General features: G+C 70.8%; 82 protein-coding genes, 2 pseudogenes and 1 riboswitch. Of the genes and pseudogenes, 43 read left to right on the top strand and 41 right to left on the bottom strand.

Features of this window, described 5'->3' with window-relative positions; all coding sequences use genetic code 11:
• Nucleotides 1–114 precede the first annotated feature (114 nt).
• The 3 genes from ACWFR3_RS21515 to ACWFR3_RS21525 form a co-directional block, all read right to left on the bottom strand.
• Nucleotides 115–1,518: an alpha,alpha-trehalose-phosphate synthase (UDP-forming) gene (locus tag ACWFR3_RS21515; RefSeq protein WP_453736207.1), complete on the bottom strand. Its 1,404-nt coding sequence runs from the start codon at nucleotides 1,516–1,518 to the stop codon at nucleotides 115–117.
• Nucleotides 1,519–1,622: 104 nt separating this feature from the next.
• Nucleotides 1,623–1,895 carry a hypothetical protein gene (locus ACWFR3_RS21520; RefSeq protein ID WP_453736208.1) on the bottom strand — a complete coding sequence of 91 codons (273 nt, stop codon included), beginning with the start codon at nucleotides 1,893–1,895 and terminating at the stop codon, nucleotides 1,623–1,625.
• Nucleotides 1,896–2,002: 107 nt separating this feature from the next.
• The gene (locus ACWFR3_RS21525) at nucleotides 2,003–2,947 is read right to left on the bottom strand and encodes a glucosyl-3-phosphoglycerate synthase (RefSeq protein ID WP_453736209.1); all 945 of its coding nucleotides are present in this window, start codon (nucleotides 2,945–2,947) and stop codon (nucleotides 2,003–2,005) included.
• A 166-nt stretch (nucleotides 2,948–3,113) separates the two neighbouring features.
• A riboswitch (SAM riboswitch) is annotated at nucleotides 3,114–3,248 on the top strand.
• 17 nt (nucleotides 3,249–3,265) lie between these two features.
• On the opposite strand from ACWFR3_RS21525, the gene thrC reads away from it, so the two are divergent.
• The 4 genes from thrC (at nucleotide 3,266) to groL (ending at nucleotide 7,540) form a co-directional block, all read left to right on the top strand.
• The gene (gene thrC / locus ACWFR3_RS21530) at nucleotides 3,266–4,573 is read left to right on the top strand and encodes a threonine synthase (RefSeq protein WP_453736210.1); all 1,308 of its coding nucleotides are present in this window, start codon (nucleotides 3,266–3,268) and stop codon (nucleotides 4,571–4,573) included.
• Between the two features lie 102 nt (nucleotides 4,574–4,675).
• A complete protein-coding gene (locus tag ACWFR3_RS21535; protein ID WP_361194437.1) occupies nucleotides 4,676–4,951 on the top strand; it encodes a MoaD/ThiS family protein in 276 nt (91 codons plus the stop codon).
• Between the two features lie 424 nt (nucleotides 4,952–5,375).
• Entirely contained in the window at nucleotides 5,376–5,579 is a 204-nt protein-coding gene (locus ACWFR3_RS21540; RefSeq protein ID WP_005315736.1) for a cold-shock protein, read from the top strand.
• A 335-nt stretch (nucleotides 5,580–5,914) separates the two neighbouring features.
• A complete protein-coding gene (gene groL / locus ACWFR3_RS21545) occupies nucleotides 5,915–7,540 on the top strand; it encodes a chaperonin GroEL (protein ID WP_453736211.1) in 1,626 nt (541 codons plus the stop codon).
• Between the two features lie 51 nt (nucleotides 7,541–7,591).
• On the opposite strand, the gene ACWFR3_RS21550 is transcribed toward groL, so the two are convergent.
• Nucleotides 7,592–9,691, bottom strand: a complete 2,100-nt coding sequence (locus ACWFR3_RS21550; RefSeq protein WP_453736212.1) for an ATP-binding protein — start codon at nucleotides 9,689–9,691, stop codon at nucleotides 7,592–7,594.
• Between the two features lie 298 nt (nucleotides 9,692–9,989).
• Between ACWFR3_RS21550 and ACWFR3_RS21555 the strand changes: the two genes are divergently transcribed.
• Nucleotides 9,990–11,081, top strand: a complete 1,092-nt coding sequence (locus ACWFR3_RS21555) for a PP2C family protein-serine/threonine phosphatase (RefSeq protein WP_453736213.1) — start codon at nucleotides 9,990–9,992, stop codon at nucleotides 11,079–11,081.
• Here ACWFR3_RS21555 and ACWFR3_RS21560 read toward each other — a convergent pair.
• The 5 genes from ACWFR3_RS21560 to ACWFR3_RS21580 form a co-directional block, all read right to left on the bottom strand.
• Entirely contained in the window at nucleotides 11,059–12,306 is a 1,248-nt protein-coding gene (locus ACWFR3_RS21560) for an esterase/lipase family protein (protein WP_453736214.1), read from the bottom strand. The genes ACWFR3_RS21555 and ACWFR3_RS21560 overlap by 23 nt on opposite strands.
• A gap of 283 nt (nucleotides 12,307–12,589) precedes the next feature.
• Nucleotides 12,590–13,714, bottom strand: coding sequence for a cobalamin B12-binding domain-containing protein (locus ACWFR3_RS21565; RefSeq protein ID WP_453736215.1), 1,125 nt, complete (start codon nucleotides 13,712–13,714; stop codon nucleotides 12,590–12,592).
• A gap of 5 nt (nucleotides 13,715–13,719) precedes the next feature.
• Nucleotides 13,720–15,369, bottom strand: a complete 1,650-nt coding sequence (locus ACWFR3_RS21570; RefSeq protein WP_453736216.1) for a PP2C family protein-serine/threonine phosphatase — start codon at nucleotides 15,367–15,369, stop codon at nucleotides 13,720–13,722.
• Between the two features lie 136 nt (nucleotides 15,370–15,505).
• Nucleotides 15,506–15,781 carry a DUF397 domain-containing protein gene (locus ACWFR3_RS21575; RefSeq protein ID WP_453736217.1) on the bottom strand — a complete coding sequence of 92 codons (276 nt, stop codon included), beginning with the start codon at nucleotides 15,779–15,781 and terminating at the stop codon, nucleotides 15,506–15,508.
• On the bottom strand, nucleotides 15,765–16,604 hold the full coding sequence (locus ACWFR3_RS21580) for a helix-turn-helix domain-containing protein (protein WP_453736218.1): 840 nt from the start codon (nucleotides 16,602–16,604) through the stop codon (nucleotides 15,765–15,767). The genes ACWFR3_RS21575 and ACWFR3_RS21580 overlap by 17 nt, the downstream gene beginning before the upstream one ends.
• A gap of 114 nt (nucleotides 16,605–16,718) precedes the next feature.
• Between ACWFR3_RS21580 and ACWFR3_RS21585 the strand changes: the two genes are divergently transcribed.
• Nucleotides 16,719–16,931: a hypothetical protein gene (locus tag ACWFR3_RS21585; protein WP_453736219.1), complete on the top strand. Its 213-nt coding sequence runs from the start codon at nucleotides 16,719–16,721 to the stop codon at nucleotides 16,929–16,931.
• Nucleotides 16,928–17,152 carry a hypothetical protein gene (locus ACWFR3_RS21590; protein ID WP_361194456.1) on the top strand — a complete coding sequence of 75 codons (225 nt, stop codon included), beginning with the start codon at nucleotides 16,928–16,930 and terminating at the stop codon, nucleotides 17,150–17,152. The genes ACWFR3_RS21585 and ACWFR3_RS21590 overlap by 4 nt, the downstream gene beginning before the upstream one ends.
• Before the next feature lie 3 nt (nucleotides 17,153–17,155).
• On the opposite strand, the gene ACWFR3_RS21595 is transcribed toward ACWFR3_RS21590, so the two are convergent.
• Nucleotides 17,156–17,911: a polysaccharide deacetylase family protein gene (locus ACWFR3_RS21595; RefSeq protein WP_453736220.1), complete on the bottom strand. Its 756-nt coding sequence runs from the start codon at nucleotides 17,909–17,911 to the stop codon at nucleotides 17,156–17,158.
• 271 nt (nucleotides 17,912–18,182) lie between these two features.
• Between ACWFR3_RS21595 and ACWFR3_RS21600 the strand changes: the two genes are divergently transcribed.
• Both ACWFR3_RS21600 and ACWFR3_RS21605 read left to right on the top strand, forming a co-directional pair.
• The gene (locus ACWFR3_RS21600; RefSeq protein WP_453736221.1) at nucleotides 18,183–18,785 is read left to right on the top strand and encodes a Uma2 family endonuclease; all 603 of its coding nucleotides are present in this window, start codon (nucleotides 18,183–18,185) and stop codon (nucleotides 18,783–18,785) included.
• The gene (locus tag ACWFR3_RS21605; protein ID WP_453736222.1) at nucleotides 18,769–18,909 is read left to right on the top strand and encodes a hypothetical protein; all 141 of its coding nucleotides are present in this window, start codon (nucleotides 18,769–18,771) and stop codon (nucleotides 18,907–18,909) included. The genes ACWFR3_RS21600 and ACWFR3_RS21605 overlap by 17 nt, the downstream gene beginning before the upstream one ends.
• A gap of 68 nt (nucleotides 18,910–18,977) precedes the next feature.
• Here the strand turns inward: ACWFR3_RS21605 and ACWFR3_RS21610 are convergent, their stop codons facing one another.
• The 3 genes from ACWFR3_RS21610 to ACWFR3_RS21620 all read right to left on the bottom strand — a co-directional run bounded on the left by ACWFR3_RS21610 (nucleotide 18,978) and on the right by ACWFR3_RS21620 (nucleotide 22,537).
• Nucleotides 18,978–20,501: a PTS transporter subunit EIIC gene (locus ACWFR3_RS21610; RefSeq protein ID WP_453736223.1), complete on the bottom strand. Its 1,524-nt coding sequence runs from the start codon at nucleotides 20,499–20,501 to the stop codon at nucleotides 18,978–18,980.
• Nucleotides 20,502–20,562: 61 nt separating this feature from the next.
• Nucleotides 20,563–21,555, bottom strand: coding sequence for an N-acetylmuramic acid 6-phosphate etherase (gene murQ, locus ACWFR3_RS21615; protein WP_453736224.1), 993 nt, complete (start codon nucleotides 21,553–21,555; stop codon nucleotides 20,563–20,565).
• A 58-nt stretch (nucleotides 21,556–21,613) separates the two neighbouring features.
• On the bottom strand, nucleotides 21,614–22,537 hold the full coding sequence (locus ACWFR3_RS21620; protein WP_453736225.1) for a MurR/RpiR family transcriptional regulator: 924 nt from the start codon (nucleotides 22,535–22,537) through the stop codon (nucleotides 21,614–21,616).
• A gap of 133 nt (nucleotides 22,538–22,670) precedes the next feature.
• Between ACWFR3_RS21620 and ACWFR3_RS21625 the strand changes: the two genes are divergently transcribed.
• Together ACWFR3_RS21625 and ACWFR3_RS21630 are read left to right on the top strand one after the other, a co-directional pair.
• Nucleotides 22,671–23,039, top strand: coding sequence for a hypothetical protein (locus ACWFR3_RS21625; protein WP_365860323.1), 369 nt, complete (start codon nucleotides 22,671–22,673; stop codon nucleotides 23,037–23,039).
• The gene (locus ACWFR3_RS21630) at nucleotides 23,036–23,308 is read left to right on the top strand and encodes a DUF4031 domain-containing protein (RefSeq protein ID WP_453736226.1); all 273 of its coding nucleotides are present in this window, start codon (nucleotides 23,036–23,038) and stop codon (nucleotides 23,306–23,308) included. Before ACWFR3_RS21625 ends, ACWFR3_RS21630 begins: the two co-directional genes overlap by 4 nt.
• On the opposite strand, the gene ACWFR3_RS21635 is transcribed toward ACWFR3_RS21630, so the two are convergent.
• The 3 genes from ACWFR3_RS21635 to ACWFR3_RS21645 form a co-directional block, all read right to left on the bottom strand.
• Nucleotides 23,259–24,494, bottom strand: a complete 1,236-nt coding sequence (locus tag ACWFR3_RS21635) for a Cmx/CmrA family chloramphenicol efflux MFS transporter (RefSeq protein ID WP_453736277.1) — start codon at nucleotides 24,492–24,494, stop codon at nucleotides 23,259–23,261. The genes ACWFR3_RS21630 and ACWFR3_RS21635 overlap by 50 nt on opposite strands.
• 489 nt (nucleotides 24,495–24,983) lie before the next feature.
• Entirely contained in the window at nucleotides 24,984–26,057 is a 1,074-nt protein-coding gene (locus ACWFR3_RS21640; protein WP_453736227.1) for a GNAT family N-acetyltransferase, read from the bottom strand.
• 20 nt (nucleotides 26,058–26,077) lie between these two features.
• Complete coding sequence (locus ACWFR3_RS21645) at nucleotides 26,078–26,740, bottom strand: HD domain-containing protein (RefSeq protein ID WP_453736228.1); 663 nt, start codon at nucleotides 26,738–26,740, stop codon at nucleotides 26,078–26,080.
• 68 nt (nucleotides 26,741–26,808) lie between these two features.
• On the opposite strand from ACWFR3_RS21645, the gene ACWFR3_RS21650 reads away from it, so the two are divergent.
• On the top strand, nucleotides 26,809–27,480 hold the full coding sequence (locus ACWFR3_RS21650) for a maleylpyruvate isomerase family mycothiol-dependent enzyme (protein WP_453736229.1): 672 nt from the start codon (nucleotides 26,809–26,811) through the stop codon (nucleotides 27,478–27,480).
• A gap of 124 nt (nucleotides 27,481–27,604) precedes the next feature.
• On the opposite strand, the gene ACWFR3_RS21655 is transcribed toward ACWFR3_RS21650, so the two are convergent.
• A complete protein-coding gene (locus ACWFR3_RS21655) occupies nucleotides 27,605–28,567 on the bottom strand; it encodes a hypothetical protein (RefSeq protein WP_453736230.1) in 963 nt (320 codons plus the stop codon).
• Nucleotides 28,568–28,773: 206 nt separating this feature from the next.
• On the opposite strand from ACWFR3_RS21655, the gene ACWFR3_RS21660 reads away from it, so the two are divergent.
• The 3 genes from ACWFR3_RS21660 (at nucleotide 28,774) to ACWFR3_RS21670 (ending at nucleotide 32,577) form a co-directional block, all read left to right on the top strand.
• On the top strand, nucleotides 28,774–31,074 hold the full coding sequence (locus ACWFR3_RS21660) for a heavy metal translocating P-type ATPase (protein ID WP_453736231.1): 2,301 nt from the start codon (nucleotides 28,774–28,776) through the stop codon (nucleotides 31,072–31,074).
• Between the two features lie 178 nt (nucleotides 31,075–31,252).
• On the top strand, nucleotides 31,253–31,942 hold the full coding sequence (locus tag ACWFR3_RS21665; RefSeq protein WP_453736232.1) for a copper homeostasis protein CutC: 690 nt from the start codon (nucleotides 31,253–31,255) through the stop codon (nucleotides 31,940–31,942).
• A gap of 77 nt (nucleotides 31,943–32,019) precedes the next feature.
• Complete coding sequence (locus tag ACWFR3_RS21670; protein WP_453736233.1) at nucleotides 32,020–32,577, top strand: DUF2165 domain-containing protein; 558 nt, start codon at nucleotides 32,020–32,022, stop codon at nucleotides 32,575–32,577.
• Here the strand turns inward: ACWFR3_RS21670 and ACWFR3_RS21675 are convergent.
• Nucleotides 32,574–34,616 (bottom strand): HelD family protein, encoded by a 2,043-nt coding sequence (locus ACWFR3_RS21675; protein WP_453736234.1) that lies wholly within the window; start codon nucleotides 34,614–34,616, stop codon nucleotides 32,574–32,576. The two genes, ACWFR3_RS21670 and ACWFR3_RS21675, sit on opposite strands and share 4 nt — an antisense overlap.
• 349 nt (nucleotides 34,617–34,965) lie before the next feature.
• On the opposite strand from ACWFR3_RS21675, the pseudogene ACWFR3_RS21680 reads away from it, so the two are divergent.
• Nucleotides 34,966–36,018, top strand: a pseudogene (locus tag ACWFR3_RS21680) (glycosyltransferase 87 family protein); the annotation flags it as partial.
• On the opposite strand, the gene ACWFR3_RS21685 reads toward ACWFR3_RS21680, so the two are convergent.
• Nucleotides 35,960–37,603 carry a DNA repair helicase XPB gene (locus tag ACWFR3_RS21685; RefSeq protein WP_453736235.1) on the bottom strand — a complete coding sequence of 548 codons (1,644 nt, stop codon included), beginning with the start codon at nucleotides 37,601–37,603 and terminating at the stop codon, nucleotides 35,960–35,962. The pseudogene ACWFR3_RS21680 and the gene ACWFR3_RS21685 overlap by 59 nt on opposite strands.
• 132 nt (nucleotides 37,604–37,735) lie before the next feature.
• Entirely contained in the window at nucleotides 37,736–40,297 is a 2,562-nt protein-coding gene (locus tag ACWFR3_RS21690; RefSeq protein WP_453736236.1) for a helicase-associated domain-containing protein, read from the bottom strand.
• A gap of 873 nt (nucleotides 40,298–41,170) precedes the next feature.
• On the opposite strand from ACWFR3_RS21690, the gene ACWFR3_RS21695 reads away from it, so the two are divergent.
• Nucleotides 41,171–42,214 carry a hypothetical protein gene (locus tag ACWFR3_RS21695; protein ID WP_453736237.1) on the top strand — a complete coding sequence of 348 codons (1,044 nt, stop codon included), beginning with the start codon at nucleotides 41,171–41,173 and terminating at the stop codon, nucleotides 42,212–42,214.
• Nucleotides 42,215–42,217: 3 nt separating this feature from the next.
• Here the strand turns inward: ACWFR3_RS21695 and ACWFR3_RS21700 are convergent, their stop codons facing one another.
• The 4 genes from ACWFR3_RS21700 to ACWFR3_RS21715 are packed head-to-tail and all read right to left on the bottom strand — an operon-like array spanning nucleotide 42,218 to nucleotide 46,204.
• Nucleotides 42,218–43,207, bottom strand: a complete 990-nt coding sequence (locus ACWFR3_RS21700; protein WP_453736238.1) for an ABC transporter substrate-binding protein — start codon at nucleotides 43,205–43,207, stop codon at nucleotides 42,218–42,220.
• Nucleotides 43,204–44,061, bottom strand: a complete 858-nt coding sequence (locus tag ACWFR3_RS21705) for an ABC transporter ATP-binding protein (protein WP_453736239.1) — start codon at nucleotides 44,059–44,061, stop codon at nucleotides 43,204–43,206. Before ACWFR3_RS21705 ends, ACWFR3_RS21700 begins: the two co-directional genes overlap by 4 nt.
• The gene (locus ACWFR3_RS21710) at nucleotides 44,058–45,164 is read right to left on the bottom strand and encodes a FecCD family ABC transporter permease (RefSeq protein WP_453736278.1); all 1,107 of its coding nucleotides are present in this window, start codon (nucleotides 45,162–45,164) and stop codon (nucleotides 44,058–44,060) included. The genes ACWFR3_RS21705 and ACWFR3_RS21710 overlap by 4 nt, the downstream gene beginning before the upstream one ends.
• A gap of 41 nt (nucleotides 45,165–45,205) precedes the next feature.
• A complete protein-coding gene (locus tag ACWFR3_RS21715) occupies nucleotides 45,206–46,204 on the bottom strand; it encodes a FecCD family ABC transporter permease (RefSeq protein WP_453736240.1) in 999 nt (332 codons plus the stop codon).
• A gap of 115 nt (nucleotides 46,205–46,319) precedes the next feature.
• Between ACWFR3_RS21715 and ACWFR3_RS21720 the strand changes: the two genes are divergently transcribed.
• On the top strand, nucleotides 46,320–46,952 hold the full coding sequence (locus ACWFR3_RS21720; protein ID WP_453736241.1) for an HAD family hydrolase: 633 nt from the start codon (nucleotides 46,320–46,322) through the stop codon (nucleotides 46,950–46,952).
• On the opposite strand, the gene ACWFR3_RS21725 is transcribed toward ACWFR3_RS21720, so the two are convergent.
• Nucleotides 46,949–47,200, bottom strand: a complete 252-nt coding sequence (locus ACWFR3_RS21725; protein WP_453736242.1) for a hypothetical protein — start codon at nucleotides 47,198–47,200, stop codon at nucleotides 46,949–46,951. The genes ACWFR3_RS21720 and ACWFR3_RS21725 overlap by 4 nt on opposite strands.
• Nucleotides 47,201–47,372: 172 nt before the next feature.
• On the opposite strand from ACWFR3_RS21725, the gene ACWFR3_RS21730 reads away from it, so the two are divergent.
• Nucleotides 47,373–47,756, top strand: a complete 384-nt coding sequence (locus ACWFR3_RS21730) for a cold-shock protein (protein WP_076685560.1) — start codon at nucleotides 47,373–47,375, stop codon at nucleotides 47,754–47,756.
• A 46-nt stretch (nucleotides 47,757–47,802) separates the two neighbouring features.
• Here ACWFR3_RS21730 and ACWFR3_RS21735 read toward each other — a convergent pair whose 3' ends face one another.
• The 4 genes from ACWFR3_RS21735 to ACWFR3_RS21750 form a co-directional block, all read right to left on the bottom strand.
• Nucleotides 47,803–48,717 carry a 1,4-dihydroxy-6-naphthoate synthase gene (locus ACWFR3_RS21735; protein WP_453736243.1) on the bottom strand — a complete coding sequence of 305 codons (915 nt, stop codon included), beginning with the start codon at nucleotides 48,715–48,717 and terminating at the stop codon, nucleotides 47,803–47,805.
• Nucleotides 48,710–49,363: a futalosine hydrolase gene (locus ACWFR3_RS21740; protein WP_453736244.1), complete on the bottom strand. Its 654-nt coding sequence runs from the start codon at nucleotides 49,361–49,363 to the stop codon at nucleotides 48,710–48,712. Before ACWFR3_RS21740 ends, ACWFR3_RS21735 begins: the two co-directional genes overlap by 8 nt.
• Before the next feature lie 31 nt (nucleotides 49,364–49,394).
• The gene (locus ACWFR3_RS21745) at nucleotides 49,395–49,907 is read right to left on the bottom strand and encodes a hypothetical protein (RefSeq protein ID WP_453736245.1); all 513 of its coding nucleotides are present in this window, start codon (nucleotides 49,905–49,907) and stop codon (nucleotides 49,395–49,397) included.
• Nucleotides 49,908–50,298: 391 nt separating this feature from the next.
• Nucleotides 50,299–51,663: an MFS transporter gene (locus ACWFR3_RS21750; protein WP_453736279.1), complete on the bottom strand. Its 1,365-nt coding sequence runs from the start codon at nucleotides 51,661–51,663 to the stop codon at nucleotides 50,299–50,301.
• Between the two features lie 369 nt (nucleotides 51,664–52,032).
• Here ACWFR3_RS21750 and ACWFR3_RS21755 point away from each other — a divergent pair, with 369 nt between their 5' ends.
• The 3 genes from ACWFR3_RS21755 (at nucleotide 52,033) to ACWFR3_RS21765 (ending at nucleotide 58,307) form a co-directional block, all read left to right on the top strand.
• Nucleotides 52,033–52,971 (top strand): DUF3027 domain-containing protein, encoded by a 939-nt coding sequence (locus ACWFR3_RS21755; RefSeq protein ID WP_453736246.1) that lies wholly within the window; start codon nucleotides 52,033–52,035, stop codon nucleotides 52,969–52,971.
• A gap of 976 nt (nucleotides 52,972–53,947) precedes the next feature.
• Complete coding sequence (locus ACWFR3_RS21760; RefSeq protein ID WP_453736247.1) at nucleotides 53,948–57,100, top strand: sacsin N-terminal ATP-binding-like domain-containing protein; 3,153 nt, start codon at nucleotides 53,948–53,950, stop codon at nucleotides 57,098–57,100.
• 367 nt (nucleotides 57,101–57,467) lie between these two features.
• Nucleotides 57,468–58,307, top strand: a complete 840-nt coding sequence (locus tag ACWFR3_RS21765) for a DUF5707 domain-containing protein (RefSeq protein ID WP_453736248.1) — start codon at nucleotides 57,468–57,470, stop codon at nucleotides 58,305–58,307.
• A gap of 7 nt (nucleotides 58,308–58,314) precedes the next feature.
• On the opposite strand, the gene ACWFR3_RS21770 is transcribed toward ACWFR3_RS21765, so the two are convergent.
• Nucleotides 58,315–60,717, bottom strand: a complete 2,403-nt coding sequence (locus ACWFR3_RS21770) for an HAD-IC family P-type ATPase (RefSeq protein WP_453736249.1) — start codon at nucleotides 60,715–60,717, stop codon at nucleotides 58,315–58,317.
• A 122-nt stretch (nucleotides 60,718–60,839) separates the two neighbouring features.
• Nucleotides 60,840–61,109 carry a DUF2530 domain-containing protein gene (locus ACWFR3_RS21775; RefSeq protein WP_453736250.1) on the bottom strand — a complete coding sequence of 90 codons (270 nt, stop codon included), beginning with the start codon at nucleotides 61,107–61,109 and terminating at the stop codon, nucleotides 60,840–60,842.
• 255 nt (nucleotides 61,110–61,364) lie between these two features.
• Here ACWFR3_RS21775 and ACWFR3_RS21780 point away from each other — a divergent pair, with 255 nt between their 5' ends.
• Entirely contained in the window at nucleotides 61,365–62,813 is a 1,449-nt protein-coding gene (locus tag ACWFR3_RS21780) for an NCS2 family permease (RefSeq protein WP_453736251.1), read from the top strand.
• A gap of 36 nt (nucleotides 62,814–62,849) precedes the next feature.
• Here ACWFR3_RS21780 and ACWFR3_RS21785 read toward each other — a convergent pair whose 3' ends face one another.
• Nucleotides 62,850–63,032, bottom strand: a complete 183-nt coding sequence (locus ACWFR3_RS21785; RefSeq protein WP_190083829.1) for a ribbon-helix-helix protein, CopG family — start codon at nucleotides 63,030–63,032, stop codon at nucleotides 62,850–62,852.
• 144 nt (nucleotides 63,033–63,176) lie between these two features.
• Between ACWFR3_RS21785 and ACWFR3_RS21790 the strand changes: the two genes are divergently transcribed.
• Nucleotides 63,177–63,614: a MarR family winged helix-turn-helix transcriptional regulator gene (locus tag ACWFR3_RS21790; protein WP_453736252.1), complete on the top strand. Its 438-nt coding sequence runs from the start codon at nucleotides 63,177–63,179 to the stop codon at nucleotides 63,612–63,614.
• 134 nt (nucleotides 63,615–63,748) lie between these two features.
• Entirely contained in the window at nucleotides 63,749–65,089 is a 1,341-nt protein-coding gene (locus ACWFR3_RS21795) for an MFS transporter (protein ID WP_453736253.1), read from the top strand.
• 12 nt (nucleotides 65,090–65,101) lie between these two features.
• On the opposite strand, the gene ACWFR3_RS21800 is transcribed toward ACWFR3_RS21795, so the two are convergent.
• On the bottom strand, nucleotides 65,102–65,611 hold the full coding sequence (locus ACWFR3_RS21800) for a GNAT family N-acetyltransferase (RefSeq protein ID WP_365860353.1): 510 nt from the start codon (nucleotides 65,609–65,611) through the stop codon (nucleotides 65,102–65,104).
• A gap of 181 nt (nucleotides 65,612–65,792) precedes the next feature.
• Between ACWFR3_RS21800 and thpR the strand changes: the two genes are divergently transcribed.
• A complete protein-coding gene (gene thpR / locus ACWFR3_RS21805) occupies nucleotides 65,793–66,362 on the top strand; it encodes an RNA 2',3'-cyclic phosphodiesterase (RefSeq protein WP_453736254.1) in 570 nt (189 codons plus the stop codon).
• A 171-nt stretch (nucleotides 66,363–66,533) separates the two neighbouring features.
• Here thpR and ACWFR3_RS21810 read toward each other — a convergent pair whose 3' ends face one another.
• The 3 genes from ACWFR3_RS21810 to ACWFR3_RS21820 all read right to left on the bottom strand — a co-directional run bounded on the left by ACWFR3_RS21810 (nucleotide 66,534) and on the right by ACWFR3_RS21820 (nucleotide 68,838).
• Nucleotides 66,534–67,526 carry an aldo/keto reductase gene (locus ACWFR3_RS21810; protein WP_453736255.1) on the bottom strand — a complete coding sequence of 331 codons (993 nt, stop codon included), beginning with the start codon at nucleotides 67,524–67,526 and terminating at the stop codon, nucleotides 66,534–66,536.
• Between the two features lie 58 nt (nucleotides 67,527–67,584).
• The gene (locus ACWFR3_RS21815; RefSeq protein ID WP_453736256.1) at nucleotides 67,585–68,172 is read right to left on the bottom strand and encodes a Uma2 family endonuclease; all 588 of its coding nucleotides are present in this window, start codon (nucleotides 68,170–68,172) and stop codon (nucleotides 67,585–67,587) included.
• 72 nt (nucleotides 68,173–68,244) lie between these two features.
• A complete protein-coding gene (locus ACWFR3_RS21820; protein ID WP_453736257.1) occupies nucleotides 68,245–68,838 on the bottom strand; it encodes a MarR family winged helix-turn-helix transcriptional regulator in 594 nt (197 codons plus the stop codon).
• 75 nt (nucleotides 68,839–68,913) lie between these two features.
• Here ACWFR3_RS21820 and ACWFR3_RS21825 point away from each other — a divergent pair, with 75 nt between their 5' ends.
• The 3 genes from ACWFR3_RS21825 (at nucleotide 68,914) to ACWFR3_RS21835 (ending at nucleotide 71,235) form a co-directional block, all read left to right on the top strand.
• Complete coding sequence (locus ACWFR3_RS21825) at nucleotides 68,914–69,372, top strand: carboxymuconolactone decarboxylase family protein (RefSeq protein ID WP_453736280.1); 459 nt, start codon at nucleotides 68,914–68,916, stop codon at nucleotides 69,370–69,372.
• Between the two features lie 86 nt (nucleotides 69,373–69,458).
• On the top strand, nucleotides 69,459–70,382 hold the full coding sequence (locus tag ACWFR3_RS21830) for an intradiol ring-cleavage dioxygenase (protein ID WP_453736258.1): 924 nt from the start codon (nucleotides 69,459–69,461) through the stop codon (nucleotides 70,380–70,382).
• 13 nt (nucleotides 70,383–70,395) lie between these two features.
• Entirely contained in the window at nucleotides 70,396–71,235 is an 840-nt protein-coding gene (locus ACWFR3_RS21835; protein WP_453736259.1) for a triphosphoribosyl-dephospho-CoA synthase, read from the top strand.
• A 57-nt stretch (nucleotides 71,236–71,292) separates the two neighbouring features.
• On the opposite strand, the gene ACWFR3_RS21840 is transcribed toward ACWFR3_RS21835, so the two are convergent.
• The gene (locus ACWFR3_RS21840; protein WP_453736260.1) at nucleotides 71,293–72,639 is read right to left on the bottom strand and encodes a DUF418 domain-containing protein; all 1,347 of its coding nucleotides are present in this window, start codon (nucleotides 72,637–72,639) and stop codon (nucleotides 71,293–71,295) included.
• Nucleotides 72,640–72,781: 142 nt separating this feature from the next.
• On the opposite strand from ACWFR3_RS21840, the gene ACWFR3_RS21845 reads away from it, so the two are divergent.
• Complete coding sequence (locus ACWFR3_RS21845; protein WP_453736261.1) at nucleotides 72,782–73,570, top strand: hypothetical protein; 789 nt, start codon at nucleotides 72,782–72,784, stop codon at nucleotides 73,568–73,570.
• A 27-nt stretch (nucleotides 73,571–73,597) separates the two neighbouring features.
• Here ACWFR3_RS21845 and ACWFR3_RS21850 read toward each other — a convergent pair whose 3' ends face one another.
• Nucleotides 73,598–74,320: an SGNH/GDSL hydrolase family protein gene (locus ACWFR3_RS21850; protein ID WP_453736262.1), complete on the bottom strand. Its 723-nt coding sequence runs from the start codon at nucleotides 74,318–74,320 to the stop codon at nucleotides 73,598–73,600.
• Nucleotides 74,321–74,437: 117 nt separating this feature from the next.
• On the opposite strand from ACWFR3_RS21850, the gene ACWFR3_RS21855 reads away from it, so the two are divergent.
• The gene (locus ACWFR3_RS21855) at nucleotides 74,438–75,424 is read left to right on the top strand and encodes a WD40 repeat domain-containing protein (protein WP_453736281.1); all 987 of its coding nucleotides are present in this window, start codon (nucleotides 74,438–74,440) and stop codon (nucleotides 75,422–75,424) included.
• A 30-nt stretch (nucleotides 75,425–75,454) separates the two neighbouring features.
• On the opposite strand, the gene ACWFR3_RS21860 is transcribed toward ACWFR3_RS21855, so the two are convergent.
• Entirely contained in the window at nucleotides 75,455–76,243 is a 789-nt protein-coding gene (locus tag ACWFR3_RS21860; RefSeq protein WP_453736263.1) for a TetR/AcrR family transcriptional regulator, read from the bottom strand.
• Nucleotides 76,244–76,361: 118 nt separating this feature from the next.
• On the opposite strand from ACWFR3_RS21860, the gene ACWFR3_RS21865 reads away from it, so the two are divergent.
• Nucleotides 76,362–77,381 (top strand): ATP-binding cassette domain-containing protein, encoded by a 1,020-nt coding sequence (locus tag ACWFR3_RS21865; RefSeq protein WP_453736264.1) that lies wholly within the window; start codon nucleotides 76,362–76,364, stop codon nucleotides 77,379–77,381.
• Nucleotides 77,378–78,223, top strand: a complete 846-nt coding sequence (locus ACWFR3_RS21870) for an ABC transporter permease (protein WP_453736265.1) — start codon at nucleotides 77,378–77,380, stop codon at nucleotides 78,221–78,223. Before ACWFR3_RS21865 ends, ACWFR3_RS21870 begins: the two co-directional genes overlap by 4 nt.
• 105 nt (nucleotides 78,224–78,328) lie before the next feature.
• Here ACWFR3_RS21870 and serC read toward each other — a convergent pair whose 3' ends face one another.
• Complete coding sequence (gene serC, locus ACWFR3_RS21875) at nucleotides 78,329–79,447, bottom strand: phosphoserine transaminase (RefSeq protein WP_453736266.1); 1,119 nt, start codon at nucleotides 79,445–79,447, stop codon at nucleotides 78,329–78,331.
• An 89-nt stretch (nucleotides 79,448–79,536) separates the two neighbouring features.
• Nucleotides 79,537–80,763, bottom strand: coding sequence for a cytochrome P450 family protein (locus ACWFR3_RS21880; protein WP_453736267.1), 1,227 nt, complete (start codon nucleotides 80,761–80,763; stop codon nucleotides 79,537–79,539).
• A 129-nt stretch (nucleotides 80,764–80,892) separates the two neighbouring features.
• Between ACWFR3_RS21880 and ACWFR3_RS21885 the strand changes: the two genes are divergently transcribed.
• From ACWFR3_RS21885 to ACWFR3_RS21930, 10 genes and pseudogenes are all read left to right on the top strand, one after another.
• Nucleotides 80,893–83,796 carry an FAD-binding and (Fe-S)-binding domain-containing protein gene (locus tag ACWFR3_RS21885; protein WP_453736268.1) on the top strand — a complete coding sequence of 968 codons (2,904 nt, stop codon included), beginning with the start codon at nucleotides 80,893–80,895 and terminating at the stop codon, nucleotides 83,794–83,796.
• Between the two features lie 2,088 nt (nucleotides 83,797–85,884).
• Nucleotides 85,885–86,019, top strand: a pseudogene (locus tag ACWFR3_RS21890) (GntR family transcriptional regulator); the annotation flags it as partial.
• Nucleotides 86,020–86,188: 169 nt separating this feature from the next.
• Nucleotides 86,189–87,187, top strand: a complete 999-nt coding sequence (locus tag ACWFR3_RS21895; RefSeq protein WP_453736269.1) for an EamA family transporter — start codon at nucleotides 86,189–86,191, stop codon at nucleotides 87,185–87,187.
• Between the two features lie 76 nt (nucleotides 87,188–87,263).
• On the top strand, nucleotides 87,264–88,067 hold the full coding sequence (locus ACWFR3_RS21900; protein ID WP_453736270.1) for a TIGR03084 family metal-binding protein: 804 nt from the start codon (nucleotides 87,264–87,266) through the stop codon (nucleotides 88,065–88,067).
• Nucleotides 88,064–89,842 carry an acyclic terpene utilization AtuA family protein gene (locus tag ACWFR3_RS21905; protein ID WP_453736271.1) on the top strand — a complete coding sequence of 593 codons (1,779 nt, stop codon included), beginning with the start codon at nucleotides 88,064–88,066 and terminating at the stop codon, nucleotides 89,840–89,842. The genes ACWFR3_RS21900 and ACWFR3_RS21905 overlap by 4 nt, the downstream gene beginning before the upstream one ends.
• Nucleotides 89,839–91,440, top strand: coding sequence for an acyl-CoA carboxylase subunit beta (locus ACWFR3_RS21910; RefSeq protein WP_453736272.1), 1,602 nt, complete (start codon nucleotides 89,839–89,841; stop codon nucleotides 91,438–91,440). The genes ACWFR3_RS21905 and ACWFR3_RS21910 overlap by 4 nt, the downstream gene beginning before the upstream one ends.
• Nucleotides 91,441–91,450: 10 nt before the next feature.
• The gene (locus ACWFR3_RS21915; RefSeq protein WP_453736273.1) at nucleotides 91,451–93,352 is read left to right on the top strand and encodes an ATP-binding protein; all 1,902 of its coding nucleotides are present in this window, start codon (nucleotides 91,451–91,453) and stop codon (nucleotides 93,350–93,352) included.
• Nucleotides 93,349–94,515 carry an acyl-CoA dehydrogenase family protein gene (locus tag ACWFR3_RS21920; RefSeq protein ID WP_453736274.1) on the top strand — a complete coding sequence of 389 codons (1,167 nt, stop codon included), beginning with the start codon at nucleotides 93,349–93,351 and terminating at the stop codon, nucleotides 94,513–94,515. Before ACWFR3_RS21915 ends, ACWFR3_RS21920 begins: the two co-directional genes overlap by 4 nt.
• 28 nt (nucleotides 94,516–94,543) lie before the next feature.
• Nucleotides 94,544–95,278 (top strand): enoyl-CoA hydratase family protein, encoded by a 735-nt coding sequence (locus ACWFR3_RS21925; protein ID WP_453736275.1) that lies wholly within the window; start codon nucleotides 94,544–94,546, stop codon nucleotides 95,276–95,278.
• Nucleotides 95,266–95,883, top strand: coding sequence for a TetR/AcrR family transcriptional regulator (locus ACWFR3_RS21930; RefSeq protein WP_453736276.1), 618 nt, complete (start codon nucleotides 95,266–95,268; stop codon nucleotides 95,881–95,883). Before ACWFR3_RS21925 ends, ACWFR3_RS21930 begins: the two co-directional genes overlap by 13 nt.
• The last annotated feature ends 34 nt before the right edge of the window (nucleotides 95,884–95,917 follow it).

The raw sequence follows: 95,917 nt of genomic DNA on the forward strand, positions 1-95,917 counted from the left end.
ATCCAGCCCGTCCGGCGTTTGAGGACATCTTGTTACGGGGTCTGGGGCGGAGCCCCAGGTAGGCCCGGGGCGCAGGCACGGTTTTCGGGAAGGGGCGGGGTTGGGGAAAAACTCCTACCCGAGCGCCCGCAGCTGGTCCAGGAACCACTGGGCCGGGGGGAGAGCCGTAGCTGCCGCCGCCAGGCGTTTGGTGCGTTCCGCCCGCTCTCCCGGAGGCATGTTCAGCGCCGCGTGCAGCGCGGAAGCAGTGGCCGTCACGTCGTACGGGTTCACCACCACCGCATCCTCGCCCAACTCCTCGAACGCCCCCGCCTCCCGCGAGAGGACAAGAGCGCACCCCTCGTCCGAGACGACAGGAACCTCCTTGGCGACAAGGTTCATCCCGTCCCGGATGGGGTTCACAAGGGCCACGTCGGCCAGACGGTACGCCGCGAGCGAGCGGGCGAAGTCGTCCTTCACGTGCAGGACGACCGGCGTCCAACCCTCCACCCCGTACTCGGAGTTGATCTCGTCCGCCAGTCGCTGCACAGAGGCCGTGTACTCGCGGTACACCGCGAGATCCTGCCGGGACGGGTACGCGAAGGCGACGTGCACCACCCGCTCCCGCCACTCCGGCCGGGACGCGAGCAGCTCCCGGTACGCCTGCAATCCCCGCACGATGTTCTTGGAGAGTTCGGTTCGGTCGACACGGACCACTACCTTCCGGTCACCGGAGCCCCCGATCTGCCCCCGCAGCGCGGCAAGCCGCTCCTCCACGTCATCCCGCCGCGACCGCTCCCGCAGGAAATCCGCGTCGGCCCCGAGCCCGTGCACCCCGATCCGCGTACCCGACGTACCGCCGAGGACGGCTACGCAGCAGTCGCTGAACGCGTCCGCCCACCGCCCCGTCAGGAACGCCGCCCGGTCGGCGCCGAGGATGCCGCGCAGGAGTTGCTCCGCGACGTCGTCCGGGAGCATCCGGAAGTAGTCCACCGGCGCCCACGGCGTGTGCGAGAAGTGGCCGATGCGCAGGTCGGGGCGCAGCTCGCGCAGCATCCCCGGCACCAGGGCCAGGTGGTAGTCCTGGACGAGGACCGCCGCGCCGCCGGCCGCGCTCTCGGCGAGCGCCTCGGCGAAGGCCCGGTTGTACGTCTCGTACGACGCCCACTGCGCACGGAACTCCGGGCCGAAGGCCGGTTCGAGCGGGGTTTGGTACAGCATGTGGTGGACGAACCAGAGGACCGAGTTCGCGATCCCGTTGTACGCGTCGGCGTGGACCCCCTCGTGCGAACCCGCGTCGATGTCCAGCATCCGTACGCCGGGCTCGCCGACCCCGCGTCGTACCGCCTCCCGGTCGCCGTCGCCCAGCGCCGCGCAGACCCACAGGGCGGCCTCGGAGTCGCCGATCGCGCTGAGCCCGGAGACGAGTCCGCCGCCGCCCCGCTTGGCCGTCAGCTCCCCGCTCTCCTCCAGGGAGTACGTGACGGGGCCGCGGTTGGACGCGACGAGGACCTGGGCGGCGGCGTGCTCGGAGACCATGTGCCGAAACCTAGCCCTTCCGGGAAGGGCTCAAACGTACGGCCGGACCGTGACGGACCCGGCCGTATACGTTCGGGGACAGGGGGCCTGTGGGGACAGGGGACCTAGTCCCGTCTGCTCCGTGCCGCGGCCACCGCGAGCGCGCCCAGCACGCACAGGGAGATCGCGAGGCCCGCGTACAGCATCGTGTCCGAGTCGCTGCCGCTCTTGGCCAGCTCACCGCGGACGCTCTGCTGCTCGTCCGCGGGGCCGAGCTCGGCGCGGTCGATGGTTCTGACGTTCCCGTACGACGGCGACGCCTCGTGCCGCGCCTCCGCGCCGACCGCAGGCACGGCTGCGGCACCGAGCATCGCCGCCATGAGGCCAGCCGTGGCCATGGTCATGCCACCGTTACGTCGCGTACGTCGCGCGCTTCCCACTGCATGTCTCTGCCACATTTGCCACATAAGTGGGGAATGTAGACAAAATGCCCGGCCTTGAGTGGTTACGCCACGCGGCGGGCCGTGTACTCCGCGATGCCGGACATCGGCGGACGCTCCTCCGTGTCGACCGGATGGGTCCGCGGCTCGAACCCCTGCTCGCCCCGTTCGAACTGTATGAGCTCGGGGCGTACGAGGTGGCCGCGCGCGAGGCGCAGCTGTGCCGTCCGGTAGATCGCCGCGGCCATCCTGCCGAGCGCCTGCCCGTCCTGGTGCCGGTGCTTGCGCACCCCGACGTCGACCTGCGCGAGCGCGTCCAGGCCCACGGTGTGCAGCGCGTCCACCAGCAGACCCAGCTCCACCCCGTAGCCGACGGGGAACGGGAGGCGCTCCAGGAGTGATCTGCGCGCCGCGTACTCGCCGCCCAACGGCTGTACGAACCCCGCGAGTTGGGGCCAGTGCATGTTGAGCAGCGGGCGCGCCATCAGCTCGGTGACCCGGCCGCCCTGATCGTCGGTTCCGGCCAGCGGACGGTCGTACATCGCCTTCACGAAGTCCACGTCGGGCTCCGTCAGGAGCGGGCCGACGATCCCCGTCACGAAGTCCGCCGAGAACTCCCTCAGGTCCGCGTCGACGAACGCGACGATGTCGCCGCCGGTCACCAGGAGCGAGCGCCACAGGACCTCGCCCTTGCCGGGCACGGCCGGGATGCGCGGCAGGATCTCGTCCCGGTGCACGACCCGCGCGCCCGCCGCCCGGGCGACCTCCGCCGTGCGGTCCGCGGAGCCGGAGTCGATCACCACGAGCTCGTCGACGAGAGCGGTCTCCTCGACCAGCTCGCGGCGGATCTCGGCGACGATCTCGCCGACCGTCTCCTCCTCGTCGAGCGCGGGCAGGACGACACTCACCGAGGCTCCCGACGCCCGTTTGGCGGCGACGAGCGCGCTGAGCGGACGGTCGGCAACCGACCAGGAACGCCTGGTCAGCCAGCGCTCGGCCTCTTCCAGCACGGGGGGCTCCTCCTGTGTGTGGCCTACATGTGATCCATCTCGCGGTGCGGACGACTATCTCAAGGGTCCAGGCCGTCGGTTACAGTCTTGAACAACGCCGATGACCATCGCATGCCGGGGTCATCGCGCAATAAACGCCCCGGGCCCCTGAAGCCCGGCGCCATACCGCTCATCCAGAGGGGCAGAGGGATACGGCCCGTTGAAGCCCCGGCAACCATCCCGCCGACCGCGCACGCGAGGTCTCGGTGGGGAAGGTGCCAATTCCGTCTCGCGGTGAGATTCGCCGCGGGGAAGATGAGGAGAAAGGGCCTCGCCTCCATGGCTGCGCAGACTGTCGCAACGAACGACACCACCCCTTCGACCACGGGTTCCGTGGATCTCGGTCCCGCTTCGGGCCTTTCCTGCCGCGAGTGCGGTGAGCTCTACGCCCTCGGCCCGATCTTCGCCTGCCAGGCCTGTTTCGGCCCGCTCGAAGTCGCGTACGACCTGCCGACGGGTGACCCCGAGGCACTCCGCAAGCAGATCGAGTCCGGCCCGGACAACATCTGGCGCTACGCCCCTCTCCTGCCCGTCCCGGCGGACGTCGCCGAGAAGCCCAACATCAACCCTGGTTGGACCAAGCTCGTCAAGGCCGACAACCTCGCCCGCGAGCTCGGCGTCGAGCAGGGCAAGCTGTTCGTCAAGGACGACTCGGGCAACCCGACGCACTCCTTCAAGGACCGCGTCGTGGCGCAGGCCATCGAGGCCGCCCGCGCCTTTGGCTTCACCACGCTCTCCTGCTCCTCCACCGGCAACCTCGCGGGCGCCGTCGGTGCCGCCGCGGCCCGCGCCGGCTTCCGCTCCTGCGTGTTCATCCCGCACGACCTGGAGCAGGGCAAGGTCGTCATGGCTGCGGTGTACGGCGGCGAGCTCGTCGGCATCGAGGGCAACTACGACGACGTGAACCGCTTCTGCTCCGAGCTCATCGGCGACCCGCTGGGCGAGGGCTGGGGCTTCGTGAACGTGAACCTGCGGCCGTACTACGGAGAGGGTTCCAAGACCCTGGCGTACGAGATCTGCGAGCAGCTCGGCTGGCAGCTGCCGGACCAGCTGGTCATCCCGATCGCCTCGGGCTCGCAGCTCACGAAGATCGACAAGGGTCTCAAGGAGCTCATCAAGCTGGGGCTCGTGGAGGACAAGCCGTACAAGATCTTCGGTGCGCAGGCCGAGGGCTGTTCGCCGGTGTCCACCGCCTTCAAGGCCGGGCACGACGTCGTCCGCCCGCAGAAGCCGAACACCATCGCCAAGTCGCTTGCCATCGGCAACCCCGCCGACGGGCCGTACGTGCTCGACATCGCGCGTCGTACCGGTGGGGCCGTCGAGGACGTGAACGACGAGCAGGTCGTCGACGCGATCAAGCTGCTTGCCCGGACCGAGGGGATCTTCGCGGAGACCGCGGGCGGGGTGACCGTGGGCGTCACCAAGAAGCTGATCGACGCGGGGCTCATCGATCCCACCCTGACCACGGTGGTGCTGAACACGGGTGACGGGCTCAAGACTCTTGACGCTGTTGCCGAGACGTCTCAGGCGACCGCCACGATCAAGCCCAGCCTTGACGCGTTTCGCGCCGCGGGTCTTGCCGGTTAATCGCCGCAGGGCCTGAGCCTTCTTTCCGTCTGCGGACCGTCGTGGCTGGTCGCGCAGTTCCCCGCGCCCCTGAAGGGGCCCCACGCACCCCGAGGTGAATCCATGAGCGTGAACGTTCGTATCCCCACCATTCTTCGCACCTACACCGGCGGTCAGTCCGAGGTCGCCGCCGAGGGGGCGAACCTCTCCGAGGTCATCGCCGACCTGGAGAAGAACCACGCCGGCATCGCGGCGCGCGTCCTGGACGACCAGGGCAAGCTGCGGCGCTTCGTGAACGTCTACGTGAACGACGACGACGTCCGCTTCGAGCAGGGTCTGGAGACCGCTACGCCGGACGGCGCGGGCATCTCGATCATTCCTGCCGTCGCCGGTGGTTGATCCTTTAAGGAAATACCCTGCGTAATCGGAAATGCCCCCTCTGCGAGAGAAGCGGAGGGGGCAATTCTATGTGGTTGAGCGCGGTACAGTTGGGAAGCGAGCTTCCCCGTTTGTGCCGAGCGCATATACGAAGTCGCCCTGAGGGCGACAAGAAGTAGCCAAAGTGCACTGCCCATTTGCCCCTCTCGTGGCATTTGTCTGGCCCGACTTGCCCTGAACTCCGGTAAATCCTCCGCATATTTCCGATCACGCGTGCCCAGAATTCTCGTCTGATTGACCTGTTGCAGAGGGCAGTTGGACAGATACATTCAGCCGCGGTCGACGCGTTCCGGCGCACGCCTCCACAACCCATTGGGGGGGTGAGGTCTGACCCGGGTCCGCGAAGTGCGGGTCCGTGCAAGGGCCAGTAATAGGGGAGTTAGGCATGGCTCAGGGCACCGTCAAGTGGTTCAACGCGGAGAAGGGGTACGGCTTCATCGCGGTCGACGGTGGTGCGGATGTTTTCGTCCACTACAGCGCGATTCAGATGGACGGCTACCGCACCCTTGAAGAAGGTCAGCGAGTTGAGTTCGAGATCTCGCAGGGCCAGAAGGGTCCGCAGGCGGACATGGTCAAGCTCGCCGTCTGATCTCGGCGCGATCGGCCAGCGACTTAGCGAGTGACGAAGGGCCCGTATCCCGACAGGGGTACGGGCCCCTCGTGCGTCCTGTGTTCGCCGCGCCCCGCGCCCCTGGACGCGCGCCCCCTCGTGCGTCCGGGATCCATGAGAGGCGCTTGCACTCGTAGGGGTCGAGTGCTAATCATTGGGCTTAGCACTCTCCGAGTGAGAGTGACAGAACTTGGATCGGGTCGGTGAGGCCCGCAGGCCGGGTGGGGCAAGGAACCACAAGGCTTGCAGGCCGTCCGTCGCGGGCACCGATGCGATCCGGAGCATGCCACCCCTGTCCGGGAGGACCACTTCACATGGCCAAGATCATCGCGTTCGACGAGGAGGCACGGCGCGGCCTCGAGCGCGGCATGAACCAGCTCGCCGACGCCGTCAAGGTGACCCTGGGCCCCAAGGGTCGCAACGTCGTCCTCGAGAAGAAGTGGGGTGCCCCCACGATCACCAACGATGGTGTTTCCATCGCCAAGGAGATCGAGCTCGAGGACCCGTACGAGAAGATCGGCGCCGAGCTGGTCAAGGAGGTCGCGAAGAAGACGGACGACGTCGCCGGTGACGGCACGACGACCGCGACCGTCCTGGCGCAGGCGCTGGTCCGCGAGGGCCTGCGCAACGTAGCCGCCGGTGCCAACCCGATGGCCCTCAAGCGCGGCATCGAGAAGGCCGTCGAGGCCGTCTCGGGCGCCCTGCTCGAGCAGGCCAAGGACGTGGAGACCAAGGAGCAGATCGCTTCGACCGCCTCCATCTCCGCCGCCGACACCCAGATCGGCGAGCTCATCGCCGAGGCGATGGACAAGGTCGGCAAGGAAGGCGTCATCACCGTCGAGGAGTCGCAGACCTTCGGGCTCGAGCTTGAGCTCACCGAGGGCATGCGCTTCGACAAGGGCTACATCTCGGCGTACTTCGCCACGGACATGGAGCGTATGGAGGCGTCGCTCGACGACCCGTACATCCTGATCGTGAACTCGAAGATCGCGAACGTGAAGGACCTCCTTCCGCTCCTCGAGAAGGTCATGCAGTCCGGCAAGCCGCTGCTGATCATCGCCGAGGACGTCGAGGGCGAGGCCCTGTCGACCCTGGTCGTCAACAAGATCCGTGGCACCTTCAAGTCCGTCGCCGTCAAGGCGCCCGGCTTCGGTGACCGCCGCAAGGCCATGCTCGGCGACATCGCCATCCTCACCGGTGGCACCGTCATCTCCGAGGAGGTCGGCCTCAAGCTGGAGAACGCCGGTCTCGACCTGCTCGGCCGTGCCCGCAAGGTCGTCATCACCAAGGACGAGACCACGATCGTCGACGGCTCCGGTGAGAGCGACCAGGTCCAGGGTCGCGTCAACCAGATCCGCGCCGAGATCGAGAACTCGGACAGCGACTACGACCGCGAGAAGCTGCAGGAGCGCCTGGCGAAGCTCGCCGGCGGTGTTGCGGTCATCAAGGCCGGTGCCGCGACCGAGGTCGAGCTCAAGGAGCGCAAGCACCGCATCGAGGACGCCGTTCGCAACGCGAAGGCGGCCGTCGAAGAGGGCATCGTCGCCGGTGGTGGCGTGGCGCTGCTGCAGGCCGCCGCCGTCTTCGAGAAGCTGGAGCTCGAGGGTGACGAGGCGACCGGCGCCAACGCCGTGAAGCTCGCCCTGGAGGCCCCGCTCAAGCAGATCGCCGTCAACGGCGGCCTTGAGGGCGGCGTCGTCGTCGAGAAGGTCCGCAACCTCACCGTCGGCCACGGCCTCAACGCCGCGACCGGTGAGTACGTCGACATGATCGCCGAGGGCATCCTCGACCCGGCGAAGGTCACGCGCTCTGCCCTGCAGAACGCCGCGTCCATCGCCGCGCTGTTCCTCACCACCGAGGCCGTCATCGCCGACAAGCCGGAGAAGGCGGGCGCTGCCCCGGCCGGCGGCGGCATGCCGGGCGGTGACATGGACTTCTGATCGACCTCTGGTCGATCGACGTCCCGTACGTACCGAGGGCGGCACTCCTTCTCACGAAGGGGTGCCGCCCTCGGGCGTTGCCAGGGCGTAGGCGATGCCGTCGTCGAGGTCGGCCTCCAGGCCCATGCGGAACGCGGCTTCGTACGCCGGGTCGCCGATGGCCTCGCGGCTCCGGTGCTCGCTGGCCCGGCGGGCGGCCACGAGGTCCACATTTCCCATCCGCGCGCCACCGACGGAGCGCCACAGGACATCGGAAATACCGAGTAGCCGCGCGGCCTGCTCGGGATCGTCCATGGCCGAGGTCAGCGTGTCGACGCTCAGGGCGGCACCGAGGAGGTCGTGGAGCCGCCATTTGATCGCCAGGCCGTCGCGGGCGTGCCGCACCGCCGAGGCCGCGTCGCCGTTGCCGAGGGCGGCTCCGGCGAGCAGGTAGAAGGCGAAACTGCGCATCCACTGCTCGCCGTGCCGCTCGCACTCCACGCGCAGGGTGTCGGCGGTCACGGCGACTTGGTCGAACTCGCCCAGACGGAGATGGGCGAACGGAACGGTGGCAAGCAAAAGGAGTTTGACGGCGGGGGAACCGCCGCCGCAGTCCGAGGAACCGGCCGCTCCTGCGACAAGGCCGAGCGTCCGCGCCGACTGGCCGCTCAGCGCCAGCCAGGACCCTTCGAGGTAGCGGGCGGCGTCGACCGCCGCCGGATCGCCGAGCCGGTCCGCCAGCGGATTGCAGAGGTCCACCTGCCGGCCGGAGGCTTCGAGGTCGCCCTGCGCGAAGGCCACCATTCCCAGGGTCCACAGGGCCCAGAAGCGTCCCTGCTCGGGGCCGGGGCCGGGTGACTTGGCCAGGGCACGGTCCCCGTAGTGGCGGCCCTCGCGCTGGAAGCCGCAGCAGAACCAGAAGAACCACAGGCTGCCGACCATCTCAAGGCTGTCGCGCGGGTCCTCGTCGGCCAGGCAGCACTCAAGCGCCGCGCGCAGGTTGGCGTGCTCCGCCGTGCAGCGCTCGTACCAGGCCACCTGGTCGGGGCCCGCCCACTTCCGGCCGCCGGTGCGGGCCAGCCAGCGGTAGTAGTCCCGGTGCCGCTCCGAGAAGCGCTGTTCCTCACCGAGGCTTCGCAGCCACTCCTCGCCGTACTCCCGGACGGTGTCCAGCATCGAGTAGCGCAGGCCGCGCTGGGTCTGCACCGACCGGAGCAGCGACTTGTCCACCAGCGCGGACAGCAGCCCCCCGATCTGCCCGCTGCCGAGCGGGCCGCCGGAGCAGACCAGTTCGGCCGCTTCCTGCTCGAAGCCGTCGGCGAACACGGACAGGCGGGCCCAGGCGAGGCGCTCCTGCGGGGTGCACAGTTCGTGGCTCCAGCCGATGGCCGTGCGCAGGGTCAGGTGCCGGGGATCGCCGTCGCCGGGCCAGGCGCCGGGGGAGCCGGGGGAGGGCGACGGGGCGGCGAGCGTTTCGTAGCGGTCGTGCAGGCGCTGTCGGAGAGCCTCCAGGTCCATCTCGGACAGGCGGGCGGCGGCCAGTTCGATGGCGAGGGGGATTCCCTCCAGGTGCGCGCAGATCTCCGCCACCGCGGTGCCGTCCTCCTTGGTGACGCCCGCGCGTTCCATGAACAGCAGGGAGGCGTCGGACGGTTGTCCGCCATGGACGTCCACCGGCAGCGGCGGCACGACGATCGCCCGCTCGCCCCGCAGGGCCAGGGGGCGGCGGCTGGTGGCGAGGACGTGCACGCCCGGAGCCGCGGCCAGCAGTGTCCGTACGAAGTCGGCGCAGTCGGCGGCCAGATGTTCGCAGCAGTCCAGGATGAGGAGCAGCTTCTTGTCGGCCAGCCACTCGGTGACCACCTCGCTCGCGGGCCGGGTGCTCTGGTCGGCAAGCCGCAGACCTTCGTACAGGGCGAGTGCCAGCAGGGCCGGTTCGCTCAGCTGGGAGAGGCCGACCAGCCACACCCCGTCGGGGAAGGCGTCCCGCAGTCCGGCTCCGGCGCGCTGTGCCAGCCGGGTCTTTCCCACGCCGCCCACGCCGGTCAGCGTCACCAGGCGGGCGTCGGTCACGGCTTGCGCCACGGCCCGCAGTTCGGCTCCGCGTCCGACGAAACTCGTTGTCTCGGCCGGTAGGTTGCCCACCTGCCGGCCCTTCCCGGATGTCCGCATGGTGGCTCCCCGTCTCCGGCGCCCGGGCCCCTTCGGCTCGCAGCCGCCGTCTCCGACAGGTGAGTCTGCTCTCCGTCACGGCCCCCGGCCCGTGGATGTCACGAGATGCCCATTTCTCCGGGCGAGACGCGCGGATCACCGCATTTCGGCGTCAGGGCCGGTCATCTACCGCCTACTCCGGTCAATCACTTCTGAGAGGGGCCATGAGTGGGCCATAGTGACCGTCAGTCGTCACGGAGCGTAAACATGGGGGTGGGGCCGGGCCATGCCCGTCGGCAGGTGGGGCCGGGAGGCAGACATGCGGAAATGGCACAGCCGGAGCGGTCTGCCGGCGCTCGCCGCGGGCGTCGGTCTGCTCCTGGCCGCGATCGGCACGTTCGTCGGCGGTCGGCCGGTGGGGATCGCCGTGCTTCTGATCGGTCCGCTCCTCGCCTGTGTCTGGTCGAGTGTGCGGCGGACCGCGATGGTGGTCTGCTGGACGGTCCTCCTCGCGGCGGGGACCGGCATCGTGCGCCATCTGCTGAGGGCGCCGGGCTTTGCCCTGGAGTTCCTGGTCCTCGTGGCGGGCGGGATGCTGGCCATCCGCAATGCCGCCCGGCATGCCGAGCGGAAGGCGTCGCTCGCCCGCGTCACGGAGGTGGCGAGCGCGTCGCAGAGCGCGCTGCTGCAGCCCCTGGCGGTCGAGGTCGAAGGCATCGAGGTGTGCTCCCTGCACCGCAGTCCGGTGCAGGGGGCCTCGGTGTGCGGGGACCTGTACGACGTCGTCCACACCCCGTACGGACCGAGACTGTTCGTCGGGGACGTGCGCGGCCACGGCCTGGAGGCGCTGCGGACCACCGCGGCGTCGATGAAGGCCTTCCGTGACCTCGCCTACGTCACCCCCGGCCTCGCCGACCTGGCCACGGCCCTGGACGCCCGCCTCGATCCCGCCCTGGGCCCCGAGGACTTCGTCACCGCCGTACTGGCCGAGTTCGCGCCGGGCGAGGTCCGCCTGGTCAACTGCGGGCATCCGCCGCCCGTTCGGGTGGGCAAGCAGATCAGACTCCTCGAACCCCCGGAACCCGCCCTCCCGTTGGGGCTGCGCACGACACCACTGGCGCACCGGGTCTACCTCCAGCCGGGGGAGCGCCTCCTGTTCTACACCGACGGCCTGAGCGAGGCCCGCGACGCCGACGGCGTCGAGTTCCCCCTGCTGCCGCGCGTCGCCGGGGCGCTGGCCGACCCCTCGAACTCCGACGCGCTCGACGCCCTGTACGCCATGGCGATCGCGCACACCGGCCGCCCGCTCACGGACGACGTCGTCCTCGTCCTGTGCCGGGCGGCCGGCGTCACCGAGTCCTCGCAGGCCGCCTTCCCCCGGGAGGGGATCAGCCCGGCAGCCGGTCCATGATCCAGGTGCAGAGTTCCTCGGTGACCAGGGTGTGGCCCTCGTTCTGAGCGGCGCAGAGGTACTCGTCGAGTTCGCTGTCCTCGGACTTCTCCGGGAACGGGTCGTACAGCTTCTGGTGGCTGTCGATGTCGCGCAGGGCCACCGCGCTCACGGCCGGGACGAAGCAGTGTTCGCGGATCTCGGCCTCCGAGCCGAGGCCGATGATCGCGGGGATCTTGTCCAGCTCGTCGGCGAGGATGCCGAAGCCCTCCAGGGTGCCGCCCGGTGCGCCGTCGATCCCGGGCAGGTACGAGGTGCGGATCTGCGGCCTGCGCAAAGTCACCACCCGTAGCTGCGCGACCAGTTGGTCCTCGCCCGCGGGCTGCGTGTAGAGGTGAGTGCCGGTGATGGCCAGGCCCCTGCCGCGGAACGCCTGCTCGCCGGGGGCGACGCCGTTGCCCGCGCCCGTACGCACGCCGTTGGCGACGCCGATCTTCTTCGGGCGGCGCGGCCAGCCGCCGACCCGCTCGAGCTCGGCGAGGAACTCGACGCGCTCCTTGTCCGTCTCGGGGGTGTCGCCCCACTCGGAGATGTGCTGCCACAGGAGCTGGCGCGCAGCCGGGCTGTTCATCTGGTTCGAGAACGCCGCGTTCAGGCGCCGGATGTAGTGCGCGAACGACTGGAGCGCGATCGGGATCCAGGCGCCGCGGTGCGGGCTGTCGAAGGAGAAGTACAGCTCGGTCTCGTGCTCGACGTCGTCGTGCTCCATCTTCGCCAGCGCGTACCGCGTGACCAGACCGCCCATGCTGAAGCCGCCCACCGTCAGCGGGTGGCTGCCGGAGCGCCGCGCGATGGCCTCCTGGATCGCCGAGCGGGCCGCCTTGGCGTTGTCCAGGATCGAGGCGCTGCGCTCGTCGAAGCCGAGCAGGACGACGTCGTACCCGCGCCTGCGCAGTTCGCCGATGAAGGGGTACGGGCCCCGCTCCAGGATCTCCCACGAGAAGTCCAGGTCGCTGGGCCCGGTGTTGAAGCCGTCCGCGATGATCACCGGCTTGGCGAGCCCGCGCTTGGCGTCCGCGAGATACACCCACGCCTTGCCGTCGGGTAACGCCCACTCCTGGTCAGGGGCGGGAGCGGCCTCGGAGACCTCCCTGGGGCCGGGCGCCAGAGTGACGCGGGCGGCGATCCCGAAGGCCTCGGCGATCTGCTCTTCGTCGGGCTCGTTGGGCTCGTTGGAATCGGTCATGAAGGATCCCCTCCGGTGGTGCGGCTTCGATGACGGCGGGTGGGCAGGTGCCATCCTCGATACGCGCGGTGGTCGTCGATAGACGGCCACCGGGATTCACCGGACGAGCGGGGGCCTTTCGGACAGCGGGGCGTTGGCCGTATTCACCCCTGCGGTACGGGGGCGGGGACGGCCGGGCCTGGGTGCGGGGGCCCGCGGTGGTTACGGGTGTGCCGGGGTGGTGTCCGACTCGGTCAGCGTCCGCCTGCCGGAGCCGGGGAAGTATGGCCCGAAGCCGATGTGATCACGCGGGGCTGCCGGGCGGGGGCGGAGTGAGGAGGCCGCGTCCTGCGGTGAGGATGCCGACCGCGCGGGGGAAGTCCTTGAGCTGGGCGAGGAGCGAGTCCAGCGCGGGGAGCAGACACAGGGGCGGGACGCCGCGGGCCGACAGGATGTCCGCGGTCCACGTGATGAACCTGGTGAACAGGCCGGGGTCGTCGACGTATAGGGCCGTGGCGAGGTAGTTGACGATGAAGTCGATGTCCTCGACGGTGCGTTCCAGCTGGTACTCGCTGTACCCGCGCATCTCGGGGAAGCCCTCTTCGACGTCGGCGAGGGTCTGCTTGACCAGTTGCGGCCTGCTCCGGCGGATCATGGTGTACTCCTGGTCGCCCAGGTGCGGCAGGTCCAGGTCCGGCGGACGGGCCGCGGGCGCACCGGCCCCCGCCAGGTTCTGGCCGAGCAGCGTCGCCGCGCCGCGCGCGTCCTTGGCCCACTCGGCCCGCATCATCCGTGCGTAGCGGCCCTGCGGACCGAACGCGGCCCCTCCGGCAAGCACCGGAACGCCGACGCTCTGGCACGAGGCGATCGCGTTGTGGGCGCCGGGCAGGAGCGTCGGGATGGACGAGGAGAGCAGTACCGCCTGCGCACGAGTGCGATACACGTGCTCGACCAGATGCTCGGTGGGGACCTGCGCCCCGAGATAGTCGACGCGCCAGCCGCGCAGCCGCAGCACCTCGCTGATCAGGAGCGCGGGCAGGGCGTGCCACTCGCCGTTGACGCACGCCACCAGGACCCGCCCCGTGAACGGTCCGAAGAGAGCGGGGGCGGTGGCTTCGGCCACTGCCGCTACGCACCGCTCGCTGATCGCCGTGGCAGCGTGTTCCTGCGCCACCGAGATGTCGTTGGCCGCCCAGGCCGCACCCACCCGCTCCTGGCTCGGTGCGATCAGTTCGAGCAGGACGCGCTCACCCGCGGCACGCAGCTGTCCGGCGGCCGAAGCGTCCATGTCGTGCACCCGCTTGAGCTCCGCCGTGCCGAGCGCACCGCGCACGACGGCGACGGCGCGCGTCTCGTCGCACTCGTCGAATGCCTGCCACAACTGCTCACGCGACTCGGTGAGGGAGTCGTTCTGCTGGTCACCGCTCACGCGGATCACCCTTTCCGGGGTTGCTCTTTCTCTGTCGTCGGACGGTTGCCGCGTGGCGCGCCGATCGCCAGTACGGCCATGTCGTCGTGCCTGCCCTCGCCCACCCACTGGGCCACGACCATCTGCACGCGCTCGGTGACCACCTCGGCCGGCATCCCGGCGCACTCGGCGAGCACGGCGCGCAGCCTTTCCTCGCCGAACATCACGTGCCCCAGCGGCCCGCCCCATGCCTCGGTGATCCCGTCGGAGTACAGGAGGCAGACGTCGCCCGGGTGCAGCGTGACTTCCGCGGTCATGAGATCGAGGTCGGCGAAGGCGCCGATCAGCGTGCCCGTGGTCAGGGTCTCTTCGACACGGCCGTCGGTACGCACGATCAGCGGGGCGGGATGGCCCGCGCTGGAGACGCGCAGCCGTACCCGCGAGTCCTGGTGCACCGCGGTGACCAGGACCAGTGTCACGAAGGGGGTCTGCTGCGCGGCCAGCAGCGCCCTGTTGAGGAGGGTGAGCAGGCGGGTGTGGTCGGCGGCGAACGGCACGAGCGCCTGGAGCACGTGCCGGATCCGCCCCGCCGTGACGGCGGCTTCAAGGCCCTTGCCGCACACGTCACCAAGGACCGCGACGGTCTCGGCCTCCGGCGCCTCGGCGGGATACAGGTCGTAGAAGTCACCGCCGACGCGTTCGCCCTCCACGGAGGCGCGGTACCGGCCGGAGAAGCTGATGCCGTGCACCCGGTCGACGGCGGGCGGCAGCAGGTCCCGCATCATCACTTCGGTGACGTGCGCCTGGCGGGCGTAACTGCGGGCGATGGACAGGGCGGCGCCGGCGCGTGCGGCGAAGAGCTGTGCGAAGGACTCCTCGTCGGCGGTGAACGCCTCTTCCTGACGGCGGCGCAGCAGAATGAGGCATCCGGCCGGTACACCGTGGCCCGGCAACGGCACCACGACCACCGAACCGATGTCCGCGGCGTCGTCCACGAAGCCGTCTGGCATGGCCCAGACAGGCATCTGGTGCGGATCGATCCAGCAGGAGGACACCGGGGGGAGCCCCAGCAACGCCTCTGCCAAGCCCGGCAGTTGTTCGGGGTCCAGTTCGATGCGCTCCTGCACCACCGGCCCGCGGTCGGAGCAGCGCGTCACGGGAAACCTGCGCCCGTCGCCCGCCCCGACCACGACCGCCGCGTCCGCCAGATGCCGCGCCGCCCGCTGCCCCGTCACCGCCATGCAGCGCTCCAGATTCAGCGAGGCAAGCAGTTCGGAGGACAGCTCCTGGAGCAGACCGGATCTCGCCCGCTCGCGCGCCAACTCCTGTGCGGCGCCCGACTGGACGCCGTCACCGATCAGCCACCAGGACACCGCGCCGTTCGCGCCCGGCCCGGCGAGCGCCTTCATGGGGCGCCCGCCGATCCGGCCGTCCGCCCACGCCGACGGCTCGTCCCCCGCGCCGTTCACCCACCGCAGGTGGGCCTCGCTCAGCCAGGCGGGCGCGATCTCGCCCAGTGCGACACCGACGTCGATCCGCGTCAGCAGAAGACCGGCTTCTTCGTTGTGGGACAGCACGATGCCGTCCGCGTCCACCGTGACCACCGGGTAGGGGTCAAGGTGCTGCGCGGCAGGTCGTACACCACGAGACCTCTTCTGCTCCGGCAAGGAGACCATCAGCGTGGAACCCACTGGCGCGGGCGCCCACCACCCCCCACCCACTCGAAGCCAGGGGGCTTTACGTTACCGACGGCATATGACTACTGGTATTAGTTCGACGTACTTTGCCGTACTTACGAAATCCTCCGACCGACTACTGCATAATCCGCCCAGCGTTCAGGCCCGCGACGAACGTGCTCCAGGCGGTGGCCTGAAACACGAGCGCCGGGCCGGTGGGGTTCTTGGAGTCGCGCACGGGGACGATCTCGGGGTGCCCGTCGCCTACTTCGAGGCAGTCGCCGCCTTGCCCGCCGCTGTACGTGGACTTGCGCCAGCGGGCCATCTCCAGGCAGTTGCCGCCGTCAGGCCCGCTGTACGTGGACTTGTGCCAAGTAGCTGTGCTCAGGTCGTACTCAGGGCTGGTCCTCATGGGTGTAATCCTCTGCCACTGATTCGATCAGGGCCAGGGAGTCTCGTGGCGAGAGTGCGCTGGCTCCCAACAAATCGTAGGCCAGAGTCTGCCGTGCGACTGTGGCTGGGTTGTCTTCGAGACGCCCGGTCTCAACTCCCTCTGCGTAGGCGAGCGTAGGCGCATCGTCGAAGGTCTTGAGCTTGAGGGACCCCTGGATGAGCGGGTGGGCGCCTGCGGAGAAGGGCATGACCTGCACGATCGCCCGGTGGCGCTGCCCGAGCGCGGCTACGTGTTGCAGGGCCTCGGCCATCACCGCGGGGCCTCCGACCATGCGGCGGATTGCTGCCTCGTCGAGTACTGCCCACAACAGCGGTGTTGTTGGATCGCGCAGGATGTGCGCCCGCTCCAGGCGCGCTTTCACCAACTCGTCGATGACATCCTGCGTCGCTGTCGGGCGCCCGCTCCGGAACATGGCCCGCGCGTACCCCTCTGTCTGGAGCAACCCCGGGATCAGCAGGGGCGCGTACTCCCGGATGCCGGTGGCAATTGACTCCGCCTCCGCCGCTTCAGCGAAGTGATCCGGGTACTTCGACTTCGCGATCGCCGCGCAGTTGCGCTCGAAGAACCCTCCCGTGTCGAGCAGTTCGTCTATCTGCCGGGCGTACTCCAAGTGCATCCGCCGCGTACCCGATTCGAGCTGTCCGATGAACGAGCCGCTGACGAACAGGGGTGCGCCCAGTTCCTCCTGGCTCAGTCCCGCCCGTTCGCGGGCGTGGCGCAACTCCGCACCGAGCAGGGCGCGGGGGGACGATGAGGGGTCGAGGTCCTTCGGTCCTGGCATGGCAACTCCCGGTCGTACGCGAGGGGTTGTTGGGTCGCCGTCACTGTTCAGGCTAGCCGGGAGCGGACACGCTGGGTGAGGAATCAGCAACACTGTGTGTGAAAGGCGGAGGTCATGGCGCTGACGGCGGAGGAGCGGGTGCGGGCGGTGGAGGATGCCGTACGGCAGTTGAGAGCGGGCCTGGAGAGGGCCGGGGTCACGCTGCCCTCGCTGCGGATGGACCCGCTGACGGCGTCGGCGGAAGGGGCGCTGCCGCTGGTGGAGCTGGGGCGCTGCAATCTCGACACGGCGCTGCGGCTCGCGACGGTCCTTGAGAGCGCGCAGTGAACGGTGACCCCACCGTCCCGGAGGCAGGGACGTACGCGGTGGACTTCCGGGACGGCAGCGTCGGGCAGGTCATGGGGTGCGAGGGCGGTCTCGTACAGCTGAGGCCCCTGCGAGGGGGCCGGGAGTGGGACTGCCCGCCCGAGTCGGTCGGGCAGGCGGCGCCGGACGAGGTGCTGAGGGAGAAGGTGCGGCAGTTGAACCGGGAGCGGCGGCTGCCGTGAGGGTCAGCGGACCGGGAATCCGTAGGTGTAGCCCTGCTCCTTGAGGCGGGGCAGGAGCGTGCGCAGGGCTTCGACGGTCTGGGTGCGGTCGCCGCCCGCGTCGTGGAAGAGGAGGGTCGGCCCGTTGGGCAGTTCCCGCTCGACGGTGGCGATGATGGCGTCCGTGCCCGGGCGCTCGAAGTCCTTGGTGTCGACGTTCCAGCCGAGGGGCCGCATGCCGCGCTCGGCGGCGAGCTTGCGGCTGTACGGGGTGAAGGCGCCGCCGGGTGCGCGGTAGTACATGGGGCGGACGCCGCCGGACGCCTTGGTGATCATGCGTTCGGCGTCGAGGATCTGCTTGGACTGGTAGGCGTTGGTTTCCTTGTCCATGCCGGTGTTGTGCGAGATCGAGTGGTCGCAGAGGCGGTGGCCGTCCGCGACGACCTTCTTCACGATGTCGGGGTGGGCCTGGGCCTGCGTACCGACCATGCAGAAGGTGGCCTTCACGTCGTACTGCCGCAGCAGTTCGAGCATTTGGGGGGTCCACTTGGGGTCGGGGCCGTCGTCGATGGTGATGTTGATGCCGCGCTTCCCCTTCTCGGAGGCGTGCGCGATCGTCTTCGAGACCGGCTTGACGGCGCTCGGCTTCTTCGCCGCCGGTGCGTCTGATGTGCCGGCCTGCGCGGTCCACACCGATGCGCCGGTGGCGAGGATCGTCACCCCGAGCGCGGCCCCGATCAACTTGCTGTACCAGCCCCGCCCGCCACTGTGCCGTGCCATGTCCGCCCCTTTGCGTACTGTCCCGCGCCGATCCCCGGTCGCTTGCGACCCACAGGGCAGGACGAGATCCGGTCGCAAAGGGATGCGTCCGTTACCGATCAAGGACAATTCCGGGGGAGTTCACGGACAACTCCCCGGGGACAGGGCAGGGCCGCGGTGAGCGGATCAACGCCTCCGTCGCTCGTTCGTGGGACGCTGGGGAGAAGCGGTCAACGACCGCAGGCTCGTCGATCTACGCTCACGCGCCGTAGGCCAAGAGAAGGGACCCGCGATGACCGCAGCACTGGTCGAGCACGACACGGCTCCTGACCGCCGTTCGTGGGACCTCCTGCTCCAGGCATGGCGTGAGTTGGATGTGCCGGAAGGCTGGCACGCCGAGATCGATGAAGGGCAGATTGTCTTGGTACCGCCGCCGCACAGGCATCACAACGGAATCGCAGCCATGCTGCACCGGCTGCTCTACGGGGTGATCTCCGAGAAGCTGGAGGTCTATCAGACCCTCGGCATCCACATCGCCCCCTTGGACAAGCTGTACGTGCCTGACCTGGTGCTGGCCCCCAGAGAGGTCGTCGACGCCGCCGACCCCGACACCAACGACCCTCTGTGCGCTTCGGAGACCCTGCTCGTCGTCGAGATCACCTCGCAGAGCAATGCCAAGGACGACCGCACCAAGAAGCTCTGGGCATACGCGCACGCCCCGGTCCCGGTCTACCTGCTCGTGGACCGCTTCGATGAGCACGGTCCGACGGCCACGTTGTTCACCGGCCCCCAGAACGGGGCGTACAAGCATGCCGAGCGGGTGCCGTTCGGGGAGAGCCTCAAGCTGCCGGAACCGTTCGCGGCGACGGTCGATACCGGTGACTTTCCCGGCTGACGACGTGGACGATGTGCTGGCCGCGCGCGAGGCCGAGCAGCACCGTGACGACCCGACTGTCGGCATGGCCGAGCTTCTGGCGACTCTCTTCGGCGACGACGAAGAGGTCTCGGGCCGGTCCTAGTGCCGCGTACGTACCGCTGTGGATGGATAGGGGCGGCGCACGCTACCGGCGCCGGCCCTCCCGCAGGCTCAGACTCCCGCCGGCGCGTTCGCCGGTTTGGTGGCGGGTGGCTGGGTCGGTGCCGCCTCGGCTCGGGCCGTGGGGGACTCGCCCGCGTCGACGTCCGCGTTCAGTTCCACCAGCATCTGCTTGCTGAAGCCGAAGAAGTACGTCGCGAAGAAGCCCACCACGTAGCCGACGAGCAAGCCGCCTCCGTAGATCGCGATCGTCAGGCCCAGACCCTTGTTGCCGTCCAGGAGGGGGAACAGGGCCCAGCCCGAGGGGCCGATCGCCGTGGAGCCGACCTTCTCGCCGATCATCGAGAAGAAGCCGATGAACGCACCGCCCGCCGCGCCGCCCACGCACGCCGTGATGAAGGGGCGGCCGAGGGGGAGCGAGACGCCGTAGATCAGGGGTTCGCCCACGCCCAGGAAGCCTGCGGGGAGCGCGGACTTGATGGTCGTACGGATCGAGGTGTTGTGCTTGAGGCGCTTGTAGACCGCGATCGCGCAGCCGACCTGGCCCGCTCCCGCCATCGCGAGGATGGGGAGCAGGACCGTGAAGCCCTGCTGCTCTATGAGCGTGGTGTGGATGGGGATCAGGGCCTGGTGCAGGCCCAGCATGACGAGGGGCAGGAACAGACCGCCCAGGACGAGGCCCGCGAACGCGCCCGTGTTGTCCAGGAGCCAGTTCGCCGCCGTGCCGATGCCCGTCGAGACCTCGCCGGCCAGGAACATCAGGCCGAAGATCGTGACCAGGCCGGAGAGCAGGACCGTGATGGTGGGGGTGACCAGGACGTCAAGGGCCTCGGGGACCCACCTCCTGCACCACTTCTCGATGTAGGTGGCGAGGACCGCGGCGCCCAGCGCGCCGAGTACGCCGCCCTGCCCGGGCGACAGCTTCTGGCCGAACGCCTCGATGTTCGCGACACCCGCGTACACGATGATCGCCGCGACCGCGCCGCCCAGGATCGGCGTACCGCCGAACTCCTTCGCCGTGTTGAAGCCCACGAACACCGCGATGAGCGCCATGAACCCGGAGGCGATCGCCGCGAGCGCCGGAGTGATGCCCGGCAGCCACTCCAGGTTGATCAGGAGGCCGTTGATGCCCGCGATGATGCCGCAGCCGATCAGGGCCGGGATCAGCGGCACGAAGATGTTCGCGATGCGGCGCAGGAAGAGCTTGAACGGGGTGGCGTTCTTCTCCTTGCGGGCCGCCCTGAGCGCCGCACCCTGCGCCGCCAGTTCGTCGGCGGTCAGGACGTGTTCGGGGGCCGCGGTCGGCGCCGCCGACCTGCCCTCTTCCACCAGGGCCTCGAACTCCGGGGTGACACGGGCGACCGTGCCGGGGCCGAGCACGATCTGGTACGTGTCGTCCTCGACCACGCCCATCACGGCGGGCAGTGCCTTCAGGGCCTCGTCGTCGACCAGCGAGCGGTCGGCGAGGCTGAGGCGCAGGCGCGTCATGCAGTGGGCGATGGACGTGACGTTCTGGGCGCCGCCGACGAGGGGGAGTATCGCGGCGGCGGTGGCGCGGTTCTTGTCAGTTGCCATGGTGCGGGTGCCTTGCTGTGTGCAGGGTGGCGCTGTTCGGTCAGCGGCTGGGGGAGGTCGGTCAGGTGGTGCGGGGCGTGCGGGGGGTCGTGCGGGCGGTGTCCAGGGCGTCCCTGAGGTGGCCGTCCGACGAGGAGAGGAGGTCGGCCGCGGTGGGGCCGTCCACCCCGCCGAGGATGGTGAGGATGGCGTTCTTCACCTCCCCGTCGGTGGCGGCGAGGGCCGTCTCGATCTCGTCGTCGGAGGCGCCGGTGGCGAGGGAGACGATCCGACGCGAGCGGGCGCGCAGCTTCTCGTTCGACGCGCGTACGTCCACCATCAGGTTTCCGTAGGTCTTGCCGAGGCGGATCATCGTGATCGTCGACAGCATGTTCAGGACGAGCTTCTGGGCCGTGCCCGCCTTCAGCCGGGTGGAGCCGGTGAGCAGCTCGGGGCCGACGACGACCTCGATGCCGTGGTCGGCGGCTGCCGCGAGCCCGCTGTCCGCGTTGCAGGAAAGGCCGATGGTGAGCGCGCCCTTCGCGCGGGCGTGCTCGACGGCGCCGATCGCGTACGGGGTGCGGCCCGACGCGGAGATGCCGACCACCACGTCGTCCGCGGTGAGCCCGAGGCCGTCCAGGTCCTCGGCGGCGAGCTCCTTGCTGTCCTCCGCGCCCTCGACCGCCGTGACCATGGCGCTCGGGCCGCCCGCGATGAGGCCGACGACCTCGGCCGGGTCGGTGTTGAAGGTGGGCGGGCACTCGGAGGCGTCGAGCACGCCGAGGCGGCCCGCCGTCCCCGCGCCCGCGTAGACGAGCCGGCCGCCGCGGGCCATGCGCTCGGCGGTGCCGTCGATGGCCGCGGCGATCGCCGGGAGCTGCTCGGCGACGGCCGCGGGCACGGTGGCGTCCTCGCCGTTCATGATCTTCGCGATCTCCAGCGTGGGCTGCCGGTCGATCTCGGAGAGCTCGGGCCGGAACGCCTCGGTGGTGAGGGTGTCCAGCTGGGCACGGAGTTCGCCGTACGTCTCTCCGTTGTGCGGGGCGGGGAAAGGCGTGGCGTCGGTCGTGGTCATGAGGGGCGGCTCTTTCGTGTGCGGCGGGGGTGGCGGGGGGTTCGGGAGCTGCGGGAGGTCAGCGGGTGCCGCCGCGCGGGCTGTGCCGGTGGGCGAGTGCTTCGTACGAGGCGGCGAGTGCGGGGGCCGCGCTGTCGTACGTCCGCTGGGCGACGCCCACGAACAGGCAGTCCACGACCAGCAGCTGGCTGGTGCGGGACGACATCGCGGCGGGCCTGAGTTCGCTCTCGCGGGCGGTGGAGGTGGTCAGTATGTGATCCGCGTACTGCGAGACGGGGCTGCCGGGCCGTCCGGTGATCGCGATGGTCGTCGCCCCGCGCTCGAAGGCGACCCGCAGCGGCTCTATGACGTCACCGGTGGACCCGGAGTGCGTGATCGCGATCGCCACGTCCTTGGAGTGCAGCGTGACGGCGTTCGTGACGGCCAGGTGCGGGTCGGAGTGCGCGTGGGCGATGTGGCCGATGCGCAGGAGCTTCTGCGCGAGGTCCTGGGCGACCAGGCCGGAGGCGGCGACGCCGTAGATCTCGGTGCGGGGCGCGACGGCGAGGGCGGCGACGGCCGCCCCGAGCTGGACGGTGTCGAGTCCGGCCGCGGTGTCGGCGAGGGTCTGCTGCTCGTCGTAGGCCAGCTTCGCCACGACGTCCGCTATCGGGTCGTCCACGGCGATGTCGGCGGTGACGGCGGGGGCGCGGCCCGACTGCTGCTGGGCGGCGAGTCCGGCGAGGGCGAGCCGCAGGTCGCGGTAGCCGGGGTAGCCGAGGAGGCGGGCGGTGCGGACCACCGTGGCCTCGCTGGTGCCGGTGAGCTCGGCGAGGCCGGTGACCGTGAGGGCCGCGCAGCCTGCCGGGTCGCCCGCGACGGCCTCGGCGACCAGCTGCATGGAGCGGGTCATGGACGGCGCGAGGGTCCGCACCTTGGCCGCGAGGGCTGCCGGGGCGGGGGGCGCGGCGCCCGCGAAAATTTCCTTCACGTCATTGGTCACATCTGAAAGATATTTTCGGACCGGTGGTCGGTCAAGACCCCTTTGGTCCCGATCTCGGTCACATCCGTTGAGTGCCGTCGAGCGTCGTTGAGTGGATCTTGGGCGGGTTGCGCGTGGGGTGGACAATGGCTGCATGGACGCGATCGACCCTCTGGAGCAGGCGCTGCACGCCGCTCGTGCACTTGTTCTCGCCGACCTCGTGGCGCGCGAGGTCGCCGAGGCGGAGGTCGTCTCGCTGGTCGAGGAGTCGGTGGCGCACCGCCGCTGGTGGGTCGAGCAGTGGCCCGAGGGCGTGGAGTACGTGGCGGGCCTGGTCGCCCAGGACGTACAGGACGGGCTCCTGGAGCGCTACGGCCGCTGGCCGCTCTGCCCGGTCTGCGGCTCGGGCGATCCGCACGCGCTCGACGTGGAGCCGGAGTTGGGGCCCGACCCGCACTGGGTGTGCGGCAAGGCGGGCGTGGTGGTCGCCCCGGTCGGCGGCCTGACGGGCGACGCGGCGTGACGGTCTATATCGACCCGCCGACCTGGCCGGGCCACGGCCGCCTGTGGTCGCACCTGGTCAGCGACGTCTCGTACGAGGAACTGCACGCGTTCGCTGCGGGCATCGGCGCCCCGCGCCGCGCCTTCGAGCGCGACCACTACGACCTGCCCTCGCACCGCTACGAGGACGCGGTGCGGGCGGGCGCGGTCGAGATCGGCTCCAAGGAACTGGTGCGAAGGCTTACGGACGCGGGGCTGCGGAGGCCGAAGGGGCGTCCGGCTCCGGCGTAAGTTCGGTGTCGCCCGCCGATGCCGTGACCACGCGGCTCGGGGTGCTGCGGTGCAGGCGCAGGGAGACGGTCACGGCGACGATCGCCACCGCTGTCATCGCGGCGCCCGCCCATGCGGTCGAGGCGTAGCCCAGCTTGAGGTCGATGACCGTGCCGCCGAGCCAGGGGCCGCCGGTGTTGCCCAGGTTGAACGCGGCCGTCGTGGTCGCGCCCGCGAGGGTGGGGGCGGCGCCCGCGACGTTGAACATGCGGGCGTTGAGGGCCGGGGCGGTGTAGAAGGCGGAGACGCCGAGCAGGAACGAGAGCGCGATCGCCACGGCCGTCGTGTTCGAGAAGAGGGCGAGAGCCACGAGGAAGAGCGTCGAGGCCGCGGCACCGCTCAGCATGACGCCGAAGAGGTGGGCGTCGGCGAAGCGGCCGCCGATCGCCGTGCCGACGAGCGCGCCCGCGCCGAAGAGGCCGAGGACGGTGGGGACCCAGCCCTTGTCGAGGCCTGCGACGTCCGTCAGGAGCGGGGAGAGGTACGAGAACGCGCAGAAGACGCCGCCTGCCGCGAGCGCGGTGATCGCGATGGAGAGCCAGACCTGGCGGTCGCGGTAGATGGCGAGCTCTTGCCTGAGGCGGGGCCTCTCAGCGGGGAGCGGGATGCGGGGGATGAGGGTCAGTACGCCTACCAGTGCGATCGCGGAGGCGACTCCGACTGCCCAGAACGCGGAACGCCACCCGAAGTTGTCGCCGAGGAATGCCCCTGCGGGTACGCCGAGGACGTTCGCGATGGAGAGTCCGCCGATCATCACGGCCATGGCGCGGGCACGCTGGTTGACCGGCACCATGGCGATGGCGACGGCCGCGCCGACCGCCCAGAACCCGGCGCAGGCGAAGGCGCTGATGACGCGGGACGCGAAGAGGATCTCGTACGTGGGCGCGAGGGCGCCGGCGACCTGGCCGAGGCCGAAGACGGTGATGAGTGTGATGAGGGTCGTACGCCGGGGCAGCCGCAGTGTCGCCACCGCGAGGAGCGGTGCGCCGATGACCATGCCGATGGCGAAGGCGGAGATGAGGAGGCCTGCGCGGGGGATGGAGACGTTCATGTCGTCCGCGATGGGGGGCAGGAGCCCCGAGAGCATGAACTCGCTCGTGCCGAGAGCGAAGACGGCAAGACCGAGGATGTAGACGGCTACGGGCATACGGCTGGCGCCGGGCTTGGCGGGGGCGGCGGCGTTTTGAGCAGGGGACGGCATAACAGTGATGAACGTATGGGGTGGGCGGGGCATTCCGGGGGAGGGAGCTCTGTGGGGTGCGGGGCTGGTCGGCTGGCTCTGGCTGTACCCCGGTGGGGGTGCGGGCTCTCCCACCCACCCGCCCGTTTGCCCCGCGTCGGTGCCGGCCGCTGGCTCGGCTGTGTCCTGGTGCGGGTACAGGCTCTCCCACCCACCCGCCCGATTACCCCGCGTCGGTGCCGGATCCGCTGGCCGCAACGGGCTGGGCGGCGCGGGCTTTCCCGCCCACCCGCCCGTTTGCCCGACATCAGGGCCGGGCCCCTGCCCGCGCGTTGTGACGCGGGGTGAACGGGTGGGTGGGCGGGAGAAATTCGCCGCGAAGCGGCGGCTAGGCGTGATGGGCGGGGTTCGTTCAGGGGCGGCTCGGCATGGTGGGCGGGGTTCGTTCAGGGGTGGTTAGGCGGGGCGGACGTAGGCACGGAGGTTTTCTCTGTCCGGGGTGCGGGTGTAGCCCGCTCGGGTTGCTACCGATTGGGAGGGGGTGTTCTCCGGTTCGATCAGGGCCAGTAGGGCCGAGACTCCGGGGCGGAGCAGGGCCCGGGCGGAGAGGGAGGCGAGCGCCTCCGAGGCGTAACCCCGGCCGCGCGCGCCGACCGCCAGGTCATAGCCGACCTCGGCGACCCCCTCCTCGTCCGGAGGCCCATGGAACCCCATGCCGCCCACGGCGATCTCGTCCTCCGCCCGGATCAGGGCGAACATGCCCCACTCGGGACGGTGCACCCCGGAGGCGTACGCCTTCGTCACCATCTCCGCCGCCCTCCGCGTCCCGTCGTAGGGCCCGCCCTCGATCCACGTGAAACCCCCCGTACCGCCCGCGGCGAGATCCGCCGCCGCCGCGGGGGACACCTCCCGCAGCACGATCCGCCCCGCGGGAATCTCCAGGGAGTTGTGCCAGCGCCACCCCTCCACCTCCGGGCGCCCCGCCAGCGAAACGCGGCCCGTGGCCCAGAGCAGCGTCGCCCACTGGTCCTCGGGCGTACGCGCGGGCGTGACCTGGGGGAAGATCCGGGCGAGTACCGCCTCGCACAGCGCGGCGGGCGGCTCCGAGTCCACGCCGAGCGCCTGCGCGATGTCGTACGTGTGGAGCAGCAACTCGGCGACGCCCATCGCCGCGAAGCCCACCGCGTCCGCGCTGCCGGAGGGGTAGGGGTGGAACCCGCGGACCCCCGGCGGAGTCGTCCGCACCACCGCCGCGAGCAGCCCGGCCGTGGATTCGAGGACGCTGATCGCGTCCCCGGGGCCCGAGCCCTCGTCGAAGGCGATCTCGAAGGGGACCCACGTGTCGGTGGCCCGCCCCGTGAGCTGCCCGGCGTACGCGACGAGGCAGCCCGCGACGTGCTCGGCCGTCTTGAGGCAGCTCCCGTCGAGCCCGGCCGCCTTGACGCTCCAGTCGTGCCCCACCGCCGTGCGCAGCACCTTCGCCGCATGCGCCGCGGCTTCCTCTACCTGGTCCCCACCCATGGAAAGCATGCGCCGAGAGTACGGGAGCCTCAGGCGCTCAGCAGATCAATTTCCGTCGCCAGGTTCGCGCGCGCGGGACCCTCCCACTCGGCCGTTCCGTACGGCGTGCGGAACAGCCTCGGCAGCGCGAGGAGCTGCCGGAGCACCGCCGCCCGGCCCGCGCGGAAGTCCTCGTCGGGCACGAAGGCGTACTCCTCGCGGACTGCGGACGCGTACGCCGCGTACGCGTCCGGGGCGGCGGCCAGGATCGCCAGGTCGGCGTCGCACAGCGTCTCGCCGTTGTGGTCGCCGTCGGCGGGGTCGTGGGTGACGGTGAGGCGTACCAGGCGGGCCACCTCGGCGATCCGGGCCTCGCTCAACCCCGCCTCGGCCAGGGCGCGTTCCGCCAGGCGCGCGCTGCGCTCCTCGTTCTCGGAGCGGTCCGGCGCGTACACCGCGTCGTGGAACCACGCCGCGAGCCGTACGAGGTCGGCGTCCTGCGCGTGCTCTTCCAGTACGTCGATGTGGTCGAGGACCGCCGTGAGGTGGGCGGTGGTGTGGTACCGCCGCTGCGGTTCGGCCCAGCGCGCGAGCAGGTTGTCCGCGTAGGGGGCGGGGTCGGGGGTTCCTTCGCTCGCGCCGAGCAGGGTGGCGTGCCAGCGGGACCGGAGGTCCTTGTGGGTGTTGTCGTGGGCGGGGTTGTCGTCGGCCATGGTGTGACCCTAAACCGGGGCAAGCCCACCCGTTGCCAGGTGAGGTGGCGGCAGGGTTGGCTGCCGCTATGACGACCACGAGGACTGACGAGACGTACGACCCCGAGCGGCCCGGCCGCCTTCTGTGTACCGAACGCGACCTTCTGATACCGCTGTTGAGGGGCGCCGAGGATGCCGCGTACGACATCAGGACGTGTTGCCCCGGCTGGACGGTGCGCCACATGCTCGCGCACTGCGGCTCCGCGTTGATGCGGGTGGTCGAGAGCCGCTTCGAGAAGGGCGTGTACTCGCCGGAGAGCAACGAGCGTGACATCGCCGAGCGTGCGGGGTGGTCCAACTCCCGTGTCGTGGACGAGTTGGAGCGGGGGATGACGGAAGCGGGGGCGCTTATCGCCAAGGCGGAGGGGCGGCTCGACGGGGTCGCTCTTGGAGAGTGGATTCATGCGGGGGATGTTCGGGAGGCGTGGGGGCTCTCCGGGGCCTACTCCGGTTCCGGGACCCCGGATGCGTTGGCGCTGCTCGCTGGGCGCAGCAGGGTGGTGAAGACTCCGTTGCTGCATGCGGATGTTGATGGGCGGGATGAGCCTCTGCTGCTCGGCGCCGGGGGCGGTGTTGCGCCGCCGGCCCGCTATATCGGGGATGCGGCGACCCTTATTCGCGTCTGTGCGGGGCGCCCGCTGACCGGGACGCGGTATGAGCTTGCCGGGGGCAAGGAAGCGGACTTCGCGATCTTCAGCTGAGGCCTGAGGGGTCCTGCGGGGGTGTTGGGGGCGGCCTCTGCGCAGTTCCCCGCGCCCCTTACGGGGCGTTTCGTGCGGGTGCGTTGGGGCTGGTCGCGCAGTTCCCCGCGCCCCTTGCGGGGCCTTAGTGGCCGTGGTTGTCCTGCTCTGGGGTGTCCTCCGTTCCGTGGCCCGTTTGGACCGTGAATGCTGCTGTGCGGACCTTTCCCCCGTGTTTGAAGTCGAGGAACAGGCGGTACGAGCCCGGGCTCGGTGCCGTTGCCATGAAGGAGACCGTGGGGCCCGGCTTGGTTTTGCCGTCGCCCGGTTCGCCGGTGGGGTGTACGTGGAGGTAGGCCAGGTCGCCGGAGCGCAGGGCGACCAGGTGGCCGTACGAGCCGAGGTAGGGCTGGAGGTCGGTGACCGGGCGGCCGTTCTTCTCCACGTTCAGGGTCACGCCGCTGGACTTGCCCGGCTTCAACGAGCCCTTGAGGCTCACCTCGTAGCCGTCGACCGTCGTCTTCGCGTTCGGCGCGGGCAGCTTCTTCGGGGCGTACTTTCCCGCCACCGCGAGGTCCGCGCCCAGCGTCAGGCCCTCCTTCTCGCCCCGGGGCTTGAAATCGGCGAAGACGCGGTAGCCGCCAGCCTCGGGGAGCTTGACCGGCGTCGACCAGGTGCCGTCCGCCGCGCGGGTCGGGTGCAGGTGGCGGTAGGTCGTCAGGTCGTGTGAGGCGACGATGAGGTGCAGCTCCTTGTCGTGCTCCCTCTCGTACGCCGTGACGTTCTTGCCCGCACCCTCCGCACCCTCCGCGCCCGCCGCGTCCTCGGTCACCGTGAAGCGCAGTTCCTCGCGCTTCTGCGCCTCGATGCGGGACGTCTCCAGGTTCAGGGAGTAGCCGCGCTCCGAGATCTGCAGGCCGCCGGGCACGGTGTCTGCGTCGGCGCCCGCGCCGGCTTCCTCCTTGCCCGGGTCCGTATGCCCGCCGTGCTCGCTCGCGGGCTTCTTCTTCGCGGTCACGGGGTCGACGCCCTGGCCCACTCCGTACGCGGTGCCGAAGGTGGCGGCGACCGCCGCGGCGAATGCGGTGATCTTCAGTCCGGTCTTCATGGCAGTTCAGCTCCCAGAGGGGGACGGGGGGCGAGCCGGCCGGGTCGCGGCTCTTCAGGGCTTCAAAGTACCCCCCTGGGGTATAAAGTCAAGCATCGGATCAGCAGTGGATCGCCCTTGCCTTCGGTACCCCCTGGGGGTATACATAGATCTCGAAAGCGGTACCCGGCCCGGGTACCCCCGACCCGACCGAGGAGCCCGCGGACATGCCCACCACACCCGGCACCACCGGCACCGGCGGCACCACCGAGGTGGCAGAGGTAGAGCTCGCCATCGGTGGCATGACCTGCGCCTCGTGCGCCGCCCGGATCGAGAAGAAGCTCAACCGCATGGACGGCGTCGAGGCGACCGTCAACTACGCCACCGAGAAGGCGAAGGTCAGCTATCGCGGCCAGAACGTCGCCGTCCAGGACCTGATCGCCACCGTCGAGGCCACCGGCTACACCGCACAGGAGCCCGAACCGGTCCGTACGGAGCCGGATACGGATGCGGATGCGGATGAGGGGGAGTGGCGGGCCGATGACCAGCTGCGGCCCCTGCGTGAGCGGCTCATCACCGCCGTTCTGCTCTCCGTGCCCGTCGTCGCGATGGCGATGATCCCGGCCCTCCAGTTCGAGTACTGGCAGTGGCTGTCCCTGACCCTGGCGGCGCCGGTCGTGACGTACGCGGCCTGGCCCTTCCACAAGGCCGCCTTCACGAACGCGCGGCACGGCGCGGCCACGATGGACACGCTGATCTCGGTCGGCACGTCCGCCGCCTTCGTCTGGTCGCTGTGGGCGCTGTTCTTCGGCACGGCCGGCACGCCCGGCATGACGCACCCCTTCGAGCTGACCATCTCCCGCTCGGACGGCGCGGGGAACATCTACCTGGAGGCCGCGGCGGGCGTCACCGCCTTCATCCTGGCCGGGCGCTATTTCGAGGCCCGCTCCAAGCGCAAGGCGGGCGCGGCCCTGAAGGCGCTGCTCCAGCTGGGCGCCAAGGAGGTCACCGTCATCCGTGAGGGAGGGCGCGAAGAGACCGTCCCGGTCCGGGACTTGAAGGTCGGCGACCGGTTCCTCGTACGGCCCGGCGAGAAGATCGCCACCGACGGCAAGGTCATCGAGGGCGCCTCCGCCGTGGACGCCTCCATGCTCACCGGCGAGTCCGTGCCGGTGGAGGTCGCGAAGGGCGGCTCGGTCACCGGGGCCACGCTGAACGTGGGCGGACGCCTGGTCGTCGAGGCCACCCGCGTCGGCGCCGACACCCAGCTCGCCCGCATGGCCAAGCTCGTCGAGGACGCGCAGAACGGCAAGGCGGCGGCCCAGCGTCTCGCCGACCGGATCTCGGCGGTCTTCGTGCCGGTCGTCATCGCGCTCGCCGTCGCCACCCTCGGCTTCTGGCTCGGCAACGGGTCGGGTCTGACGGCCGCCTTCACCGCCGCGGTCGCCGTACTGATCATCGCCTGCCCCTGCGCCCTGGGGCTCGCGACGCCCACCGCCCTCATGGTCGGCACCGGGCGCGGCGCCCAGCTCGGCATTCTGATCAAGGGCCCGGAGGTCCTGGAGACGACCCGCAAGGTCGACACGATCGTCCTGGACAAGACCGGCACCGTCACCACCGGCCGGATGACGCTGCTGGCCACGCACGTGGCGGACGATGTGAGCGAGGAGGAAGTCCTGCGGCTCGCGGGGGCGTTGGAGCACTCCTCGGAGCACCCCATCGCGCGGGCCGTGGCCGCCGGTGCTGTCGAGCGGGTCGGCGAACTGCCCGCCCTCGAGGACTTCGCGAACGTGGCGGGCCTGGGCGTCCAGGGCATCGTCGAGGGGCACGCGGTCCTGGTCGGGCGTGAGGCGCTGCTCGCCGAGTGGGCGATCCCGCTGCCGGTGGAGCTTGAGCGGGCGAAGGCAGCGGCCGAGGCGGGCGGGCGTACGGTCATCGCCGTCGCCCGGGACGGCGAGGCGCGTGCTGTGCTCGAAGTCGCCGACGCGGTGAAGGACACGAGCCCGGAGGCGATCGAGCGCCTGCGCGCCCTCGGTCTCACCCCGATCCTGCTGACCGGCGACAACAAGGCGGTTGCGGCGGCGGTGGCCGCCGAGGTGGGCATCGCCCCCGATGACGTGATCGCCGAGGTCATGCCGCAGGACAAGGTCGACGTGGTCAAGCGGCTCCAGGCGGAGGGCCGGAGCGTGGCGATGGTCGGCGACGGCGTGAACGACGCGGCGGCGCTCGCGCAGGCCGACCTCGGTCTGGCGATGGGCACGGGCACGGACGCCGCGATCGAGGCCGGCGACCTCACTCTCGTACGAGGGGACCTGCGCGCGGCGGCGGACGCCATCCGCCTCTCGCGCCGCACCCTGGGCACGATCAAGTCGAACCTCTTCTGGGCCTTCGCCTACAACGTGGGCGCGCTGCCGCTGGCCGCCGCGGGCCTTCTGAACCCGATGATCGCGGGCGCCGCGATGGCGTTCTCCTCGGTCTTCGTGGTCGGCAACAGCCTGCGTCTGAGGGGGTTCCAGCCGCTGAGCTGAACGGCGGGGCGTCGCGCGTCTTAACCTCCGGCGAGGTCGACGTGTACATGTCTTTGGGATCACCCCGGTGCGCATGAGGCGCACCGGGGTGTTCTGCGCGTAGGCTGGGCAATTGGACTAGACCTATGTGCGCCGATTTCAGAGACCCCCGCGGCCCCGGACCCGAAGGAAGACATCCATGAGCAAGCGTGCAGTCCTGGAGGTGATCGCCCTCGATGCCGAGGACGCCGTCGCCGCCCAGGCCGGAGGCGCGGACCGCCTCGAGCTGGTCACCGACATGGCCGCGGACGGCCTGACCCCGTCCCGCGAGACCTTTGCCGAGATCCGCGCCGCCGTGGACATCTCCCTGCGCGTGATGCTGCGCCTCGCGGACGGCTTCGACGCGGGCGACGTCGACGCCCTCGTGCGTCGCGCGCACGAGCTCAGGAGCGAGGGCGCCGACGAGTTCGTGCTCGGCTTCCTCGACGAGACGGGCGGCCCCGACCTGGCCGCCGTGGAAGCCCTTGCGGGCGCGATCGACGGCTGCCGCTGGACGTTCCACCGGGCCATCGACCGGACCCCCGACCGCTACGCCCTGCGCAAGCAGCTCTCGGACTTCCCCGGCCTCGACACCTACCTCACCGCGGGCTCGGCGACGGGCGTCGACGAGGGCCTGCCCACGCTGCTCGCCGAGGCCGCACGCTCCGGCGAACCGGGCTACGAGCAGCAGATCCTGGTCGGCGGCGGCCTCCGCCTCGACCACCTTCCGCAGCTCAGGGCGGCGGGCGTCGACGCGTTCCACATCGGCGGCGCTTCACGGCCCGACGGCTGGGCGGCACCGGTCTGCGCCGAGGCCGTCGCCCAATGGCGGGCAGCGGTGGACGCCTGACCTCTTTCCGCCAGGGGGTGCCTGATCACGTTACCCGCGGGACGCGATACAACTGGGCGTACAGGGGAGGGGACTTCATGACGACACCAGTGGACAAGACGCGTCCCGCGGACCGGATTCTCGCGGCCGGGGCGCTGCCCGTTGCCGCAATGCTGCTCACCGGGACGGTGGCGCTCTACATCGCGCTCGTCGCGTTCGGGAACATCACCGATTTCGACAGCAACCAGCAGTTCGTACGCCATGTCCTGGCGATGGACACCACCTTCAAGGACGACGACCTGATGTGGCGCGCGGTGAAGTCCACCGCGCTCCAGGACGCCGCGTACGTCGCGATCATCGCCTGGGAGACCCTGGCCGCGCTGGTCCTCCTCACGGCGACCGTCCTGTGGGCCGGTGCCCTGCGCCGCCCCGAGGGACTGCGCCGGGCCCGGCGGGCGGGCACCATCGGCCTGCTGATGCTCCTCCTCCTGTTCGGGGTGGGGTTCATCGGGATCGGCGGCGAATGGTTCGCCATGTGGCAGTCGGAGGACTGGAACGGCCTGGACGCGGCCACGCGGATCGTGACGCTCACGGGCATCGTGCTCATCGTCACGCACCTGCGGTCCGCCGATGCCAGGGAGCAGCGGTCCGCCTAGCCGATGAGCTGCTCCGGCAGCCCGGCCGAGTGCACGACGGTGAGTCCCGACACCGCACGGGTCAGGGCGACGTACAGCCGTCGCAGACCCGTTCGTTCGTCGGGCTCGCCGTCCACCACGGCGGCGGGCTCGTCCAGGACCACGTAGTCGTACTCAAGTCCCTTGGCCAGGGAAGCGGGTACGAGCGTGAGGCGGGTGTCCGGGGTGGTCTCCTCGCCCGGCGAGAGATACGTCATCCCGGCCGCCTCCAGGGTCTTGGCCAGCGCGGGGATGCGGGCGTCGGCCGCGATGAGGCCGATCGAGCCCTCGTGCCGCAGTGAATCGACGCAGGCTTCCAGGGAAGCGGCGTCCAGATCCGCCACGCGCCGCACCACGAGCGAACCCGCCGACTCACGCACGGACTTGACCTCGGCGAGGCCCGGCGCGATGGAGGGCAGCAGGCGGGACGCGTACGCGATGACCTCCCGCGGCACACGGAAACCCGCCGTGAGTTCCTCCACGACGGCGTCCCCCTTGCCCAGGTGCGTCAGGGCCTGCTCCCAGCTCCGGGTGGCCCAAGGCGTGGTGCCCTGTGCGAGATCCCCCAGGACCGTGGCGGAACCGGTCGTGCAGCGGCGCCCCACCGCCCGGTACTGCATGGGCGAGAGGTCCTGCGCCTCGTCGAGCACGACATGGCCGAGGGAGTGCGTCCGGGCGACCAGATCGCCCGCCTCGTCGATCAGCACGGCGTCGGCCGCGGACCACTTGGCCGCCTTGACGCCGCGTACGGGCTTGCTCCAGAGGATCAGCTTCTGCTCGTCCTCGTCGAGAATCCCCTCCGCGTGCACGGCGAGGAACTCGGCGTCGGAGAGCAGCCGCAGCACGAGCTTGGCCGGGTCGACGGGCGGCCACACGGCCTTGACGGCCGCCTTCACCGCGGAGTTGCGGGCCACGGCGTCCTGCACGCGGTCGTCGGGCGCCTCGCCCGCCTGCTCCATGCGGACGAGCACGGCATGCGCGATGCGCTGCGGCAGGGCGTCACGGGCGGCCCCGTAGCGGATGTCGCGGGCGAGCAACTCGCCGACGATCTCTTCGATTTCGTACGCGGGGACGCGCCAGCGCCGCGAACCGCGCACCACCATGACCGGCTCGCTCGGCATGGTCACGTGCGAGCGCAGGGCCTTGCGCAAGACGGCGGCCATGCGGGCGTCGCCCTTGATGACGGCGGCGGCTGCCTCGTCCGTCCCCCGCACCTCCACGTGCGCGACGAGGTCGTCGACCGTCGCCTGCTTGACCTCGAGCTCGCCGAGCGCGGGCAGCACCTGCTCGATGTAGTGCAGGAAGGACTTGTTGGGCCCGATGACCAGGGTGCCGGTCCGGGCCAGGCGCTCGCGGTGGGCGTAGAGGAGATAGGCGACACGGTGCAGGCCGACGGCGGTCTTTCCGGTGCCGGGGCCGCCCTGCACGCAGACCGATCCGCCCAGGTCGCTTCGTACGATCTCGTCCTGCTCGGGCTGGATCGTGGCAACGATGTCGCGCATCGGGCCGACGCGGGGCCGCTCGATCTCCTGCTGGAGCAGCTTGCTCGTCCGCTCGGCCTCGTCGGCGTCGCTGAGATGCTCGTCCTCGTACGCCGTGAGGTCGCCGCCCGTGTACCCGAAGCGCCGCCGCAGGGCGATGTCCATCGGGGCCTTCTTGGAGGCCCGGTAGAAGGGCTGCGATACGGGGGCGCGCCAGTCGATGACCATCGGGTCGCCGTCGGCGTCGTGGACGTGCCGCCGCCCGATGTAGAACTGCTCGCCCTCCGCGCCTTCCGCCCGGTCGGCGCCGGGGGCGTGGAGGTAGTCGAGGCGGCCGAAGAAGAGGGGGGTGTGGGAGAGGTCGGCGAGGGACTTGATCCGCTCGTCGATCTGGCTCTGCAGGACGGCTGCGTTGACCCAGTTCGCGGTGACATCGCGGATGTCGAGCGCCTCGGCGTCCTCGCGCATGGCTCGGAGGGCCGAGCGGGATGCGGAGAGGTGGCTTCGCTCTCGGGAGAGGGGGTCTGGACGGCCGTGCACGGTTGCCTCCGGCGGGGGTGCGGGATGGGGCTGACCGGTTGCCGACCGGGCAGTGGCGGGCGCGGCGCGTTGCACGCGGGCAGACCGGGCATTTTATGCCCCGCTTCGAGGGGCGGCCACTGCTTTTCCCTCCGGGGGGTGGTGGGTGGGGTGCCCCGCGTTTTCTTCGTGCCGAACAGGCTCTCCCGCCCACCCGCCCGATTGCCCCGCGTTGCCTTGCTCGACCATCCACTAGGGTCGCGGCGTGGAGCTACTTAGGGTGCATGTTTGGTCACGGTGGGTGAGTTGGGCTCTGGTTCTTGTTTCGCTTGGCGCCTTTGCCGGGCTCTGTCTCGCTCAGCGCATCCCCATGGCCGACACCCTCGTCTACCGGGCCGAAGGCGCCGCCGTGGTCGACGGGAGCGATCTCTACGGGTTCACCGTGACGGCGTGGGATCTGCCGGCCACGTATCCGCCCTTCGCCGCCATCCTCTTCGTACCGACGACCTGGCTCCCCCTCCCCGCGCTCAAGCTCGCCTTCGTCGCGGGGAATCTCGTCCTCCTCGCGCTTCTCGTCCACCTCTCCTGCCGGCTCGCCCGCATTCCCACCCGCCTCGCGCCCCTCCTCGCCGGGACCGCGCTCGCCCTCTGGCTCGAACCCGTCTTCCAGACGATCGTCTTCGGGCAGATCAACCTCGCCCTCGCCTGCCTCATCCTCTGGGATCTGACCAGGCCGCCCGGCGCCGTCGGCAAGGGCTTCGCGATCGGGGTCGCCGCCGGGGTCAAGCTCACTCCGGCGATCTTCATCGCGTATCTGTTCCTCACCGGGCGCGTACGCGAAGGGGTCACCGCCACGGCCTCCCTCGCCGGTACCGTCGCGCTCGGCGCGCTCGTGCTGCCCGCCGCCAGCGTCGACTTCTGGACCCACCGGATCTTCGAGACGGGCCGCGTGGGCAAGGCGTGGATCGTCGACAACCAGTCGCTCCAGGGGCTCGTCGCGAGGGTGGCGCACGACCCGCATCCGGGGCTCGTGTGGGCCGTGCCCGCCGCTCTCGTCGGCGCCGCGGGGCTGTGGCTCGCGAGCCGTGCCGCGAGTGCGAGCGAGCCGCGTGGCGTGCTCCTGACGGCGGCCACCGCGCTCTTGGTTTCGCCCATCAGCTGGTCCCACCACTGGGTCTGGTGCGTACCGCTCCTGACCCTGCTCATGGCGGAGGGCCGCCCCCGCCTCACCGCGGCGGTGGCGGCCCTCTTCACGGCCCGCACCCTGTGGCTGATCCCGCACCAGGGCGACCTGGACCTGCGGCTGCCGGCCTGGCAGCAACCGCTGGCCTCGCCCTACCCCCTGCTGGCCCTGGCCCTGCTGCTCAGCTGTCGGCGAGCAGTTCGTCCGCGTCCACGATCCGGTACGCGTATCCCTGCTCAGCAAGGAACCGCTGCCGATGCGCCGCGAAGTCCTGATCGATGGTGTCCCGGGCCACGACGGAGTAGAAGCGAGCCTCGTGACCGTCTGCCTTCGGACGCAGCACACGACCGAGCCGCTGTGCCTCCTCCTGCCGGGAGCCGAACGTCCCGGACACCTGAATGGCGACCGTAGCCTCGGGCAGGTCGATCGAGAAGTTCGCGACCTTCGAGACGACGAGGACGGAGATCTCGCCCTCCCGGAACGCGCCGAACAGCTTCTCGCGCTGCGCGTTCGTCGTCTCGCCCTTGATGACCGGGGCGTCCAGGTGTTCGCCCAGCTCGTCGAGCTGGTCGATGTACTGGCCGATGACCAGGGTCTGCTCACCGGCGTGCTTCTTGACCAGCGCCTCCGTCACCTTGCGCTTGGTGGCGGTGGTGGCGCAGAAGCGGTACTTCTCCTCGGCCTCGGCCGTCGCGTACGCGAGGCGCTCCGAGTCCGTCAGGTTGACCCGCACCTCGACGCAGTCCGCGGGCGCGATGTAGCCCTGCGCCTCGATCTCCTTCCACGGAGCGTCGAACCGCTTGGGGCCGATGAGGGAGAAGACGTCGGACTCGCGGCCGTCCTCGCGCACCAGCGTGGCCGTCAGGCCGAGGCGCCGGCGGGCCTGGAGGTCGGCGGTGAACTTGAAGACGGGGGCGGGGAGCAGGTGCACCTCGTCGTAGATGACCAGGCCCCAGTCGCGGGAGTCGAAGAGCTCCAGGTGCGGGTAGACACCTTTCCGCTTCGTCGTCAGGACCTGGTACGTGGCGATGGTGACCGGGCGGATCTCCTTGCGGGTACCGCTGTACTCGCCGATCTCCTCCTCGGTCAGCGAGGTCCGCTTGATCAGCTCGTGCTTCCACTGCCTGGCGGAGACCGTGTTGGTCACCAGGATCAGCGTCGTCGCCTTGGCCTCGGCCATCGCACCGGCTCCGACCAGCGTCTTTCCGGCGCCGCAGGGCAGCACGACCACACCGCTGCCGCCGTGCCAGAACCCCTCGACCGCCTGCTTCTGATACGGCCGCAAGCTCCAGCCGTCCTCCGCGAGGTCGATGCGGTGCGCCTCGCCGTCGACGTACCCGGCGAGGTCCTCGGCGGGCCAGCCCAGCTTGAGTAGCGTCTGCTTGACCTGGCCGCGCTCGGACGGATGGACGACGACGGTGTCCGCGTCCACCCGCTCGCCGACGAGCGGCTGCACCTTCTTGGACCGCAGGATCTCTTCCAGGACCGGCCGGTCGGTGGTGGTCAGGACCAGGCCGTGCGTGGGGTGCTTGGAGAGCGTGAGCCGTCCGTAGCGCGCCATCGTTTCTGCGATGTCGACGAGCAGCGCGTGCGGCACGGGGTAGCGGGAGTACTCCACCAACGCGTCCACGACCTGCTCGGCGTCGTGCCCCGCCGCGCGGGCGTTCCACAGGCCCAGCGGCGTCACGCGGTAGGTGTGGATGTGCTCGGGAGCACGCTCCAGCTCCGCGAAGGGGGCAATGACACGGCGGCAGGCCTCCGCCTGCTCGTGGTCGACCTCGAGCAGGAGAGTCTTGTCCGACTGGACGATCAGGGGACCATTCACGCGCGCACCCTTTCGGTAAGCCAAACGTCCAGTGTGCCGCATGGCGCGCGAATACGGTCCTGGCTCGGTTCCTGGCTCGGTCCTGGCTCAGCCGCCGGACGGGGTCCGGCCCGGCGGCCCGGGGCCCGCGGCTCAGTCGTCCGCGAGTTCCGCGACACCCGTGACGCGGTGCAGGGGGTACGTCCTGACCTCGTCCGCCGTGTGGTCGTACGCCGTCACGAAGCCGCCCTCCACCCGGATCGGGGCGATCACGCGCTGGCTCGCCGAGCCCTCCGCGTTGACGTAGCCGATCCACACCGCCTCGTTGGTCAGGACCGCGGCCTGCATCGTGGCGAGGGTCTCCGCCGCCGTCGTGCGGGGCAGCGCGTCGCCCGCCTCCGGGGTCGCCCTGCGCGGGGCGGTCGATGCCAGGTCGCCGGCGCGGATGGCTCGTACCGCCGCGCCGGTCAGCGTGGCGTCGGCGAGCGGCGGGCCGTCGTGGACCGGCTCGGGCGCGGTGCGGGGCGGTGTGCGGTGGGCGTGCGCCCGGGTGATCAGTACGTCGCCCTCGGCGCTCTCCGCGGCGGGCGCGAAGCCCATCTGACGCAGGCCTTCGAGGAGCGCTCCGGGGTCGGCCTGGGCGGCGAGCACGGTCGGTGCGAGGCGGCGCAGGCGCAGGCCCTGGGAGCGCTTGTCGGCGAGGATCTCGTTCAGGAGAGCCTCGTCGTCGCAGCGCACGTACGCGGATGCCGCGCCGATCCGCAGGTGGCCGTGTTTACGGGCGACGTCGTCGATGAGGTACGCCAGGGGCTGCGGAACCGGCGTACGGGAGTGCGCGGCGAGAAAGGCGTGCAGGTCGGAGGCGGACTTGCCCGCGTCGAGCGCCCGCCGTACGGAGCCGGGCGTGAACCGGTACACGGTCGCCCCGCCCTTCGACTCGACGTCGGCGAGCACCGAGAGCGTCTCGGCCAGGGGGCGCTCCAGCGGGCCGGGGGCCACCGCGGTGAGGTCGGCCTGGAGCAGGACGTGGTCGAGGGGCTCGGGGAGGAGGGGGGTGAGGAGGCGGGCGGCGCGGGCGGCGTATGCGGCCAGTTCGGCGGGGGTTGCGGGGGTTGCGGGGGTGGCAGGGGTGGTGGAGGTGGTCGCCCCTGTTTCGGGTGAGCCGCCCCCGGAGCTCTCGGAGCCGAGCAGTGCGCGGCCGTGCGCGGAGAGCGCGCCGCGGCCCGTGATGCCGAGCAACTCCGCTTCGTTCAGCGTCCATTGGGCGATGCGGGCCCGCAGTTCCATGGGTGCCGTGGTGGTCGACGGTGCGCCGGACGAAGTGCCGGCGGAAGTGCCGCGCGGCGGTCGCTCCCAGCGCAGGCGGGCGATCAGCGATTCGGGGGTCGGGCTCGCGCCGTCCGGGAGCGTGGTGAGGAGCGTGAGCACGCGGTGCCGGATCTCCGGCGCCGAGGAGCGGTCCAGGTGCGGGCCCAGCGCCGACAGCGTGCGGTCCTTGCCGTCACGGCCGCCGATGAGGCCGGACGTGCGGGTCGCCGTCAGCCAGGCCGTGGCGAGGACCGACCAGCGCTCGGCGGCGGGCAGTTCCTGCCAGTCGTCGTACGCGGGGGTCGCCGCGTACCGCTCGTCCGCCTCGCCGTCCGACGCCACGAGGCCCGCCGCGTAGGCCAGTTCGACCCAGAACGCCGCCACCGGCTCCGGTACGTCCAGGGCCACCGCCGTCCGCTTCAGGTCGCGCACGCTGAGGCCGCCCGCGCGGAGCACGGTGGGGCCGCCCTCGTCCCAGTCCTTCAGGAGCTCCTCGACGGTGTCGAGCGCCATGTACGCCTGGCTCGCCGCCGCTGCGTCCACAGCCTGTGGACGGTGTTCGCGCAGCGCTTCGACGGCGGGGGGTGCCGGTTCGAGCTGCCGGTGGGCGCGGCCCGCGCGCAGGTGCAGGGCCGCTTCCCTCGGGAGTACGACCGTGCCGGGCGCGGTCGGGAGCAGGAGACCCCGGTCGAGGAGCCAGCGCAGGTGGCGCGCCGGGTCGGCGGTCACCTGGCCGTAGGGCGGGCCCCAGACGAGCCGCGAGAGCACTTCGACGGACTCGGCGGGGGCTTCGTCGAGCAGTGCGGACATCCGGGTGCGGTCCGTGAAGAGTCCGGTGAGCGAGCGGACGGCGGAGACCGCGTCGTGCGTGGACGGCAGCCCGGCCGCCGTCACGATGTCCTGCATCCGGTTCGGCGACATGCCCGCGGTGGCCTCGGCGACGGTCGGGCCGAGGCCGGTGGGGGAGGGGTACTGGGGGGCCGGGGCGAGGAGTTCGCGGGCGGTGCGGACGAGTCGGAGGCGGTCGTCGGGGCCCCACACGATGGCCTGCTCGCGGAGGGTGGCGAGGGCGCGGGCCAGCGCCGTCGTGACGGCGCCGCTTCCCTCTCCGTTCTCGTCTCCGGCCACGAGGGCGTGCAGCTCTTCGTACGTGGCGGGTTCGGGGGCTACGGCCAGCGCCTCGGCGACCTGCTGGGCGAACCGGTCCAGCCGCTCCAGGGCGCGGACCACGGAGGCGCGGGTGGCTGCGCGGGTGGCGAGCTGGGTGAGGTCGTTCGGAACCGGCGTGAGCAGATCCGGCCGGGCGCGGAGCAGCGCGCCGAGGGACGCGTCATCACGGGCCCGCAGCGCTTCGGCGAGGGACCGGGGGCTGTCCACTGGGCGCTGGGGCTGCTCGTCGGTGCTCATCAGGGTCACGGTAGCGGGTTGGGGTGCGGGGGGCGGGTCTTGCTGGCCCCTGGGCCTGGTGCGGGTGCGGTGCTGCTCCGGCTGTGGGTGCGGGTGCGCGCCGGTATGTCCGTCCTCGCCATCCGCTGGTGGGCGCTTGGTTGCTTCGGCTGGGGAGTGTTGCGAGCCGTGCTCCGGGCGGAAATACCGGCACACCCCCTTGCGAGCGCTGCCGGGTGCGGGTGCGTTCCGGTTCGGGGCGGGTGCGTCTGTGGGTGCGGGTGCGCGCCGGTATGTCCGTCCTCGCCATCCGCTGGCGGGCGCTTGGTTGCTTCGGCTGGGGAGTGTTGCGAACCGTGCTCCGGGCGGAAATACCGGCACACCCCCTCGCGCGCGTCGCCGACCGACGGGTGCGTCGGAGCCGGGCTCCCGTGTCTGAGGTGCGCTGCTTCCCGCACTCCGCTCATGGGCCTCTCCCACCCCTGCCTGCTCGTACGGCATCGCCGCCCGCACCTTGCTCCCCACCCGCCCCCCCGGCGTATGTCATCCACCCGTCCACCCGCCCCCGGCGTGTGTCATCCGCCCACCCACCCCCCGGCGTATGTCATCCATCCGCCCACCCCACCCCCCGGCTTATGTCATCCACCCACCCGCCCCTCCCGCGTGTGTCATCCGCCCACCCGCCCCTCCCGTCGTCGCGGGGCAATCGGGTGGGTGGGTGGGAAAGCTTGTTCGTTCAAGGGTGGATGCGGGGTGAACGGGCGGGTGGGTGGGGGAGGTTTGTTCGGTTGGGGCGGAGCCAGGGGGCGTCCGCGGAGCGAGGGGGACGCGGTACGGTCGTCGGACCGGGTACACAGGGCGGGGGTTCAATCGGGCCGCTCCGGAGGGGACTTCGTGGGGATCGAGAGCGATCAGCTCGTCTACGACTATCTGAGCCGCGTCGGAGACCTGGCCCAGCAGCAACAGCTGCCGTCAGGCACCCGCATGCGCCTGGTCTCCCACCTGCGCAACGAGATCGACCGGACCAGAGCGAAGACCCCGGCCGACAGCCCCGCCGCCATACGCCGCATCCTGGAGCGGCTCGGCACCCCCGAGGACCTTGTCGAAGCCGCCGGCACCGGCACCGGCACCGGTGACGTACCCAAGGCAGCCGCACCCCGGCCCCCCGCCCCCACCCCGGAACCGAAGGAACGGCCCAAGCGGCTCCGCCGCGTCGTCCCCCGGCCCCGCCCCGCCGCCGCCGAGGAACCGCAGCTCCCCGAAGAGGACCCGGGCCCCGCCCCGCCGCACCTCGCCGGCACGGACGAACTCGGCGACAGCGCCTCCCAGCCCGACTGGTGGCGGACGGACAGCAGCCCCTTCGGCCTCGGCGACAGCGTGCCCGGCTTCACCGGCGGCGTGGAAATCCCGGAACTCCTCAAGCCCCCGCCCAAGAAGCGCCCCGTAGAGCAAGAGCTGGAAGAGGACGAAGAGGACGAGGAGGAGGGAGAGGAGGGAGAGGAGGGAGAGGAGGGAGAAGGAGAGGTCGAGGCCCGTGCCCCGCGGCGTCGCCGCCTCCGCATCCCCCGCCCCGCCACCGCAGCCCTCGCCCCCACCGCCCCCCGCTTCACCAACCCCCTCCTCCTGCTCGCCGCAGCCCTCCTCACCGTCGGCGCCATCCTCGGCAACTGGCTTGCCCTCGGCGGCGGCTGGCTTCTCGCGTACGCCTCGCGAAGGCTGAGCCGTGCCGAGGCGAAGTGGGCCGTGATCGGGCTGCCCGGCCTCTCCGTGGCGGCCGGGATCACCTGGCTGTGGGGCAGGAACGAGGGCCGCTGGGGCGAACGCATCGTCGACGGCCACATGAGCGACGCCATGGCCGAGACCTGGCCCTGGGTCGTACGCGGCGCAGCCATCTCCTCCGCCCTCTACCTCCTGTGGAGATCCCAGCGGCGGCCGTAACGCCTACTTCGTCAGCGCCGTCTGCATCTGGTCCAGGATCTTGTCCGCCGCCGTGTAGCCGATCCCCTGGATCCACAACTCGTCGTCGACGGTGTGGACGTCGCCCGCCTTCACCGCGCCCATGTTCTTCCACAGGCTGCTCGCGACGGTCTGCGTCTGCTTGGACTTCTTCGGATCGCCGTACGTGGAACGGAAGATGACGTCCGCGTCGGCGAGGTCGATCCTCTCGGGCGACACGTCGTACGAGAAGCCGTCCTTGGCCTTGGCCGCGACAGCGGGGCGGCCAAGGCCCACGTCCTTCAGGAGCGTGGCGACGTACGTCTTCTCGCCGTAGATGCGGATGTCCGCGCCCTCCACGAAGCGGACGACATTGACCTCCGTCGCCCCGGCCTTCTCCGCGCCGCCGACTGCCTTGGTGACCTTCGCGGTGTGCTCGGCGTACGCGGAGGTGATCTTCTTCGCCTCCGCCTGCTTGCCCAGCGCGTCCGCGTGGACCCGGAAGTTCGCCTTCCAGGGGTAGCCCGTGTTCTCCGTCATCACCGTCGGCGCGATCTGGCTGAGCTGGTCGTACTTCGCCGCGTGCCGGATCTTGCTGGTGAGGATGACGTCCGGCTTGAGGGCGGCGATGGCCTCCATGTTCGGGCTCAGCATCTCGCCGACGTCCTCGATGCCGCTGACCTTGTCCTTCGGCAGGTAGCCGGGGAAGCCCGACGACGCCTCGACGTGCGTCGCGCCGACCGGCTGCACGCCGAGCGTGATCGCGGAGTCCAGCTCGGCCGTGTCCAGGACGACGACCCGCTCGGGGGCGACGGGGACCTTCACCTCGCCCATGGCGGTCTTCACGACGTGCGTTTTGCCCGATCCCGAACCGGCGGCGGAAGTACCGGAGTCCGAGTCCGACGAGCCGCAGGCGCAGAGCGCGAGCGCGCCGCCGAGGGCGAGCGCCCCGGCGGCGAGAGAGGTATGGCGGCGGTGCGTCACGGTGGTGGTCATGGCTTGGGGGCCACCTTTCGGTCGGACGGGGGGTGCGGGCGCGGCTCTGCGGCCCACGGAGCCCCCGGGACGACCAGGGGCGACCCCGTCACCGGGTCCGGTACCACCACACACTCCAGACCGAACACCTCGCGGACGAGTTCCTCGGTGACGACATCGGCAGGGGCGCCCTCGGCGACGATCCGGCCCTGCTTCATGGCGACCAGATGGTCCGCGTAACGGGCGGCTTGGTTGAGGTCGTGCAGCACGACGACCACGGTCCTGCCGCGCTCGACCTGCCGCGTGCCCGTGGCCAGCTGACGCACCAGGTCGAGGACTTCGACCTGGTGCGAGATGTCGAGATACGTCGTCGGCTCGTCCAGGAGCAGGATGTCCGTCTCCTGGGCGATGGCCATCGCGATCCACACCCGCTGGCGCTGACCGCCCGAGAGCTCGTCCACGGGCCGTTCGGCGAGCGCGGCGACGTCGGTTCGTTCCATCGCCTCCGTCACGGCCCGCTCGTCCTCGTCGGACCACTGCTGCCACCAGTGCTGATGCGGCTGGCGTCCGCGCGCGACGAGGTCGGCGACGGTGATCGCCTCCGGCGCGACCGGAGTCTGGGGGAGCAGGCCGATCTGCTGGGCGATCTTCTTGGTGGGGAGCTTGGTGAGCGCCTCGCCGTCGAGCAGGACCGCGCCGCTCTTCGGCTTGAGGAGGCGGCCGAGCGCGCGCAGAGTCGTCGACTTCCCGCAGGCGTTGGGGCCGACGATGACCGTGACCTTGCCGTCGGGCACCGCGAGTTCGAGGTCGTGCACGACCTCGCGGTCCTCGTAGGCGAGGGTCAGCTCGCGGGCGCTGAGGCGGGCGGCGGTCACGAGGTGCCTCCATTGCTGACGGAACGGCCGCGGCTGCGGGTGGTGCCGTGGCTTCTGATGATCAGCCAGATCAGGTACGGGGCTCCGACGGCGGCGGTGAGAACGCCGACCGGCAGCTCGGTCGGCGAGAAGAGACGCCGGGCGAGCAGGTCCGCGAGGACCATGATCAGCGATCCGAGGAGTGCCGAGCAGAGCAGCGGGATCTGGGCGGTGCGGGTCATCCTGCGGGCGATCTGCGGGGCGAGAAGCGCCACGAAGTCGACGGGCCCCGCGGCGCCGGTCGCCACGGAGGCGAGGACGACGCCGAGCAGCACGAGCCCGAGCCGTACGTGCCCCAGGCGCACCCCGAGCGCGGTCGCCGTGTCGTCGTCCATGGTCACCGAGCGCTGGGCGCGGGCGGCCCAGAACACGAACGGGAGCAGCACGAGCAGGGTCAGGGCGAGCGGCCGGGCCTCCGTCCAGCCGCGGCCGTTGAGGGAGCCCGTCATCCAGATCTGCGCCTGCTGGGCGACGAGGTAGTCGCCCTTGGTCATGAAGAGCGTGGTCACGGACCGCAGGGCGATCGCGAAGCCGATGCCGATGAGCACGAAGCGGGTGGCGTGCAGGCCGCCGCGCCAGGCGAAGACGTACACGAGAGCGGCGGCGGCGATACCGCCGAGCACCGAGAGGTAGGGCAGGACGGTCGCCGATGTCACCCCGAGGGTCATCGCACCCACCGTCAGGGCGCTCGCGCCCTGGCTGATGCCGATGATGTCGGGGCTGGCCAGGGGGTTGCGGGCGACGGTCTGGATGAGGCCGCCCGCGACGCCGAACGCGGCGCCCACGAGGAGGCCCACGACCATGCGGGGTTCGCGCAGCGTTCCCACGACCAGTTCGTCGGGGGACGGCTGCCCCGTCAGGACCTTAAGGACTTCGCCGGGCGGGACGAAGGCTTCGCCGATGCAGAGGTAGGCGAGGCAGGCGGCCGCCAGGAGCAGGGTAAGCAGTACGGCGACCGCAGCTGCCCTGCGGTGCACCAGGAAGGCGGCTTTCCGTAGCCGCAGTACGGCGTACCCAGCCGGGCGCTGCTTTCTCGGTCGGCCCGCATCAGGGGTTGTGCCCACCCGTTCCGCCGTGCGGAACGCCTGCCCACAACGGGGGGTCGTCACGCTGCCACCGTCTTTCTGCGCACCAGTGTCACGAGGAACGGCACCCCGATGAGCGCGGTCATCACTCCGGCGGGCACCTCGCTGGGAGGAAAGATGACACGGCCCACCGTGTCGGAGACGAGCAGCATGACCGGCCCGAGGACCGCGGCCATGGGCAGCACCCAGCGATGCCCCCCGCCCACGATCGCGCGAGCGATATGCGGGACCGCAAGGCCGATGAACGCGATGGGCCCGGCCGCGGCCACACCCGCCCCGGTCAGCACCGTCGCCCCGAGCCCGCCGACGATCCGTACGGTCGCCACCTTCTGCCCGAGCCCCCTGGCCACGTCCTCGCCGAGGGCGAGCGCGTCGAGCCCGCGCGCCACGGAAAGCACAAGGACGAGCCCCGCGAGCAGGAACGGCCAGATCTGCCCGACGATCTCCGCGTCGCGCCCGGAGAGCGAGCCCACCTGCCAGAAGCGGAACTCGTCCAGGGCCGAGGCCTTGGTGGTCAGGACCGCGGTGGTGAGGGAGACGAGGAGCGCGTTGATCGCGGCGCCGCCCAGGGCGAGCTTCACGGGGGTCGCCCCGCCCCGTCCGCTCGCGGCGATCGCGTACACCGCGACGGACGCGATGCCCGCGCCGACGAAGGCGTACCAGACGTACCCGGTCAGGGTGTGCACCCCGGCGAAGGCGATCGCCATGACCACGCCCACCGAGGCGCCCTGGCTGACGCCGAGGATGCCGGGGTCGGCGATGGGATTGCGGGTGATGCCCTGGAGGGCCGTGCCGGCCAGGGCGAGCGCGGCGCCCACCATCAGGCCGATGACCGTGCGCGGCACCCGCATCTCGCGGACGACCTCGGCGGCGTCGCTGTGCCCGCCGTGCAGCAGGGCGTCGATGACGGCGGACGGCGCGATCGCGCGGGCGCCGACGGAGAGGCTGAACAGGACCGCGAGCAGCAGGGCCACGACGGCCGCCGTCATCGCGACGGCGCGTCTGGCGGGCACACGCATCGGCTGAGCTCGTTTCGGTTCAGTGGGGGTTGGGGTGGCCAGGTAAGGCTTGGCTGAGTCTAAGGGGGTGCCCCGGCCCCCGGCCCTGGCCGTCGGGGCTCGGCACAATGGCCTCATGACCTCACGCGCTCTGACGGTCGGCTTCGACCTCGACATGACCCTGATCGACTCCCGGCCCGGCATCAGGGAGGCCTACCGGGCCCTGTCCGCCGAGACCGGAACGTACATAGACGCCGATCTCGCCGTCACCCGGCTCGGCCCGCCCCTGGAGGAGGAGCTGCGCAACTGGTTCCCGGCGGAGCAGATCGAGGAGATGGGCGATCGCTACCGTGAGATCTATCCCACATACGCCATCGCGCCCACGCTCGCCATGGACGGCGCCCGCGAGGCGGTCGCGGCAGTGCGCGCGCACGGCGGTCGGGCCATCGTGGTGACCGCCAAGCACGAGCCGAACGCGAAGCTCCACCTGGCTCACCTCGGCATCGAGGCGGACGCGGTGATCGGCTGGCTGTGGGCCGAGGCGAAGGCGGAGGCGCTGCGCGAGCACGACGCGGCGGTGTACGTCGGTGACCACACCGGTGATGTACGCGGCGCGCGTACGGCGGGCGCGCTCTCCGTCGCGGTGGCCACCGGGCCGTGCGACGCAGCGGAACTGCGCGCGGCGGGCGCGGACGCCGTGCTCACCGACCTGACCCGGTTCCCCGCCTGGCTCGACGCGTACGTCGCGGGCGCCGCCGACCGCGGTTAAGTGGCCGCCGACTTGGCCTGGCGGCGCTGAACGGCGATACCGCGCAGCACTCCCGCAACGGCGACGACAAATCCGACGCCCATCAGCATGCACACCGCGTACGCGATGGACGGGAAGGGTTCGGTGCCGAGGAACAGCGGGGCCACCGTGACCAGAGTGGCCACGGCTCCGACGAAGAAAATGATTGCTCCGGTCCGGACCAGACCGTCGCCCGGTCCGGCGGAATTCGCTTGGGTTTTGTCACGCACCCGACCAGGGTAGTTCCCAGCGCGAAGGGAAGAATCCGGGGACGTCTTGTCACCGGCCCCCGGACCAATAGTCTTGGTGCCGGCGGGTCGGGCGACCCGCTGTAGTGCTATCCAGAGCCGTTTTCCGCGGCATAGACGCGTACGACGACGAGTACGAGGACGAGGACTTCAGGTGCCTACCGGCAAGGTCAAGTGGTTCAACAGCGAGAAGGGCTTCGGCTTCCTCTCCCGCGATGACGGCGGCGACGTCTTCGTGCACTCCTCCGTACTGCCCGCAGGTGTCGACACACTCAAGCCCGGCCAGCGCGTCGAGTTCGGCGTCGTAGCAGGCCAGCGCGGTGACCAGGCCCTGTCGGTGGCGATCCTCGACCCGACGCCGTCGGTGGCGGCGGCCCAGCGGCGCAAGCCCGACGAACTGGCGTCCATCGTCCAGGACTTGACGACCCTCCTAGAGAACATCACGCCGATGCTGGAGAAGGGCCGTTACCCCGACAAGGCATCGGGCGCGAAGATCGCGGGCCTGCTGCGCGCGGTCGCGGACCAGCTGGACGTGTAGATACCAGCCGCAGGGCCTGTGGATACCAGCCGAATTACCGGCCGGATTATCGGCCGAAGGAGAGTGCGTCGGGTGCGAGGGGCGGTACGAGTCCCTCCGCCGCCGCTCGCGTGAGGAGTCCGCGGATCGCCGCGTAGCCGTTCTCGCCCAGGTCCGCGGTGAACTCGTTCACGTACAGGCCGATGTGCTGATCGGCGACCGCCGGGTCCATTTCCTGCGCGTGCTCCTGCACATAGGGACGCGAGACCCCGGGGTCGTCCCAGGCCATCCGCACCGACGTACGGACGGTGTCCGCGAGCTGCCGCAGCCGCTCCTCGCCCAGGGACCGCTTGGCGATGATCGCGCCGAGGGGGATGGGCAGGCCCGTCGTCTTCTCCCAGTGCTCGCCCATGTCGGCGAGGCAGTGGAGGCCGTAGTTCTGGTAGGTGAAGCGCGCCTCGTGGATGACGAGTCCCGCGTCGACCTTGCCGTCCCGCACCGCGGGCATGATCTGGTCGAAGGGCAGCACCACGATCTCGCCCACGCCGTCACCGGCCAGGGTGTCCGCGGCCCAGAGCCGGAACAGCAGGTACGCCGTCGACTTCTCGCTCGGCACGGCGACCGTCTTGCCGGTGAGGTCGACGCCCGCCTCGCGGGTGAGCACCAGCGGACCGCAGCCACGCCCGAGCGCCCCGCCGCAGGGCAGCAACGCGTACTCGTCGAGGACGTAGGGCAGCACCGCGTACGACACCTTCAGGACGTCGGACTCGCCGCGCTCGGCCATGCCGTTGGTGATGTCGATGTCGGCGAACGTGACGTCGAGCGCGGGTGCGCCGGGCACCCGGCCGTGGGCCCAGGCGTCGAAGACGAACGTGTCGTTCGGGCAGGGCGAGAAAGCGATCTGCAGGGGGTTCGCGTCCGGGGCCGGGTTCGGGTTCGAGTCCCGGGCCGGGTTCGCGTTCTGCGCGGGCGATTCAGTCATGCCGTTTCCAACTCTCCAGTACGGGCGCGAATTTCCCGAACGCGCCTCCCAGCGCGCCCAGCGCCTCGCCGATCCGCCAGGCGGCGCGGTCCCGCGGTCCGACGGCGTTGGAGACCGCGCGAATCTCCAGGACGGGCAGTGCGTACGCGGCGGCGGCCTCGGCGACGCCGAACCCCTCCATCGCCTCGGCGAGCGCACGCGGATGGCGGCGCCGCAGTCCGGCGGCGCGCTCGGCGGAGCCGGTCACGGTGGAGACGGTCAGGACGGTGCCGGTCAGGCCGCCACAGGCCCCGGCCAGTTCCCGTACGAGGGAAAGGGGCGGCCGGTGGGTGACGGCCCCGAACCCCAGTTCGGTAACGGGCAGGAATCCGTCGGGCGTCTCGGCGCCCAGATCGGCCGCGGTGATCTCGTCGGCGAACACGAGGGAGCCGATGGGCGCGTCGGGCAGGAAGCCGCCGCTGATCCCGGCGGAGATCACCAGGTCGTACGAGGTGCGCGCGAGGGCGGCTGCCGTGTGCGCCGCGGCTGCGGCGGGGCCGACACCGACGGCGACGGCATCCGCGTACGAGGGCAGCGCGCCGGCCACCGCGTCCCGTTCGGCGGGGACGGCGGTGGCCACCAGGATCCGCGGGCTCTCGGAGGTCAACGGCGCGGAGATCGACGACGGCTCGGAGATGTCAGGCGTCGGCGTTCTTGAGCTTGAAGTTCCAGACGCCCTTGAACTTCTGTCCGGCCTTGTCCTGCTCAACGATGCTGATGTAGAGCTTGTCCGGCGCGGGCTGGCCCTGCTGCGGGGCGAAGAGGTCGATGCCCTCGAAGGCGTAGTACGTCTTCTTGGAGGGGTTGGTGACCTGCTGGCCGTTGACCCACAGGGCCCAGCCGGTCTCGGCCACCTCGGGGTCGACGCCGATGCGCAGCGTCTCGCCCTGGCCCACGGAGATCGACTTCGAGGCCTTCTTCAGGGCGCACTTGGCGGCCTTCGTACGACCGATGTCGTCGCCGTCGCCGTAGCAGGTGGCATCGGAGTTCACCGAGTCCTTGCCGACCGTCACGGTGGCGAGCGGAGTCGGCTTGTCGCAGGCCGACAGGACGAGGAGTCCGGCGGCGACAGCGCCGATGGCGGCCACGGAACGGCGGCCGCGCGCCGAACTGAGAACGTGTGCGGCTCCGCCGCGGAGCAGGGAGGTCATGGGCGAAGGCTATCGGGCACCCCGTGCCGTCCCGCCACGTGGGGGTCGCGGCGTGCCGCGCGCGTTGGGGTGGGGGGTGCGGTGCGTGTTGGGGCGGGGTGTGTGGCGCGCGTTGGGGTGGGGGGTGCGGTGTGTGTTGAGGCGGGGTGTGCGGCGCGTATGGAGGCGAGGTGGGCGGCGCATATTGATTTGTCGGGCTGGTGCTGCGGTGTGCGGGGTTCGCGTGGCGGTGTGGCTGGGCTGGTGCTGTGGTGTGCGGGGTTCGCGTGGCGGTGTGGCTGGGCTGGTGCTGTGGTGTGCGGGGTTCGCGTCGCGGTGTCCCTGGGCTGGCGCTGCGGTGTGCCGGGTTCATGTCGTGGTGTGGCTGGGCTCGCGCCACGACGTGCCGGGCTTACGCCACCCGTGGGCGGCGCTTTCCGCCGTGTCGGGCCGCGGAGAGCAGGCTTCGCGTGGTCGAGAGCCAGCCCGTGGCGACGATGGCCGCGGCCACCGAGAACCCCAGTGCCCCGTTCAGCGGCAGGGCCATGCCGATTCCGCCGCCCACCACCCACGCCACCTGAAGGATGGTCTCCGAGCGGGCGAAGGCGGAGGTGCGCACCTCTTCCGGGACGTCCCGCTGGATCAGCGCGTCGAGGGACAGCTTCGACATGGCCTGCGCGAAGCCCGCCACCGCGCCCAGACAGGCCACGCCCACCGCCCCGAAGAACACCGCCGCGGTGATCGCCACGCCGAGTACGACGCCGACGACGGTCACGATGATGACCTCGGGTGCCCGGGATCTCAGGCCGGCGCCGACGGCGGTGCCGAGCGCGTTGCCCGTACCGGCCGCGACTCCCACTATCCCCAGGGACACCGCGGCGCTCTGGCCTCCGAGCGGCTCCTCGCGCAGCAGGAAGGCGAGGAAGAAGATGAGGAAGCCGGAGAGGCAGCGCAGTGCCGCGTTCGCGGCGAGGGCGTGCGTGACGGCGGGCCCGACCGTACGAAGGCCGAGGCGACGCTTCTTCGACGTGTCCGCCGCGGCCTGAGCGCGGGCGTGCAGGTGCAGATGCTCCTCGTCGGCCGCGAGCAGCGCCTTGTGCTCGCCCTTCGCCGAGTCGACCTTGGGCGGCAGCGAGAGGGAGAGGAACATCCCGACGATGAAGATCACGAAGGCGCCGTAGAGGGGCCAGCGCGGGCCGAGGGCCTGTAGTCCGGCGCCGATGGGCGCGGCGATACCGGTCGCGAGCAGCCCGCCGAGCGTGACTCTGGAATTGGCCTTGACCAGGGAGAAGCCTCTGGGCAGGAGTCTGGGCACCACGGCGCTCCGTACGACTCCGTACGCCTTGGACGCGACCAGGACACCGAGCGCGGCCGGATAGAGCTCCAGGCTTCCGGTGATCACCGCTTCGGAGAGCAGCAGGGCGAGCAGGGCGCGGGCCAGCATCGCGGCGGCCATCGCGTAACGGCGGCCGTGCGGGAGGCGGTCGAGGAGGGGGCCGATGACGGGGGCGAGGAGAGTGAAGGGCGCCATGGTGATGGCGAGATAGAGGGCGACACGGCCGCGCGCCTCGTCCGTCGGTACGGAGAAGAAGACGGTCGAGGCGAGCGCGATGGTGATCATCACGTCGCCCGCGCCGTTCACGGCGTGCAGTTCGATGAGCTTGCCGAGCCCCGACTCGCCCGCGCCGTGCGCGTGCGTGGCCTTGCGGATACCGCGGGCCGTGCCGGTGAAGGGCAGGTGCAGGGCGCGGCCGACCCGGCGGGCGGCCCGGCTCAGCACCGGGCCCCGTCCGCCTCGATAGGACGACGACCTTGCGGCAGCCACCTCGTCATAGTGCCCCCTAAAGGCACGTACTAGTGCGCATACGCTGCGGGGCAATCGGGCGGGGGTGCCAAAACGGGTGCCCGGCGCAGGGGGCGGGCACGCCGGTGTAGGCCCAGGGGCCAGGAGAAGGTAGCGTGCGTAGCGCGCCTGCGGCGGTTGTTCTTGGCCGCGCGCCTCTCGGTCATCCCGCAGAATGGGTGACGTAGGTGCGCCCGAGGACGTTCGGGCGCGGACGTCGACGCGGCCCTCCGGTCCGCTCCGTCCGCACCCCCGCGTATGGGTGGCGCACTCGTGAGACGGCGTAATGGAGAAGCGATACCTGTGAGCGCAGCGACAACGCGAAGCCGTACCCCGCGTACCCCGCGTACTCCCGACCGCCTGTGCGCCGAGGCGGTGGGACTGGCCAGGGAAGCGGCCGAGGAGGCCGCCGCGCCCGGTGTGGTCGGTGAGCACGTAGAGGTCCTGATCGAGGGCGACCGCGTCGTCACGCACCTGTTCGAGTGCAAGGACTTCGGCTACCGGGGCTGGCGCTGGGCCGTGACGGTGGCGCGTGCCTCGCGTGGCAAGGTCGTCACGCTCGACGAGACGGTGCTGCTTCCGGGGCCGGACGCGCTCCTTGCCCCCGAGTGGGTGCCGTGGAGCGAGCGGCTCCGTCCCGGCGACATGGGTCCCGGGGACCTCCTTCCGACCGATGCCGAGGACCTGCGCCTCGAACCCGGCTACTCCGGTGAGGAGGAGCCGCCGCCGAACTCCGTGTTCTCCGAGGAGATGGCGGAGCTCGCGGAGGCGGAGGACGCCGAGATCACCGCGGGGCCGCCCGCTGATCTGCCGTCCGCGCCCGCGCGTGGCTCGATCGCGGCGCTCGCCGATGAGCTCGGCATGCGCCGGGCGCGTGTCCTCTCCCGGTACGGCCTGCATGCCGCGGCCGATCGCTGGGAGGAGTCGCACGGGGCGAAGACGGCGATGGCGCAGGCCGCGCCCGCGTCCTGCGTCAGCTGTGGCTTCCTTGCCCCGATCGGCGGATCGCTGGGGCAGGCGTTCGGGGTGTGCGCGAATGAGTTCGGTCCTGCGGACGGGCATGTGGTGTCTCTTGCGTACGGCTGTGGGGGGCACTCCGAGGCGGCCGTGATGCCTGCTCCGTCGCGGCCGGCCGCGCCCGTCCTGGACGAGACCCGTGTTGACGTCCTGCCGCTGCGGCCGGCTCCCGACTCGGGATCGGTTCCGCTGGAGGCGGCGGCGGAGGAACTCGGCCACTCGTAAGCTCCCGCTTGGGGGTGCGGAGGTGGGGTGCGGCCCCTTGGCGGGGCCGGGCCCCTGCAGGGTGGGCCTGCCTGTCCGTCCCCTTCCGGCTGCGGGCCGGGGGTCTCTTCCCGCGCTCCGCGCGGATGTCTCCCACCCACCCGCCCGATTGCCCTGTGTTGTGGGGCGCTTCTTGGCTGCGGGCCGGTGGGTTGCCTTCCCGCGCTCCGCGCGGATTTTTCCCGCCCGCCCGCCCGATTACCCCGTGTTGAGTGGGTTTGTGGGTGTGGTTGCTTCTCGGGTGCGGGCCGGTGGGTTGCCTTCCCGCGCTTCGCGCGGGTCTCTCCCGCCCGCCCGCCCGATTGCCCCGTGTTGGGGGCGCTTCTTGGCTGTGGGCTGGTGGGTTGTCTTGCCGCGCTTCGCGCGGATGTCTCCCGCCCTCCCGCCCGTTTGCCCCGTGTTGGGATGGTGCTCCTGCCGCGCCCCGCGCGGATTTTTCCCGCCCGCCCGTTGCTGCGGGGTAATGGGCGGTGGGCGGGGAGACACCCGCGCGAAGCGCGGGAAGGCCCCACCGGCCTGCAGGGAGCACACACCCGGGCGAGACGGAAGGCCCCCACCGGCCCGCTGGGGGCACGCTCCCGGACGAGACGGGAACGTCCCACCGGTCCGCTGGGGCCGCGGCACGGTGCGGGGGGCCGTTCCTACCTGTGCGGAGGGTTGCGGGGTGCACGGGTGGGTGGGTGGGGGAAGCCCGCGCGGAGCGCGGGGGAGGCGGCATCCCCGTTGGTGACGGATGCGGGGCGGCGAGACCCCGGCCCGCAGGGCCCGCAGGGCCCGCAGGGAATACCCCGGCCCGCAGGGGAATACCCCCGCCCCCCGAAGGGAAGACGCTCCGGCCCGTAGGTGACACCCGGCCAAGACAGGGGCCACCGCTCATCAGAGGCGCCGCGGGACGCGATACCGTTCGGCCCGCGAACCAAGCGAGGGAGACGACACCGTGAGCAAGACCGTGCGGCCGGCGGCCGAGGGTACTGACCCGTTCGGCACGGCACGGCTACGCCGGGGAGTCCTCGACGCCTGGGCGGCGAGCCCGGCCCGTTTCCGGGAGGACGCCAACGCCGAGGAGGACCTCGCCCTCGGCGGCTACCGCGACCGCCTGATCGTCGAACTCGCCCAGAACGCCGCCGACGCGGCGGCCCGCGCGGGCGCACCGGGCCGACTCTCCCTCACCCTCCGGGACGGAGTGCTCGCCGCCGCCAACAACGGCACCCCCCTCGACGCCACCGGCGTCGAATCCCTCTCCACCCTGCGCGCATCCGCCAAGCGGGAGGAGCAGAACAACGGCGCCGTCGGACGTTTCGGCGTCGGCTTCGCCGCCGTACTCGCCGTCTCCGACGAGCCCGCCCTCGTGGGACGTACCGGCGGAGTCCGCTGGTCCCTGAGCGAGGCCCGCGAACTCGCCGCCGACACCGCCCGCTTCAGCCCCGGCCTCGGTGACGAGGTCCGCAGGCGCGACGGGCACGTGCCCCTCCTCCGGCTGCCCTTCGCCGCCGAAGGAACCGCCCCGGACGGGTACGACACCGTCGTCATCCTGCCCCTGCGCGACGCCGCCGCCGAGGATCTCGTCGTACGGCTCCTGGACGGGATCGACGACGCCCTTCTCCTCGCCCTCCCCGGGCTCGAAGAAGTCGTCGTCGAAGTCGGTGACCAGCCCGCCCGCACCCTCCGCCGTACCGCCGAGCCCGACCAGGGCTTCGTCGACATCGCCGACAGCCGGGACGGCGACACCCGCTGGCGCACCGTCAGCCACCAGGGCCCCCTGGAGCCGGACCTCCTCGCCGACCGCCCCGTCGAAGAGCGGCTGCGGCCCCACTGGTCGGTCACCTGGGCCGTCCCCACCGACCGCGAAGGCGCCCCGCAGCCGCCCCGCAGCGCCCCCGTCCTGCACGCGCCGACGCCGAGCGACGAGCCCCTCGGCGTGCCCGCCCTGCTCATCGCCTCGTTCCCGCTGGACACCACCCGGCGGCATGCGGCGCCAGGGCCCCTCACCGACTTCCTCGTGCAGCGCGCGGCCGACGCGTACGCCGAGCTCCTCGCCGCGTGGCGGCCCGTCGGCGAAGGCATCATCAGCCTCGTACCCGGCCCGCTCGGCAAGAGCGAGCTCGACGGCGCCCTGCGCCAGGCTGTCCTCGACCGGCTGCCCCGCACGGCTTTCCTGCCGCCCGCGGTGGAAGCCGTCCCCCAAGAGCACCCCGACGTACCCGAGTGGGAGGCCCCCGAGCTCCCCGTCGCGCTGCGGCCGCGTGACGCGGAGGTCGTGGAGGGCGCGGGCGGCGACACCGTACGCGTACTCGCCGAAGTTCTGCCCAGCCTGCTGCCCGCCGGGCTCGAAAGGCGCCCCGAGCTGCGCACCCTCGGTGTCGCCCGGGTCCCGCTGACCGAGGCGATCGACCGCCTCGCCGGGCTTGAGCGGGAAGCGAGCTGGTGGCAGCGGCTGTACGACACCCTCGCCGGCGTCGACCCCGACCGCCTCACCGGCCTGCCCGTCCCGCTCGCCGACGGACGCACCACCATCGGGCCCCGTCAGGTCCTCCTCCCCGTCATCGGCGACGACAGTGACCCGGCCGCGCTCGTACGGCTCGGTCTCAAGGTCGCGCACCCCGACGCCGTACATCCCCTCCTGGAGAAGCTCGGCGCCCTGCCCGCCACGCCCCGCGCCGTCCTGACGACCCCGCAGGTCCGGGCCGCCGTCGCCGCGTCGCTCGACGACGACACGTGGGACGAGGACGCCCTCGACGCCGAGGAGCTCGCGGACATCGTGCTCTCGCTCGTCCGTGACGCGAACCTCGCGCCGGGCGACGAGCCCTGGCTCGGCGCGCTCGCCCTGCCCGACGACGAGGACGGCGATCTCGCTCCCGCCGGAGAGCTTGTCTTCCCGGGCAGTCCCTTCGCGCAGGTAATGCGCGAGGACGAACTCGCCGCGGTGGACGCGGAGCTCGCCGAGCGCTGGGGCGAGCAGCCCCTCGCCGCGTGCGGGGTGCTCGCCACGTTCGCCCTGGTCCGCGCCACGGACGTCGTACTCGACCCCGATGAGCTCGACCCGCGCGAGGGAGACTTCGCCGAGCCCGACGACGCCGGGCTGCTCGACGCGGTCGACGTGTGGGCCGAGGACGTGCTCGACCGGCTGCCGGAGACGCCGGTGCCGCCGGTCGCCACCGAGATCATCGCCGTACGGGATCTGGATCTGGTCGACGAGGACTGCTGGCCGCAGGCCCTGGCGATGCTCTCGCGCCCGCCGCTGCGGGACGCGCTCACGCAGCCGTTGCGGATCCTGCTGCCGGACGGCACGACGGAGACGGTCCGTTCGTACACGGCGTGGTGGCTGCGCGGGAATCCCGTGTTGGGTGGCCGTCGTCCCGCCGGTCTGCGGGCCTCGGGCGGCGATCCGCTGCTCGAAGGGCTCTATGACGCTGCCGACGCCGCCGGTTTCGACGACGAGCAGGTGCTTCGCGCGCTCGGCGTCCGCACGTCGGTCGCCGCACTCCTGGAGGAGCCGGGCGGCGCGGCCGAGCTGCTCGACCGGCTCGCGGACCCGGAGAGGACCGTTTCGGCGGCCCAGCTGCACGCGCTGTACGGCGCCCTGGCCGATCTGGACCCGGAGCAGGTGACGCTGCCGGACGAGGTGCGGGCCGTGGTGGACGGTGAGGTCGTGGTGGTCGACGTGGCGGACGCGATTGTCGCCGACGCGCCTGACTTGCTGCCGCTTGCCGGTGGCGTCGCGCTGCTGCCCGTCGAGCCCCGCAAGGCGGGGGACCTGGCCGAGCTGTTCCAGGTGCGCAGGCTGAGCGAGTCGGCGGCGGAGGAGCCCTCGGGGGAGGGCTCGGAGCATCCGGTGCCGGATTCGGTGCGGGTGCTGCTCGGTCCCGCGACCCCGGAGACGTACGTCGAGTACGAGGAACTGTTCGTCGGGGACGTCGAGCTGGACTGGCGGCGGACGCCGGACGGCACGATCCATGCCGCCACGCTGGAGGGGGTGGCCGCGGGGCTCGCCTGGGCGGCGGGGCAGTGGCCTCGGCGGTTCGAGGTGGCGGCGCTGCTTGAGGATCCCTCGCGGAGGGATGAGTTGGAGCGGGACCGCTGGTTCGACTGACGCGGTCTGCGGGTGGGGTGTGGCTGAGCGCGCAGTTCCTCGCGCCCCTGGCGGGGCTTGTCTGCGGGTGCGTGGGGGCTGGTCGCGCAGTTCCCCGCGCCCCTGAGAGGGCTTGTCTGCGGGTGCCTCGTGGCTGAGCGCGCCGTTCCCCGCGCCCCTGACGGGGCTGGTCGCGTCGTTCCCCGTGCCCCTGCGGGGCCCGCTGAATGATGGGTTCCAGGTTGCGGTCACGAAATCTTCACTTCGCGTACAACCAGACCCCCTGGTCGTGTGTCTGATCTTGCGAGTCAACAGACTCCTAGATCGCCGGGCCCCGCGTGACGACCCCCAACACACCGCGGAGCCCCCTTCCCAACTGGGGAAACACATGCGCATCCGTGCCACCGTGGCCGCACTGACCGGCACCCTGGCCCTGTCCGCTCTCGTCGTTCCCGCCGCGCAGGCGGCCGACGAGCCGAACACCCCGAAGCTCGCGCCCTTCATCGCCAACGCACCGGCCGACGAGGTCGACGGCGACACCAAGATCACGAAGGTCACCGTCAACGGCGGCAAGGACATCGTGGTCGGCACCACCGAGAAGAAGACGGTCACCATCGCCGTCACCGCCACGGACCCGAGCGGCATCAAGGACGCGGTCGCCGTCCTGTGGCACGGCACGAAGCTCGACGAGCAGCACAACGACGGCTCGATGGTCCCGACCACCGAGCACGGCACGTGCACCGTCGTGAACGCGACCACCTCCACCTGCACGGTGAAGGTCGTCGCCGACCCGAAGACGAACATCTACAGCAACGTCCTGGCCGGCAAGTGGAAGGTCTGGGCGCTCGCCCAGGGCAAGGACCTGGACTACGTCACGCAGGACGCGTACCCGACCAGCGTCTCGGTGAAGCGCGCCGCCCGCCTGACCACCAACGCATCGCCCGAGCCCATAAAGAAGGGCAAGACCCTCACCGTCACCGGCGCCCTGACCCGTGCCAACTGGGACACCCTCAAGTACGCGGGCTACACCAAGCAGTCGGTGAAGCTCCAGTACAAGAAGAAGGGTGCGGCCTCCTACTCCACCCTGAAGACCATCACGTCCGACACCAAGGGCAACCTGAAGACGACCGTGAAGGCCACCGCGGACGGCTACTACCGCTACGTCTTCGCCGGTACGTCCACCACCCCGGCCGTCACGTCCACCAGCGACTTCGTCGACGTGCGGTAAGAACGGCTCACGCCGGAAAGCGGCGGTCCACCCAGCGGTAGATGACCTCGATCACCAGTGAGGCCACCGCCGCGATCGCGACCGCCGCCCACGGCATCGTCGTGCCGACCAGCTTCAGCTGGAAGAAGTCCTGGAGCCACGGCACGGTGAGCACCAGCAGGAAGCCGAGACCCATCGCGCCGATCAGGCAGAGCCGCCACCACGTGTAGGGGCGGGCGATGATCGCGAGGACCCACATGGCGATCAGGAACAGCGCCAGCGTGGCCGCGCTGGTCTCGGCTTCCCGCGCTCCCGCGCCCGAGTAGTGGCTGCGCGCCAGGAGGTACGTGCAGAACGTCGCCGCCCCCGCGACCACCCCGCCCGGAATCGCGTACCGCATGACCCTTCGTACGAAGTGGGGCTTGGCCCGCTCCTTGTTGGGGGCCAGGGCGAGGAAGAACGCCGGGACGCCGATCGTCAGGGTCGAGAGCAGGGTCAAGTGGCGCGGCAGGAAGAGGTACTCCACCTGCGTGCAGACCACGAGCAGCGCGATGATCACCGAGTAGACGGTCTTCACCAGGAACAGCGTCGCGACCCGCGTGATGTTGCCGATGACCCGGCGGCCCTCCGCGACCACCGACGGCAGCGTCGCGAAGCTGTTGTTCAGGAGCACGATCTGGGCCACCGCCCGCGTCGCCTCCGAGCCCGAGCCCATCGAGACGCCGATGTCGGCGTCCTTCAGGGCCAGTACGTCGTTCACGCCGTCGCCCGTCATCGCGACCGTGTGGCCGCGTGACTGCAGGGCGCCCACCATGTCGCGCTTCTGCTGCGGGGTGACCCGGCCGAAGACGGAGTTGGCGTCGAGGGCTTCCGCCATCTCGTCCTGCTCCGTGGGCAGGCGGCGGGCGTCCACCGTGTTCTCCGCGCCCGGCAGGCCCAGCTTTCCGGCGACCGCGCTCACCGAGACCGCGTTGTCGCCGGAGATGACCTTGGCGCTGACGTCCTGCTCCTCGAAGTAGCGCAGGGTGTCGGCCGCGTCCGGGCGAAGGCGTTGTTCCAGGACGACCAGGGCGGTTGCCTCCGCCCCGGCCGCCACGTCGGCGTCGTCGAGTTCACCGGCCGCGCGGGCCAGGAGCAGCACCCGCAGACCCTGCTGGTTGAGGTCCTCGATCTCGGCGAGTGACGGGTCCCCGTCGGGAAGGAGCACGTCGGGGGCGCCGAGCAGCCACGCCGATGTGTCGCCGTCGCCCTCGCTGAAGGCGGCGCCGCTGTACTTGCGGGCCGAGGAGAAGGGCAGCGACTCGGTGCAGCGCCACTCCTCGCTGTCGGGGTAGGCGTCGATGATCGCCTGGAGCGACGCGTTCGGCCGCGGGTCGGATTCGCCGAGGGCGCCGAGGACTTTTCGTACGTACGCCTCGTCCGAACCGTTCAGCGTTCGCAGTTCGGTGACGTCCATGCCGCCCTCGGTGAGGGTGCCCGTCTTGTCGAGGCAGACCGTGTCGACGCGGGCCAGGCCCTCGATCGCGGGGAGTTCCTGGACGAGACACTGCTGGCGGCCCAGCCGGATGACTCCTATCGCGAAGGCGACCGAGGTGAGGAGCACCAGCCCCTCCGGGATCATGGGCACGATCCCGCCCACGGTGTAGGCGATGGACTCCTTGAAGTTGTCGTCCTTGACGACGAGCTGGCTGATGATGAGGCCGATCGAGGTCGGCACCATCAGCCACGTCACGTACTTGAGGATCGTGGAGATGCCGTTGCGCAGCTCGGAGTGGACGAGCGTGAAGCGGCTGGCCTCCTCGGCCAGTTGCGCCGCGTACGCCTCGCGGCCCACCCGCGTCGCGGTGAACGCGCCGCCGCCCGCGACCACGAACGAGCCCGACATCATCTTGTCGCCGGGCTTCTTGATGACCGGGTCGGCCTCACCGGTCAGGAGCGACTCGTCGACCTCCAGGCTGTCGGTCTCGACCGCCTCGCCGTCCACGACGATCTTGTCGCCGGGCCCCAGCTCCACCAGGTCGCCGAGGACGATCTCGGAGGTGGAGATCTCGGCCGCTCTGCCGTCGCGCCGGACTGTCGGCTTGGACTCGCCGATGACCGCGAGTCCGTCCAGGGTCTTCTTGGCCCGCAGCTCCTGGATGATGCCGATGCCCGTATTGGCGATGATCACGAAGCCGAAGAGGCTGTCCTGGATCGGCGCGACGAAAAGCATGATCACCCAGAGCACGCCGATGATCGCGTTGAAGCGGGTGAAGACGTTCGCCCGGACGATCTCGGTGGTGGACCGGGAGCTGCGGACGGGTACGTCGTTGACCTCGCCGCGTTCGACCCGCTCGGCGACCTCGGCCGCGGTCAGCCCGGTCGCGCGTCCGGTGGGCAGCTCCACCGGGTGGACCGGATCCAGCTCGGCGCCCGCGTCGATATGCGTCATGCCATCGACGGTACGGGCGGGATGGGGGCTTCACCCCTTGAGCGGCCCAAAGATCCGACCACGGTAGGACAGGGACACTCCCGTGGTTGTACGGGCGCCCCGCCCGGCCCGGGCGGAACGGACTACTCCGTGGCGGTGGCCGCCTTGCGCTCCGCGTCCCGCTTGATCGCCGCTTCGCGGCCCCGCACGTACCAGATGCCGATCAGGCCGAGACCCGCGCCGGCCAGGCAGGTCCACACCCACCAGGTGGCGTCGCGGTCGTCGAACCAGCCGTAGAACGGCAGCTGCACCAGGAAGAGGACGAACCAGAGGATCGTGCCGCCGACGATGGTGGCGACGACGGGGCCCTCCAGGGGCTCGGGCGCCTCGTGCTTCGGGGTCCACTTCTCCATGGGCATAGCTTACGAGGCGGCGTGGCGGGCCCCCGCGGGGGCCGATGGGCGGCCGGCGGGCAGCCGGTGGAGGACCGGTGCGGCCTGGCGGCCCAAGGGTCTACGCGCGGAGATAGCGAATTTCCCTTCATGTATTCATACTGAAACGGCTCGTTAATGGCTGGTTGTTTTCGTAAGAACAAACAAATCGATCAATGGCCACCGCTTAACGATCTTCCCCTTTCTCTGCGTTTCTCTGAGTCCACGAGGTCCCGCATGCCTTCCTCGGCCACCACCCCGGTCGACGCCAGCAAAGAGCCGCCGAAGCCCCCGCAGGGTGGCATCGACGGCTTCTTCAAGATCACCGAACGGGGTTCGACCCTCGTCCGGGAGGTCCGCGGCGGCTTCGCCACCTTCTTCGCGATGGCCTACATCATCGTGCTGAACCCGATCATCCTGGGCAGCGCGAAGGACATGTACGGGCACCAGCTCGACAACGCCCAGCTGGTGACCGCGACCGCCCTGGTCGCCGCCTTCACCACGCTGCTCATGGGCGTCATCGGCAACGTCCCGATCGCCCTCGCCGCCGGTCTCGGCGTGAACACCGTGGTCGCCCTCCAGCTCGCGCCGCGCATGTCGTGGCCCGACGCGATGGGCATGGTCGTCCTCGCCGGCTTCGTCGTGATGCTGCTGGTGGCGACCGGACTGCGGGAACGCGTGATGAGCGCGGTGCCGCTCGGCCTGCGCAAGGGCATCGCGATCGGTATCGGCCTCTTCATCATGCTGATCGGCCTCGTGGACGCCGGCTTCGTCTCGCGCATCCCGGACGCCGCGCACACCACGGTCCCGCTCCAGCTCGGCGGCGACGGACACCTCAACGGCTGGCCCGTACTGATCTTCGTGCTCGGCACGCTGCTCACGCTCTGCCTGATCGTGCGCAAGGTGCCCGGCGCGATCCTCATCAGCATCGTCGTCATGACGATCGCGGCGATGATCATCAACGCGGTCGCCGAGGTGCCGTCCTGGGGCCTGACGACGCCGGAGTGGCCGGGCAACCCGGTCAGCACACCGGACTTCGGGCTCGTCGGTCAGATCAGCCTGTTCGGCGGCTTCGGGAAGGTCGGCCTGCTCACCGGCATCCTCTTCGTCTTCACCGTGCTGCTGTCCTGCTTCTTCGACGCCATGGGCACGATCATGGGCATCGGCGACGAGGCCAAGCTGACCGACGCCAACGGCAACATGCCGGGCATGAACAAGGTCCTGTTCGTCGACGGCATCGCGGTCGCCGCGGGCGGCGCCTCCTCCGCCTCGGCCACCACCTGCTTCGTGGAGTCCACGGCGGGCGTCGGCGAAGGCGCGCGTACGGGCTTCGCCAACATCGTCACCGGAGCCCTCTTCGCGGTGGCGCTGTTCCTCACGCCCATCGCCACGATGGTCCCGTCCCAGGCGGCCACGCCCGCGCTGCTCGCGGTCGGCTTCCTGATCCTGTCCGGTTCGATCGGCAAGATCGACTGGAGCGACTTCACCATCGCGATCCCGGCGTTCCTGACGATGATGATGATGCCGTTCACCTACTCGATCACGAACGGCATCGGCATCGGCTTCATCACCTTCACCGTGCTGAGGCTGGCCGCGGGCCGTGGGCGTGAGGTGCCGGTCGCCATGTATGCGGTGTCGGCGGTGTTCGGGTTCTACTACCTGATGCCGGCGCTGGGTCTGACCTAGGCCGCCGGTGTCGTACGAGTGACTGCGGGGCGACCATCAGGCCGCCCCGTAGAACTTTTCCGTCTCCTCGACGGCGCTCTGGAAGCGCTCGTCGAAGTCCCCGCGGACGAGCGTCCCGACCACATAGTCCTGGACGCTCATTCCCCTTTTGGCGGCGTGCTGCTTGAGCCGGTCGAGCAGCTCACCGTCTATTCGCAGGCTGAGCACTGTCGATCCCATGCCTGACAGGGTCCCCGCCGCCGCGCGGCCCGTGTCTCACTTTCCGCAGCCACCTCACTCATATGGGTGACGTAAGGGTTCCGTAGGACACACCGTGGGAACCGAGGTGGTCTTTAGTTAGAGTAATGAGTTACTCTAACGAACATGCCGGACCTCTCCCATGGTGACGACGCCGCCGCCGTGAACTCCCTGCGCTCCGCCGTGATGCGCCTGTCCCGTCGACTCAAGCACCAGCGGGTCGACGAGTCGCTGAGCCCCACCGAAATGTCGGTGCTCGGCACCCTCGCCCGCTGCGGCCACGCCACCCCCGGTGAGCTGGCCCGCAAGGAACACGTGCAGCCGCCGTCGATGACCCGCATCGTCGCGCTGCTCGAAGCCAAGGGTCTCGTCCGGCTCGAGCCGCATCCCGAGGACCGCCGCCAGAAGGTGGTGACCCAGACGGAGACGGCCGAGGCCATGCTCGAGGAGAGCCGCCGCAAGCGGAACGCCTGGCTGGCCGGCCTCGCCGAGCATCTCGACGACGACGAGTGGGCGCGTCTGAGCGCGGCCGCTCCCGTACTGGAGAAGCTCGCGCATCTCTAAGAGCAGCATCAGTAAGCAGCTCCAGTACGCAGCTTCTGTGAGCAGCGTCTGCGAGCAGCACGTGTAAGCAGCGCACACGGCGGTCACCCGCCGTGTGCCGTAAGACCGCACCACGCGAAGGAGGCGAACCGCCTTTGAGTACGGGATCCGGAGCAGACTCCGCCCCCGTCCCAACCGCCCTCGACAAGACCCCTGCCGCCAAGTCGTCGATGTTCAGCTCCCTGAAGATCCGCAACTACCGGCTGTTCGCCTCCGGCGCCGTTGTCTCCAACACCGGCACGTGGATGGCCCGCATCACCCAGGACTGGCTGGTCCTGAGCCTCACCGGATCATCCGCCGCGGTCGGCATCACCACCGCGATGCAGTTCCTGCCGATGCTCCTGTTCGGCCTGTACGGCGGTGTCATCGCCGACCGCTTCGCCAAGCGCAAGCTGCTCTTCTGCACCCAGGGCGCGATGAGCATCAGCGGCCTGTTCCTCGCCACGCTCACCCTGAGCGGCAACGTCCAGGTCTGGCACGTCTACCTCGCGGCCTTCTTCACGGGCCTCGTCACGGTCGTCGACAACCCGACCCGGCAGTCCTTCGTGTCCGAGATGGTGGGACCCGACCAGGTCCGCAACGCCGTCTCGCTGAACTCGGCGAACTTCCAGTCCGCGCGCCTCATCGGCCCCGCCGTGGCGAGCGGTCTGACCGCGGCGGTCGGCCCCGGCTGGGCGTTCCTCGCCAACGGCCTGTCCTTCCTCGCGCCCCTCACCGGCCTGATGCTGATGCGGACCCGCGAGCTGCACCCCACCCCGCGCAAGCCGCGCGGCAAGGGACAGCTGAAGGAAGGCCTGAACTACGTCTCGAAGCACCCGGAGCTGATCTGGCCGATCGTCCTCGTCGGCTTCGTCGGCACCTTCGGGTTCAACTTCCCGATCTGGCTGAGCGCCTTCGCGGACGACATCTTCCACGGCGGCGTGGGGATGTACGGGCTCTTCAACACCCTGATGGCGATCGGCTCGCTGGCAGGCGCGCTGCTCGCGGCGCGGCGCGGCAGCTCGCGGCTGCGGTTCCTCGCCGGGGCGGCCATCGCCTTCGGCGTGCTGCAGATCGTGGCCGCGGTCGCGCCCGAGTACTGGATGTTCGTCGCGCTGATCGTGCCGATGGGCATCCTGGGCCTGACGGTGAACGTCACCGCCAACTCCTCGGTCCAGATGGCCACGGACCCCGAGATGCGGGGCCGCGTGATGTCCCTCTTCATGATGGTCTTCACCGGCGGCACGCCGCTCGGCGGCCCGCTCTTCGGCTGGCTCGCCGACGCCTACGGAGTGCGCGTCAGCATGGCCGCCGGCGGCCTCATATGCGCCGTCGCCGCGGTCGGCGTCGGCCTGATGCTGGCCCGCGCCGCGAATCTGCGGCTGAAGCTGGATCTGCGGCGGGGACAGCAGCACGTGCAGTTCGTGCCGCGCGAGCAGCTGGCTACGGCGGCGTGAGCTCTTGGCCGGTTACACCCGCCGGGCCAGGATCTGGCCCGGCCAGGTGCCGTTCTGCTCGACGAAGGCCTCGGTCCGCGTGAAGCCGTTGCGCTCGTAGAACGCGACGAGCTTGCCGTCACCGCCCGCGTAGCAGTCGACCCGGAGCAGGGAGATCCCCTGGCTCCGGGTTTCTTCTGCCGCGTGCGCGAGGAGGGCGGCGCCCGCGCCCGTCCCGTGCCGGGATGCCAGCAGGTGCACGTACCGCTCCGGCTCCTCCACGGGCGCGATGTACGACCCCGGGCCGTCGGTCAGGGTGAGCGTGCCGACCGGCAGCCCGCCGATCTCCGCGATCCAGGCGGAGCCGGTGGTCAGATACTTCTCGACCAGGGCGATGGTCTTCGGATTGGTCGACCAGGGTTTGTCGCCCCACTGTCCGGTGCGGCCTTGGGACACGAGCCAGGCGACGGCTTCGTCGAAGAGGGCGAGGACGGTGGGGATGTCGTCGGGGCCGGCGGGGCGGATGGTTATGTGGCTGTCCATGCGGCGTTCTCTCCCCAACCGGGGCCCTCCCCGAAACTGGGCTCCGCCCCGGACCCCCTTCGAGCCGCCGCTTCGCGGCGAATCTTTCCCGCCCACCCACCCGTTTGCCCGGCGTCTGAGGACGAACTCGGCGGAGCCGGTGATTTGACGGTGCGCGGAGACCGGGCAGAGTCTCACCCCCATGAGACTCTTCGCGGCGGTGCTGCCGCCGGACACAGCGGCGGATGAACTTACCCGGGCAGCGGACAAGTTGAAGACCCTGCCGGGCGCCGAAGACCTCCGCTGGACGCTCCGCGAGAGCTGGCATTTCACCCTCGCCTTCATGGCCGAGGTCGAGGACGCCAAGATCCCCGAGCTCACCGACCGCCTGGCCCGCGCAGCGCACCGCACCGCCCCCTTCCCTCTCTCCCTCCACGCCGGAGGCCACTTCGGGGACCGAGCCCTGTGGGCCGGAGCCAGGGGCGACACGGAAACCCTGCGCCTGCTCGCCCGAAGGGCGGACGCCGCGGCCCGCAAGTCCGGCATCCCCATGGAGGAGCACCGCCACTACCGCCCCCACCTGACACTGGCCCGGGGCCGCGGGGAACCTTCCCTGCCCGCGTACGTCGACGCCCTCGCGGACTTCGAGGGCACGGAGTGGACGGTGACCGAGCTGACCCTCGTACGAAGCAATCTGCCCGTCAGCGGAGTGGCGGGGGAGCGGCCCCGCTATGAGGTGGTCGGTCGATGGCCACTGGGCGGAGCCGGTTAACCTCGACTACGTGGACCCGAAAACCAGGAACCGGATCATGGCCGGTGTGCTCGTGCTGATGTTCGTCGTCGTGGCGGTCGCGGCCGCGGTCGGCCAGTGAGGCGATGAGCCGGTGAGGCGATGATCGCGACCGCGACCGCGTAGTTCAGTCGATCCCGCGCCTTACGCGCACTACCAGGCGAAGGACTCCGGAGAAGGCCCCGGCCCCGGGAAGATCTCGTCCAGGGCTTCGAGCAGCTCGTCCGAGAGTTCGAGCTCGACCGCGCGCAGAGCGCTGGTGAGCTGCTCCGAGGTGCGCGGACCGACGATCGGTCCGGTCACGCCGGGCCGGGTGAGCAGCCAGGCGAGCGCGACCTCGCCCGGCGCGAGGCCGTGCTTGTCGAGCAGGTCCTCGTACGCCTGGACCTGCGCACGCACCTCGGGCTTCGCCAGCTCCGCGGCGGCACGTCCGGCGGTGCGCCGCTTGCCCTCGCCCTCCTTCTTCAGCACGCCGCCGAGCAGTCCGCTGTGCAGCGGCGACCAGGGGATGACGCCGAGGCCGTAGTCCTGCGAGGCCGGTATGACCTCCATCTCGGCGCTGCGCTCGGCGAGGTTGTAGAGGCACTGCTCGCTGACGAGGCCGTAGCTGCCGCGCCGCTTGGCGGTCTCGTTGGCCTGGGCGATCTTGTATCCGGGGAAGTTGGACGACCCGGCGTAAAGGATCTTTCCCTGCGCGATGAGGGTGTCGATCGCCTGCCAGATCTCGTCGAACGGCGTGCGGCGGTCGATGTGGTGGAACTGGTAGATGTCGATGTAGTCGGTCTGAAGGCGCTTGAGCGATGCCTCGACGGAACGGCGGATGTTGACCGCCGAGAGCAGGTCGTGGTTGGGCCACGCCGGCTTTCCGTCGGTGGCCATGTTCCCGTACACCTTGGTGGCGAGCACGACCTTGTCGCGCCGCTCGCCCCCTTGCGTGAACCAGGTGCCGAGGATCTCCTCGGTGCGGCCCTTGTTCTCGTCCCACCCGTAGACATTGGCGGTGTCGAAGTAGTTGATGCCCGCGTCGAGCGCGGCGTCCATGATCGTGTGGCTGTCGGGCTCGTTCGTGAGCGGCCCGAAGTTCATGGTCCCGAGCGTGAGTCGGCTGACCTTGAGCCCTGTGCGTCCCAGCTGCGTGTACTTCATGGTTGCCAAGACAACGACTTGAAGTGCGCTCTATGCAAGGGTGCGGGGCCGGGAGCGATCAGTTGCGGGGGAACTCGTCGGTTTTGAGGATCAGGTCGACAAGGGTGCCGGTCAGGTCGACCTCGTCGCCGAAGTCGGACCTCGACACCGTGAGGTAGTCGCCGTTCTTGGGGTTGGTGTAGACGTGGCACCGGGCCTGGTACGGATCGGCGATGAGGTAGACGGGGACACCGGCTTCGGCGTAGGTGGCCTTCTTCGGGCCGTAGTCGTTCATGCCGGTGCCTCGGGAGATGACCTCGGCGATGAACTCCACGTCCTCGTAGCGCCAGCGCCCTTCTTCGTCCACTTCCGCTCCGTCGCGGAGCTTCGCCATGTCAGGGCAGAAGCCGTTCTGGTAGCCGGGGAAGTCGATGCGTACGTCCGTCATCACCAGCGCATCCCGGCTGAACCTGTCGTCCAACGCGTAGAGAATCCTCCGGATGATCTGCCAGTGCACATTCCGCTGCGGCACCATCGAGACGGCCCCCTCGACAACTTCTGCCTTGATTCCCTCGGGGACCATCCGCTCGATCAGCTCGAACCACGCGTCCAAGCTCTTGGCGTTGTCGTCGGCCATGGCGATCCTGTCGGTCTCTACGACGGTCATCGTGGCGCTCCTCCCCGGCCACCGCTCAGTCGAGTGCGGCCGCGCAGTACAACGATACGCACGGGGACAAGGTCACGAGCCGCCCAGCCAGCCCGCCGCGTCCAGGCGGAACGCGTCCGGCGGTACGACCGCGCGCAGGTCGTCCTCCATCGTGCGCAGGCGCCTCGCGCCCAGCTGCTTCGCCCACTCCGCGTGCAGTTCGTCGAAGATCACCGCCGAGCGGCGCAGCGCGTCGATGCCGTGCGGGGTGAGGCGGATCAGTTTGCGGCGGGCGTCGGCCGGGTCGTCGGTGCGTGCCGCGTAGCCGAGGGTGATGAGGCGGTCGATGGTCTTGCCCGCGGCCTGCTTGGAGACGCCGAGCCTGCGGCCCACCTCGCTGGCGCTCGCGCCCCGTACGCCGATCGCCTGCATCGCGAAGCCGTGGGCCGGGCGGGCGTCGGGGTGGCCCTGGCGGGCGAGCTCGGCGTGCAGCCGGTCGATCAGGGTGCGGAAGCCGGCGAAGAGGAGCAGGGGCAGCTCGAAGCCGCGGCCGTCGCTCTGCTCGCCCTCGGGCGGCGCGTCGTCCTTGGTGGACTCCGTGGACTCCCTGGACTCCTTGGACGACTTGGACTCCTTGCCGGAATCGACAACCTGGTTTACCTTTTTTTCGTCAACCACGTTGTCCATCGTAGGGGGTTCACCTTGCCTGCCTTGTTTGCCGAGCACACCGTCGAAACCGCGCCCGCGGAGTCCCGCGCGGCGATGGAACGTACGGCCGCGGCCTTCGGAAAGACGCCGAGTGCGGTCGCCCGTCTCGCGGAGTCGCCCGAGTTGCTCAACGGGTTCCTTGAGCTGAGTGCGTCCTTCGAGCGGACGACGCTTGAGCCGGTGGCGCGGGAAGTCGTGATCATGACCGTCGCCGTACGCAACGACTGCCACATCTGCGTGGCCATGCACACCGGCAAGCTGCGCAAGCTGGGTGCGGATGCCGCGCTGATCGACGCCTTGCGCGAGGGGCGGGCGCTGGGCGGGCATGAACGGCTCGAAGCCGTACGGCAGTTCACGCGGGAGGTTCTTGCCACCGCCGGGGGAGTCGGGGACGAGGAGCTGAAGGGGTTCCTCGCTGCGGGCTACACGGAGCGGAACGCCCTTGAGGTCGTGATGGGCATCGGTACGTACACGATGTCGACCCTCGCGAACCGGTTGACGCGTGCCGCTTGAGGCGGGCCGTCGGGGCGGGGGGACGCACAGGCGGTTCACAGCGTGCCCTGAGGGAACGCACCGGAACCGCGCCTACCGTCGCGGACATGGCAGCAGACAGTGATCTCAATCGGCGCAAGGTCCTGGCGCTCGGCGGTGCTGCCGCCGGGACGGCCGGGCTCGCACTTGCCGGGTGCGGGGGCGGTTCTTCGGACGGGGACTCCGGGACGGCGTCGTCCAGTTCGAGTGCGAGCTCCGGCGACGGGCAGTGCGTGCTCATGTCCAGCGTCACCGAAGGGCCGTACTACCTGGACGGCGCGCTCGTCCGGAAGGACATCACGGACGGCAAGGAGGGCGTGCCCCTCACCCTGAAGCTGACCGTGCAGGACACCACCGACTCGTGCGACCCCGTCGCCGGTGCGGCCGTGGAGATCTGGCACTGCGACGCCTGGGGCTACTACTCCGGCTACACCGACGCGAACCCCGGCGGCAAGGCTCCCGCCGAGAGCGAGGACAAGAGCGGCGCCGACGACAAGACGTATCTGAGGGGTTATCAAGTCGCGGGCAAGGACGGGATGGTGGAGTTCACCACCATCTTCCCCGGCTGGTACACGCCGCGCGTCACCCACATCCACGTCAAGGTGCACACGGGCGGCGAGAAGGAGGACGGGACGTACGAGGGCGGCAAGGTGAACTACACCGGGCAGCTCTTCTTCAAGGACTCGATCGGCGAGGCCGTGTACGCGTCGGAGCCGTACTCCCGGCACACGGGCACCCCCACCAAGCTGGACGACGACATGGTCTACGGCGGGGGCGGCGCCAAGGACGGCCTCATGACGGTGAGCGGGTCCGCCGCCAAGGGCTACACCGGGACCCTCACGCTCGGCATCGACCCCGACGCGTCCAACGACGGCGCGGGCGGCAGCGGGGGAGGGGGTGGCGGTGAGCCGCCTACCGGGACTCCGCCGAGCGGTGCACCGAGCGGTGCTCCCAGCGGTGCTCCGAGCGCCGCCCCGTCCTCGAAGTCGTAGGGGGCGTGGCGTCGTGGGTCTTGTCGGAGCGTACGACGACGAACGGCTGGCGAGAGCGGCCGTCCGGGCGCTCGTCGCCGAAGCCGGGCTGACACCGCGGGCCGGTGCGGTCCGCGATGACGTCACCGCGGTGCGGTGGGCGGCGCAGGCGCTGCAGCCCGGCTTCGCCGCGATGGCGGCCGCCGCACGCAGGAACGCGGAGCCGACGCAGGAGCTGCGCGAGGAGCTCGGCTTCATCGGCCGCTCCACGGAACGGTCGATGCTGCGGGCGACCGGCGGGGTGAACACACACCGGGGCTGTATCTGGTCCCTCGGCCTGCTCCTCGCCGCGGCGGCGCTCCGACCCGCCGCCCCCGTCACGGAGATGACCGCCACCGCCAAGCGCATCGCCACCCTGCGGGACCGTTCGGCGCCGCGCGTCCCCTCGCCCGGATCGACGGTCTCCGCGCGGTACGGGGCCGCCGGGGCGCGGGGCGAGGCGCGGGCCGGATTCCCGCATGTGCGGCGGGCGTTGACGGCTCTGCGTGCGGGGACAGCCCGGCCGGACGTGCTGCTCTCCCTCATGAGCACGCTCCAGGACACCGGCATCCTGTACGCGGCGGGACCACACGGACTCCGTGCGGCACAGGCGGGTGCGCGGCAGGTCCTCGACGCGGGCGGCACCACGACCCCCGAGGGCGCCGCCGCACTCAGGTCGCTCGACGCCGAGCTGCGCCGCGGGGAGCTGCGTCCGCGGGGCAGTGCGGCGCTGCTGGCCTGCGGCATCTTTCTCGACGACGTGGCATCGACGTGGCCGGTCAAGCAGCGGTCCGCCACAACGGGCTCCGTCAGCGCTGCCACCTCCGGCACGTGAGTCCCGGTGAGACCGGCGTCCGGAGCCCCCCGTTCGGCCCCGGACGCCGGCCGGCTCTTATCCCCGGTACATGACCCGCCGCAGCGCCGCCTCCACCGGCCCGCGCCGCCCTGCCCGTTCCATCGCGTAGGCCCCCGCGACCGTCACCAGCCACACCCCCACCGCGAACAGCGCCATGGTCGCGCTCGTCAGGTGTTCGCCGAGGCCCAGGCCCCAGGCGGCGAGGACCGGGGCGAAGAGCAGGGAGTGGGCGAGGTAGCAGGAGAGGGAGCGTTTGCCGACGGCGGAGATGGCGGTGACGGCGGTGGCGGCAGCGGTGGTGGTGGCGCGCCCTCCCCTGAGGGGACCGCGCTCCCGGCCCGTCCACCAGTGGACGAACAGCGCCACAGCCGCCACGTACCCGAGACCGGCCGCGTTCCCCGTGACGTCCCGCAGGAGGGTCAGTACTCCGCCCTCGCTCTGCGCGTCGTCCGGGACAGTGATCGCCCCGACGTGGGCCAGTGCGGCGGGCAGCGCGCCCAGCCACCCCACCGCGACGCCGATCACCGCGGTCCGGCGGAGCAGCGGCAGATGGCGCCCCGGCTCCTCGAGAACGCCCTTGCGCGCGGCCCAGAAGCCGAGCAGGAAGATGAAGTACGCGCCGCCCACCAGCGACAGCGGCGCCGCCGCGAAGGTGACGTACAGGCCGCTCGTGAAGCGGGTGCCCGCCGCCGCGAACCAGTCCCCCTCACCGGCGGCGTACGCGTCCGCCCCTGGCTCCGCGCCCGCGTCGCCCATCGTGCCCAACTCCCCCGCGAGAAGGGCCGATACGACGGGCTGGGCGGCCAGCAGAACGAACTGGGCGACGGCGATCCGGATCCACCACTTCAGCGCACGGTCACCGCGCCGCAGAAAGAGCCAGCCGAGGGCGAGGCTGAGGAGCCCGTAGAAGCCGACGATGTCCCCGGCCATGAGCAGCGTGGCGTGCAGCAGCCCGATGACGACCAGGCACAGACTCCGCCGCCGCAGCACCCGCACGGCCTCGCGCTCCGAGGTTCCCGCGGCCTTCTGCCGCAGAAACAGCTGCATCATCCCGTACCCGAAGAGAAACGCGAAGAGCGGATAGATACGCAGGTCAAGGACGGTAATCATGCCGAACTGCACGACGTGGTCGGCCCATCCGCCATCCACCGGCTGCCACCCGGAGGGCCCGTGCCGGGCCGCCGACAGATGGAACGCGGTGTTGGAAAGCACGATGAACAGCAGCATGATCCCGCGTGCGAGATCGGGCGCGAGGGCCCGCTCACCGGGCAGTACGCCCGCCCGGCGGGGCCGGGTCCGTGCACTCGGCGGGGTGACCTCATCGGCACCGGCATCAGCATCGGTATCGGCATCGGTATCGGCATCAGCGCTCTCGACCGTCATGCCTGAACGCTAAGAACGCGGCCATGCAGCGGACATCCGACTTCCGGCTAGCGACGCCGGACGAAGGGATACGGCCGGGGCGCCAGGGTGCGTCCGGGGGGCGGTTGGGGAGTTGTTGGTGGGGTGCGTGAGGATGCGGTTCATGACCACCAAGAAGAAGATCGTGCGCTCTGCGGGCGTGCTCGCCGCTGCCGTCGGGCTCGTCGCGCTCAGCAACCCGGCTTATGCCGCGGGGGACGTGTACAAGGGCACCGGGTGGCGGATCCTGAAGGGGCAGGGGATCGAGTCGCTCAGCCCCGACCCGTACGTGATCCACCTGGTCAAGCCCAAGGCGTCGGAGACCAAGCTCACCGCCGCGCAGACCAAGAAGGCGGAGAAGGATCTGCGGGCGCAGATCAAGAAGACCGCCGCCCAGCTGACCTCCGTCACCGGCACCAAGTTCACGCTGGCCAGCGGCTACCACAAGGAGCAGAACGCCTGTAACACCGCGGAGCGCCACGTCATCACCGTGGGCCTTGACTACCGCCCCTTCATGCCGGGCAACAAGCCGGGCTTCTCACAGGCCCACCCGTGCTACGCCACCGCCAACCACAGCGCGTGGGGCGGCTGGATATGGGTCGACAGCGAGTACTGGAAGCCGGGGGACTACAAGCTCTCCCCGACCCTCATCTCGAACATGATGAGCCACGAGCTAGGGCACGCGATCGGGCTCGACCACGCCAACGTGGACGGCCCGGACTCCAACCACACCGCCGACAACTTCGAGTGCGTCTCCAACAGCACCAAGGACCTGCCGGTCATGTGCTCCCCCAACGGCGGTTACGCCAGGGCCAAGGGCGGCACCGACGCCCGCGCCGAGAAGTACCGCGGGCAGTACACGAAGTGGGACATCGCCGGGCTCAAGGCGCTGAAGGCCAACTACACCCGGTAGCCCGTCCTCAAGCGGGTAGCCCGTTCTTCAGCCGGCGGGGGACAGTTCGCTCCGAGCAGCCGGGGGCGCCGTCTCGTACGGCGTCCCCACGCCCCACGCCTGGTGCATCGCGTCCGCGAACGCCGCCGCAAGCTTGTGCTCGCCGCTCTCGCCGGGATGCGTCCCGTCGTACGTGTCGACGTCGATGTCGTACGACGGCGGCGTCGAGGCCAGCAGCAGCGGCGACGCACCCGTGTCCAGATCCGCCACCGCCTTGGCGAGCAGCACGTTGAAGCGCGCCACCTCCGCCGCGAACGGGGCGTCCGTCCGGGCCCGGACGTTCGGGATCACCGGGAGCAGCACCAGGCGGATGTGCGGGTTCGCCGACCTGGCCTCCGCGATGAAGCGGCGTGCGTTGTGCGCCGTCTGTTCCGCGTTCGTGTAGAAGCCCAGGTCGATCAGGCCGAGGGAGATGAGGAGGACATCGGGGCTCTCCCGGCGCACCGTCTCCGCGATCTGGGGCGCCATGTGCAGCCAGCCCTCGCCCCAGCCCGCGAAGTGGTGGCGCGGGAAGTCCGGGTCCTGGCATGCGTAGGCGTACGAGACGGGCTCGCCGGAGACCTTGTCGTGCAGCGCCTGGCGCGGGCCCACCACGGCGAACGCCGTGTCGCCGACCGTGGCCCGCAGGTGCTGCCACATCCGGTGGCGCCAGGTGTGTTCCCCCGCGCTGCCGATCGTCATCGAGTCGCCGACGAACATGAACCTGAGCATCCGCTCATCATCGCGGATCAACGCCCCGGCCTGCGATGTGAGGCTCAACACCCGCCGAACGTCCGCCCTCCGCCGCCGGGGTGGCAGGCTTGGCCCATGCGTTCACTGCGTTCTCCGATGGGTGCCATGGCTGTACTCGGTGCCGGGTGTCTTGTCCTGCTGGCCGCCGTCGGTCCCGCCACCGCCGCCGACGACGACGGCCGCGACGGGTTCACCATCAAGGACCCCCGCATCATCGAGTCCAGCGGCCTGGCCGCGTCCCGCGCCCACCCGGGCGTCTACTGGACGCACAACGACCAGGACAAGAACGGCGCGCTGCTCTACGCGGTGGACGGCAAAACCGGCAAGACCGTCGCCACCATCACCATGACCGGCGTCGGCAAGCCCCGCGACGTCGAGGCCGTCTCCGTCGGCAGCGACGGCAACATCTACGTCGGCGACATCGGCGACAACCTCGGCGGCACCTGGTCGCATGTATGGATCTACAAGCTGCCCGAGCCGAAGAAGCTCGGTGACCAGACCGTCCGCGCCACCCAGTACACGGTGAAGTACGAGGACGGGGCGCGCGACGCCGAGGCCCTGATGGTGCACCCCAAGACCGGCCGGATCTACATCGCCGACAAGAAGGAGGAGGGCGGCGGCCTGTACGAAGGCCCCGCGCAGATGTCCGCCTCCGGCACCAACGTCTTCAAGCGCCTCGGCGACACCGGCCTCTGGACCACGGACGGCGCCTTCTCGCCCGACGGGAAGCAGCTCGCCCTGCGCGGCTACCTCGGCGGAGTCTCGTACACCTGGAAGGGCGAGGGGAAGAAGCCCGAGCGCCAGGGGCGGCTGAGCGTGCCGCTCCAGCGGCAGGGCGAGTCCGTGACGTACACCCTGGACGGTACGACCCTCCTGTACGGCAGCGAGGGCGAGCAGAGCCAGGTCGAGCCCGTCGAGGTCGAGGGGGCGGGCGGGGGCAACTCGGGCTCCGGCGGCAGCGGTTCCGGGCAGGCGGGGGCCGAGGGGGACTCCGTAACCGACGGCGGGCTCAAGGTGGGTCTGCTCGCCCTCGGCGTGCTCGCCGCCTTCCTCGGGCTGAAGCGGTTGTTCCGGCGGAACTAGCGGGCACGGCGTCCGGCCGGCCCGGCGGGGCTACTCGCCGGGCGCCCGCAGCTCGCGCCGGGCCGCCACCAGGACGTCGAGACCGTCGAGCAGGCGCTGCAGACCGAACTCGAAATGGTCGAACTCCGAGCCGAACGCGTCGTCGGAGAGCCCCGCGAGGTGCGGGTAGCGGCCGCTGTTCATGATCCGCTCCAGGGTCGGGTACTGCGCCTCCCAGAACGCCTTGTCCGTCAGGCCGCTCTTCTTCACCGCCTCCATCTCCTGCACCTGGGTGCGGGCGACTCCGGTGACGTATCCCTCGACCATGACGATGACGCCGATCAGTTCGGGGTCGCTCAGGCCCATCTCCTTGATGCCGGACAGGGTCCGCTCCAGGCCGCCGACCGAGCCCGGGCCGAGCACCGGGCGGGCCTGGTTGACGTGGAGCAGCCAGGGGTGGCCGCGGTAGAGGACGAGGGTCTCGCGGGCGTACGCCTCGACGGCCTCGCGCCAGCCGCCGCTCGGGGGTTCCGCCTCGCCCGCCGGTGTGAACACGCGGTCCAGCATCAGGTCCAGCAGCTCGCTCTTGCCGGGGACGTAGCGGTACAGGGACATCGTGCCGGTGCCGAGTTCCGTGGACAGGCGGCGCATCGAGACCGCCGCGAGCCCTTCGGCGTCCGCGAGGCGTACGGCCTCGGTGACGATGCGGTCCAGGGTGAGTGCGGGTTTGGGGCCGCGCGTGGGGCGTTCGCCCTCGCCCCAGAGCAGTTCCAGGCTGCGGGTGATGTCGCTGCCGGTGCGCTTGGGCTCGCTTTCGCCGCCGCCGTTCGTGCTCGTCATGGCGCTCAGCCTAATCGCCGTACCGGTAATTGGGTACGGTGTACCCGCGAAACTGAGTACGGTGTACTCTCATTTGGGTACGGCGTACTCAAAAGCTCGAACGGGTGGAGGGGCAGCAGTGAGCGAGAACGACGCATACGCGGTGCGGGCCGAGGGGCTCGACAAGCGCTACGGCGAGAAGAAGGCCCTGGACGCATTCGATCTGCGCGTGGAGCGCGGCACGGTGCACGGACTGCTCGGCCCGAACGGCGCGGGCAAGACCACCGCCGTACGCATCCTCTCGACCCTGGTGCGGCTCGACGGGGGCCGGGCCGAGGTCGCGGGGGCCGATGTGGTGCGCCGGCCCGACGCCGTCCGCAGCCGCATCGGCCTGACCGGCCAGTACGCGGCGGTCGACGAGGTCCTCACCGGCCGCCAGAACCTGGAGATGTTCGGCCGCCTCTTCCACTTGGGCGGCAAGCGGGCCGCGCGTCGCGCCCGGGAACTCCTGGAGCAGTTCGACCTGGTCGACGCGGCCGACAAGGGCGCGGGCCAGTACAGCGGCGGCATGCGGCGCAGGCTCGACCTCGCCGCGTCGATGATCCTCGCGCCCGCCGTCCTCTTCCTGGACGAGCCGACCACCGGGCTCGACCCGCGCAGCCGCCTCGAAGTCTGGGACACCGTACGGAAGTTGGTGGCGGACGGTACGACGGTGCTGCTCACCACGCAGTATCTGGAGGAGGCCGACAAGCTGGCCTCCCGGATCACCGTCATCGACCAGGGCCGCGCCATCGCCGACGACACCCCGGACGGCCTGAAGAACACGGTGGGCGGCAGCTACCTGGAGGTCGTGGTCCGCGAGGACGCCGATGTCCCGGCGGCCGTGAAGGCCGTCGCCAGGGTCGCGGCGGGCGTGCCCGAGACCGTCGACCTGGAGCGGCGTGTCCAGGCGGCGGTGACCGACCGGGTCGGCGCGCTGACCGACGTGGCGCGGACCCTCCAGGACCAGGGCGTCGCGGTGGAGGACATCGGTCTTCGCAGGCCGAGCCTCGACGACGTGTTCCTGCGACTCACGGGCCATCGCACGGAACCCGACGAGGCCGCCACGGATGCGGCGTCCGCCGGGATCGACGAGAAGAAGACGGAGGTCGCAGCATGAGCGCCGCACTGACCACGGACGCGTTGTCCGCCGACACGTCGCGAGGCCGCCTCTACTGGGCGCTCGCCGACACCTGGAACATCACCCGCCGCTACCTCACCCACTTCCGGCGCCAGCCCGTCAACATCGCCTGGCAGCTGGGCTTCCCGATCATCTCCGTGCTCCTGTACGGGTTCGTCTTCGGCGAGGCGATGAAGGTGCCCGGCGGGGGCGACGACGGCGATTACAAGCAGTTCCTGATGCCCGGCATGTTCGTGATGACCATGGCCTTCGGCTTCATGAACACCGCGATGGCGGTCGTCACGGACTCCACCAAGGGCGTCATCGACCGCTTCCGCTCGATGCCGATGGCGCCGTCGGCGGTGGCCGCCGGGCGCGGGCTCGCCGATCTGATCGTGGCCTGCGCCGAACTGACGATCCTCGCGCTCACCGCGCTGGCCATCGGCTGGCGGTCCAGCGCCGGCCTTCCGGAGACCCTGGCGGCCTTCGGGCTGCTGCTGCTCCTGCGGTTCAGCCTGATCTGGGTGGGCGTGTTCCTGGGCCTCGTGGTGCCGACCCCGGAGGCGGCGGGCGGCCTCTACGCGGTCGCCTTCCCGCTCACCATGATCTCCAGTGTCTTCGTCGCACCGTCCCTGATGCCCGACTGGCTCGCCCCGATCGCCGCCTGGAACCCGGTGTCCTCCACGGGCACGGCAGCACGCGAACTCTTCGGCAACCCCGGCGCGGGCGGGGCGAGCTGGGTGGAGCAGAACGCGGTACTGATGGCGGTGGCGTGGCCCCTGGCCATCTCCCTCTTGTTCCTGCCGCTGGCGGTACGGAAGTTCAAGCAGCTGAGCAGGTAAAAGCAGAGTTCCCCGCGCCCCGAAAGGGGCGCGGGGCTGTGACATATGCGGCTCCGCCGCGTGGGCGCGCTCAGCCACAAAGCACCCGCAGGTGACAGCGAAACCTCAGAGCTTCTCGATCACATAGTCAATGCACTTGGTCAGCGCCTCGACGTCCGAGGGGTCAATCGCCGGGAACATGGCCACACGCAGCTGGTTACGGCCGAGCTTGCGGTAGGGCTCCGTGTCCACGATCCCGTTGGCCCGCAGAGCCTTCGCCACAGCGGCAGCGTCGATCTCGTCCGCGAAGTCGATCGTGCCGATGACCTGCGAGCGCTTGGCCGGGTCCGTGACGAACGGCGTCGCGTACTTCGACTCCTCGGCCCACCCGTACAGCGCCTGCGACGACGCGGCCGTGCGGCCGGTCGTGAACTCAAGGCCGCCCTGGCTGTTCATCCACTCCAGCTGCTCGGCGAGCAGGAAGAGCGTGGCGAGAGCCGGGGTGTTGTACGTCTGGTTCTTGCGGGAGTTGTCGATCGCCGTCGGCAGGCTGAAGAACTCCGGGACGTGCCGGCCGCTCGCGTGGATGCGCTCGGCACGCTCGATCGCCGCCGGGGAGAACGCGGCGAGCCACAGGCCGCCGTCCGAGGCGAAGGACTTCTGCGGGGCGAAGTAGTAGACGTCCGTCTCGGCGATGTCGACCGGCAGGCCGCCCGCGCCGGAGGTGGCGTCCACCAGGACGAGGGAACCCTCGTCCGCGCCGGCCACCCGCTTGATGGGGGCCGCGACGCCGGTCGAGGTCTCGTTGTGCGTGAACGCGTAGACGTCCACGCCCGCCTCGGCCTGCGGCTCCGGGTGCGTGCCGGGCTCACTGGAGATCACCGTGGGCTCGGCGAGCCACGGAGCGAGCTTCGAGGCCTTGGCGAACTTGGAGGAGAACTCGCCGAAGGTGAGGTGCTGCGACTTGTTCTCGATGAGGCCGTGCGTCGCGACGTCCCAGAAGGCGGTGGAGCCGCCGTTGCCCAGGATCACCTCGTAACCCTCGGGGAGGGAGAAGAGGTCGCGCACGCCCTCGCGCACCTTGCCGACCAGGTTCTTGACCGGGGCCTGGCGGTGGGAGGTGCCGAGCAGAGAGGTACCGGTGGCGGCGAGCGCGTCCAGCGCCTCCGTGCGCACCTTGGAGGGGCCCGCGCCGAAACGTCCGTCGGCGGGCTTGATGTCAGCGGGAATCTGGATCTCAGCCACGGGGTGAGCCTAACGGCTACCGGCGCGGGTGCCCCGGGGGTGTCCGGCGGCTGAGACCGTTCGGTCACCTGGTGGACGCTCCGGGGAGGCTACTTCCGTAGCCGTACCGGCAGCTCGTACAGATCGTTCTGCGTCACCACCGGCTTGTTGCGGAGCTCGCCCGGCGCGACCGCAAGGGTCAGCTCCGGGAAACGCTCGTAGAGGGCGGGGAGCGCCACCCCCGCCTCCAGGCGGGACAGGGCCGCTCCGGGGCAGACGTGCGGGCCGTGGCCGAAGGAGATGTGGCGGTTCGGGGATGTGCGCGTGATGTCGAAGGCGCCCGCCGTGGGGCCGTGCGCCCCCTCGTCCCGGCCGATCGCCGCGTACGACACGATCAGCGCGTCACCCTCGCGGATCACCTTGTCGCCCACCGGGACGTCCTCGGCCGCGAACCTGATCAGGACGTGTGACGTCGGCGTGGAGTGGCGCAGGGTCTCCTCCACCACCATCTCCCAGCTCGCATCGCCGGAGAGGACGAGGGCGAGCTGCTCGGGGTGGGCCGAAAGATTCACCACCGCGTTGACGATCAGCGAGATCGTCGTCTCGTGGCCCGCCGCGACCATCAGCTGGAGCGTGGAGAGGATCTCCGCGTCGGTGAGGTGGTCGCCGTTCTCGGAGGCGAGGATCAGGGCGCTGGTCAGATCGTCGCCCGGCTCCGCCCGCCGCGCCGCGACGACCCTGCCCATCATGTCGGCGAGTTCGCCCAGCGTCGCCATGACCTCATCCGGCGGCGTCTGGGTGGAGAAGAACTTGTCGAAGAGGACCTTCAGACGGGGGTGGTCGGCCTCCTCGATGCCCATCAGGTCGCTGATGACGTACATGGGGAGGGGGTAGGCGAACTCCGCCTTCAGATCGACGACTTGACCTTCCTCTGACGGGAGGCGGTCCAGGAGGCCCTTCGTCAGCTCCGCTATCCGCTCCCGCATCCGTTCGACCCGCTTCGGCGTCAGCGCCTGCGCGACCAGGGCCCGCATCCTGCGGTGCTCCTCGCCGTCGACCGTCAGCATCGAGCGGCCCGGGTTGGCGAGGCCGATCAGCGGCCAGTCCGCGGGTATCTCGCCGCGCCGCCAGGCGCCCCACACGTCGATGTCCTTCACCAGGCGCTTGTCGGTGAGGAGTTGGCGGGCCTCGGCGTGGTGCGTGACCGCCCAGACCGGTACGCCGCCGGGCAGCTCCGCCTCGGCGAGCGGGCCCGCGGCACGCAGCCTGGCGCTCTCGCCGTCGAGGTCGGTGACGAAGGGGTCGAGGACGATGCGGTCGGGGGTGCCGGGTGTCATGAGGGCTCTCCTCTGGGGCCGTGTGGGGGGTGCGCTGATCAAGTCGCGGCAACTATAGGTACTCGTCGGGCGTTTGGCTGCGGTCGGTGAGGGCCTTCGCGGATGCATCCTGAGGGCATGGATATGGGCATGAGTGATCTCGGAGGCGTAGGCGAAGGTGTAGGCGAAGCCGTAGAGGTGGAGAGGGAACTGCGGGCGGCCGTGCGGGGGGAGGTGGACTTCTCCGTCACCGCGCGGGCCCTGAACACCATGGACGCGTCCAACTACCGCCGGGTGCCGCTCGGGGTCCTCGCCCCGCGCGACGCGGACGACGTGGCGGCGGCGCTCGCCGTGTGCCGGGAGCGCGGGGTGCCCGTCGTCGCTCGCGGCGCCGGTACGTCCATCGCCGGGCAGGCGACCGGTACGGGGCTCGTCCTCGACTTCACCCGGCACATGAACCGCATCGTGTCCCTCGACGCGGAGTCGCGGACCGCGGTCGTACAGCCGGGAGTGATCTGCGACGACCTGCGGAACGCGGCGGCCCCGCACGGCCTGACCTTCGGCCCCGACCCCTCCACCCACAACCGCTGCACCCTCGGCGGCATGATCGGCAACAACTCCTGCGGGTCCCACTCGGTCGCCTGGGGGACCACCGCCGACAACGTCTCGTCGCTTTCGGTCGTGAGCGGTGCGGGAGCGGGGCTCGCACTCGGCCAGGGGTGGGCGGGCGCGCCGGAGGGCCTGCGCCCGCTGGTGGAGGGCGATCTGGAGCTCCTGCGCACCGGCTTCCCCGAGCTTCCGCGCCGTATCTCCGGCTACGCGCTCGACGCCATGCTCCCCGAGCGGGGCGTGGACCTGGCCCGCGCCTTCTGCGGCTCCGAAGGCACCCTCGGCGTGGTGACGGAGGCGGTCGTACGCCTCGTCGACTCGCCCCGCGCGCGTGCGCTCGCCGTCCTCGGTTACGCCGACGAGAGCGCGGCGGCGGAGGCCGCGGCGGGGCTGCTTCCGTACGGGCCGCTGACGGTGGAGGGGATGGCCGCCGACCTCGTACGGGGAGCGCGCGGGCTGCCCAAGGGCGGTGCCTGGCTGTTCGTGGAGACGGGCGGCGAGAGCGGGAGCGAGGCACGCGCGCGTGCCGAGTCGATCGTGAAGGGCGCCGCCTCCGGGGGCGTCGTGGACTCGGTGGTGGTGACCGATCCGGCCGGGATGCGCGCCCTGTGGCGGGTACGCGAGGACGCCAGCGGTACGGCGACGCGGATGCCGGACGGCAGCGAGGCGTGGCCGGGCTGGGAGGACTGCGCGGTGCCGCCGGCCCGGCTCGGGGCGTATCTGCGGGACTTCAGGGGGCTGCTCGCCGAGCACGGCCTGCGCGGGACTCCGTATGGGCACTTCGGGGACGGCTGCATTCACGTACGCATCGACTTCGACCTGATGAGTGGCGACGGCGTGCGGCGCTTCCGGCGCTTCTCGGAGGACCTGGCGGAGGTCGTGGTCGCGCACGGCGGCTCGCTGTCGGGCGAGCACGGGGACGGGCAGGCGCGGGCGGAACTCCTTCCGAAGATGTACGGCGCCGATCTCGTGGGCCTCTTCGAGCGGGTGAAGGGGGTGTGGGACCCGGCGGATCTGCTGAATCCGGGGATGCTGGTGCGGCCCGCGCCGCTGGACGCGAACCTGCGGTTCGCCCCGCTGCCGCGCAAGCTGGTGGACGTGGCCTTCGGCTACCCCCATGACGGCGGGGACTTCTCGGCGGCGGTGCGGCGGTGTGTGGGGGTCGCGAAGTGCCGTACGTCGTCGGCCGGTTCGGGCGGCGGTGTCATGTGCCCCTCCTTCCGGGCCACGGGCGAGGAGGAGCACTCCACGCGGGGCCGGGCACGGCTGCTGCACGAGATGCTCGCGGGGGAGGTCGTCACGGACGGGTGGCGCTCGGAGGAGGTGCGGGACGCGCTCGACCTGTGCCTGTCCTGCAAGGGCTGCCGGTCGGACTGTCCGGTGGGCGTGGACATGGCCACGTACAAGGCGGAGTTCCTGCATCACCACTACGAGGGGCGCAGGCGGCCCGCGTCGCACTACGCCATGGGCTGGCTGCCGGTGTGGCTGCGCCTCGCCGAGCGGACGCGTACGGTGGGGGTGGCCAATGCGTTGATGCGGGTGGGGGTGTTGGCGTCGCTGGCCAAGCGGGTGGGCGGGATCGCTCCGGAGAGGGAGATTCCGCGGTTGGCGGGGGAGAGTTTCCGGCGGTGGTTCGGGGGGCGGGGGGCTCCGGGGGGTGTGGGGGGTCCGGCGGTCGTGCTGTGGCCCGATACGTTCACGGATCACCTGTCGCCCTCGGTGGGGCGGGCCGCGGTGCGGGTCCTTGAGGACGCGGGGCTGCGTCCCGTGGTGCCGCCGGGGGAGGTGTGCTGCGGTCTCACGTACGTCTCCACGGGCCAGCTCGACCGCGCCCGCGCGGTGATGCGGCGCACGCTGGATCGGATGGGGCCGCTGCTCGATTCGGGCGCGCTGCTCGTGGTCCTCGAACCGAGCTGCGCCGCGGCGCTGAAGACGGACCTGGTGGAGCTCCTCGGCGATGACCCGCGCGCTGCTGAACTCGCGGGGCGTGTACGTACGTTCGCCCAGGCCCTGGAGGAACTCGCCCCGGAGTGGTCGCCGCCGCGGATCGGGCGTCCTGTGGTGGGCCAGACGCACTGCCATCAGCACGCGGTCCTTGGCGACGGGGCAGAGCGCCGACTGCGGGAGAAGGCGGGCCTGGAGGGGGAGCTGAGCGGGGGCTGCTGCGGTCTCGCGGGGAACTTCGGCTTCGAGGCGGGGCATTACGAGGTCTCGGTGGCGTGCGCGGAGGAGCAGTTGCTGCCTGCGGTGCGGGGGGCCGTGCCGGAGGGGGAGGGCGGCCCGGTGGTCCTGGCGGACGGCTTCTCCTGCCGGACGCAGCTTTCGCAGGTGGGGGAGGGGGTTCGGGGGCGGCATTTGGCTGAGGTGCTGGCTGGGGGGCTGGCTGAGGTGCTGGCTGAGGTGCTGGATGAGGGGATTGCGGGGCGGGGGTCGCCGCTGTCCTGACCCGCGGGATACCGACGGCCGGGCGCCGTGCGGTGCCCGCCTCGGTTCCTGTTTCCGTCCGCTGGACCGCCGTATCCGCAGCTGTGCTGGTCCGGCGTTTGAGTCGGTCACCGGTGCCGTCCGTTCTCCGGAGTTTGGCGGTTACGGGCCGGGCGTCAAGGGCGCTCCGCTGCGCTGCGCGTCGGCTGCGCCGATTCCGCTTCGCTCCACCCTTGACTCCCGCCCCTCCACCGCGCGAGGGAAAGCGACCGGACGGCCCGGGGGCGGGACTCTCGACCAGGGCAGACAATTCATCCGGCTTCCCGTCGGGTGCGGACTGGTTCGTCGGGGGCGGCCGCCAGAGGGTGAGGTGCGCGGTCGCTGGACCGGGGCACCGGTCTCGTCAAGCGGCTGCGGACCGGATCGTTGGGGGTGGCCGCAAGGGGGACGGAGCGGACGTGGGGCGGCCCGTCGGGCGGTGGTAGGACGGATTGCAGAAAAGTCCCACGCCACGCCGGGTGGAGGGCGGGTGCGGCGGGACTTTTCTGCAATCGGCGCCAGGGCTGGGGGTGGGGCACCAACTTTGGCAAAGTTGTGTTCGGGGACAAGAGGGGCGCACGCGGGAGCCGATGCGCCGTCGCGAGATGAGGTGTTGGCCGCCCCCGCAGACAGATGCCCGCTGGGCAGACGGGCCCGTCACCGACGACGGCTCCCCGTGGGCGGGGGACGGCGAGTGACCGCCCGTGGAGCCGACCCCGGCAGCCGCCGGACGAAACCGACGCACCCCGCCCGGCGCCGGGGGCCGGCACCTCATCCCCTAGAGGGCGCACCACGCACTCCGCGCGCCCTTCGTCTCCCCGAACACAACTTTGCCAAGTAGGTCCCCCACCCCCACCCCTCCGCACCGATCGCAGAAAAGTCCCACCGCACAGGCCCCCAGCACCCCGCATCGCGGGACTTTCCTGCAATCCGCCCTACGACCGGCCGCCGGACCGCCCTTCCGCACCACCGGACAGCCGGTCTCCCGTCCGCCGACGCCGCGCTGCCTGCAGCCTGTCCCCTCGCGCCCGCCGCCGGTCCCCCGCCCCGATCGCAGAAAAGTCCCGCCGCACCGGCCCTCAGCGCCTCGCTTCGTGGGACTTTCCTGCAGTCCGCCCCACGACCGGCCGCCGGGTCGCCTTCCCCGCCACCGGGCAGGCGGTCGCCCGCCCCCGTCCGCCGACGACCACGCCACCCTGCCCGCAGCCCGTCCCCTCGCGCCCGCCCCCGCCCCTACGCACCAATTGCAGAAAAGTCCCGCCGCAGGGGCCCTCAGCGCCTTGCTTCGTGGGACTTTCCTGCAATCCGCCCTGCCACTGCCCGCCGGGTCGCCTTCCCCACCACCGGGCAGGCGGTCGCCCGCCCCCGTCCGCCGTCGCCCTGCCCGCAGCCCACCCCCGGCCCTCCGTACCGATCGCAGAAAAGTCCCGCCGAACGGGCCCTCAACGCCCCGCATCCCGGGACTTTCCTGCAATCCGCCCCACCACCAACCGCCGGGCCGCCCTTCCGACCACCGGGTAGCCGGTCGCCCGTCACCTCCCGCCGACACGGGCCGCCGCCCCACGCCCGCTCCGTCCCCCTTGCGGCCACCCCCAACGATCCGGTCCGCAGCCGCTTGACGAGACCGGTGCCCCGGTCCAGCGGGCCGCGCACCTCACCCTCTGGCGGCCGCCCCCGACGAATCAGTCCGCACCCGACAGGAACACAGACGACCCGGCTGCCCTGGTCGAGAGTCCCGCCCCCGGGCCGTCCGGTCGCTTTCCCTCGCGCGGTGGAGGGGCGGGTGTCAAGGGTGACCCGAAGGGTCATCGGCGCAGCCGACGCGCAGCGCAGCGGAGCGCCCTTTACTCCCGGTCCGTAACCGCCAAACTCCGGAGAACGGACGGCACCGGTGACCGATTCAAGCGCCGGACCAGCACAGCACAGCCCCCTGCGGCCAGCCTCGCGCGCCCTGGTCTCACGCAAGGGCCGGGCTTCCTCGGTGTCGGTGAGGCAGCGGACCCTGCACCCTGCCGCCCGCGTACACAGCTCTGCGGCTCTCCGGCTCTCCGGCTGTCCGGCTCTCCCGCCCCCGGCAGCCTTCCGGTGCTTCGCACCCTGCGTGTCGTCTTCAGTGATGACGACACGCCCATCGAGGCCACGGTCATGGGCATGGTCAAGTCCGGGCATCTCTGCGAGCTGCAGTACGAGTTCACGCCGATGTGAGACGGCGGGGCGTATCCGCCTCGCTCTCTCCCCCGCCGCCTTCGCCGCCTCGGCATGTGGACGGGGTTTGCGTACAGCAGTGAAAGGGCTCCACAATCCTTACGTGGTCTACTACCTTGGACGGGGCAGTTCAGGTGAGTGGACTGGGTCACGTTGGAGGATTGGAAGGTTGGCTGTGGACGCGTCGAGGAGTGGGCCGGAGGCCGCACCCGGTGGGCGGTGGGGTGCCCTTGGGCCCGTCGGGCTTGTGCTCGCCGGTGGGGTCTCCGTTCAGTTCGGCGGGGCCATTGCCGTGAGTGTGATGCCCAAGGCGGGGGCGCTCGGCATCGTGACCCTGCGGCTCGCCTTCGCCGCGTTGGTGCTGATGGTCGTGTGCCGGCCCCGGCTGCGGGGGCACAGCAAGGCTGACTGGGGGACTGTCGTTGCCTTTGGGGTGGCCATGGCCGGGATGAATGGGCTCTTCTATCAGTCCGTTGCCCGGATTCCCATGGGGCCTGCCGTGACTCTTGAGGTGCTCGGGCCGCTGGCTCTGTCCGTTCTTGCTTCGCGGCGTGCCGTGAATCTGGTCTGGGCCGGGCTGGCCTTGTGTGGGGTCTTCTTGCTGGGGGGCGGGGGTGGTTTCAGCGGGCTTGATCCGGTGGGTGTGGCGTACGCGCTCGGCGCCGGCGTCATGTGGGCCACGTACATCGTCTTCAGCGCCCGTACGGGGCGGCGCTTTCCGCAGGCTGATGGGCTTGCCCTCGCGATGGTCGTCGCTGCTGTGGTGTTCCTGCCGCTCGGGCTCGTCGAGTCGGGGGAGAAGCTTGTCCGGCCCGAGGTGCTCGGGCTTGGTGCCGCTGTCGCCGTGATGTCGTCCGTGCTGCCGTACACGCTTGAGTTGCTCGCTCTGCGGCGGCTGCCTGCCTCTACTTTCGCGATCATGATGAGTCTGGAACCGGCCATCGCCGCCGTCGCCGGGTTCCTCGTGCTCAACCAGGCTCTGTCCGTCAATGAGGCTTTGGCCATTTCGTTGGTCATTGCCGCCAGCATGGGGGCCGTGCGGACCCAGGTCGGGCGTGGCCGGGGGCGTAAGGCGGGGGGTGTGGTGTCGGGGTCCGCCCCGGAGGCCGTGCTCGTCGAGGCCGAGGAAGAGGCCGAGGGGAGCGTTCCGGAGCCGTCCGGAAAGTAATGCAAGCACGCTTGCTTGTTTCTCCGGACGCTGCCATGCTCCGGGGCACACCGTCGTGCCCCGAGGGGAGCGCTCCGTGCCCGAAGCTGTGCCCGTACTCGATGATCTGCGCCGTGAGAGCGAGGAACTCGACCAGTTGGTCGAGGGGTTGAATGAAGAGCGGTGGGCGTTGCCCACTCCTGCTGAGCGGTGGACCGTTGCTCATCAGATCGCCCATCTCGCCTGGACCGACCGGGCCGCGCTGATCGCCGTTACCGATGGGGATGCCTTCGGGCAGCTTGTCGAGGAGGCTCTTGCGGCTCCTGAGTCCTTTGTCGACGACGGGGCCGAGGAAGGGGCCGGGCTGCCGGTCGGTGAGCTGCTCTCGCGGTGGCGTACCGGGCGCGACGAGTTGTTGAAGGCCCTTGTCGCCGCGCCGCGCGGGACCCGTTTCCCCTGGTACGGGCCGCCCATGTCCGCCACCTCCATGGCCACAGCCCGGCTCATGGAGACCTGGGCCCACGGCCAGGACGTCGCCGACGCGGTGGGCGTGGTGCGGGTGCCGACCGATCGGCTGCGGCACGTGGCCCATATCGGAGTCCGGGCCCGGGACTTCTCGTTCGGGGTGCGGGGGCTGAGTGCGCCCGCTGAGGCCTTCCGGGTCGAGCTGCGGTTGCCCTCGGGTGAGTTGTGGGTCAGCGGGCCCGAGGACGCCGGGCAGCGGGTGACCGGGCCCGCGCTTGATTTCTGTCTTCTCGTCACGCAGCGCGCGCACCGTGATGATCTCGCCGTGAGCGCGGAAGGTGCCGATGCCGAGCGGTGGCTCGGTATCGCTCAGGCCTTCGCCGGGCCGCCGGGTGCCGGGCGGCCCCCGCGTACCGAAGAGGGCGGCGGGCTGTGACCGCGCCGCCGCTGCGGATCGGGAACGCCTCCGGGTTCTACGGCGACCGCTTCGACGCCATGCGCGACATGCTCACCGGCGGCCCCCTCGACGTCCTCACCGGCGACTATCTCGCCGAGCTGACCATGCTGATTCTCGGGCGCGATCGGCTCAAGGACCCCGCGCGCGGCTACGCGAAGACCTTCCTGCGGCAGCTGGAGGAGTGCCTGGGGCTCGCGCGGGAGCGGGGCGTGAAGATCGTCGCCAATGCCGGAGGGCTCAATCCCGCCGGGCTGGCCGGTGCGGTGGAGGAGCTGGCCGGGCGGCTCGGGGTCGGGGTGCGGGTTGCGTATGTGGAGGGTGATGACCTCGGGGATCGCTATCCCGGTGCGCTCACCGCCAACGCCTACCTCGGAGGCTCCGGAATCGCCGCCTGTCTGCGGGACGGGGCCGATGTCGTCGTCACCGGGCGCGTGACCGATGCCGCGCTCGTCTCCGGGCCCGCCGTCGCTCACTTCGGGTGGGGGGACGGTGACTACGACCGGCTCGCCGGTGCCGTCGTCGCCGGGCACATCCTCGAATGCGGGACGCAGGCCACCGGCGGGAATTACGCCTTCTTCGGGGAGGGCGGACGGTCGGGGCCTGAGGTTCTTCGGCCCGGATTTCCGGTCGCCGAGATCCATGAGGACGGGGCCGCCGTCATCACCAAGCATGACGGCACAGGTGGGTTCGTCGACGTCGGAACGGTCACCGCGCAGCTCCTGTACGAGACCTCCGGCGCCCGGTATGCCGGGCCCGACGTCACCGCCCGGCTCGACACGGTCACCCTCACGCAGGAAGCGCCCGACCGGGTACGCGTGTCGGGGGTGCGGGGGGAAGCTCCGCCGCCGGATCTGAAGGTCGGTCTGAACCGGCTCGGCGGCTTCCGCAACGAGGTTGTCTTCGTGCTCACGGGGCTGGACATCGAGGCCAAGGCCGCGCTGGTGCGTGCGCAGGTCGAGGATGCCTTCGGGCGCACGAAATCCCGTCCGGAGGAGGTGCGGTGGGAGCTGGTACGTGCTGATCGGGCCGATGCCCCGAGCGAAGAAGGCGCCTCCGCCCTGCTGCGGCTCGTCGTGCGCGATCCGCAGCAGGAGCCCGTCGGCCGCACCCTGAGCGGCGCCGCGATCGAGCTCGCCCTCGGCAGCTACCCCGGATTCCACGTGACGGCGCCTCCGGGCAAGGGCGCGCCCTACGGAGTCTTCGAAGCCGCGTACGTCGAGCGCGGCACCGTCGACCACGTCGCCGTCCTGGCGGGCGGAGAGCGGCGGGTCATCGAAGCCCGGGGCGGCAGTCTCGTACTCGAAGACCTCGACCAGCCGCCCCTGCCCGCGCCCCTGCCGGCCGGTCCCACCCGCCGCGCCCCCCTCGGCCTCGTCGCCGGGGCCCGCAGCGGTGACAAGGGCGGGGACGCGAACGTAGGGGTGTGGGTGCGTACGGAGGATGCCTGGCGGTGGCTCGTCCATGAGCTGACCGTCGAGCGGTTCCGTGAACTCATCCCGGAAGCAGCCGATTTGACCGTCGTACGGCACGTTCTGCCGAATCTGCGCGCGCTGAACTTCGTCGTCGTGGGGATCCTCGGCGCCGGTGTCGCCTCGCAGGCCCGTTTCGATCCGCAGGCCAAGGGTCTGGGCGAATGGCTGCGCGCCCGTCATCTCGACATCCCGGCCGCGCTGCTCGAAGCGGCCGCGCTGCTCGAAGCGACCGCACCGATCGAAGCGACCGCACCCACCGAACCGACGGAGGTACTCCCGTGACCGTCCTCGCGTCCGCGCTCGACCCCGCGAGCGCCGAGTACGCCGAGCACCGCGAGGCCATGCTGGCCAAGCTCACCGAGCTCGACGCCGAGCAGGCCAAGGCCCTTGAAGGCGGCGGCGAGAAGTACGTCGCCCGGCATCGCAAGCGCGGCAAGCTGCTCGCCCGTGAGCGGATCGAGCTGCTCCTCGACCCGGACACGCCGTTCCTCGAACTGTCGCCGCTCGCCGCCTGGGGAAGCGACTACCCCGTCGGCGGCTCGATGGTGACCGGCATCGGTGTCGTCGAGGGTGTCGAGTGTCTGATCACCGCCAATGACCCGACCGTGAGGGGCGGGGCCAGTAATCCGTGGACCCTGAAGAAGGCCTTCCGGGCGCACGAGATCGGGCACGCCAACCGGCTGCCGTCCATCCATCTCGTGGAGTCGGGCGGCGCCGATCTGCCGTCCCAGAAGGAGATCTTCATTCCGGGCGGTGCGCTCTTCAAGCACCTCACGCAGTCCTCCGCCGCCGGGATTCCGACCGTCGCCGTCGTCTTCGGCAACTCCACCGCGGGCGGCGCGTACGTCCCCGGCATGAGCGACCACGTGATCATGGTCAAGGAGCGCGCCAAGGTTTTCCTCGGCGGTCCGCCGCTGGTCAAGATGGCCACCGGCGAGGAGAGCGACGACGAGTCGCTCGGCGGCGCCGAGATGCACGCCCGTACCTCCGGCCTCGCGGACTATCTCGCCGAGGACGAGCGGGACGCGCTCAGGCAGGCCCGGCGGGTGGTGAAGCGGCTCAACTGGAGGAAGGCGTACGCCGATCCGGCGATCGTCGTCGAGCCGCCCAAGTACGACGAGGACGAACTGCTCGGCATCGTGCCCGGCGACCTCAAGGTGCCCTTCGACCCGCGCGAGGTCATCGCCCGCATCGTCGACGGCTCCGACTTCGACGAGTTCAAGCCGCTCTACGGGGCGAGCCTCACCACCGGATGGGCCTCGCTGCACGGCTATCCCGTCGGCATCCTCGCCAACGCGCAGGGCGTGCTCTTCAGCGAGGAGTCGCAGAAAGCGGCCCAGTTCATCCAGCTGGCCAACCAGCGGGACATTCCGCTGCTCTTCCTGCACAACACCACCGGCTACATGGTCGGCAAGGAGTACGAGCAGGGCGGCATCATCAAACACGGCGCGATGATGATCAACGCCGTGTCGAATTCGCGGGTGCCGCATCTGAGCGTGCTGATGGGGGCCTCTTACGGTGCCGGGCACTACGGCATGTGCGGGCGCGCCTACGACCCGCGCTTCCTCTTCGCCTGGCCCAGCTCGAAGTCCGCCGTCATGGGGCCGCAGCAGCTCGCGGGGGTCCTGTCGATCGTGGCCCGCGCCTCCGCCGCCGCCAAGGGGCAGCCCTACGACGACGATGCCGACGCGGGCCTGCGCGCCATGGTGGAGCAGCAGATCGAGTCGGAGTCCCTGCCGATGTTCCTCTCCGGCCGCCTCTACGACGACGGGGTCATCGACCCCCGCGACACCCGCACGGTCCTGGGCCTGTGCCTGTCCGCGATCCACACCGCGCCCTACGAGGGCGCGCGCGGTGGCTTCGGCGTCTTCCGGATGTGAGGAACTCATCATGATCAGCTCGGTACTTGTCGCCAACCGCGGCGAGATCGCCTGCCGCGTCTTCCGCACCTGCCGCGACCTGGGCATCAAGACCGTCGCGGTGTACTCCGACGCCGACGCGGACGTCCTGCACGTCCGCGAGGCCGACTCCGCCGTCCGGTTGCCGGGCGCGGCGCCCGCCGACACGTATCTGCGCGGCGAACTCATCGTGAAGGCCGCGCAGGCGGCAGGAGCGGACGCCGTGCACCCCGGCTACGGCTTCCTCTCCGAGAACGCGGACTTCGCGCGCGCCGTCATCGACGCCGGCCTCACATGGATCGGACCGCCGCCCGAAGCGATCGAGTCCATGGCCTCCAAGACGCGCGCCAAGGAGCTCATGGGCATCGCGCCGCTCGGCCTGGACGACGTCACCGAAGGTGATCTGCCCGTTCTGGTGAAGGCGGCTGCCGGTGGCGGCGGGCGCGGCATGCGCGTCGTTCGGGAACTGGGCTCTCTGAAAGGGGAGTTGGAGGCTGCGCGGGCGGAGGCTGCCAGTGCCTTCGGGGACGGCGAGGTCTTCGTCGAGCCCTATCTGGAGGGCGGTCGGCACGTCGAGGTGCAGATCATGGCCGACGCGTACGACACCGTGTGGGCGCTCGGCACGCGGGACTGCACGCTCCAGCGCAGGCACCAGAAGGTCATCGAGGAGTCCCCGGCGCCGGGTCTGGCCGCCGGTCTCGTCGACGAGCTGCACGCGCAGGCGCTGCGTGCGGCGCGCGTGACCGGGTATCGCGGGGCGGGCACGGTGGAGTTCCTGGTCGCGGGCGACCGGGCGCACTTCCTGGAGATGAACACGCGGCTCCAGGTCGAACACCCGGTGACCGAGGCAGTGTTCGGGGTCGACCTCGTGGCGCTGCAGATCCAGGTCGCGGAGGGCGGACGGCTCGCGGAAGAGCCGCCGGCCGCGCGCGGACACGCCGTCGAGGCCCGCCTCTACGCAGAGGACCCGGCGGCCGGGTGGGCCCCGCAGACCGGCACCCTGCACCGGCTCTCCGTGCCGGGCGTGCGGCTCGACACGGGGTACGCGGACGGCGACACGATCGGCGTGCACTACGACCCGATGCTGGCCAAGGCCGTCTCGTACGCCCCCACGCGTGCCCGGGCCCTGCGCGGCCTCGCGGGCGCCCTCGATCGTGCGGTGGTCCACGGACCCGTCACCAACAGGGAGTTGCTCGTACGGTCCTTGCGGCACCCGGAGTTCGTCGAGGCCCGCATGGACACCGGTTTCTACGACCGGTACGTCGACGAACTCGCCGCTCCCGCGCCCGATCCCCACGCACCGCTGGCCGCCGCGCTCGCCGACGCGCACGGGCGCTCCCGGTTCGGCGGCTGGCGCAACCTCGCCTCGCAGCCGACCACCAAGCTCTTCCGCAGCGAGCCGGACGGGACCGAGCACGAAGTCCGCTACCGGCACACGCGGGAGGGGCTGAGCGCGGAGGGAGTGCGGGTGATCTCCGTGTCCCGTGAGCTCGTGGTTCTGGAAGTCGACGGTGTGCGGCGGCAGTTCACGGTCAGCCGGTACGGCGACGACGGCCGGGTGTACGTCGGCAACACCGCCCTCACCCCGCTCCCGCTGCTCCCCGAACCCACCACCCGGCAGGAGCCGGGATCCCTGCTCGCCCCGATGCCCGGCACCGTCGTGCGCCTGGCCGAGGGGCTCGCGGAGGGCGTCCGGGTCACCGCCGGGCAGCCCCTCATCTGGCTGGAGGCCATGAAGATGGAGCACCGCATCACCGCTCCCGCCCCCGGCACGCTCACCACCTTGCACGCCGAGCCCGGCCGCCAGGTCGAGGTCGGCGCGCTGCTCGCAGTCGTGGACGTCGCAGCCGCAGACGTCGCCGCAGACGCCGTACAGGAGGAGCAATCCGTATGAGCACCGTCCTCGAAACCCAGGAGCACCAGGCCCTGCGCGCGGCCGTCGCCGCACTCGGCAAGCGCTACGGCCGCGACTACATGACCGGCGTCGTACGCGAGGAGGGCCACCCCGACGAGCTGTGGGCCGACGCCGCCAAGCTCGGTTACCTGGGCGTGAACCTGCCCGAGGAGTACGGCGGCGGAGGCGGCGGCATAGCCGAACTCTCCATCGTCCTGGAGGAATTGGGCGCGGCGGGCTGTCCCCTGCTGATGATGGTCGTGTCGCCCGCGATCTGCGGAACCGTCATCGCCCGCTTCGGCACCGACGAGCAGAAGCAGGCCTGGCTGCCCGGCCTCGCCGACGGCAGCCGCACCATGGCGTTCGGCATCACCGAGCCCGACGCGGGCTCCAACTCCCACCGGATCACGACGACCGCGCGCAAGGACGAGGCGAGCGGCGACTGGCTCCTGACCGGCCGCAAGGTGTTCATCTCGGGCGTCGACATCGCCGACGCGACGCTGATCGTGGGCCGAACGGAAGATGCCCGCACCGGCAACCTCAAGCCCTGCCTTTTCATCGTCCCGCGCGAGACGGAGGGCTTCCAGCGGCGGCAGATCGAGATGGAACTCCAGGCTCCGGAGAAGCAGTTCGAACTGACCCTGGACGACGTGCGGTTGCCCGCCGACGCGCTGGTGGGCGACGAGGACGCCGGGCTGCTCCAGCTCTTCGCCGGGCTCAACCCCGAGCGGATCATGACGGCGGCGTTCTCGCTCGGCATGGCGCGTTTCGCGCTCGCGCGCGCCGTGGGCTACGCCAAGGAACGCAGCGTGTGGAAGAGCCCGATCGGCGCCCACCAGGCGATCGCGCACCCCCTCGCGCAGTCCCACATCGACATCGAACTCGCCCGCCTGATGATGCAGAAGGCCGCCCGGCTCTACGACGAGGGCGATGACATGGGCGCCGGCGAGGCCGCCAACATGGCCAAGCTCGCCGCCGCCGACGCGTGCGTGAAGACCGTCGACCAGTCGGTGCACACCCTGGGCGGCAACGGCCTGACCAAGGAGTTCGGGCTCGCCTCGCTGATCGTGGCGTCACGGGTGGCGCGGATCGCCCCGGTGAGCAGGGAAATGATCCTCAACTACGTCTCGCACCAGACGCTCGGCTTGCCCAAGTCGTACTGAACCCGCTGTTTTGTCCGAGGGAGTTCACATGGCACTCGTCTGCTCGTCCGAGAAGCGCGGCATCGTCACGATCACCCTGGACACGCCCGCCAACCGCAACGCCCTCTCGGCGGGGCTGCTGCGCGGGTTCACGGAAGCGCTCGCCGACTTGGGCAAGGACCCCGGCGTACGCGCGGTCGTCCTCACGCACACAGGATCGACGTTCTGCTCGGGCGCCGACCTGCGGGAGCCGCCGGACCCGGCCGTCTTCGTGGGGCTGCTCCGGCAGATCGTGGAGCTGCCGAAGCCGGTGGTGGCGCGGGTGGACGGGCATGTGCGGGCGGGCGGACTCGGTCTGCTCGGCGTGTGCGACATGGCCGTCGCGGGTCCCGGGGCGTCGTTCGCGCTGACGGAGGTACGGATCGGGGTGGCGCCCGCGGTGATCTCCATGCCGCTGCTGGCCCGGCTGGACGCGAGCGCGGCGTCGCGCTACTTCCTCACCGGGGAGCGGTTCGGCGGGGCGGAGGCGGCGCGGGTGGGTCTTGTGACGGTGGCGGGCGATGACGCGGACGCGGAGCTCCGGCCGCTCCTCGAGGGGCTGCGCAAGGCGGCACCGCAGGCCCTGGCCGAGACGAAGAAGCTGCTCACGGCTAGGGTGCTCGACGCATTCGACCACCACACGGACTCCCTCATCGACCTGTCCGCGCGGCTCTTCGCCTCGGCGGAGGCGCGGGAGGGGATGGGGGCGTTCCTCGAACGACGGGAGTGCCCATGGGTGCTGTGACCACGGCCGATCGTGCCGGTAACGCCGACCGTGCCGATCGCTCGCCCAAGCAGGACCGCAGCCGGGCCACGCGCCAACGTCTTCTCGAGGCCGCGGTGGCGTGCCTGGCCGAGAGCGGCTGGGCGGGATCCACGGTGTCCGTGGTCGCCGAGCGTGCGGGGGTCTCGCGGGGCGCGACCCAGCATCACTTCCCGACGCGGGAGGACCTCTTCACGGCGGCGGTGGAGTACGTCGCCGAGCAGCGCTCCACGGCCCTGAACGAGCTTCCGGCCCAGGACCGGGCGTCGGTGGTGGCCGCCCTGGTCGATCTCTACACGGGGCCGCTGTTCCGGGCGGCGCTGCACCTGTGGGTGGCGGCGTCGAACGAGCCCCAGCTGGGGGCCAGGGTGACGGAGCTGGAGGCGAGGGTGGGCCGCGAGACCCACCGGATAGCGGTACGGCTGCTCGACGCCGATGAGTCGCGGCCGGGGGTGCGGGAGACGATCCAGGGCCTGCTCGACATGGCCCGGGGTCTCGGCCTCGCGAATCTCCTGACGGATGACGGGGCGCGGCGGGATCGGGTGGTGGCGCAGTGGACGGTGCTGGTTGAGGGGGCTTTGGGCTGAGGCCCTGGACGCCGGACGGGCTGGAAATCCAGCC

Source organism: Streptomyces sp. NPDC055189 (genome assembly GCF_053606765.1).

Bases quoted from the DNA above. Each gene is read 5' to 3' on its own strand.
- ACWFR3_RS21515 (WP_453736207.1), bottom strand. From the start codon at position 1,518: ATGGTCTCCGAGCACGCCGCCGCCCAGGTCCTCGTCGCGTCCAACCGC.
- ACWFR3_RS21520 (WP_453736208.1), bottom strand. From the start codon at position 1,895: ATGGCCACGGCTGGCCTCATGGCGGCGATGCTCGGTGCCGCAGCCGTG.
- thrC (WP_453736210.1), top strand. From the start codon at position 3,266: ATGGCTGCGCAGACTGTCGCAACGAACGACACCACCCCTTCGACCACG.
- ACWFR3_RS21535 (WP_361194437.1), top strand. From the start codon at position 4,676: ATGAGCGTGAACGTTCGTATCCCCACCATTCTTCGCACCTACACCGGC.
- ACWFR3_RS21540 (WP_005315736.1), top strand. From the start codon at position 5,376: ATGGCTCAGGGCACCGTCAAGTGGTTCAACGCGGAGAAGGGGTACGGC.
- groL (WP_453736211.1), top strand. From the start codon at position 5,915: ATGGCCAAGATCATCGCGTTCGACGAGGAGGCACGGCGCGGCCTCGAG.
- ACWFR3_RS21550 (WP_453736212.1), bottom strand. From the start codon at position 9,691: ATGCGGACATCCGGGAAGGGCCGGCAGGTGGGCAACCTACCGGCCGAG.
- ACWFR3_RS21555 (WP_453736213.1), top strand. From the start codon at position 9,990: ATGCGGAAATGGCACAGCCGGAGCGGTCTGCCGGCGCTCGCCGCGGGC.
- ACWFR3_RS21560 (WP_453736214.1), bottom strand. From the start codon at position 12,306: ATGACCGATTCCAACGAGCCCAACGAGCCCGACGAAGAGCAGATCGCC.
- ACWFR3_RS21570 (WP_453736216.1), bottom strand. From the start codon at position 15,369: ATGGTCTCCTTGCCGGAGCAGAAGAGGTCTCGTGGTGTACGACCTGCC.
- ACWFR3_RS21575 (WP_453736217.1), bottom strand. From the start codon at position 15,781: ATGAGGACCAGCCCTGAGTACGACCTGAGCACAGCTACTTGGCACAAG.
- ACWFR3_RS21580 (WP_453736218.1), bottom strand. From the start codon at position 16,604: ATGCCAGGACCGAAGGACCTCGACCCCTCATCGTCCCCCCGCGCCCTG.
- ACWFR3_RS21585 (WP_453736219.1), top strand. From the start codon at position 16,719: ATGGCGCTGACGGCGGAGGAGCGGGTGCGGGCGGTGGAGGATGCCGTA.
- ACWFR3_RS21595 (WP_453736220.1), bottom strand. From the start codon at position 17,911: ATGGCACGGCACAGTGGCGGGCGGGGCTGGTACAGCAAGTTGATCGGG.
- ACWFR3_RS21600 (WP_453736221.1), top strand. From the start codon at position 18,183: ATGACCGCAGCACTGGTCGAGCACGACACGGCTCCTGACCGCCGTTCG.
- ACWFR3_RS21610 (WP_453736223.1), bottom strand. From the start codon at position 20,501: ATGGCAACTGACAAGAACCGCGCCACCGCCGCCGCGATACTCCCCCTC.
- murQ (WP_453736224.1), bottom strand. From the start codon at position 21,555: ATGACCACGACCGACGCCACGCCTTTCCCCGCCCCGCACAACGGAGAG.
- ACWFR3_RS21625 (WP_365860323.1), top strand. From the start codon at position 22,671: ATGGACGCGATCGACCCTCTGGAGCAGGCGCTGCACGCCGCTCGTGCA.
- ACWFR3_RS21635 (WP_453736277.1), bottom strand. From the start codon at position 24,494: ATGCCCGTAGCCGTCTACATCCTCGGTCTTGCCGTCTTCGCTCTCGGC.
- ACWFR3_RS21640 (WP_453736227.1), bottom strand. From the start codon at position 26,057: ATGCTTTCCATGGGTGGGGACCAGGTAGAGGAAGCCGCGGCGCATGCG.
- ACWFR3_RS21645 (WP_453736228.1), bottom strand. From the start codon at position 26,740: ATGGCCGACGACAACCCCGCCCACGACAACACCCACAAGGACCTCCGG.
- ACWFR3_RS21650 (WP_453736229.1), top strand. From the start codon at position 26,809: ATGACGACCACGAGGACTGACGAGACGTACGACCCCGAGCGGCCCGGC.
- ACWFR3_RS21655 (WP_453736230.1), bottom strand. From the start codon at position 28,567: ATGAAGACCGGACTGAAGATCACCGCATTCGCCGCGGCGGTCGCCGCC.
- ACWFR3_RS21660 (WP_453736231.1), top strand. From the start codon at position 28,774: ATGCCCACCACACCCGGCACCACCGGCACCGGCGGCACCACCGAGGTG.
- ACWFR3_RS21665 (WP_453736232.1), top strand. From the start codon at position 31,253: ATGAGCAAGCGTGCAGTCCTGGAGGTGATCGCCCTCGATGCCGAGGAC.
- ACWFR3_RS21670 (WP_453736233.1), top strand. From the start codon at position 32,020: ATGACGACACCAGTGGACAAGACGCGTCCCGCGGACCGGATTCTCGCG.
- ACWFR3_RS21690 (WP_453736236.1), bottom strand. From the start codon at position 40,297: ATGAGCACCGACGAGCAGCCCCAGCGCCCAGTGGACAGCCCCCGGTCC.
- ACWFR3_RS21700 (WP_453736238.1), bottom strand. From the start codon at position 43,207: ATGACCACCACCGTGACGCACCGCCGCCATACCTCTCTCGCCGCCGGG.
- ACWFR3_RS21715 (WP_453736240.1), bottom strand. From the start codon at position 46,204: ATGCGTGTGCCCGCCAGACGCGCCGTCGCGATGACGGCGGCCGTCGTG.
- ACWFR3_RS21720 (WP_453736241.1), top strand. From the start codon at position 46,320: ATGACCTCACGCGCTCTGACGGTCGGCTTCGACCTCGACATGACCCTG.
- ACWFR3_RS21735 (WP_453736243.1), bottom strand. From the start codon at position 48,717: ATGACTGAATCGCCCGCGCAGAACGCGAACCCGGCCCGGGACTCGAAC.
- ACWFR3_RS21745 (WP_453736245.1), bottom strand. From the start codon at position 49,907: ATGACCTCCCTGCTCCGCGGCGGAGCCGCACACGTTCTCAGTTCGGCG.
- ACWFR3_RS21765 (WP_453736248.1), top strand. From the start codon at position 57,468: ATGCGCATCCGTGCCACCGTGGCCGCACTGACCGGCACCCTGGCCCTG.
- ACWFR3_RS21770 (WP_453736249.1), bottom strand. From the start codon at position 60,717: ATGACGCATATCGACGCGGGCGCCGAGCTGGATCCGGTCCACCCGGTG.
- ACWFR3_RS21775 (WP_453736250.1), bottom strand. From the start codon at position 61,109: ATGGAGAAGTGGACCCCGAAGCACGAGGCGCCCGAGCCCCTGGAGGGC.
- ACWFR3_RS21780 (WP_453736251.1), top strand. From the start codon at position 61,365: ATGCCTTCCTCGGCCACCACCCCGGTCGACGCCAGCAAAGAGCCGCCG.
- ACWFR3_RS21785 (WP_190083829.1), bottom strand. From the start codon at position 63,032: ATGGGATCGACAGTGCTCAGCCTGCGAATAGACGGTGAGCTGCTCGAC.
- ACWFR3_RS21790 (WP_453736252.1), top strand. From the start codon at position 63,177: ATGCCGGACCTCTCCCATGGTGACGACGCCGCCGCCGTGAACTCCCTG.
- ACWFR3_RS21800 (WP_365860353.1), bottom strand. From the start codon at position 65,611: ATGGACAGCCACATAACCATCCGCCCCGCCGGCCCCGACGACATCCCC.
- thpR (WP_453736254.1), top strand. From the start codon at position 65,793: ATGAGACTCTTCGCGGCGGTGCTGCCGCCGGACACAGCGGCGGATGAA.
- ACWFR3_RS21810 (WP_453736255.1), bottom strand. From the start codon at position 67,526: ATGAAGTACACGCAGCTGGGACGCACAGGGCTCAAGGTCAGCCGACTC.
- ACWFR3_RS21815 (WP_453736256.1), bottom strand. From the start codon at position 68,172: ATGACCGTCGTAGAGACCGACAGGATCGCCATGGCCGACGACAACGCC.
- ACWFR3_RS21820 (WP_453736257.1), bottom strand. From the start codon at position 68,838: ATGGACAACGTGGTTGACGAAAAAAAGGTAAACCAGGTTGTCGATTCC.
- ACWFR3_RS21825 (WP_453736280.1), top strand. From the start codon at position 68,914: ATGGAACGTACGGCCGCGGCCTTCGGAAAGACGCCGAGTGCGGTCGCC.
- ACWFR3_RS21830 (WP_453736258.1), top strand. From the start codon at position 69,459: ATGGCAGCAGACAGTGATCTCAATCGGCGCAAGGTCCTGGCGCTCGGC.
- ACWFR3_RS21840 (WP_453736260.1), bottom strand. From the start codon at position 72,639: ATGACGGTCGAGAGCGCTGATGCCGATACCGATGCCGATACCGATGCT.
- ACWFR3_RS21845 (WP_453736261.1), top strand. From the start codon at position 72,782: ATGACCACCAAGAAGAAGATCGTGCGCTCTGCGGGCGTGCTCGCCGCT.
- ACWFR3_RS21850 (WP_453736262.1), bottom strand. From the start codon at position 74,320: ATGCTCAGGTTCATGTTCGTCGGCGACTCGATGACGATCGGCAGCGCG.
- ACWFR3_RS21855 (WP_453736281.1), top strand. From the start codon at position 74,438: ATGGGTGCCATGGCTGTACTCGGTGCCGGGTGTCTTGTCCTGCTGGCC.
- ACWFR3_RS21860 (WP_453736263.1), bottom strand. From the start codon at position 76,243: ATGACGAGCACGAACGGCGGCGGCGAAAGCGAGCCCAAGCGCACCGGC.
- ACWFR3_RS21870 (WP_453736265.1), top strand. From the start codon at position 77,378: ATGAGCGCCGCACTGACCACGGACGCGTTGTCCGCCGACACGTCGCGA.
- ACWFR3_RS21880 (WP_453736267.1), bottom strand. From the start codon at position 80,763: ATGACACCCGGCACCCCCGACCGCATCGTCCTCGACCCCTTCGTCACC.
- ACWFR3_RS21885 (WP_453736268.1), top strand. From the start codon at position 80,893: ATGAGTGATCTCGGAGGCGTAGGCGAAGGTGTAGGCGAAGCCGTAGAG.
- ACWFR3_RS21915 (WP_453736273.1), top strand. From the start codon at position 91,451: ATGATCAGCTCGGTACTTGTCGCCAACCGCGGCGAGATCGCCTGCCGC.
- ACWFR3_RS21920 (WP_453736274.1), top strand. From the start codon at position 93,349: ATGAGCACCGTCCTCGAAACCCAGGAGCACCAGGCCCTGCGCGCGGCC.
- ACWFR3_RS21925 (WP_453736275.1), top strand. From the start codon at position 94,544: ATGGCACTCGTCTGCTCGTCCGAGAAGCGCGGCATCGTCACGATCACC.
- ACWFR3_RS21930 (WP_453736276.1), top strand. From the start codon at position 95,266: ATGGGTGCTGTGACCACGGCCGATCGTGCCGGTAACGCCGACCGTGCC.